The organism is Gluconobacter sp. GP1 (assembly GCF_032913585.1).
Lineage (GTDB): Bacteria > Pseudomonadota > Alphaproteobacteria > Acetobacterales > Acetobacteraceae > Gluconobacter > Gluconobacter cerinus.
Map to the genome: position 1 here is coordinate 56743 of NZ_JASGXC010000003.1, position 85570 is coordinate 142312.

Genomic DNA, 85570 nt, shown 5'->3' on the forward strand with positions numbered 1-85570 from the left:
CGCCAAATGCCAGCGCTATGCGCGTGCATGGGGTTACGGTGGAATTTTCGTCGGCAACAGTTTTGCCTATCGCTGCACGGATCAGAAACGCCTTCTGGAAGTCGATGATCCCATTGGACCAGACAACGACAGGCATCTTCTTGAAATGGCGAAGGCAGCTGATCTTGTCGTGCTGGCTTACGGCGCCCCTCAGGCCAAGGCACTTAGACCTCGGGGCACTGCTGTAGCCCGAATGCTGGCGCACCATGGCGTGAAGGTGACGGCATTAAGATTGAGCAAGACAGGACGGCCAGAGCATCCACTTTATCTTCCGGGTGTTCTGACCCCCCAGTCATTGGATCCGGAGACCCTGACCTAATTCTTCAGGCGGGTTACTCCCCGTCTGAGCGCGGGCTCTGCTCACGGATCTGCCAGACCAGAACCAGATGATTGTCATGGTTCGGATAAACTACCTGTGGCTGGATCTGAGCGCCGAGCTTGTTTTCCCGATAGACTTTCTCGATCGCCACTTCGTCCGCAGCCAAAGCCTGATCCGAGATCGCTGCGCCATCCTGAAGGGTGGTTGCTGCTGCCAGAGCAGGCGTTGGTACTTTTCGGTTACCCTCGAAAGCGACCTTATCCACAATCAGTCCAGCGGTGCCAGCCTCGGCAGTCCTTTGATCGTGCTCCCGCATCAGCAGCTTCACATCCACCTTGTTGGCAGAGATATGCAACTGCTCACCAAGGTCCGCCCCAACGCCACGTGACTGATACAGCGTCGCGACCTGTTTCTGTGCGTCTGCCAGCTTCGCGCGTGTGACGTTCTGGCCGTCGTGATAACCGAATGCTGCGAGAATATCCGCAGATGGAACACGCTTGTTTCCCTCCACAGACACCGAGCCCAGTTGAAGAGGGGAATCGAGAGCGGGAACAGGTGGGGGAGCGACTGGACCTGTAGCGGGCTCGGCCAGAACCGAACCGGTCGTTAAAATCGCTCCCACGGCAAGACCCACTCCTGCACGTGTCAGCATGGAACGAGAGAACCTCATGCTGCCTCCTGTAAAAAAACAAAAAATCAAGAGATTGTCTTACGCCATAATGCTCCGGGAGTTGCCCTTTATCTGGACCATGATGGTCTCCATCCACACAATGTCACACTTCTCATGGTCAAAGACCAAACCACTTTAGTTCCCTTGCACGCATTGACAGCGGGTCGGACCGTCTGCGACACACCACCTCTCACTCCATAAATTGGAATTCATTTTCTTCGCCCCACCCTGTGGGAAAGTCTTCGAAGAAGACCGTCTTCCTGTTCGCCATCATCAGACAGAAGAGAGATTCGCTGCCTTATGGTCGTGCTGACTGATCACGCTCGCCTTTTTCGTTCCGGACATCTGCGGACCGCTTTTCTGGGACTCCTGTCCGCCTCGACACTGGCTGTTGCGCCAGGCCAAGCCTGGGGTCAGTCGGCCTCGCCTTCAGGTTCAACCCCGACGGCAGGCCCGTCGGCGGAACCCTCGGCAGGCAACAGCAAATCCGAACTGACGTCACACCCTATGGATACAGGGCGACGCGTTCCCATCCTGCAAAACAACATGCGCGGCGTACGCAGCGCTGGCACTCCTGACGAAGTTGAAGATCCGGGGGCGTTTTTCGCAGCCCCAATGGGATCACAGCATTTCTTCGGAGACTGGGGCGGCATCCAGCCATGGCTTGTTAATCATGGCATTCATCTCCTCGCTGCAGTTAACGAAGAATTCGCCGGCAACGTGACGGGCGGTAAAGACCGCGCCTATTCGGATACGGGGCAGGTCGGCGTCGAAGTGGATATCGACTGGGACAAAATGGCCGGTATCAAAAACTTCTGGACGCATACGCTGATCGTCAACGGACATGGCCAGAACGTGTCCCGGATGTTCGGGGATTCCATTGCGCCCGTGCAGGAAATCTATGGTGCACGTGGCAACGTCGTAGCGCATCTCGTGTCGATGTATGGAGAGGCATCCTTCTACCATAATCGTATCGACATCAGCGCTGGCTGGATTCCGGTCGGCTCATTCTTTGCTGCCTCGCCACTTTTCTGCGACTTCATGAACGTCGCCGTCTGCGGAAATCCAGCACCAAATAAATACACGGAAGGCAACCGCGACTGGCCGTCCGGTAACCTTGCCGCCATCGCCCGCGTCATGCCAACGGCCAATACATACATTATGGGTGGCCTCTTCGCCGTAAGCCCGCATGCTTACAACGGCGGCATTTCCGGTTGGTCCTGGGCGCAATCGGGGCTGGGGAAGTTCTCTACGCCTGTCGAAATCGGCTGGATTCCCCGTTTTGGAAAAAACCATCTCGTTGGTCATTACGAGCTCGGATATTCCTACGACAATTCACGCTATCTGAACCTGTACGAAGACATTCACGGGAACTCGTGGCAGCAGACTGGCCTGCCTCGCCGCTATGAAGCCGGGCGAAACAGTGCGTGGCTGATCATGGATCAGATGCTGATGCGCAACGGGCCCGGTGATACCAACGGTCTGATCCTGATGGCGGGCGCCATGTACAGTGACGGCAAGACCGTCGCCATGCGAGACCATACATGGGTCGGCATGATTGATACGGGCAAAGCGTGGGGCCGTCCGCTCGATACAGTCGGGGCGATGTGGCAGCACTTCGACATGAGCACCACGGCAGCCTTGCAGCAGGAATCCTCCAAGCAGCTCAACCTGCCCTATCAGGATAACCAGTGGGGCACAGTCTATGGCCCGCAGAGCCATGAGAACGTGTACGAACTGTTTTATAGCGCGCATGTGGCCCGTGCGATGGCGATCCAGCCCGACTTCCAGTACATCCAGCGCCCCAGCGCGACGACGACATTTCGTGATGCCGCTGTGCTGGGGGTTCAGTTCACCGTCGTGCTCTGAATTAGCGACGAACCAACCACGACAAAGCGAAGCCCGAAAAAGGCTTCGCTTTTTTTGTGCCCGCATCCCGCACACAGACGCAGTCATATTAAGTTACATTGATTTATTTGAGATTAATTCTCATTACCGTATGTAGCGCACATCTTCCCCTCCAATCGAGGCTTCTTTCCGTGCGCGCATATCTGCTTTCCCGCCCCAGACCTGCTCGCCATCGCAGGCACCTGGCCTGCCTGCTTCTGGCCGGAACAACCCTTCCCGCTTTCGCCTATGCAGCAAGTCCTTTGCCGAACCAGACCCAGGTCGCGCCCAACAAGGCTGCGGCAGCGCCCAGCGCGGCCAAATCATCCGCGCCGAACGATGAAGAAATCATCGTAAAGGCCAAGCGCCGGAACCAGATGGAAGTCACGAGTGGCGGACAGCTTGGTGCACTGGGAAACAAGAAGGGCCTGGACGTGCCTTTCAACATTCGCAGTTATTCTTCCAGCATGATCCTGAACCAGCAGTCCCAGACGCTTGGACAGGTTCTGGAAAATGATCCATCCGTTCGCACGACGTATGGATACGGCAACTTCTCGGAGATGTTTGTCATCCGCGGTTTTGCCGTCAACGGTGATGACGTGGCCATCAATGGTCTTTACGGCATCACGCCCCGGCAGCTTGTTTCACCCCAGCTCTACGACAGTGTTCAGGTTCTCAACGGCGCCAGCGCGTTCCTGAACGGCGCTGCACCGAGTGGGTCTGCTATTGGCGGCAACATCAACCTGATGTTCAAACATGCGACGGATGCCCCAATCACCCGCCTGACGGGAGACTACACGAGCAGCGCCATGGGAGGCGGCAGCATTGACGTGGGCCGTCGTTTTGGAACGGAGAAGCAATTCGGTGTTCGCCTGAACGTGGCCGGACAATCCGGCGAAGATTCCATCAATAATGAATACCGGCACTCCACCGCTCTGGGGGCTGATTTTGACTGGCACAGCCGCGATAACAGCACACGCATTTCGATGGACATGAACTATCAGAATCAGGGCGTTGATGGTGGCCGCCCAGGCCTGATGCTGAGTTCATTTGTCACCAGCGTTCCGCGCCCGGTCGCCCCGTCTCACAATTTCGGTCAGAAATGGGCGTATAATGACCTGAACTACATTTTTGGCATGCTGAACATTGAGCATGATCTCTCCAAAAATGTGACCCTGTATGGGGCCTTTGGTGCCCTGAACGCAAATGAGAAGGGCAACTATTCCAGCCCGACCCTAACGGATGCAGCCACCGGCGCCGCAACTGCGGGCAGCATGTATGTGCCTTACAATCAGACGAATGAGAGCACCCGCGCCGGCATTCGTGCACACTTCCGAACGGGCTTTATCAAGCACGAGGTCAATGCCGGTGGCTCCGCGCTCTGGGAAGATTCAGCTGCGGCCTACGCCATGGCCCTGACCTCTCCCACCACAAACATTTACAAGACACCGCAGTTTGCCTCCCCGGCTCAGACTTTCGTTGGAGGTGTTTTAAACGACCCGCAGACGACAAACTGGACACGCCTGTACAGCCTGTTTTTCTCTGACACGATGTCTTTCCTGAATGGTCGCGTCGCCCTAACCGGGGGCTTCCGCTACCAGAACATGATGATCAACGGGTACAACTACAGCACAACCGGCCGAGGCTCGTTAAGCACTCCGTATAATCAGGATGCCATTACGCCTGTTGTCGGGCTTGTCATTCACCCGACGCGTCAGACGTCCATTTACTTCAACCGGATTGAGGGCATGTCTCAGGGTGATACCGCCCCTGCGAGTGCCCAGAACGTCGGACAGATTTTCCCACCCTATAAGTCTGCCCAGTATGAAATCGGCGCCAAGTACGACATTGGTCGCTTCAGCGCTGCTCTGGCGTTTTATCAGATTTCACGCCCCAATTCTTATAATGTGCCGATCGAAGGCACGGGGTATTCCGTTTACAAACAGGACGGCCTGCAGCGGAACCGTGGCATCGAACTCACCGTAAATGGAGAGATTCTGCCGGGACTGAGATTCAATGGTGGTGGCACGCTGATTGATGCGGACCTACGCCATACGGCTGGCGGCCTACAGAATGGCAATTCAGCGATCGGCATTCCGAATTATACGATCAACGGCAATCTGGAATACGATCTCCCGTTCCTGAAGGGGGCCACGGTCGTCGGGCGCGTCGTCAATACAGGCAAGCAATGGGTTAACACAGCCAATACCCTGCATCTGCCAGTCTGGACGCGCTTTGATCTGGCAGCACGCTATACGTTCACGACGTACCACAAGCCTGTCACTCTGCGCTTTGGCGTCGATAACATTGCCAACACACGCTACTGGTCTTCGTCCTTCAACGGCTATCTACTTGAAGGCCTGCCCCGGACATTCAAGTTCTCCTTCACGACTGACCTCTGATTTCACATCAGATTACAGGCACAAAAAAACGCGCCACCTTGATCGGGTGGCGCGTTTTTCATGTCTGGCTTTTGCCAAAGAAATCAGAAGGTAATGCCCGTCTCAAAATCAAGCAGCAGAGCATTCTTGTAGCGGTTGGTACCCCCGGGATGCATAAGATACTGCGCACCCGGACGAATCACGAGCCACGGGGTCGGACGCCAGCCATAGTTCAATTCAATGGCATGCTCTTCAGAGGGCTTGAACAGGTTTGTTGCCCCGGCAGCCTGCATCTGTCGCGCCCAGATCGTCAGCTTCGGGTTCACCCACAGCATCTTCATGCCAAGGCTGATCGTATCATTGGGTCGGCTCGGGAAGGTCCCCTTACGCGTGATGCCCCACGTAATAAAGTAAGGTGCAATCGCGGTGCGGGGATCACCCCAAGTGAAAGATCCGAAGAACGATGTTCCACGGTTCGGATCAGCCTTGTCACGTTCCAGCATACGGTCGAACTGGAACCAGCCACCAAAACGGCCACGAACCTGCTGGGTCGGCGCTGAAATCAGATACTCTGTCGGAACACCGAATGTGCCAAGCTGGCCATAGACGTTCTTGACCTGCGAAGAGTCCCAGTAGCCACCAATCTTGATGTTGGTCTGAAGCGGACCGCTGTAATCGTCCTTACCGCCCTGATGCCATCCAAGCTGGAACGGAACATACGTCCCCGTTGCGCCGTGGAGGTTCATTTTCCAGCCATTATGCGTGTTTGCGATGGTCGGATCGACCGAGTACGCACCGAACTGGATCAGGTAATGGTTGTTTCCGGCAGGGTAGAACTTCACCCACGCCCCCGGATGCGCCGTCGGGTAATATCCGTAGCCCGAGTTCATTGCGACAGACTGCGGCATACCGCAGATCGCGTTGGACTCGAACTGGCAGTACTGGCTCATGCCCCAGTACATGGACGACTGCTCGAAATCATTCTCAGTGTTGATTTCGCCGACTTCGGTAGAAACATACCGGTTCCACGGCATCTCCCACGAAAGACGGGTAAGACGCACGGTCTCGCCAGATCCAAAGATCTGCTGCGGGCTATCCAGCGCCGGCAGCTTGGCACCAATACCCAGACCCTGACGCGCAGTACTGAGGAAATGGAACAGGCCAAGGTTCCAGCCGGTCAGACGCTTCAGATCGAGATCGATGTTAAGGCCGAATTCATCCGCATAACGAACGGTCTTAGCCTTACCACCCATCGGATTTCCTGCACTGTCCTGCAGGAAGTGGCCACCGATGTTGATCCCTTTTTCCGTAAGCCAGGTGCGATATCCGCCCCAGTCACCGGTCATGGTGCTCTGCGTCAGCCAGTCATGGAAACTGGCCGGGAAGAAGCGGTTTTCTGTTGTGTCTGAAGGCTGCACGTCAGCAAGGTGCGACGGGGTCGGAGCGGGTTTGACCAGCAGAGGGGTTGGCTGGATGGACCGGGTACGAAGAACCGGGTGCCCCGCACTGTTATGGGCGCGAGGCTGACCAGGTTTTCCCTGATCAGATGCAGAAGCCGTCTCGGCGTATGCAATCTGGGGTGTGGAGAGCGTCGTGCTCAAAAGACAGGCCGCCCCCAGAGCCTTCGTCAAACCGCTTTTAAACCTCTGCATCTTTTCCCGCGTCTCCTTCTCACGTCGCCTGTAACCGGAAATCATGAATGACTTTCCCATACAGGCCGATGCCGGTCCGGAATAGAGAGAGGAAGACGGTTGTTTTCGTAATGCGACACTTCCGCCGCATCACTTCAGATCATGTCTAATCTTTTTCCTAGGTTTTCTCCCGAATTACAAAACCTTCACATGGTTCAATTCGGCGAAAGTTTCCTGTTCACAGTTATGTGTTCTCGGTCCCAACGTCGCGTTAAAGGCTCCAGGCACGCCAGAATCACCACCACAACAACTGCCACTTCACACAAGGTCCGGAACAAACTGGCATACAGGGCATTTCCCGCGGAAGCTGCCATATCGGCAGGCATGGCCGCCCGGTTGGCGATGACACTGCCCACATACATCGCAATGCCCCAGAGCAGATAAAGTGCGCCCATCATGAAGCCACTCAGACGCGCTGGCGTATAGCGGGCCACAATCGCCAGACCCAAACCATTTGTCAGCAACTCGGCGAAAGACAGAAGTCCGTAGCCCGCGACCATAATCCAAGGGGAAACCAAACCTGTCGTTCCAACGGCAGAGAGCCACCAAACCGCGAAAGCCATAGCCACCATCACGTAGCCAATCAGCATTTTTCGAGCCAGCGACAGGTCCCGCCCCTGTGCGCCCAGCCGATTGTACAAAATCGCCAGTAATGGGCTGATCGCCATGATCCAGATCGGATTGAGCGCCTGAAACTGGCCGGCCGACATATGGAAAAGCGTTACGCCGCCGATGCTGAAGTCGCCCGAGACATCTCGCAGTGCGAACAACGTCAAGGACGTGATCATCTGCTGATAAAAGACGAGATAAATCGTTCCCTGCAGGCACAGCATGTATGTAAGCCGCAAACCCGGTCGCTCTTCTCCGGGTGCACGGACGTACAGGACGACCCAAGACAGAAACAGCAACACAGCGGCAGCAAAAATACAGATCCGGGCAAGGCCGTCGCTGCTCATGATCCAGGCGTTAAAAACGGTCAGCGCAAGGAGTCCGAACCCCACAAGAGCAAAACGGCTGGCAGGCACGCGCTCTTTTTCCAGAGGGCTGGCTGTCTGGGCAAGCCATCCCGAACGCCAGACATAATAGAGCAGACCAATCACCAACCCGACCGAACAGGTCGCGAAAGCAACGGGGGCGCCATAGTGAACCTGTAGCCATGGTGTCAGCAGCATCGACACCGTGGAGCCAACGTTGACGGACATGTAATAGAGGGTGAACGCCGCATCGAGGGCGGCATTATCCCCCTCATAAATCCGGCGAACCAGATTACCCGCATTCGGCTTAAAAAGGCCGTTTCCTGTGGAAATCAGCGCCATGGCCAGCAGAAGCAATGTCGGTGATGTCAGAGAAGCGGCGAGGCAGGCGTAGCCGATGGCAAGGGAGATAGCTCCCATGACCATCGTGCGCCGCGTGCCGAGAAAACGATCTCCCAGCACGCCACCCAGAACAGGCGTGATGTAGGTCAGGGCGGAAAAAGCCCCCAGCATCAGATTGGCCGTGGTATCGGCCATTCGAAGCTGCTGGACCATGAACAGCGTCAGAACTGCCTGCATGCCGTAATAACCGAACCGTTCCCACAGTTCGATTGCCAGCACAACGGTAAAGGCGCGACGACGTGTCGTCGCCAGCGGTTGCCCGGAGGCAGGTGTAGAATAAGAGGTCATGAAAAACCCGTCAGAAACAAAGACGGGCTTTATCTTAGGGCAAATGCCACTCCCCGGCGAGGATGAGGGCATGGGATCCGATCACGCTCAGCACAACCACAAAGATGATGGCGAAAATGCCACCAATAATCTGACGCCATGGCCAGTCTGGAATACGTGCTTTTGCGCGACGGATCATTCCCATGATCAGGCCTCCTGCTCAGCGAAGAAGGCTTCCAATTCAGGAGAAACCGGCCCGATATGCACCTGCAACGTCACGAACAGGTCACCTGCGGGGTTCTTTTTATCAGCGCCAATACCACGACCGGCAAGACGGAGAACTTTCCCGCTGTCGGAATGTTTGGGTATCTTCACCGCGACGTCTCCCTTCGGTGTCGCCACGGTCACTTTCCCGCCCAGAACAGCTGTCTTGAGATCGACATTCTGGGTCATGCGCAGATTACGACCATCACGGACATAACGCTTGTCTGGCGTGACAGAGATCGTCAGCAGCGCATCACCTGGAACACCCGGCTGACCATCCATACCAGGACGACCTGGCGCGCCCTTGCCCCGTACACGCAGGGTCTGCCCTTCTTCGACACCCGGCGGAATACGAACTTCCGTATGACCACCTTCGCCCAAAGCCAGATCCAGAGACGTCCCAAGAACGGACTGTTCAAAGGTAATGGTCACGGAAAAGCGGCGGTCAGAGCCCTTTGTGGCCCGACGTCCTGCCGCACCACCGGGCTGAAAGTCCCCACTGAATCCGCCGCCACCAAACATGTCGGAGAAGAACGCGCCCAGATCTTCCTGATTGAAATTTCCCTGGAAGCCATGTGCCCCGGCTCCCGGACCGCCACCGCCGAAGCCACCGCCGCCAAACGGGCCACGCTCCTGCCCTTCAGCATCAATCTCGCCGCGGTCAAAGCGCGCACGCTTTTCCTTGTCCCCGACGATGTTATACGCCTGACCAACAGCCTTGAACCGCTCTTCCGCGTCCTTGCTGTCGGGGTTGTGGTCCGGATGGTACTGCTTGGCCAGCTTCCTGTATGCGCTGCGGATTTCCTTGTCCGTGGCCGTCTTGGAAACCCCAAGAACTGAATAAGGGTCTTTCATCTCAACTCCGCATCATCTGCTGCGCCGTCATCCAAAAGATCAATCAGTACGGCAAGTACGACATCACGCGAAAATCCCGCGCTCACACCTTCTTCAATCAAACTGTCCAGCTTTGGTCTGAGGTAATCCTCAGCCGGGTGACCATCCTGTGCCATTGGTTTATTCCTCCATTACTTTCAGATGTGTGACGTTGATCGCTTCGGGTCAATGACCGAGGACAAACTCCGCGACATGCGGCGCCAGATCTGGATCAAGAGGGCCGAAAGAAGGAAGGCCAGCTCCGGTCATGGTTTTGGAATCAACATCCGGCATGTCCGTCAGAAAGTGACTTGCAGAGGGCAGATAAACAGTCGTCGCGCGAGGGTCAGCAGCCTGTAGCAAAGGCAGATCTTCTGTCGGGCTGATCTGATGATCCTTTCCACCCTGCACCAGCAGAACGGAGCCATGATACGCCCTCAGAAGCGCAGCAGGATCATAACGCATGACATCAATCAGGTATCCCTGCACGTCCGCGTTGAACAAAGCCTGTAAACCGGGATGTAACGTTAGCGGGTCAACACGGTGGCCTGCTTCAAGAGCATCAATGGTGCTATCAATTTGTGGAAGAACCGGGTGCGCGCGCGGATTGGCGTGAAGCTGCGCCCGGATGAGTTCACCCATTGGTCGCCCTTGCCCTGACAACAGGATCAAACCACAGACACCCTGGCTATGCTGAGATGCAGCAAGTACGACCAGTGCGCCTTCACTATGCCCACCAAGCCAGACGCAACGTGTCCCCGTTTCTTTGCGAATGACAGAGATCCAGTTCTGAACGTCCGTCACGTAGTCCTGAATGGTAACGTGGTTCCCGTTGGCGACAGCTCGTGCACTTCCAAACATACCACGCTTATCAACGCGAACCGTTGAAATACCCCGCCCAGCCAGTCCCTCAGCCAACAGTTTCAGCGTTCCCGGCTTGAGGCCAGACGCTGAATTCCCGTTTCTGTCTGTGGGGCCAGAGCCAGGGACGAGCAGAAGAACGGGCGCTGTTTTCCCCGCGTCAAGATAAGTGCCAGATAATGGCCCTAGCGGGCCTGGCGCTTCAAGATCACGCTCAGTTGCTGCCTCGGAAAGACCAGTTCCCAACATAACAGCAGCCAGCAGAGCAAATGATCGCAGAAAGACAGGCATCATGGCAGGACTCCGTTCAAACTGTTCTTGCCCTGTTGCGAGCCAATCCTGTCCTAGCGCGTAAAGGCCCGTACCAGCGCGTTTTGCTTTCCAACTTCAATCGGCAGACGCGTATCGGTGAGCTGACGGCCCTGCCAGCCCGCGCCCATCGCCGTGTAAAGCGAAATGGCGTCCCGCAGACGGGCCATCCGCCCCACAACTGCCTGATCCTGAGCAGAAAGTGCGGTCTGCTCAGTCGTCAGGACATTCAGATACCCGGTCAGACCGGCGCTAAACAGCTTCTGCGCTCGATCGCGGGCAAGACCGGAATCTGTCGCAGCTTCTTCAAGCTGCGTGACAAGCTCATTGTCATGGCGCCAGTCACCCATTGAATCTTCGACTTCAGCAAAAGCCTTCAGCACAGTCTTGCGATACACCAGTCGGCTCGCCTCGGCTTCTGCACGAGCCTGAGCAATTTCTGCTGTATAGCGACCGCCATGAATGATGGGCAGCGAAGCCATCATCATGAAGCTCCAGGCCATGCCGCCCATCTGAAACGCCTGATAGGCGGCAGAAGCGTTCGGATTGAACGTCAGCGGGATCATGAACTTCGGATAGAGGTTGGCAACCGCTACGCCGACCTGAGCCATGTCCGCTGCATAATGCGCTTCCGTGGCCCGAATATCCGGGCGATTTGCCAAGACGATGGACGGCAGGGACGCCGGGAACGCAGGAACAGACGGCAGAGGGCGCCGCACGTCCAGCTCTTCCTCCAGCTTGCCGGGCATTTCACCCAGCAGAATGGAAATGGCATGGATCAGGCGCTCTTCCTGCGAGTGCAGTGGAGCAAGCCGCGAGCGCTCGAGATGCTCTTCCGTCTGTGCCTGCGCTACAGCCAGCGTATTGCCCAGGCCGTGCGTATAAAGCTTTTCAGTCAGTTCGCGGGAACGCTGCGCCACATCGATGCTGTGTTCCGTGACTGCAAGCCGTTCCTGAATACCGCGCAACGTCACGTAATCTGATGCGACTTCGGACAGCAGCGACAACAGAATGGCGCGACGGTTTTCCAGAGATTCCTCAACGAGCCGCTTACGCTCCTCGACCTGCCGGGAAATATGCCCGAACAGATCGATTTCCCAGCTAGCGCGAGCACCATAGGTCAGGACAGACGCCTGTGGCCGGTTTGCCGGATTTCCAGGGCGGAGCGGCCAGTTATCGACATTGATGGAATACCGGTCATCGCCACCGCCCATAGCTGCATCAAGCTGCGGGTACCAGGCTGCCTGAGCCTGCCGCCGGACAGCCCGTTCCGAAATGATGTGCTGCGATGCAATCTGCAGATCATAGTTGCCCTTGACCGCGGCCTCGATCAGCTCGTTCAGCATCGGGTCATGGAACTGGGCCCACCAGTCCTTCATGTCTGCTTCGGTCCGCGCGATCTCGGCTGCCGTCACCGATTGTGGCTGCTCGACAAAGGTGTCGGGCACCTTGATCTTGTCTGGCTTGAAATTCGGCCCGACGGTGCAGGCCGTAAGTGACAGACAGGTGCTGAGAGCGAGGGTCAGAAGCTTGCGTGACATGTCAGAGATGGTTCTGCAGCCAGGTGGTCAACTTGCCACGGGCGCCCGGCGTTTCGCGCCCAATCGTGACGGTTGCGGTCATGCCGGCCGCGAGAGTGATTTCCGGCGGAACGTTATCCAGTTCCAGACGAACCGGGATACGCTGCGCAAGACGGACCCACGTGAAAATCGGGTTCACGTCTGGCAGACCAAGACGGTCTGACACGCCGTTACGGTCGTTAATACCACGACCAATGCTGACTACGTGGGCAGGCAGGATCTGCTTGTAACCCATGAGTTTGACACGGGCGGCGTCACCAACATGCACACCATGCATCTTGGTTTCTTCGAAGTATCCGTTGATCCAGTAACTGTGAGCATCAATCACGGCGAGACCGGGCTGACCAGCATGGGCATAATCACCGACGCGAAGATTCAGGTTGGTGATGTACCCGTCAACTGGCGAATAAACCGTAGAACGCTGAAGGTTCAGCAGCGCCGTATTCAGTTCGGCTTTTGCAGCATTGACTTTGGCACGTTGGGTTTCAACGTTCGAGTTGAAGTCTTCCTGCTCTTCGGCAGACACAATGCCACCGAGGCCCATACGACGCTTGGCATCAGAAGATCTCAGCTTGAGGTCTTCATCCGCACCGGCAAGGCGGGCACGGGCGGCGTCAATATCAAGGCGGAAGCGAACGGGATCGAGAACGAAAAGCGGATCACCGCGATGGACAAACTGGTTGTCCACGACGGGAACAGAAACAACTGTTCCGGAAACTTCAGGGGCTGCATCTACGACGTAAACACGAACACGACCATCGCGCGTCCATGGTGCCAGAACGTAAATGTCCCACATGGTCCGACCGAGGCCGATGGCCATCGCCAGGACAATCAGAGTCAGCAGAACGCGGATCACACTGCGGGTCCAGTTCATAGCCGACCCCTCCTAGACGTAAAGGATGAGTAGACAGAGAACACAGACATAGAGCGCTATTTCAAAGAGGGCGACGTGCCAGAACCAGCTCAGAGCACCGGTTCGCCACAGAATGCTTCTCAACAGAAGTGTTACGAACACTGCTGCAACGGCGTAAATTGAGAGGGGTGCGACAAAGACGCCGAAGAGATTGACTTCCGTAAGCATCAGGCTGTGACCTTGGTGCCAACTAACGGACTGTTCGACGAACTTTCCACGGGACTCCTCGCAAGTCCGTGACGACTCCCCCAAGGGCGTAATCACGGCACAGGCGAAGTGCTTACGCCATTAACCTACAACTGGCCAGATGGCTTTGACAAAAATCAGTCATAAAATGTCTTATTTGGAATGACTGAAGAAACTCTTCAGAATGGACAGGAAGCTTTTGCCCGTAAAACGGCCAATTGGCCCCAGCAGAAGACCAGTAACGGCTGTAATGGCAATAGACTGCTTCAGTTCGACCAACTTGCGGTCGCGACGAATACGCGCCTCGATCTCCACAACGTCCGGGATCGACCATGCTGCAAGAACTGCAAAAATCAGCACGAAGAACAGATCAACGCCAATAACGCACAGACTGGCTTTGACGTAGCTCAGGCCTGCAACGCTAATGAAGAACGCCCACAGAAAGCCGTGAAAAGAAATGGCTGCGAACAGCAGGAAGACAACGGCAACAAGCGCGCACGCAACTCTCCGACCGATTCGCATGGCGGAGCGAGAGAGAATCTGGCCTTGGGCGGAAAGGACTTCCTGACCGAGTTCGATGGGCTTCATGGAGGATCGTTGCCTTTATTTCTAACAGGACGGGCGCAGGTCTGTGAATGGCCTGCCTCCCGCCTGAAAGGTCACGTGCCGATTACTTGGAGAAACGGCCCGCCAGGAAACCGACCACAGCGGAAATCAGAATAGCGGCGATGGGCCGCGACTGCACACGCGTCGATACATTTTCAATTTCATGATCTGTGATTTTGCGGGCATTTGCAACGGCATGCTCTGTACGGTCCGCTGCCTGAAGCAGAGCCGGGTTAACATAGTCGTTCAGGATCTGCTCAACCTGCTTGCGCAGCGTCTCGATCTGGTCCTGCGTTGTCTCGGCTGCAGCTTCGATGTTCTTCTTGACGGTATCGCGGCTCATGTTCAAACCCTCATTGCAATCAAATAGGGACCTGGGAATCAGGCCCGGTATCTGGCTTCAAACGCAAAAGCATTATCAGAGGTTGCATGTCCCGCCCACCCGGCGCCCCACCTTCCCCCACACGCCGCAAGAAGCCCGCCACACGCCTGGCTCCGGCTCTCCGGCTTGAAGCTCTGCGCGCTGGACTACGGGGAGAAGCGTTTGACCTCACGGTTTCCGAGGGAGAAACAGTTACCGCCTATGGAACTGATGAAGCTGCATTATCTGGCCTACTGGATTTGATCGCAGGCTTTTCTCCACCCATGGGCGGGCGCGTCCTTGTGCAGGAAACGGATGTTACATCCCGTCCCGCCGGGCAACGCAGCATTGTTCTGATCAGCACCCGCGACCCGCTGTTTCCTCACCTCGATACGCGCAGCAACATCGTTTTCGCACTGCGCGCCCAAGGACAAAGCCGCGCAGAAGCCGATGCGGGTGCAGGCCGCATGATGTCCCTTCTGGGACTGGATGGACTGGGAAATCTTTCTCCGCAGGACCTCAATCCAGAACAGACCTTCCGTGCAATGCTGGCCCGCGCACTCGTAACTGCCCCAACCATTCTGTTGCTCGACAACCCATACGGTGGTCTGGACATCCACGCGGGTCGACGCATCGCGTCTCTACTGTCGAAACTGTCGCGCGCGCGAAATCTCAGCGTTTTGCAAAGCGTCACGCGCAAGGAAGACGCACTGCGCGCAGGAGGGCAGATCGCCCTCTTTAATGAAGAGGCGTTGCTTCAGTGCGGAACAGCGGCCGAACTGTATGATCGCCCATCAGACGTTGGAGTGGCGACACTCTTTGGTGAAGCCAATGCCTTGACCGGGCAGGTTCTGGATATTGCGGATGACGTCGCGCGCGTTCAACTTGCCTGCGGCGGCATTGTGGAAGCTCTCGCATCCGACGATACGCTTCAAAAAGGGCACGCCTGTCTGGTGTGCGTTCGCCCGGATCGGATCTCGCCCTTTTTTGGCAGCCAGTCTCTTGGTCTTGATGATGAGGAAGCGCCACCTGTTCGCGGCACACTGACGGACAGCGTTCATCTTGGCGATCATATCAGAATGCGGGTGCGCTGCCCGGATGGTACCGAGATTGAGCTCCGGCGCCCGCCTCTTCAGGCCCAGAAGCTGCCACGCGCCGGAGCCGCCGTTCAGCTCGCCTGGCCCGCCGGCCATGCAACGGCCTTTCCGCTTCGTGCCGACCTGTATTAAAGTGCCGCCGCATTCGGTCAGGCATCTGCGCCTGACTTCTTCATGCTGATCGAGGACACCATTCTGACCCGGCCCGCTTTCTTTCTGCGACATACGCTCCCGGCACGATGCCGGGCGGGTCTCGGTCGTATCATGCGTCCTGCAGCATTTCTGGTGGGCCTGCTTGCGATACAGGTTCTGCCTGCCAACATGCACGCGCACGCCACATCCGCAAGCAGCACCCGCCCTTCCGATGACATCGGGGATTTCTTCTCCCATGTCGGCCAAAGTGTCGCTTCTGTGTTCTCGCCATCCGAAGCCTCGGCGCACGCGCATAAACGAGCGGTTACACACCACTCCACAAAACATCGTCGTGCAGTCAAACCTGCTCCTCCTGCACCCGGCTGGGCCATTCCTGAAGGTGCGCTGACTGCGAATGCCCTGATCACAAGCGACAAGTCGCTGAAGCAGGTTGAATGGGACGGCCAATACAGCACGCTGGACGCGGGCGTTCATTCATCAAACCCAAGCTGGGCTGCTATCCTGTTAAACGGCAGCCAGCTTGCAGATGCCTGTCAGAAAGGTTGGGTTCACCCGCTGGACGGTACTTTGGGATGTGGCTTGCCCGGAGGCCAGACAATCATGGCACTCGCATGGGATCGTTCACGACTACCTGCCGCCCCTGACTGGAAAGACTTCTGGGACGTTGCACGTCATCCAGGACGCCGCGGTCTTTATCTGGGTGCACGTACAACGCTGGAAATTGCCCTGCTTGCAGACGGCATAGACGCGCGTGACATTTATACTGCGCTGTCCACACCCGCGGGTGTTAGTCGTGCGTTCCACAAGCTGGATCTGCTTCGACCTTATATTGTGTGGTGGAAAACACCCGATGATGCCGCCCGGATTATGGAGCAAAGCAGTGCGCTCATGACCAGCGCCCCCATGACGGAAATTTCCAGCGTCAGCATGAAAGTCAAAGCGGGACCAGCAGCTTCTCTTTTTGTCGCGCAGCCAGATCAAACTCTCAGCACCGCACTCTATTGGGCAATACCGGCTAACAACCCGACAACGACAGCACAGAAAACCCTGATCCAACTGCACACTCAGTCTCCACACCTGAACGACATGCCCGACAGCGTCCTTGATCCGCGAGGAACAGCTTTGTCCGTCAATGACGCGTTCTGGACGAAATACGGTGACCAGCTGGAGCAGCGGTTTCAGGACTGGTACGGCAGCAGCAAGCCATGATGGCCATCTCCATGCGGCTTCACTTGCCCGCCATTATACTTGGCCTGCTCATTGGCTGTGGTGTCATCACGCTGCTGATGCGTCTTCTGCCAGCCCGACACGTACGCCTTCTTGGTTTGCTGGTTCTACTGCCCGGTCCGGCTCTCGCTTTTGCGCTGCCTGAACTTCATCGCGCTGGACTAAGCTTTATCGGCCGACATTATGACATCCTCCAGGGTGTTCTGATTTCCCCAGCTGTCATGATGCCGTTCGGAGCCACGTTACTTGGGCTGCCCATCGGAACAACGCGCGCAGCAATCGGCCTGGGAGCAGATCTGACGACCCGCCTGAAATTAATATGGCTTCCCCTGCTTTTACCCGCCGCCCTGCTTTCCCTGACAATAGCGGTTCTGTTGTGCCTCGGCTGTGTGATACTGGATCGGCCATGACTTCAGTTTCTCCTTTCTGGCAAACCACGCCGCTAGATCAGATGACGTCCGAGCAATGGGAATCCCTTTGTGACGGATGTGGGCGTTGCTGCCTGAACAAGCTCCGCGACGAAGATACGGACGAGATCGTTTACACGACCGTTGCCTGCCGGCTTCTGGACACACAGACGTGCCGTTGCACAGATTATCCGAAGCGCCATCGCAAGGTGCCGGACTGCGTTACCCTAACGCCTGAACTCTTGGCTGAAATCGACTGGCTTCCACCAAGCTGCGCTTATCGATTGCTGCGAGACGGGTTCGATCTCCCGGAATGGCACCCTCTGCGCTCCGGGACGCAGGACAGCGTTCTGCTTGCCGGTGCTTCAGCAGGTGGGCGCTGCGTAAGTGAGCGCCGCGCGGGCCCATTGGAGAATTACATTACCGCATGGCCCGGTGAGTGGCCTGCGAATGCACCTGCGTGCATTTCCAGAAAGCGTTCCGGCTAACCCCATGCTTCCGCCGACCGTCCCTCTCGTATGGAGACGTTCGCCTCGTGCACGCCGCATGACCCTCCGCATTGATGCTCAAGACGGCAGTGTTGTTGTTACAATGCCAGAGCGCATCAGCCAGCGGCAGGGTCTTGCGTTCGTCCATCAGCATATGGACTGGATTACGTCCTCTCTCGCTGCTCTGCCTGAAAAACGCGTACTGGCTAACGGCCACGAAGTCATGATCGAAGGATCACCGGTTCCCATTCTGCACGAGCCAGATGCCCGCCGTGGCACATGGCTGGATTCAGATGGCCTTCATGTTAGCGGTGATGCGGCGCATACCGAACGTCGCGTAAGGGACTTTCTTCACAGCCTGGCCAAAGAGCGCCTTTCAACGGCTGTTGCACTTCACAGTAAAAGAATGGAGCTTGTGCCGTCCCGTGTCGATTTGCGGGAAGTCCGGTCTCGCTGGGGCAGTTGCACCCGAAAAGGACGCATCATGTTGAGCTGGCGCCTGGTCATGACGCCGCCGGAAATTCGAGATTACGTCGTGATCCATGAACTCGCTCATCTTCAACATTTTGACCACAGCACTGCTTTTTGGGGCCTTGTTGACAGATTCTGCGCAAATGGACGCACGGGACGTCTTGCAGCAGAGCGCTGGCTGAGCCAAAACGGGACCGCCCTGCTGCGAGCAGCATGAGGCGTGTGCGAGCTTGGCGGAATGGTAGACGCACGAGACTTAAAATCTCGAGTCCGTAAGGGCGTGCGGGTTCGAGTCCCGCAGCTCGCACCACATCTAAGTTATTGAAAATAAACGGCTTTTATGGTTTTCAGCAACCCGGAGCCCCCATTCTTCTACAAAGGGCTTCTACAAAACGAGCCCTGTTGTGCTGATTCGTCTGCAATCCGGTTTCCATTTCAGACGCGGGATTCCCGTTCGTTTTCGGCCTGCTCTGGGAAAACGGGAAATCTGGCACTCGCTGGAAACCCTCGACAGAAATCTTGCCAGAACCCGTGCCTGTGCCATGTATGGACTGACCTCTCAGCTTTTCGAGTGCATCAGTCTGGCCATGTCTTCATCGGAAGAAACATCCTCGCTCAACAAGGCGGTTGAGACCTTTCCGGAGGCTCTGGCTGCATCCTGTCCAGCAGGACCTGTTCCAGTCCATTGTCCAGACCCACGACAGTGAGATTCAGGCTCTGAAGTCCTGCTACAAAACCATGAACGCCGAGCACTTCTGGCAAGAATGGAAGACCATCAGCAGGTTTCCAGCGTGCTTGAGAAGATTGCTCTCGAAATCAGTGCTCTGACCGACATCATTCACAAGCTGGGAAAATCTGCGAGCCGCACTGGACATGGCTTGTCCGGTCCTTCCCCCCACTGCGAGTGACCCTGAGTTAAAAAAGTAAGGGTACTCATCAAAGGTTTTTCGAATGCATCATTCTTCTGAAAAATCAAAACCAAGAGAAACTAAGTTTACGGAATAGTTTTATTTTTAATTTAATTAATTGTAAATTTTAAAATCGAACATATTTTTTAATGAAAATTAAAACACATAAATAAGTATACCTTAAATCAAATACAATTATTAAAATACATATGATATTTTCGAAATATTATATTTATCCATTTTAATTTTACATTTTTCTCAATCGGTAAAATTAGTTAAAAATCCGAAAAAATAGATAATCTTTTGTATGTCAAAAAAAAGTTGATATCCACACTTTTAAGAAATGCTATTGATCTTCGTCCACGAAATAAGAAAGCGCCCCAGAAAAAGAGATGAATATTTCTTATTGCAACAAAGAATGAACCTAGAAAAACAAAGCAATCCACTCGATAGCACGTGGTAAATATTCAATAATTCTTAAAATTCGTGGGAAGAATTTAAATGAATAGAAAATCCAACATTAAAATTCGTCATTTAAACGTAATAAAACATATTTATAAAATACAAAACTTAAAAAAAACATCCGAAGTTATGTCTTTAACCCCCGCCGCAATATCCAAAACGTGTATAGAATTTGAAAAAATTATTGGAAAAACACTTTTCTCAAGAACTATACATGGACTTATACCCAATGAGATTGCGAAACGTGTTGTAGAATCTAGCATTTTAATTGAAAAAGAAATAGATAGGATGATTATCGATATAGACAATATCTATAACGAAAAAAACTATGTAAATATATCATTCCAATCAAACTCTATTATTTCAGAGATGATGAAATGTATATTATCTATAGTTTCATCTAAAAATGTAAATTTTACAGTAAATTATGGATCAAGAGAGCATCTATTTTCCTCTCTTCTGAAGGGAAGAACAGATATAATCTTTGCCAGTGCTTATAATGACATAATAGATGATAGGATTAACTATAAATATCTCATCCAAGATAAATGTGTTATTATCGATAAAGATCGCGCCTATTCAATGAAAGAGATAGTTAGAAACTGGGATAGCTTTCAATCGAAAGTATGGGTTCTACCCATTCGTGGAACCGCTATGCGCGATAGATTCGACTCTATTCTCGAGTATAATGGATTAAAAACACCGAAAAACCTGATTGAACTAAACTCAATCATTGGTGCATCCAGCTTGATAGACAATCCTGAGACTATAGGAATGTCTACGATATCCTATTTAAAATCAGTAAAATATAAATTTGAAGACAATAAAAACATCGAGGACCTTTCCGATATTACCCTCAACGTAGGGGTTTACTGGCGGCAAGATTCGAAGAAACTGGTTTCAGAAGTTGTAGATTTCTTCATCCATAATATGGATCTCAATAAGTAATTCATATTTATCCTCAATGCCCGAGAAGAAGAATTTCCACTTCTTCCCCTATTTGAGCGATCAGCCCCTTCCTCTTCTATTGCGCGACACTGGTATCCGACACGTGCTGCGTAGCTGCTGGGGGCCAGTAAGCAGTCACCAGTTCCGTCTGGATTGTTTCTATCTGCCCCTGAATCCAGTGCATATATTCATGCAGCCCACGAATAATGATCTCTTCAGCCGTTTGATCTTCGAGGCTTGCGCGTAGGTCGGCCAGACGTTCTTGCACGGCATAGCATTGCTTACGCAGATTGTAGTGCGTGGACAATGCGCCCAGAACGCTATCAGTCTGTCGTAAATTCAAGGCGAGAGACCGAGGAAACCCCTCGTTCTTCAGTAGAAATCCGACCACATTTGCTGGCGTTGTCGTGACGGGCTGCAAGCGTCGAAATGCGTGATATGCAGCCGCAGATCGCAGAACAGACGCCCATTGTGTCGTATCGATTTCAGAGCCCACTTCTTCCTGGGGAAGCAACGTATGATATCGCGTGTCTATGAGACGGGTGATCTGGTCACTCCGCTCCATATGCCGCCCCAGAAGGTAAAAGAGCCATGCCTGATCGCGGTATAAAGTGCCTTCGGTTACGCCTGTATGGGTCTGGCAGTCCTGCTTGATGCGATTACACAACGCAGAAAGACCAGTCCTGCGGATATCAGACGCCTGAAGATCAAGGACCCAGCGTGTGAAGACGTTCAATTGCATCCACATTTCTGTGGAAATCAGTGGACGAACCGAACGGGCATTTTCACGAACAGAGTTGGCCATCGCCTTGATGGAACTCGAATTTGCAACATCCGTAATGTAAAACTGTAAGTAGTCCTGCTCCGTAGCCGCAGGATAAAGAGCGCTGAACCGCTCTTCGTCTGAATTGATCTGAACGATTGTATCCCAGGACGTCCGTCCGTCCGGGCCTCGTACGAACGCCTCGGTCACCTCAATCAGACGCGCCAGATTTTCAATCCGCTCCATGTAGCGCGCCAGCCACATCATGCTCTCGGCATACCGGGACAGAAGGGTATTCAGGCCGGGAAGCATGCCTGATGCCGTTGGGGAAAGCTGTGTCATACGGACATCACCCATGTATCCTTCGATCCTCCGCCCTGGGAAGAATTAACAACCAGAGATCCTTTGCGGAGAGCCACACGCGACAAGCCCCCCGGAAGCACCCATGTCGTTTTTCCGGTTAATGCGAAGGGACGTAGGTCAACATGGCGTGCCTCTACGCCTGCGTCACACAGGGTTGGAGTCACCGAAAGATCGATCACGGGCTGGCTGATGTAATTGGAAGGGTTCTCCGTCAGTCGGCGCCTGAATTCCTCGAGTTCGCTCTCCGTTGCGTGTGGCCCTATCAGAAGCCCATAGCCTCCGGACTCCCCGACAGGTTTGACGACAAGCTTCTCCAGATTAGCCAAAGTAAAGGCCAGCCCTTCTGGCTCAGCGCAGATGTGCGTTTCAACGCTTCCCAGAATGGGTTCTTCTTCCAGATAGTACCGGATAATCCGCGGCATATACGCGTACACGGCCTTATCGTCCGCAACGCCGGTCCCGAGAGCGTTGGCAATCGTCACGTTGCCTTGACGGTAAGCTTCCACCAGTCCCGGAACGCCCAGAAGACTTTCCGGATTGAAAGCCAGCGGGTCCAGGAAAGCGTCATCAATGCGTCTGTAGATCGAATGCACAGGTCGGAGCCCGGCGACAGTTCGCATGTAAACATGATTGTTTTCAACGAGGAGATCGCGCCCCTCAACAAGAGGAACACCCATCTCGCGTGCCAGAAAGACATGCTCGAAATAGGCTGAGTTATAGATCCCCGGAGACAAAAGAACGACCTGCGGGTTAGTCACGCCTTCCGGTGCGACATCGCAAAGTGCTCGATGCAGACGCAGCCCATAATCCTCGACCGAGCGAAGAGGCATCCCTGATGCCAGATCCGGCATCAACCGCAGCATCATGTGCCGGTTTTCAATGACGTATGACACACCTGACGGGGTTCTGGCGTTGTCTTCCAGAACAAGGAACTGCCCGCTGCGATCGCGGATCAGATCAGTGCCATTAATATGGACATACACGCCACCCGGGACATCAACGCCGACCATAGCCTGACAGTAATTGGCATTTTTCAGAACCAGATCTGCGGGAATAATACCGTCCTGCAGGATCTTGCGATCATGATAGATGTCCCACAGGAAAAGATTGATCGCCTTGACGCGCTGTTGCACGCCTTTTTCGATAAACGCCCATTCGTCGGCTGTCAGAACGCGGGGGATCACATCAAAAGGTAAAACCCGGTCAATGGCCTCCCGGTCAGAGTAAACCGTGAAGGTGATACCAAGACGGTACAACTGGGTTTCCGCATTGGATGTACGGTGGCGGAGTTCCTTGATGTCGAACTGGGACAGCCTTTCCTGAACCAGTTGCAGGGCCTCAGGTAACGCCTCTCCCCGGTTCATCAGTTCACAGAAAAACGCGGGCTTGAGATAAGCGGAGAAAATGCCGGCTTCCTGGACCTGGGATTGCAAGACGTTGGACCTCATCTGTTTGCCCCGTTTCCTTACCCGACAGCTGTATGAACCATACCCGGCCGGATCATTACGATTATTTATTAACCTATCAACTCCCTTCTGTTTGCCAAGCAATAAAAGCAGCGAGCAGTTTTGTTTTTCCCAGAATATATCAAGAGAGTTGCCGTTGCCGTTCTTCCTGTTACGATAAAGGAAGGATAATCCCGAGCTAACGGGACATCAGGGGAGCAGGGAACATCAGGTCATGAGAGTGGATCGCGGAAATCTGCCACAATGAACACGCTCGTGACGCTTCGCCACCACACGTCCTATCGCTATGACCGTCCCGTCTTCCTGGGCCCTCAGACCATCCGGCTGCGGCCGCCCGTTAACGCACGCAGCCCCGTCCTGACCTATGCCCTGAACGTCGGTCCTGGCGAAGGTCAGATCGCGTGGCGGTTGGACGCCCACGAAAATACGGTTGCCGAAGCCATCTTTGCCGAGCAGGTCTCCCACTTCGATATCGAAGTCCGTATGACTGTGGATATCACGCCCTATGACCCCTTTCAGAAGGGCGGCCAGCCGCTTTCACAAACACCGGACAATCCCGCCTACAGAGTGGCTACGTCTGAGCCAGACCTGCTGGACGGCTTTCTTGACGGTCAATTCTTTTCAGCGGGAGAAACAGATCTGGCTCGCCTGATCTGGCTCAATCGCAAACTGGCCCAATCTCTGCACTATAAGACCCGTATGGAGCCCGGCACCTGGGCTCCAGCTGAGACTCTCTCCCGCCTGACGGGCTCCTGCCGGGATAGTGCGTGGTTAATGATTGCTTTCGCGCGCAGGTTGGGCTTCGCAGCTCGGTTTGTCTCCGGATACCTGATTCAGCCAAAGCCATTGGATACAGGCAGCCAGACCTTGACCTGTGACTTGCACGCCTGGGCTGAAATCTGGGTACCGGAATCAGGATGGTTCGGATTCGACACGACTTCGGGTCTGGTTACAGCCCAGAACCATATTCCCCTTGCCGTTTCGGCGACACCGGAAGAGGCTGCCCCTGTTTCAGGGCTTCTGGATCACTGTCAGGCGCGGTTTGATGTCCTAATGGAAGCACAACATTTGCACAGAGAGACCAATACCTGACATCATGCTTCGCAAGAGCTGCAATAAGGTGCCGAAAAAGTGAAGCTTTTCTCATGTCAGTGCTGCCAGCAGGCTCTGTATTTCGAAAATATTGCGTGTGAATCCTGCCATCATCCCGTGGGCTATCTTCCCGGTTTGGCAACGCTGACCGCGCTGGAACCGACCGGAACGGGTCGCTGGCACCCCGTGGAAGAACAGGTTCAGCATGCAGAACTCGTCTACTGTGCGAACCATGCCTATGACGCCTGCAACTGGCTGACGACACCAGACAGATCCGGAAGACCAGCCATCTGCTTTGCCTGCCGCTTCAACCGGACAATCCCCAATCTGGACAATCCGAAAAATCTTGAGCGCTGGCGGAAGATAGAAGTCGCCAAACACCGGCTGTTTTACACGCTGCTTCGCCTCAAACTTCCAATCCGGAGCCGTTGGGAAGACCCTCATAACGGTCTGGCGTTTGATTTCCTGGACGATGCCGCAGACGGCTCTGCCCCCATTATGACCGGACATAACAACGGTCTAATTACTTTAGCCATCCGTGAAGCGGACGACGCCGAACGCGAGCGTATGCGGGTGGAGATGGGCGAGTATTACCGCACCCTTCTCGGTCATTTCCGGCACGAAATCGGACACTATTACTGGAACGTTCTGGTCCGGGACGCGGGGCGCCTTGAGAGTTGCCGCGCAGTGTTTGGCGATGACCAGCAGGACTATCAGGAGGCCCTGCAAAATCATTACAACAACCCACCGCCGGAAGACTGGCGGGAACGGCATGTCAGCATGTATGCGACGTCCCATCCTTGGGAAGATTTTGCAGAAACATGGGCCCATTACCTCCATATCGTTTCCACTCTGGAGACCGCATGGGCGTATGGCGTGACCATTCATCCCGTTCTGCCGGATGCATCACCCCTCTCAACCAACGGCCCCGGAAACGATCCGTATCTGACATCCACATTTGACGAAATCATGGAGGCTTGGGTCCCCCTGACATCAGCGGTCAACAGCCTTAACCGCTCCATGGGCCTCTCAGACTTTTATCCCTTCGTGCTGACGTCCGGAGTGCGGGAAAAGCTGGCGTTTATTCATTCCCTAATCCGGGAGACACAGGCGCTCGGTTAGGAAGCCGCCTTTCCTGCCCCGAATTGGCGCGTGCGCATCTGCCGAGCCTGATGGATGAAGTACAGTTTGGCTCCCGTCATACGGACAGACCTGAACACAAGATAAACCGGCGCGGTCAGCGCCGTGCGGGACGAAAGCGGAATATAGGTGATCTGCCCCGCATGGTGCTGCTGCATGGAATGGGGAACGACCGAAATCCCCAACCCCCCGGCGACAAGACTGAGGGCCGCCATGAGTTGCGGCCCTTTCTGGCGGATATTGGGCATAAAACCTGCCCCGAGGCAGGCATCCACGATCGTCTTGTACAGACCGTTGTTGTACTGGCTTTGATAAAGAATGAAGTCTTCATTTTCCAGATCAGCCAGCCTGAGCCCCTCTGGTGGAGGATTGTGCGCAAGGGGATGGGCCTTGGGCACAGCCACAACCATGGGCTCTTCCAGAATCAACTCCACCATAACGTCCGAAACATCCGGGATGGACGCACGGACAAACGCGACATCCACCAGATCGTCTCGCAGGGCGCCGAGCAACTGACTGGAATTCCCCTCTGTCAGGCCAAGCGTGACATCTGGCCAGCTTTCGCGAAAATACCCCAAAACGGCTGGTAAACTGGGATGGCACATCGCGGAATTGGTGAAACCAACCGATAGCTCCCCGCTCTCGCCCCGCACCACACGACGGACATCTTCAACCGTCTCGTCCACACGGTCGAGAATGTCATAAGCCCCTTTGAGCATACTGCGTCCGGCAGCCGTCAGGCGCATTCCTTTGGCATGACGCTCAAAAAGTTGAACACCCATGGTTTCTTCACAGGAGCGCAACATGCGCGTGAGAGGAGGCTGCTGAATTCCCAGCCGTTCTGCGGCTCGTGTCAGGGTGCCTTCCTCCGCGATGGCAACAACGGCGCGGAAATGACGGAGCTCAACCATGCGATACCTTTAAGGTATGATGAAACCTGTATGGAAATATTGGATCTAACAGTTTTCCTCTCTAAAGTCCGCACGCCTTCTCACATACGGACAGACAGGACGCCCCCATGACCGACAAGATCCCCGCTACCCTTCTCGCCGGTGATGGTATCGGACCAGAAATCATGGCGTCTGTCACGACAGTGCTTGATGCTCTGGGAGCGCCTTTTGTTTGGGACCATCAGAATGCAGGCATGGGCGCTCTGGAGAGCAAGGGAAGCGCCCTGCCTGATGCGACGCTGGAAAGCATCGCCCGTACGGGCCTGGTGCTGAAAGGCCCGTTGACAACACCTGTTGGCAAAGGCTTCCGCTCTATCAATGTGACACTTCGTCAGCAGTTCGATCTGTATGCGAATGTTCGTCCGACGCAGACCATCGTGCCAGGCGGTCGTTATGAGAACGTCGATCTGGTCGTGATCCGGGAAAACGTTGAGGGCCTCTACGCCGCTATGGAACACTACATGCGCGTTGGGGACGATCCGGAAGCTGTGGCATACGGCGCCGGATTCAACACGAGAGCGGAATGTAACCGAATCGTAAGGTTTGCATTCGAGTACGCTGTGAAGAACGGCCGCAAGAAGGTTACGCTGGTTCATAAGGCCAATATCCTCAAGATCCTGAGCGGCATCTTTCTGCATGAAGGCCGCCGCGTAGCCGCAGAATATGAAGGTCGCGTGGAGCTTGAAGAGCGCATTGTCGATGCCTGCGCGATGGAACTTGTCATCAAGCCCGAAAATTACGACGTCCTCGTCACGACCAATCTTTTTGGCGATATCCTGTCTGATCTGGCTGCGGGGCTTGTCGGTGGACTGGGTATGGCACCAGGCGCGAACATTGGCGAGAAAATGGCTGTTTTTGAAGCCGTTCATGGATCTGCACCCGACATTGCAGGTCAGGGCATTGCTAATCCGCTCGCACTTATGATGGCAGCCAGCATGATGCTGGCCCATGTGGGACGTCAGGACCTGTCCGCCCGTCTTGATGCCGGCATGAAGCAGATCCTGACGACAGACAATATCCGTACCCGCGATCTTGGCGGCACAGCTACAACAGAAGACGTCACGCAGGCCCTCCTGCGCGCCATTCACTGAACAGACGACACGACCAGCAGGGAACACACATCATGAAACAGGTTGGACGCGATCTTCTGGGCAGCCAGCGCGACCTGTCCGTTGACGGACAGACCTATCGCTATTTCTCTCTTCCTGTCGCAGCGGAGAAAATCGGGGACATTTCCCGCCTTCCCGTCAGCCTCAAGGTTCTGCTCGAAAACGTCCTGCGTTTCACGGACGGCACGAGCTACAAAACTGAAGATGCACAGGCCATTGCAGACTGGCTGCAGTACGCGGGTTCAACGCAGGAAGTGCCGTTCAAGCCATCCCGCATTCTGATGCAGGATTTCACAGGCGTTCCAGCTGTCGTCGATCTGGCCGCCATGCGCGATGGCATTCTGGCGCTCAACGGCGATCCACGGAAGGTCAATCCGCTTGTACCGGTTGATCTTGTGATCGACCATTCCGTCATGGTCGACGTGGCAGGCCGTGCAGACGCCCTTCAGCAGAACGTCTCGCTGGAATTCGAGCGCAATGGCGAACGTTATGCGTTTCTCCGCTGGGGCCAGCAGGCATTCGACCAGTTCCGCGTTGTGCCGCCGGGTGCGGGCATCTGTCATCAGGTCAATCTGGAATACCTGTCCCAGGTTGTCTGGACCAGCACGATTGATGGCGTGACCTACGCCTATCCGGACACGCTGTATGGCACGGATTCCCACACCACCATGGTCAATGGACTGGGTGTTCTGGGCTGGGGGGTTGGTGGTATTGAAGCCGAAGCTGCGATGCTCGGTCAGCCAATTTCCATGCTCATTCCGGATGTCGTCGGCTTCCGTCTGGACGGCAGACTCCCGGAAGGTACGACGGCCACAGACCTTGTCCTGACCATCACGCAGATGCTGCGCGCCAAGGGCGTTGTCGGCAAATTTGTCGAGTTCTATGGCCCCGCATTGGACCATCTGCCTGTCGCAGACCGCGCCACCATTGCCAACATGGCTCCGGAATACGGCGCAACCTGCGGCTTCTTCCCGGTCGATGCGCTAACACTGGATTACCTGCGCCAGACCGGCCGTGACGAACACCGTATTGCGCTTGTTGAAGCCTATTTGCGGGCGCAGGGGATGTTCCGTGATGCGTCCACGCCAGAACCGGTCTTTTCCTCTACGCTCTCACTGGATCTCAGCACCGTTACGCCGTCCCTCGCAGGACCAAAGCGCCCACAAGACCGTGTAGAACTGCGCTCTGCCTCCGAAGCTTTCGAGCAGGCCCTGACGGAGACGCTCGGCGTCAAACCGGAAAATACCATCGTCACCGCTCCGGTCGCTGGAACGGATTACGCGCTGGAGCATGGTTCGGTCGTTATCGCAGCCATTACGTCCTGCACCAACACGTCCAATCCAGCCGTTCTGATTGCCGCAGGGCTGGTTGCCCGTAAGGCACGTGCACTCGGCCTCAAGCCCAAGCCATGGGTCAAGACCTCGCTCGCGCCCGGGTCACAGGTCGTGACCGATTATCTGGATCGTGCAGGCCTAACGGCGGATCTGGATGCCTTGGGCTTTGAAACCGTTGGGTATGGCTGCACGACCTGCATCGGAAACTCAGGACCGTTGGCCCAGCCGATAGTTGATGCCATTGAGGGACATAACCTCGTGGCGACATCTGTCCTGTCCGGCAATCGGAACTTTGAAGGCCGTATTTCACCCAACGTTCGCGCAAACTACCTTGCAAGCCCGCCACTTGTGGTTGCTTACGCGCTGCTTGGGACGATGCGTCAGGACATTACGACAGCCGTTCTGGGCCACACGCCGGACGGCAAGGCCGTCTATCTCAAGGATCTCTGGCCCTCCAACCATGATGTTGCAGAACTGGTTGGGTCCGCGGTTACCCGGGATGCATTCGTTAAACGGTATGGTCGCATCACGGAAGGCACGCCGGAATGGCAGGCGCTTGGAACAGCCAGCGATTCAGCCACGTTCAAATGGCAGCCCGGCTCCACGTATGTGCAGGATCCACCATATTTTTCTGGCCTGACAGCTGACCCACAAACAACGAGTGACATTTCAGGCGCACGCGTTCTGGCGCTGCTTGGTGACAACATCACCACCGATCACATCTCGCCTGCCGGCTCCATCGCAACGTCCTCTCCTGCAGGCGAATACCTTCAGGAACATCAGGTCGCGGTTAAAGACTTCAACTCCTATGGGTCACGCCGCGGCAATGACCGCGTGATGGTCCGCGGCACCTTCGCCAATATCCGTATCCGCAATGAAATGGCGCCGGGTACCGAAGGTGGCATGACACGTCATCAGCCGGACGGGACACTCATGTCCATCTATGATGCGGCCACGCGCTACGCTGACGAAGGAACACCGCTTGTCGTGTTCGGCGGCAAAGAATACGGGATGGGCTCATCCCGCGACTGGGCCGCGAAAGGTACGCGTCTCCTGGGCGTCAAAGCCGTCATCGCCGAGAGCTTTGAGCGCATTCACCGTTCAAACCTTGTGGGGATGGGCGTTCTGCCACTGACGTTCGAACCTGGAACGACGCGCAGGACACTGAATCTGGATGGGACTGAAACCATCAATATTGCAGGCATCAGTGATCTGACTCCTCGCAAAACATTGGTTATGACCATCACCCGTCGCGATGGCACACAGGAAAACGTTTCCCTCCTGTGTCGCATCGATACGGTGGACGAGGCAGATTACTATCGCCATGGCGGCATCCTGCCTTACGTCCTGCGCGGTATGGCTGCGGCCTAAACAAAAAAAGGCTCTGCCCCCGACAAGGGGACAGAGCCAAAGCAGGAAAATAACGGGCTTCAGGCTGTAAGAGACAGACCTGCGTTGTTCTGAGGCGCCAGTTTGTACGGTCCGCCAGCTTTGATCTGCAGAGCAAGAATGGCAATGCTGTTGGAAGGACGGCTGCCAAGCGGCAGAAGGCCACGACCGGCTGTCCAGCGCATGTTACCCTTCTCCGGATTGCTCCAGCCTTCCAGCGTCTCAGTCTTCAGATGAGCTGTAATCCGGTGGGTACGGCTCTCTTCAAACAGAGTGATATCACCAATCAGAACGCCGAGGTTGCGTCGGTCATCTACAAACGGGCCGATAACGTCACTCGGGCGGCTGGTTCTGGAGACAATCCGCACGCTTTTGACGTTGGCGGGGATCATGAACATGACACGGTCATTGGCTTCGCGGGTCTTGCGAATAACCGTGCCAGTGTCCGTCACCAAGTGAAGATCGGCATCTTCCGTAAGAGGCGCATCTTCGGAAACCGTCTCTGAGCAGACCTTGCTGGCACGCGCATCAAACTGGTGGAATAGCGGCTCCACAAACTCGCGCCTGACATCCAGCGGCGCATTACCGTCTTCAGCCCATGTTTTAGCACGACCACCCAAGGCGACGACATTGCCGCTTTGAGCAAACGAGCGACGATTTCCTGTGTCCAAATAGCTCTCTGTAAGAACACCATTCGCGGTGATAACGGAGTGCTGCTCCGTCTCTACATGGTAATAGTCGTAAGACGTGATGCTCTTGTCGTAAAAAATGGAGCGACCGTTTACGAGCATCCGCACAGGTACGAATTTACCGTCGAAGAACAGGCAATGCTCAGCAGTGATCAGCAGGTCTTCATAGGGAACACCATCTGAGATAGCATTCTTGAGAACACGGACCGGATAACCAGCTTTGTCATCAGGCAGTCCGGGGCAGACAAATGCCTTTTTGGTTCCAACCCACACGACCGGACGATTTACTTCGGCCTGAGCCTGCCAGTCATAAACGGTAACTTCGTCGCCAATGCAGATATCTTCAACAGCGACCTCTCCCTGTGCGGTGCGGACCATTGATCCCCGCAAAAAGCACACGACAACCAGTGTTCTCAGATAAGTTTTGCCGTTGATCGTCGAAACCGTGAAAGTCGTTCCTTCATTCGCTTCGGGAAGCTGGAATGAAGACGTTCCAGAAATTGGCTGCCCCTGACTGGTCAGCGTGTAAACTCCATTCACATACGTGTAGCCATCTGCCGAGAGGCCATTCAAAATAATTGTGTCGTTTTCCTTAATATTTGTAATATATCCGATAATGCTTGGCGTTGTTCCTGCTGCAATTTCAATTGTACCGCCGCCACCTTCATCGAACTGGATAAGTCCGACAGTTGTTGTCGCATACCCGCCAAGAACTACCGTTCCGCCATTTCCAATAATTATTTTAGAGTTACTTGAAACCGTAACAGTGTTATCGAGGGACAGAGATGCTCCGTCGCTTACGGTAACTACAGCCGCATCAGAAGAAGTTCCAATTTTCCACGTAGACGCAGTTACATCGGAATCGTTAATTATAGATACTGAACCTGTCGTAGCTTGACTTGCATCTGGAATTGGGAAGGCAGCATAGTAAGCTGCACCAGCAATAGTTCCAGAGTTATCTATAGTGATGGCACCATTCTGCGCACTGACGACAGACTGGCTACCCCCTGTTGGGGTAAAAATTACTGACGCTACCATTGTTTTCTCCTGCCTCTAGCCAGATGAGATCTGCAACTCACCGCGCCTGTTTTTTTGAAGCATGAGAATTTTGGCCACCACTCCCATATGGTAGTGGATGTTTGCTTTTTTTTGAATATTTTTGTCTGATGATTCCGGCTTCAAAAGAAAGAATCCATCAAATGGAAAATCATATTTTTATTACAAAAAATATCTATAAAACTATTGAAGACCGCTCCGAATGGAATGAAGCCTTAGTAAATATCGCAAAATACTGCACAGACAGCAGTTTTGGCGGCGCATCTTTAATTCCATTAGACGAAGACATGTCTGAATGGCGGTTTGGCTCCAATCAGGATCCGAAAACAGAAGAATTATATTACAATCACTGGCGAAACAAATCACCTCTGTCTGTCTATACAAGAAAAAAAATAGAGAATGACTTCCTATATGTTGATGACAGCTTCTTATCTGACAAACAAATCGACAAAATACCGTTTTACATGGAATTTTTAAGAGAATTTGGTGTTCGAAGAATACATCATGCCATGTTCAAAACTGAAAATGGGAATAGGTTTCTACTGTCTGTACAGTCTCCAGACGGATTAACAATACAATCAAGCGCAATCATCAAGCAAAACCTGACAAGAATAATTCCGCACGTTATTCAAGCAGTTGGAACCGGAATCTCCTTTAACAAGAGCAAGAATTTTCATGAAATATTTGAGAATTCCTTCAAAGAAATGCCGTTTGGAATTGCTCTGATTAATTCAGAAAATAAAATTGTATATGCGAACAACAACCTAATCCGGATGGAATCCGATGGAATTTTTATAAAAAACAACACAATCCAAGTGAAAAGCTCTGATGGTAACAGCAAATTTTCTCGCCTTCTCTCCGGATCCGGCGATATTCACAATCCTATAAAAATAAAAACCGAAACAGATAAGATTTTCTTTGCAAAAGTAATAAATGTTTCATCCAAAATGGAACAAACCAGAATGGTTATTTTTTCTATTCACAGAGTCAATTCTGAAACGGAAGCTATCCTGAGCAACCTTTTCCTTACAGCGTCTCAATCAAAAATTGCCTGCCTGATCGCAAATGGGAATTCCATTAAGGACTCTTCTTTGAAAATGAATATCACCGAAGGAACTGCCCGACAGATGGTCAAAGACATTTTTGTCAGGTTAGGCGTCAATAGCCAGAGCCAACTTACGGCTTTTGTTAAGAATATAAGCTTTATAGCTTAGATTTTATTACATACCCCTGCATCAATAGTACCAAAATGATGCAGAGGCAGATTAACAGATCTTCTTATACAGCATCCACTGTCACAGCTGACGGTGCATTTTTCTTAACGGATTCAATCCCGGCATTCCGCGCACCTTCGCTACTGTACGCCTGACTGCTGCCAATCACCTGTCCGTTTGAAGCCTTCAGATTGAAGAATGGCTTTCCAGACGCTGAAATCTTACGCTCATAATGGGCGTCGTCAGGGGCATGCTTCTGAACGGAAGCAATACCATTCACCGCACTGGCTTTCTGCTTGTACCCTTCACTGGCAAGAATATTCTCTCCGTTAGCTGCTTTCAGGCGAAAACGATATTCGCCAGCAGTGTCGGTATAGAGTTCAAATTTTGCACTCATGATCGAGCTCCTTTCAGAACAGCATTCATCAGCAGACCCCGCATACCAGATTCAAGAAGACCTGCTGCTGTGAGCCTGCCACAAAAAGCGCTGAAAAATCGAGTCTGCTCTCAAGCCCGACGGGCAAGTGCCAGCTTAAGGCTGAACAACAAGAAAACGCTGCCGGTCAGGCGGTCCATACGCCGTACGACAGTCGGGCTGGACAGAAAACGTCCAAGAGGAATGGTCAAGGCGACCAGCAGTCCAAGCCATGCAAAAGACAGCAACGCCTGGATAGCCGTTAGCAGGAGCGAAAATTCGCGCACGTTGACATGGGGCGGAATGAACTGCGGCATAAACGTCATGTAAAAGACGCCAACCTTGGGGTTCAGCAGATTGCTCAGCAAACCGCGCCGAAAGGCCAGTCCTGCCTCTGGACGGTTCGTCGGCTGCTCAATGGCTGCTTCAGCCTCTTCTTTCGACAAGGATGATCGGGGATGTAGAAGCAGCTTGATGCCTATCCATCCCAGATAAAGCGCACCTGCCCATTTGACGGCTGTGAATGCTGTCTCTGATGCCGCCAAAAGTGCAGTCAGGCCAAAAGCCGCTCCCAGGCCCCAGACGCCAAGCCCAAGACAGATTCCCATAACCGCTGCCAGCCCGGCTTTCCAGCCAGACGTCGTGGCCGTTCGGAGGGTCATGGCGGTATCCAAGCCCGGCGTAATGGTGAAAACGGCGGCAGTCAGTGCGAAGGCAAGGAGGGGAAGCAGATAAGGATGCATGGCCTGAACCATATACATCCTTTTCCTTCTCCCCAAGGCCTCACCAATTATGCCTGCACAGGCAAGCGGATCAGATAGTCAAAGGCAGACAGGGAGGCCTTTGCACCTTCACCCATGGCAATGACAATCTGCTTGTAAGGCACTGTCGTCGCATCACCCGCAGCGTAGATCCCCGGCACTGATGTTGCGCAATGATCGTTGATCACGATCTCACCATACGGGCTCAGATCCAGGGTCCCCTTCAACCAGTCCGTATTCGGCAGCAGACCGATCTGAACGAATACGCCGTCCGTCTTGATGTGGTGCAATCCGCCATCAGCGTCGCTGTAAGTCAGGCCCGTGACTTCTTTGCCATCACCCTCGATCTTCGTGGTGAGCGCACTCATCAAAACCGTGACATTGGGCAGGCTCAGCAATTTGTCCTGCAACACCTTATCCGCCTTCAGATGCGCACCGCGCTGCAAAAGCGTAACGTGTGAGACGATATTCGCCAGATCAATCGCAGCTTCAACCCCGCTATTGCCGCCGCCCGTCACAACAACAGGGCGTCCCTTGTAGAACGGGCCATCGCAATGTGGGCAGTAGGCCACGCCCTTGGTGCGATATTCCTCTTCGCCCGGAACGCCAAGCTGCCGCCACCGTGCACCGGTTGCCAGAATGACCGTCTTGGAATGCAGGCTCGCCCCACTTTCCAGAGCGATCTCATGCAAGCCACCAATCTGAGCCGCCGGAACAAGTTTGGCAGCTTTCTGGGACGCGATGATCTGCACGTCGTACTGGCGCACATGGGCTTCAAGCGCAGCAGATAGCTGTGGGCCTTCTGTTTCCTTGACGGAAATGAAGTTCTCGATGCCAGCCGTATCCATCACCTGACCACCGAAACGGTCCGCAACGAGGCCCGTCCGCAAGCCTTTACGTGCAGCATAAATCGCTGCGGATGCACCCGCCGGGCCCGCGCCCAGTACCAGAACATCAAATGGTGCAACGTCGTTCAGCTTGGCAGCCGAACGTTCGACAGAAGACGCATCCAGCTTTGCCAGAATATCCGCGACTTCCATGCGGCCAGAGGCAAATGGCTGCCCATTCAGATAGACCTGCGGCACAGACCGAATGCCAAGGCGTTCGACTTCTTCCTGAAAATCCGCCCCATCAATCGCGACGTGATGGATTTTCGGATTCAGGACGCTCATGGCGTTCAGCGCCTGCACAACATCCGGGCAATTCTGGCAGGACTGGGAGAAATAGGTCTCGAAATGGAAATCCCCGTCCAGCGCTTTGATCTGCTCAACAAGATCAGCGTCGATCTTGGGCGGATGACCGCTCACCTGAAGCAGCGCAAGGACCAGCGAGGTAAACTCATGCCCCATCGGGAGGCCGGCGAATGTCACGGCTTCAACCGAACCGGCCCGGCGAATCAGGAAAGATGGGCGGCGGGAAGCAGTTCCGGCGTCGGAGAACGTCACCTTGTTGGACAGGCTGGCCATGTCTTCCAGCAATCCACGCACTTCGGCGGAGCGCTCGTCGGTGCCAAGGGTAGCTTCCAGCACGACGTCACTGCGCAGATATTCCATATAGGCGCGCATCTGGGTTTTCAGGTCGTCCTGAAGCATCGTTTTCTCCAGCAATTTAAAATTGGTGAAATCTTGAAGAGCCCTGTCCCGATGAAGGGACAGGGAATGGTGAGGCGATCCCGCCTCACCCGGCAAAATCAGATCTTGCCGACGAGGTCGAGAGAAGGCTTCAGCGTTTCGCCGCCTTCTTTCCACTTGGCCGGGCAGACTTCACCCGGATGCGTGGCGACATACTGTGCAGCCTGGATCTTCTCCAGCAGTTCCGTCGCGGAGCGGCCAACGCCACCAGCCGTGATTTCGATGTACTGAACCTTGCCTTCCGGATCGAGCAGGAACGTGCCGCGATCAGCCAGACCAGCTTCTTCGATCAGAACACCGAAGTTGCGGGAGATCACACCCGTCGGGTCGCCCAGCATGGTGTACTTGATCTTGCCAATAGCCGGGGACGTGTCGTGCCAAGCCTTGTGCGTGAAATGCTTGTCCGTGGAAACGGAATAGATTTCAACGCCCAGCTTGTCGAAAGCGGCCTGATTGTCAGCCAGATCTTCGAGTTCCGTCGGGCAAACGAACGTGAAGTCTGCCGGATAGAAGAAGAAGACGGACCACTTGCCACGGACGTCTGCATCCGTGACCGTCAGGAATTCGCCGTTGCGGAATGCATCGGTCGAGAACGGGGCCAGTGTGGAGTTAATGCGAACCATCAGAAGGTCTCCTGCTTTGTCGCTCGTGTTAGGTTGCGGAACCTATGTCCCACAAAATGAGAAGGTCAGGAAACAGTTCCTGTCAATATGATTGATCGGTCAAACCGAACAGAGATCAAACCCTCATCACCACTACCTATTTCATATCAGCCCCACTGACCAGTCCTTCAAGCCCACTGACGACGAAAGGCTTCCAGCTTGCCCAGATAGATTTTGCGCTGCGCCGGGCTGATCCAGGCAGCCTCAAAACTGTTTCGCGCCAGCGTCAGAAGATCGCCTTTGCTCAACGCGCCATCGCCCTGCGCCACGACCAGGCTTTCCGCCACATAATCGCTCTTCATGTAGGCGGGATCATCAGACGCGACCGTAACTTTCAGACCCTGATCCAGCATTCCGCGAATGATGTTGATGTTTTCACCATTCTCCCGCAGCCAGCCACAGGCAACCGGGCAAACAGTAAACGCTGTGCCTCGGCGTTTTGCCACAGCCACCAGATCCGGACGCTCCAGAATATTGCCGCCATGATCAATGCGGTCTGCCTGGATGTCTTCCAGCACCTGCCGGATATGTTCATGCGTATCGAGCTGATTCAGGTCACAATGCATCGTCAGGTGAAAACCGGCTTTACGGGCGCGGGCAAACACCTCCCGGAATTTGTCAGGGGGATTGTTCTTCTCGTCAGAGTCCAACCCAATGCCGACAATATGCTGACGGTACGGAAGCGCTGCCTCCAGCGTCTTCATGGCAGACTCAGCCGTCAGTTCCCGCTCGAAGCAAAGAACAAGCTGGGAGTCGATCTTCAAATTGCGGCGGCCATCAGCCTGTGCCCGCGTGAGACCATTCATAACCGTAGCGAACGGAATGCCACGATCCGTATGCATCTGCGGATCGAAGAATATCTCCGCATACAGCACATTCTGGGAGGCTGCTTTGGTCAGATAGGCATATGTGAGGTCATAGAAATCCTGCTCCTTGAGCAGAACGGTTTTGCCCTCATAGAAAATCTTCAGGAAGCTCTGAAGGTCGTGGAAGTTATAACTGGCCCGCATGTCTTCAACCGTGCTGTACGGCAGGGAGACCCCATTGCGCTGGGCCAGACGGAACTTCATTTCCGGCTCAAGCGTGCCTTCAATATGCACATGCATTTCGGCCTTTGGCATTGCATAGATGAAGCGAGTCATGTCATCGCCCGCTCCATCTGAAGCTGCCGCAGCCGATGCACGCCCGGTCAAAGCGATACTGGCTGAAAACAGCATTGTATTTGCCAGAAAGAACCTGCGCCCGAACGTCATCCTGTTTTCCTTTAGCGTTTACGCGGCATCCCCCTGCCCACGACTTTCGTAGGGAGAATGTTGCGCATCCGCTCCGATAACAAGGAGAGAAAACAGGATAGACCGCACGTTAATTTAGATCAGGCCGTCAGACCGCCATCTACCGGGAGGGACGCGCCCGTAATGTAAGAGGCCGCAGGGCTTGCAAGGAAGCCTACGAAATCCGCAATATCAGACACCTTGCCGTAGGAATTCGTCGCGGTGAAACTGCTGATCAGGGCCGCACCTTCGCCGTCAGCCGGGTTCAGATCCGTATCAATCGGACCTGGCTCGACCACATTGACGGTAATCCCCTTCGGCCCCACATCACGCGCTACGCCGCGGGCAAAGCCTTCCAGAGCCGCCTTGGTGGCGGAATAAAGGGAAATACCCGGGAAAGGTGCGCGGGCCCCGAAAGCAGAGCCGATATAAATCAGGCGGCCACCCTGCCCCAGATGTTTCACAGCTTCCATCGTCTCGATCATAACGGCACGAACATTCAGGTTCAGCACCTGATCGATTTGCTCAACAGTCATCTGATCGATCGGCCCGTAAGGATAAATCCCGGCGTTACAGACAAGTGCATCCAGCCGACCGAATGTTTCCACGGCCTTCGTGACAACAGCGCGGTTCCCTTCCGCTGTTCCGCCATTGGCCCTGATGGCAACAGCCTTGCGGCCCTTGGCTTCAATCTTGTTGACGATATCCGCAGCAGCCTTTTCGTTGCTGGCATAAGAGATCGCAACGTCATATCCGTCTGTGGCCAGACGAAGGGCGATTGCGGCCCCGATACCACGGGAACCACCGGTCACGAGAGCAGCGCGCTGTGTCATGGAGTCTTCATCCTTGCTGTGGAAATTCTTTGAAACCTTATACGCTTCGTCAGCAGATGTGTCTTGCCAAGGCCGATGACGCTTTCATGCAAATATAGGAAAAACCGCACTTCCATATTTTGGTGTTCGGTATTATCTATAATTCATGAGTTACGTTCCCCTTTCCGGCCTGTCCCTTCGGGACATCGAATATGTCGTGGCAGTGGATGACCTGCGCAATTTCTCTCGTGCGGCAGAACGCTGTGGTGTGAGCCAGGCGGGCCTTTCAGAGCAGGTCCGCAAGCTGGAGCAGCTTCTGGACGTTACGCTGTTCGAGCGTTCGCGCAGGCACGTCGCCCCCACACCTGATGGAGAGCGCCTGATTGCGCTTGGCCGTGAAGTTTTAACGGCAGCCCGGAATCTTCTGGAAGTCGCACGGACGCGCACCAGTCCGCTGGATGGCATTCTGCGCCTGGGCGTCATCCCGACGCTTGGCCCGTATTACATCCCCGGCACGCTCCCCCATTTGCGGCAGTCCTATCCGAACCTGAATCTGCGCCTGACAGAAGGAACGACGGATACGCTGGTCCAGTCTCTGCGAAACAACGAACTCGATCTGGCTCTGATGGCTCTGCCTGCTCCGTCGGAGGCACTGGAAGCACTTCCTCTTTTCGAAGAGGCTTTTCTGGGGGTTTTTCCGGTTACGCACGAACTGGCTGGCAAGAACAGGATCTCCCTGAAACAGCTGGGTCGACCTGATCTTCTGTTACTGGAAGACGGCCATTGTCTTCGCGATCAAGCGCTGTCCATCTGCCCAACCATTCCCAGACAGCGCGAGACCAGACTGGCCACAAGCCTGGAGATGCTGTGGCACATGATTGGTGCAGGCGAAGGCTTCTCGCTCATTCCCCGGCTTGCTCTGCGTAACCGGATGGATTTTGAGAACCTCATTACCGTCCGCCCCCTTTCCGAACCCGAAGCAAGTCGGACAATCGGCCTCGTGTGGCGCGCCTCAGATCCACGTGCCAGCACCTTCCGGGAACTTGGCATCTTTCTACGGCAGGCCACCCCCGAAGGATGCAAAATGTATCCGGCATGAACCCCGTGAACATCAGGGCGTTTTTGTAAGATATCGCTTTTCCGAAGGCTCTGTCCGGGGAAGCCAAACACTACTGTAGGCCTGCGCCACAAATATGGCTGAGAAAGTCGCAATGCGTATCCAGAAAAGACGCGCCGCATGAAGAACGCCCTGATTGGTACATTTCTGCGGTTGCCGGGTGCACCAGAAACATCAGGCCCTCTTCCAGGCATCCGGATTGATGATCCGACACTCGCTGCGGTTCTGGATTTCGATATTCCGCTTCTGCTGCTCCACGAGGGAACAACGCTGGGCGACAGCCCGGTCTGGGATCAGGACCGCAACAGGCTCATCTGGTCAGATGTCATCTCGCGCAGGGTGATGGCATGGCACCCAGACGGCCATGTCCACACCATTATTGATCCCACGTGGTTCATCAACGGCAATGCCATCCTCCCGGATGGCACGCTGGTGCATTGCGAACAGGGACGTCGCTGCATCAGTCTTTCACAGGACGGTCAGGAAACCCTGCCCCTCGTCACGCACTACCAGGGCGGCCGCCTTAACGCCCCAAATGCCATTGTCACTGGCCCCAATCATACCCTCTGGTTCACCGACCCAATCTTCGGCATCCACTCTGCAAGAGAAGGGTATATCGCGGCACCAGAACTTCCCCATCGTAGCGTGTACCGATACGATCGAAAAACTGGAGATCTGACGCGCATGGCTGATCTGGATCAGCCTGACGCTCTGGCATTTTCGCCAGACAGGAAAACCCTCTACGTCACGGACACATCCAGAAAAATTGGCGGTCACGGCTGCCACATTCATGCATTTGATGTCGGCCGTCATGGAAAGCTGATGGGGAAACGTCCCTTCTACAGCACGGAAAACGGCGTCCCTGATGGCTTGGCCGTAGACCATCGCGGATGGGTGTGGACCACCGCAGATAATGGGATTTACGTGATCGACGCCTTGGGTTGCACGCTCGGGTTCATCCCTCTTCCGTGGTCACCAACGAACTGTACATTTGGTGGCCCGGAGAACAGGCGCCTCTTCATTACCTGCCGTGAAAAACTGGTGGCTCTGGACCTCAGGGACTAAATCCAGAACGCAGTTCTTTAGTTGGACGTATCACAGGCTTTCTTGCTTCCCGGAAAATCGGAGCAGCCAGCCTTACTGGCACCCCACTGATAATCCTTCTCGTCACTTGCCATGCCGTTCGGCTGAACCTGCGTCAAAACAGCAGACAGATCCGAGACGTGTCCGGCCGTGTATGTCAGCTCAACGTAGCCGTTATAGGCTCCGGGCGTTTTGTTCGCGCTCTCGAAATAGGTGGGCTTATGGTCCTTGCCTGGAACACCCAGAATAGACGTCACCTGTGCAGGCGTGGCTTTCTCAAGACTTTTCAGCAAATCTTCCGTGAAGCTCCGACACGTCACTTCCGGTCGCTCGTCTTCACCCGGAAGAGCGGCCCAGCATCCTGCCTGTCCCGGGAACCCCTTGGCGGCAAATGCATTCCCGGACACGCCTATGACGGCACCCGTCACGATTAGTAGACCCATCACCCGCTTTAAAGTCACCATTTTACCGCGCTCCTGCCGATCCATTTTTCAGTCTGCCAAAATCTCTCAGCAGGCATACACTCAACTGGTGGCTTTCGGGTAAAGCCGATTGACCACCTTCTCCATCGTCAGTCCCTGCACGATGATTGTAAAGACCACCACCCCATAGCAAACCGGCAGTAGCGTCTCCCTCAGTTCTCCCGGGGGCAATCCCAGGGCCAATGCCACGGAAATCCCGCCCCGAAGCCCACCCCAGGTCAAAACACCGAGAGCTCTGCCACGCTCACCTTTTTTCAGGTGAACCGGCATTGTGGACAGGAACACACTCAGTCCGCGAACAATCACGGACAGTGGAATGATGATGAGTGTCGCCACAAGGTTGGGCAGATGTGGAGTAATTTCGAGAAGCTCAAATCCAATCAGCAGGAACAGCAATGCGTTCAGGATTTCGTCGATCAGCCCCCAGAACGTGGTGAGCTCCTGGCGGGAATGCTCCGGAATTGCACGCTTGCCTGTATCAGTCGCCAGCCACATCCCCGCCACGACCACAGCAATCGGGCCAGACATGTGCAAAGAGCTGGCGAGGCTGTAAGTGCCCGTTGCCAAGGCCAGCGAAGCCAGCAGATCAATCTGCATGTCCTGCACGCCCCGAATGATTTTCAGGGCGACCCAGCCCAGCACACCTCCCAGCACACCACCACCGACCGCTTCCACAAGAAAACGAACGATGAAGTCCGTCATTGCAACGCTATGGACCTCGCCGGTCGCAAGACCGATGACGGTCCCGTACATCACAATGCCTACGCCATCGTTAAACAGGCTTTCTCCTGCAAAAGTGGCCTGAAGAGCTTCTGGCAACCCCAGCCGACGCAACATTCCCACGACGGAAACCGGATCCGTCGGCGCGAGAATAGCCCCCAGAACGACACACCAGCTGAAGGGAACATTCATGCCCAGAAGCGGAAAGACCAACCATGCTGCGCCTGCCAGAAGCCCCACGGCCAATACCGTTCCCAAGATAGCCAGTGCCGCCACAGCCTTTCCGCGGGAGAGTAGCAGTCCGAGATTAACCTGCATGGCCCCGGCAAAAAGAAGGAAGGACAGAGCCCCTTCCAGAAGCGTTTCTGGAAGATTGACCTGCCCGAGAAGGGTCCGGGGAATGTGCTGAAGGTCGTATCCTGGCACCAGAGGATTGATCAGCATGATCAGCATCGAAATGACCATGGAAATCAGGAGAATACCGATGGTCAGAGGGAGCTTGAAAAGGCGCTCGTTCAAAACCCCGAAACACGTTGCTCCCAGCATCAGCAAGGCAAAAAGACCCAGCGAGTTCATCCGTTCTTCTCCTCCTGACAGTGCATCATGCACTGACCTTCCGTCGCCAGCCATCAATTCCGTTGCGACGCATTTTTATACGGTCCGTCAGAAACAGAAGCTTCTGTAACAGGCAGAGTTTCCTGCGAAAGATTTCAACATACTGCGGTTCAGGACTTTGATGTGCCGTTATTTCGAAGATGCGGCAAACGGTTTGCCAGGAAGCCCGTCACCGCTGCTTCTTCAGCCGACAATCCATGCTCCGGCATATCCAGAACATCCTGTGCCCGTTTCTGAAACGCGGCCCTTAAAGTCCCGTCCAGGTGCCCATCCACCACACAGGGATTAATATAGCTCTTTCGACAGACCGCAGGCGTATTTCCAAGCCGGGCAGCCACGGACTTCACGGCTTCCACAACCTGCTTTTTGGCTTTCGCTTTCGTATCGTAGCCGCTGAAGGCACAGAGCGTGACGGCAGCCAGTTGCGTGGCAGCCCAAGTGCGAAAGTCTTTGGCCGTAATGTCTTCACCAGTGATGGTCTGAAGGTAGTCGTTCACATCCTGTGAGTGCACATCGTGGCGTTCACCGTTCTCATCCAGATACTGGAAGAGACGTTGCCCCGGGAGATCTTCGAGCCGTGACACAAGCCGCGCCAATCTAGCGTCAGACAAATCCAGATGCTGCTCAATCCCATGTTTGGCCCTGAAATCAAGCGTGACGTGCTTTCCGGTCACATCAACATGCCGGTGCCGCAGCGTCGTCAGGCCATAACTACGGTTTTCACGCGCATACCGGTCATTTCCGATACGAGCCATCGTCCGTTCCATGATGAAGACAATCGCGGCCAGAACGCGGTCCCGGTCCAGCTTCTTTCGCGCCAGATCCTTTGCCACCTGCGCTCTCAAGGCAGGAAGATGCTCACTGAAGACAAGCATTCGACCGAACTTGGCGACGTCCCGGGTTTCCCGCCATTTGGGATGATAGCGATACTGCAACCGCCCCCGCGCATCTGTGCCAACAGCTTGGAGATGACCATCGGGATCAGCACAGATCCAGACATCGCGATAAGCCGGAGGAATTCCCAAGCGTTTCAGGCGCCCGATAACGCTCTGGTCCGTGATGCGCTCCCCGGCAGGATCGTAATAGGCGAAGCCTTTGCCGGCTCGTCTGCGGGTAATTCCTGGTTCCGTCCTGTCCACATAATGCAAACCCGCGCGCCGGGCCTGTTTTTGTTCAGGTGAAAGTCTTGCTGTCACGGTTTCGCGGTTCCCTGTCCGTCCAACTGTAACAGCGTGCTGCTGGAACCGGAGTTTCGTCAGATCTGCTTACGCTTCCTGATACTTCCTGACATGACACCTGCTTTTCCACAGGTGACTTACAAGAAGGGCATTACGGGTAGGGAATACAGATGTGAAACGACTGTTGTTGGGATGCAGTATGCTCCTACTCGCAAGCTGCGCATCGCATGCACCATCCGATATGTCAGAAACTGCTGACAGCAACGACGGCCCACCATTCAGTCAGACGGGCAGCGGGCCTGGTGGAGGCCGTGGTGGTGGCGGTAACAGCATCTGGTCTGATGTGTTTCGCACCGCCTTACAAACTGGAATGGGCTTCGTTCACCACTGAACGAAGCCAGCCCCTTACTTGTCTTCGTAACTCAGTCGCCACTCAGCAGGCTCTGCATCCGCAAGGCCGTACCATTCCTTCATGAGCGGATGGTGCAACATGCTCTGAACCCAAGCTTTTACAACGGGGTCAACATTAAGTTGATACGTGTGAATCCGGATAGCGACGGGCGCATACATGCAGTCAGCCACCGTCAGGACGTCCCCGAACAGATACCGCGTGGCCGTGCCGGAGCGCAGAAGTGCCCCCTTCAGGGTCTCACTCAGCAGAGCAACATCCTTGGACAGGTCTTCGCTGATTTCTGACAAAGGCGCTGGAACACGCTCCACATCCATCGGGCAATTCTGCCGGATTGGGCGGAAACCGGCGTGCATCTGGGCGCTGATGCTGCGGGCATGAGCACGCACCACACGGTCCTGCGGCCAAAGAGACGGCTCATGCTCGGCGCAGTATTCGCAGATGGCCAGACTTTCCCAGACATGTGCGCCATCATGCTGCAAATACGGCACCAGCTTGTTGGGAGATAGTGCGTGGATTTCCGTGGTCTTGCCACCGCCCTTGAGAGCAATGACCTTCTCTTCCACATCCAGCTTCGCCAGCTTCACGGCCAGCCAGCCTCGCAGGGACCAGGACGAATACCGCCGCGAACCGATCAGAAGTGTCCCTGCCATGTTTACGCTCCCGCCAGAATAAACCCGCCGCCCAGAACACGGCTCCCATCATACAGAACACAGGCCTGCCCCGGGGCCGGCATGGCTGGCTCCAGCAGTTCGACCAACGCGCCACCATTTTCAAGAGGCTTCACCACCGCATCCCGGAGCTTCTCCCGGGCACGGATCTGCACGCCACAGGATACACCTTCCGGCGGAGCATCAATCAGCCAGTTCATATCCCGCAGACGGATCGCCTTGCGCGTCTCAACTTCGGTCGCCTGAACGCGAGGTCCAACAACAATCCGGCGCTTTGGCACATCAATCCGCGTTACCATCTGGCGTTCGCCAACGGCCGTATGGATGTCTCCCAGCCGCTTGCTCTGACCAACCGTATAGCGCGCAACGCCTTCATGATGCCCAAGGACCTTGCCCTGTTCATCCACGATCTCGCCTTCACCCCGGATTTCGGGACGAAGCTTCTCCACGATATCAACGTAAGACCCGCTTGGGACGAAGCAGATGTCCTGACTGTCCGGCTTGGCCGCGATTTCCAGCCCTAGCTCCTGCGCCAGTTCACGCACATGCGCCTTGTCCGGCATCTCGCCAAGCGGGAAGCGCAGGTAATCAAGCTGGTCTTTCGTCGTCGCGAACAGGAACCAGGTCTGGTCCCGCTCTGCATCAACGGGGCGATGCATTTCAGCACCAGACGGACCTTCAACACGCCGGACGTAATGTCCGGTCGCCATCGCTTCACAGCCCAGATCGCGGGCCATGCCCAGAAGATCCGTGAACTTCACGCCCTGATTGCAGGCCACGCACGGCACGGGAGTTTCCCCACGCGCATAGGCGTCCGCAAAGTTCTCGATCACGCTATCCCGGAAGCGGCTTTCCGCATCAATGACGTAATGCGGGAAATCCAGCTTATCCGCCACGGCGCGGGCATCCATAATGTCGCGTCCGGCACAACAGGCCCCCGGCTTGGACGCCTGACCGTGATCGTAAAGCTGAAGGGTCGCGCCGATCACCTCGTGGCCCTGCCTTTTGAGCAGCGCGGCCACTACGGAGCTGTCCACGCCTCCTGACATGGCAACGAGGATACGCATGGTCTTCAGCCCGCCTTTGGAAGCTGAACGGTCAGGCCGTCCAGATCTTCGGTCATAACGATCTGACAACCCAGACGGGACGTCTGCTCAAGGCCGAAGGCCAGATCAAGCATGTCCTCTTCATCGTCGGTCGGCTCGGACAGCTTGCCAGCCCATTCCGGGTCCACCACGACATGGCACGTCGCACAGGCAAGGGAGCCTTCGCAGGCACCTTCGAGGTCAATGTCATGCTTGTGAGCGATTTCCAGCACCGACAGGCCGACAGGCGCGTCAACTTCACGGCGGGAACCGTCACGTTCGATAAAGGTCATCTTGGGCATGGGCTGTCCGTCTTGTTTCAGTCTCTTGAAGGTTGGCAGGTACGGACAGCCTCGATCAGAAGAGCCGCCGCACGGTCAATACCGGGCTTGGAGGTAGAGCGTCCGACCGACAGGCGCAAGCACCGCGATGCTTTCTCTGCAGAAAGTCCCATCGCCGTCAGCACATAAGAGGGGGTAATTTCTGCGGCCGAGCAGGCTGACCCCGTAGACATGGCAACTTCCGGGACCCGTTCAAGGATGTCCGTCGCCCGCACGCCTGCCGGCAGACAGAAATTCAGCGCACCCGGCAGGCGCGAAACTTCACGTCCATTCAGTTCACATCCCGGAAGTGCCGTTTCAATCTGGCGCCACAGATCATTCCGCAGGGCGGAAATCTGCAAAATATCCACATCCAATCTTTGTTTCGCCAGCTCCGCAGCTTTCCCGAACCCCAGGACAAGAGGGGTAGGCAACGTGCCTGAACGAAAGGCCCGTTCCTGCCCTCCCCCGGAAAAGAGCGGCTGTAGTCGCACACGGGGACGACGCCGCACATAGAGGGCACCGATCCCCTTGGGGCCATACATCTTGTGCGCGGAAAAAGACGCCAGATCGATACCATCCAGCGAAACAGGCAGCTTCCCGGCCATCTGCGCCATGTCAGTGTGAAACAACGCCCCAGTCTCATGGGCGATTCGTGACAGGAGTGGAATGTCCTGCAGGATGCCCGTCTCATTATTCGCCGTCATGATGCTGACAAGCAGTGTCGGCACCGACAGTGCCTCCCGCAGAGCCTCGGGATCAACACGCCCTTGCCCGTCCACTCCCAGGATAAGAGGGTCAAAGCCTTCAGTCTCCAGATCCCGAACGGATTCCAGAACGCATTTATGCTCAGTAGAGACGGTAATGACGCGACGACGCTCATTGCCCATACGCTTCAGGTGGCGAGCGGCTCCCTTGATGGCAAGATTGTTTGCTTCGGTGGCTCCAGACGTAAAAACGAGCTCCCGGGCTTCAGCCCCGATCAGGTCAGCGATAGTCTGGCGGGCTGCATCGACAGCCTGCGCCGCTTTCTGGCCCGGGCCATGAACACTATGTGGATTCCCAAAATCCTCCGCGAACCAGGGCAGCATGGCTTCCACAACCTCAGGGGCGCAGGGCGTTGTGGAAAAATAGTCCAGATAAATCACGCTATACCTTCCACTGACCAGCACAGATCGTTACGGCTCCAGATATAGATGGGCTTTTCAGCCTCGAACCCTGTTTCAGGCAGAGAATGCCTCATGGACCTGATCCCCTTGGCAGCACTCTGTTTGCCATCACCTTCGGTATTCTACTCCTCAGCCTCATTTCCCCTTCAAGCCGATGGATCAACGCCCGCAGCGCCCTTCTGGAAGAGCAGGCCCAAAAACTCAGGCTGGAAAATGACCACATGAGCGCGCCTTAACGTTTATTCAAACGACGCGCCATACGCTCATAGGCATCACAAAACGCGTCAACCTGCTCTGCCCTCACATTCCACGGCAACGACACTCGTATGGCCTGAGAGGCCCCGGTCGTCTCGCCCATCGCCGTCAGAACATGAGATGCCGCTACCTTTCCAGAAGAGCATGCCGATCCGGCAGACACACAAAATCCTTCCAGATCAAGCGTCATGAGCTGCACCTGTGCGGCAACCCCGTCGAGGATCAGGCAGCTTGTATTCGGCAGGCGAGCGACCTCACGCCCGGCAACACGGGCTCCCGCAGCCACCGCCACCTGTTCGACGCGCTCCCGCAGTGCCTCAATAGCGGACCAGTCCTGAGCCTGCGCCTCATTAAAAGCAGCAGCCATGCCCAGAATAGCTGGCAAAGGCTGCGTTCCTCCTCGCCGACCGCGCTCCTGACCACCGCCCACCATCAGGGCATCAATCGGTTCATCCCGTGGCAGCAGCAACGCACCTGCGCCTTTTGGTCCGCCCATCTTGTGCCCCGAGAGAGCAACGCTGCACTCAGTCAGGCTGAAAGGCAGTCGCCCAGCGCTCTGAACCGCATCCACATGCAGATGTGCGCCCGAGTCGCGGCAGAGTGCAGCCACATCCTCCAGTGGCGACAAAACCCCGGTCTCGTTATTGGCGGCCATGACACAGACAAGTGTTGGTGCCCCATGCGCGAGATGCTGACGGAGAGTTTCAAGGTCCAGAATGCCCTGGCCATTCACCGGAATAACGTCCGCATTCGGGGCGGCCTTACGAACGGCATCATGCTCCGTTGCGCCGATCAGTATCCTACGCCCCTGACCGAACGCATGAATGGCCATTGCGTCAGCCTCCGTGCCACCTGATGTGAACACACAGGTCCCGGAAATCCGCCCGAAACCTGCACTGATACGACTACGGGCATCTTCAAGACATCGCCTGGCTTCGCGCCCTTCCGCGTGGACCGAAGACGGATTGCCGGACAGCAGCAGACCGGACAGCACAGCCTCCCGCGCTGCGGGGCGCAGAGGCTCGGTTGCATTGGCGTCAAGATAGGTCGGAGCAGATGCGTTCGTCATGTTCTCTAGATCGTGCAGAGTTGCAGGAATCGCAATCCCGAGTCGATTTTGGTGGAAATTCTGGCTTTCAACTCGATATACAGACGCCCACCGGAAGGCAGGGCCGTAATCCTGCCGGACATAGAGCGAGAGTATTCATGCCTGAAGTGATGTTCGCCGGCCCAGATGGCCGGCTTGAGGGTCGTTACCACCACTCCAGCGAACCAAACGCTCCCCTCGCCCTGGTGCTGCACCCACACCCGCTTCACGGCGGCACCATGAATAATCGTATTACGTACACGATGTATCGCCACTTCGAGAAGATGGGCTTCTCGGTCATGCGCTACAACTCGCGCGGCGTCGGCCGCTCCCAGGGGCGTTACGATGGCGGTATCGGAGAAATCTCCGATGCAGCTGCAGCACTTGACTGGATGCAGATGGTCAACCCGAACTCCAGCGAACTGTGGATCGCCGGATACTCGTTCGGTGCGTTCGTCGGCATGCAGCTTCTGATGCGCCGCCCGGAAATCAGTGGCTGGATCAGCGTTGCGCCTCCAGCCAATGATTATGACTTCGGCTTCCTTGCACCTTGTCCGTGTAGTGGTCTGATGATCGCTGGCGGCAAAGACGAAATGGCTCCCGAGCCAGGCATCCGCAAGCTGGTCGACAAGCTCAACACGCAGAAGAATGTGACGGTCGATTATCGTATCTTCGACGATGCCGACCACATTTTCGCCAAGCAGGCTGAGCGCGTCGGAGAAGCACTGGAAGATCACGTCATGACCATGCGTGGCCGCAAGGCTCTCGCACTGGCCGCCGACTGATCCCGGTTCTTTAACCAGGACTATAAAAATAGCCTGCTTTCCTGTCCGGATCGCAGGCTATTTTTTTGTTTGTCGGTTCAGTAACATTGTGCAACGTTTATTGCATGACAATCCGGCCCGCCCCCCCGACCTTACCCGTCCGTGTGACGGACCTCACAAAACGCTTCGGCAGCTTCACTGCGCTCGACCACGTTTCTTTTACAGTCGAACCCGGTGAAACCGTAGCTCTCCTCGGGCGCAATGGTGCCGGAAAATCCACCTTGATCGGCTGTCTCATGGGATTTCTGATCCCCGATCAGGGGTCTGTGGACATCTTTGGCCAAAGTGTTCTTTCGCTGCCGCGAGACCTCCGGGCCCGTACCGGGTTTGTCCCCCAGACCATGACTGGATTTACAGCGTTCAGTGTTGGTCGACTGATTGATTATATCGGAGCGTTTTACGGCGATCTGCCCCCTATTGATCCGATCCTGCTGCGATGGGCGGATCTGGATTTCAAAAAGATTGTTCGCAACCTCTCGGGCGGCCAGAAACAGCGTCTGGCTATTCTTCTGGCCATGCGGCACGAGCCCGATTTCCTCGTATTGGATGAGCCTGTCGCCAGCCTCGATCCTCATGCCCGGCGGGATTTCATGAATCTGCTGGGCAGTTATGCAACGCGCGTTGGCGCCAGTATTCTGATTTCATCACATATTCTGTCAGATCTCGAACGTCTGTGCTCACGCCTGCTGTTTGTTCGGCAAGGCCATCTTGTTCTGGATGTGTCTGCCGAAATTTTCCGAACACAGACCCGGTGGCTCGATCACAGCACTCCGGAAGTACTGCACACTCTGCCATGCCAGATACTCGGGCAGCGGGAGAGCGGCATTCTTGCTCACGGATGGACCGAGGACCTCGCCCTTCCTGACGGAACATCCGTTTCCATTCCCGATTTTGAAGACGCCTTTCTTGAAATCACGGCTCCGCGGGAGCATTGACCATGGGCAGCCTCTCCCTCACCCGGCAGGAATGGTCTGACCTCTGGCGAGCCCTGCAACTCTACGCCAGCCCCGTATTCCTTCGGGCAAACTACCTGCTGATTTCAGTTGGGTTCTTTCTGTTTACGTCCTTAATGGATCTTCGGAGGCTGCACAGGCTTCTGACGCATGAGACATTTGAGCAGGCTCTGTCGCACGCCAATGTTGTCAGTCTCATCCTCACATCCATGTTCATCCAGAACTGCCTGCAACTGCACGCTACAAGACAGATCGGTGCAGCTCAGGCTCCTGCTATTCCCGGATTGGCTTTAGCGGAAGCAAGAGCAGTCTGCATCGTGGATGTCGTGTCCGTCTTACTGCTCAGCACCGCCCTGAGTTTTGCGCCCATTCCGTTCCACGACGCCCTCTTCTTTGTGCTGTTCAATTCAATCCCTACCGTGCTGCAGTGGTACGTCCCGCCCCAAGGCCAGTCCCAGAAACTACGCTTTCTGATCAGTCTGGCAGGGGGCATCCTGATACTGGGGCAATTCGGCCTCCTCCTCCTCTCAAATGCCAGCCTATGGCTTCTGACGCGTCCACCCATCCTCACCATTCCAGCAGATGTTTGTCTTTTGCTGGTCATGATCGTCAGTATTCTCTCCCTGCCCAACCGCCTTCACGGTGCTCCAGCTACTCCGCATGCTCTCGACGCTTCTGCGTCTTTGAAAGACGCGCTGCCGGAGTTTCCTTATGGCAAAGCAAAGATACGGGCCCGCAAACCCATCACATTCTATCAGCTTCGCCAGATGCTGCTGGCACCGACCTCACCTCTGACACTCAAAACTGACATCCTGCTAAGCTGCCTGTTCATTCCTGTTCTGATGTCCATATCGGCAATGGGAATGTCGCTCTTCACTCATAAGAGTTTCGCAGCATGCTGGAAGCCACTTGTCTTCAGCGCAGGCGCGATGATCGCCGTTAGCGACAACTGGCTTACCCAACGGCAGCATTGGCCTCTCCTGCTGATTACCGGGCGTTTTGGCGACCGTCTTTCCTTTGTCCGGTCTGTCTTTTCGGCAAAGCTTTCCCGCCTGTCCGTCACGATACCGCTGCGTGTTCTCAGCCTGATCATTCCATACGCCCTGATTACATCATTCGCTCTGCGCGACACTCTGGTGTTCAGTCTGGAATTTATGGGGCTGGCGCTTGGCTTTGCCCTCTGCGGGGCTCTTCCTTTTCTGGTGAGCGGAAATCCATGGAAGGGCGTTGTTTATGCCTTCAATTTCATTCCGATCTTCCTTTTGCAAACCTGCAACCCATTCATTATGGGAACACGCATTGCGGGCGTAATTGCAGGACTTTCCATAGCTCTGGGCTGCGTGGCCTATGTCCTTGCGCCTCGCAGTCTCAGCAAGGCAGACTGGCCCTACGAAACCGAATAGGACCTTCACCAGGCAGGCCTTGTGCGAAGGAACACGCAAGCGTGATCCTGCCTTTGGATTATGACCGCTCAAATGGATTTTGGCGGTCTTTCCCAGAAAAACATTAATGAAAACAAATAGAACCCTTTCTTCCAAATCACAGACAGAGCGTCTGTAAAACTTCTCTCTTCTTTGTCATTCCCGGGCCTCGTCCGTCTCGTGAGATAGATTCATGTTCATGTAACGGAACGGTCCGTTACTTAAGCAGAGTTGGGACACGGCCCGCCCGGCCGTTGAGAATATGCAGCCGTTCGAGAGACAATGGGTCAAATCGCTGGGACTGGTCTGCGCCATTACGTCAGGATTTGCCTTCACCACAGGCACTGCACGGGCGCAATCTTCCACCGCAACCGTATCCGAGGATGAGCGAACAACCTCGGAACATGCAGCCCTTCGCTACAGGAGCAATGCAAAAACCCGTATCAAGACCATCCGTCCTGCTCCCAAGCCCGTAACCGTCACACCATCCCAACCTGGCGTGAACGACCTTGCCCAGCCGATAACAACGGATCAGTCCTTTCTTCCCGCCAGCCTGCATGACTGGATGAAGCAAAGCACCATGACCGGGGACTGGGGCGGCTGGCGCCCATGGCTGACGGACAAGGGCGTGAACATCACGGGCCATTACTTTCAGGATTCTGCTGGCAACCCGATGGGCGGCAAGTCCCAGAATGTGAGGTACGCACACGAAATCGGCCTGAATTTTGATTTCGATCTCAAGAAGCTCACAGGCTACAGCATCGGCCTGTTCCACTTCATCGTGACCTCCCGCGCGGGACAGGGCCTCGGTGCAAAACTTCCTGCACTAAACAGTCCGCAGGAAATCTATGGCTCTCCCACAGTGCGTTTATCTCTGCTGTCTTGGGAGATGAACTGGAACCGCTACGTTTCAACGACAATCGGCGAAATCAACTCTGAAACTGACTTCGAAACATGGTCCATCTACTGGGGCATGAACAACTACTGTCAGTTCCAGACCAACGCCATCTGCGGCATGCCACAGTCCATCGCTTACAACTCAGGCTATGGATACTATCCGACGGCCCATCCCGGAGCATGGGTGAAATTCTACCCTGCCGGAAACAACCATTATTCCATTCAGTTTGGCGTCTATTCTGCTGATCCGACGATTGGAAACACCCATAACGGGTGGAAGATGAACCTGCACGGCGCCACCGGCACCTTTCTGCCCTTCCAGCTTGTCTGGCATCAGGGCGGAAAAGACGATTACAGTGGCCCCCTGCAGACCAACGTCAAGATCGGCGGATACTGGGATACGTCACAGGTCAACAATGTGTACTCCCAATATGGAATGTTTGAAATTCCAAGTAACTATCTAGTTAGTGCACCAACAGCGAAAGTCAGGGGACGCTTCGGCGGATGGTTCCAGTTCGATCGCATGATCCAGCGCGACGCAGGGGATGCGCATCGCGGCACATCGTTTTTTGCGTCCTTCACCTGGGGTGATCCAAGAACGGCCATCGCGCCATACTTTGTCGACTGGGGCCTGACACGCAAAGGCACGTTCAAAAGTCGCCCGGATGACACAGTTAGCCTCGGCATGAAGTTTCTTTGGGTGAACGCCAAGATGGCCAACTGGGTCGCAGAACTTCAGAAAAATGGCGCCACCGGTCTTTACCGCCCAAGTGGCGAACATGCCATCGAACTGAACTACGGATGGCGCCCCACCCCATGGCTGCTGATCCGTCCTGGCGCCCAGTACATCTGGAGCACAGGCGGGACCAACCGGTACAAAAATCCACTGATACTGGATTTCGAAACCGGAATTACTTTCTAAGACCACACATGGAAACCGGGATCATGAATCATTCCAAAATCAATTCTTGCGGCAGAAACAGCACATCCCTTACCGGAGAACACGTCCATGGCTGTCCGTAACGGCACGAAGACTCTGACGGAGTGGCTGACGCTGCTTCTGGGGGTCGTTATTCTTCTTGTGGGCCTGATCTTTGTCATCATGGGGGCTGACCTCGCGATGCTGGGCGGCTCTGTTTACTACGTCATTTGCGGGATCGTGCTGGTTGCCAGCGGGGTGTTCATGGTGATGGGCCGCACGCTTGGCGCATTCCTGTACCTCGGCGCCCTGGCCTACACATGGGTCTGGTCCCTGTGGGAAGTCGGGGTCAGCCCGATTGACCTTCTGCCGCGCGCTTTCGGCCCGACCATTCTCGGCATTCTGGTGGTCCTGACCATTCCGGTCCTTCGCCGCCTGGAATCCCGCCGTACACTCAGAGGAGCCGTCTGATGCGTCGGTCTCACCTTCTCGCAACAGCCGCAGGCCTCGCGCTCGCCTGTTCGCCTCTCGCCGCCCACGCTCAGTTCGCTCCCGCAGGCTCTGGGGGGCCACCTTCGGCGACTATTCCCGGCCCGGGCAACGCCGACGAACCCAAGGAAAACACACCGGCGGATTCAAGCTATTTTGCCGGACCGTCTCCGTATGCCCCGCAGGCTCCCGGCGTAAATGCTGCAAACCTGCCGAATATCGGATCAATCGACATTTCCGAAATTCCAGCCATGGCGCCCCAACAGAGTGCAAGCCCATCGCATGAAGACTGGCCGGCCTATGGCCGTGACGATAACCAGACGCGCTATTCGCCTCTGACAGAACTGACCCCCGAGACGGTCAACAACCTGAAGGTTGCATTCACCTACCATACGGGCAGCTATCCACGTCCGGGTCAGACCAATAAATGGGCGGCTGAAACCACACCCATCAAGGTGGGTGACGGCCTCTACATGTGCTCAGCTCAGAACGACATCATGAAGCTGGACCCGGTGACTGGAAAAGAGATCTGGCGCCGTAATCTGAACGTCAAATACGAGTCCATTCCCTACACGGCAGCCTGCAAGGGCGTGACGTATTTCACGTCTGCTGCCGTGCCCGAGGGTCAGCCCTGCCACAACCGCATTATTGAAGGCACACTGGATATGCGCCTCGTGGCCGTCGATGCGGCAACAGGTGAATTCTGCCCCGCGTTTGGCCATAACGGACAGGTCAACCTGATGCAGGGCATGGGTGAATCCGTCCCCGGCTTCGTGGCCATAACGGCTCCGCCGCCTGTGGTGAACGGTGTTGTCATCGTCAATCATGAGGTGCTGGATGGTCAGCGTCGCTGGGCACCATCTGGTGTGATCCGTGGTTACGATGCGGAAAGCGGAAAATTTGTCTGGGCATGGGATGTTGGCAATCCTGACGATCACAGCCAGCCAACGGGAAATCGCCATTATAGCCGTGGCACGCCGAATTCATGGGCGGCCATGACCGGAGATAATGCACAGGGCCTTGTGTACGTCCCGACTGGCAATGCTGGCGGCGACTACTACAGCGGGCTGCGTAGCCCAGCAGAAAATGCCATTTCCACGTCGATCGTTGCTCTCGATGTCAAAACAGGCTCCCCACGCTGGGTCTATCAGACGACCCGCAAGGATGTCTGGGATTATGACATGGGTTCCCAGGTCACAATGATGGACCTTCGGGGGCCAGACGGCATGCTGGCACCGGCTCTGATTGTTCCAACCAAACGTGGCCAGACTTTTGTGCTGGACCGCAGGACGGGCAAGCCAATCCTGCCCGTGGAGGAGCGCCCTGCTCCAGCAGGACATGTGCCCGGTGACAGCCGCGCGCCGACGCAGCCCTGGTCTGTCGGCATGCCTGCCCTTCGGATGCCAGAGCTTCGCGAAAAAGACATGTGGGGCATGTCTCCGATCGATCAGCTCTACTGCCGGATCAAATTCCGCAGCGCGCATTATGACGGTGAGTTCACGGCCCCAAGTCTGGACAAGCCATGGATCATGTACCCCGGCAACAATGGTGGCAGTGACTGGGGCTCCATGTCCTACGACCCAAACACCGGCATCCTGATTGCCAACTGGAATGCATCACCAATGTATGCCCAGCTCATCACCCGCCGGAAGGCCGATGCCCTGAAACTGATGCCGATCGACGATCCGCATTACAAACCGGGTGCCGGGGCGGCGGAAGGCAATGGCCCGATGGAAGGCACACCTTATGCGATCGCCATTGCCCCTTTCTGGGACCCGTTCACCAAGATGCTGTGCCATCGGCCGCCTTACGGGATGATCACGGCGATCGACATGAAGCACGGTCAGAAAGTGCTGTGGCAGCATCCGCTGGGAACAGCTCGTGCCAATGGCCCCTGGGGGCTCCCCACCGGCCTGTCATGGGAGATTGGAACACCGAACAATGGCGGTTCTGTCGTGACGGCTGGTGGTCTGGTGTTCATTGCAGCGGCTACGGATAACCAGATCCGTGCCATTGACGAGCACACCGGCAAGGTCGTGTGGAGTGCGGTGCTCCCAGGCGGCGGTCAGGCCAACCCGATGACCTACGAAGCCAACGGCCACCAATACGTTGCCATCATGGCAGGGGGACATCACTTCATGATGACACCGGTTACGGACCAGCTTGTGGTTTACGCTCTGCCAGATGCCATCAAGCACTGAAAAACTTATGCGAACCCCTGCCTGTACAAGTGAATATGGGCAGGTCAGTCCAGACTGAATACCCGGACTGAAACGAGAGAGGCGTCACACGTGGACGCCTCTCTTTTTATACCTCTCAGAAATCCACACCTGCCTGTGCAAACACATAGCGGCCAGGAATAAAGCCCGAATACTGCGCCACAGCCGTATTGGATGCCCCATCCACCACGAAAGGCGGTTGCCTGTTGAACAGGTTGTTGATGCCCGTATTAACCGTCCATCGACCCGCTCGATATCCCACCGTCACATCCTGAAGGAAGACGCCCGGTGACCGCGTACGCCCGGCCGTCTGCGGTGCCAGATCGTTCGTGCCGTCATTCCAGTGCATCCCGCCAATATACTGCACCATGTAGGTCATGCTGAACGCGCCATGCTGCCAGCTGACCGTAGTGTAGCTCCGCTCACGCGGCATCCCGCTGCCAGACAGATAGAGCAGTCGTCCTGTATAATTCCGCCACGCCCCGCCCGGCGTGTACTGCTGGAAATACCCGATCAACTGCTGATAGTTTTCGGACAGGGACAGACTGTCCTGCCGCCCGAGACGCATCCGGTATGTCAGGTCGATATCCAGACCGTTCGTCCGCAGGCCACCAAGGTTCTGCTGAACGGCAGAAATCGCCGTAAGCTGCCCGCTTGTGGACCGTGGCGAAACCAGCGAGCAAAGCTGTGGTTCCGTTCCCGTATAGCATCCGTCCAGAATATACTGAGTGCCCGGTGCTGAAATCATGTTCTGCAACGTATAGTGCCAGTATTCGACAGACAGCGAGAGATGCGGCACCCAATGCGGCGTGACGACTGTTCCGATTGTATAGGTGCGGCCAGTTTCTGGCTTCAAAGCCGCATTTCCGCCCGACAGCGTGGGCAACTGCCCCACGAACGCCGAACTGAACGTCTCGGGGTTGATCCCTTCAGACAGGCACCTTGCCCGAACCGTCCCAGCCCGCACACCGTAAGCTCCCGCCTGACTGCATGGATCCGACGCAGACGGATAGCTCAGCGTGCGACCGCCGTAGAGACTGTAGATGCTGGGTTGCCGGTAGGACGTTCCCAGCGTCGCGCGGAAAGCTACGTCCTGAACAGGCGCCCAGTGCAGCCCGACCTTCCAGTTCTTCGTCGTCCCGAATGTATTATAGGCCGAGACACGGCCCTGAAGATCCACAGTCAGATCCCGGGCCAGAAAAGCATGTTCGAGAAGCGGGATTTTCCCTTCGACATACCCTTCCGTCACATGAAAACCGCCACCCGTATAAGCCGTAGTTGCGCCTGTTGAGTCCCCACGCTCCACAACTGGATCAGGCTTGTAGCTTAGCTGCTCGCTCCGGTGTTCCATCCCGAATGCGAGACCGATCTGACCGCCGTGACGGTATGGCAGGCTCAGAACATGGTTGTTGTGGAAACGCAGATTGACGTCCCGCATCTGGTAATCCGCGTGGTCGCGCTGCGTAAACCGGGCGTAATTTGCAGCCTGCTCTGAATACGGTGCGAATGGGTTTTGCAGAACACATCCTGACGCTGCCACACAGATATCAGGGTTATATCGCACCGCACTCGACGAACTGGATGGATCAAGCTGCTCTGTGCCTGTCGTTTCCAAAAGGTGTCGATAGTTGACCATGTTCTGCGTCTGCGCCGTCAACTGACTGACGCCGTAAGTCATGGAGGCATCATACTGCCAGTCCCCGACAATGCGTCCTTTGGCACCACCAATGACCGTCCAGGTATCCACAGCAAAATCATTTTGCCGGTATCCGACATCTTCCATCCGCTTCGTCACAGCGTAATCCTTACCCCATGGATTATCAGGACTATCCGCTGGAATGATCCAGGAAGACGGAAGACTGGAAGGCGGGATGCTCCCTTGCACAGGAGAGGGGGAAAGCTGCCGGGACGCCGTAGTGTGACTGTAACGAACGTTGGAATACAGCGTGATGTGTGAGTTCAGATCGTAATGGGCATCACCAGACAAGGCCGCATTCTGATGATAGTTCTGAAGCATTGAGCCTTCAGCGAAGTTATACAGATCTGAAGACTGAAAGGCCCGAAAACTGCCATTGCCGTCAGGGACCATGCGCTTGCCTGTCACCGGGTTAAACGCCACGCCTGATGGGATAATGGAGGAGCCAAAACCTGGCGCTCCAGAAGCCGGATTGTCGTTCTGCGGCAGCGCAGCCCATCGTCGATCCCGTGAAGAAATCGGTCCAGTCGTATCGTACTGACCAAACAGGGTGACGTTGCCGCGGCCATGATCGAAATTGAAGCCCTTGTAGCCAGAAATCAGCCCGGATCGACTGTCTCCATATTGTGTGATGCCGCCCTTGATCGTCAGGTTTCCACCCGTCAGATCATGTTTCAGCCGGATATTGATGACGCCTGAGACAGCATCCGCTCCATAAAGCTCGGACCCCCCATCCTTCAGGATCTCGATCCGGTCGATCTGCTGCACGGGAATAGCGTTGAGATCCACACATTCCGAGCCAGCATTCATCGCGGTGCGCTTGCCATCAATCAGGATCAGAACACGCCCCTGCCCCAGATTGCGCAGGTCTGTGCAGGACACACCCCCACCGCCGTTCGTGCGGGTATTGGGTGTTCCTGATGAGCCGACAGAGGGCAGACGCGTCAGATAGTCTCCAAGGGAGATAGCCGAGGTTTTCTGAATATCCTTCGCCGAAATGATTTGAACCGGATTGGCGGTCTTGTTCCCCGCCCCTCCAAGATAAGATCCCGTTACAACAATATCCTCGGACTTCGAGGACTTGAGGGTCTCTGTCCGGTCATCTGCAAAGACGGCAGGGCTCCACATCATGCTGCCAATCAGAGCCGGATAAAAAGGACGAACAGCTTTCCGAAAAGGACGGACAGACATGGGGGATACACACTCAGACATTATGTTACGATATAACATATCTCTAGTGACCGACGGTGCCGTCATTCAAGCGACAAACAATGACCATCCCGTTGCGTCCGGTGTCATGGGGCACATGGTCGTGCTTTGCGTGATGTTATGATAGACAGGCCTTCCCCTTTTCCGACAGCGCAGCAGCAAGACCGATCCATGCCAAAGAGTCCGTTCCTTCTCGAAGCCCAGGCACGCGGCCTGATTTTCCAGTGCACCGACCTCGACGCCCTCGATGAAGCCATGTTGGCTGGACCAATTACTGCCTATGTAGGCTTCGACCCGACGGCAGACTCCCTGCATGTCGGCAATGCTATGTCCATTATGGCGCTGCGCCTGTTGCAGAAGCATGGTCATCGCCCGATCGCTCTAATGGGCGGCGGGACAGCCAAAATCGGTGATCCGTCCTTCCGTGACGAAGCCCGTTCGCTCATGACGAACGACACCATCGCGCACAACATTGCCGGCATTGAGCAGTCCTTGCGTCAGTTCATCACCTTCAGCGATGAAGACCCATCCAGCGGCGCGATCCTCGCCAATAATGCGGAATGGCTGGACAAGCTGTCCTACATCAACCTGTTACAGGACGTCGGCGTTCATTTCTCCATCAGCCGTATGCTGTCTTTCGAGAGTGTGAAGCAGCGTCTGGACCGTGAGCAGGGTCTGACGTTCCTAGAGTTCAACTACTCCATCCTCCAGTCTTACGATTTCCGTGAACTGAACCGTCGCCATGGTGCGGTGCTTCAGATGGGCGGTTCGGACCAGTGGGGCAACATTGTTGCCGGTATCGACCTGACGCGCCGCACTGATGGCAAGCAGGTGTTTGGTCTCACCACGCCTCTCGTCACCACGTCGTCCGGCGTGAAGATGGGCAAGTCCGCACAGGGCGCCACATGGCTCCGTGCCGAGAAGCGCTCGGTCTTTGACTACTGGCAGTTCTGGCGCAACACGGAAGACGCCGATGTCGGCCGCTTCCTCAAACTTTTCACGGATCTGCCTGTGGAAGAATGCGAGCGACTGGGCGCACTTGAAGGGGCCGAGATCAACGAGGCCAAGAAGATCCTCGCCACGGAAGCGACTGCGATCTGTCACGGACGCACGGCTGCAGAAGAGGCTGCCGAGACGGCCCGCAAGGTCTTCGAACAGGGCTCCACAACGGCAGCTCTTCCGGAAATCGATCTTCCCGCCAATATGCTGGCCGAAGGTCTACCGGCGTTCCGCGTGTTTCAGGAGGCCGGACTGGCCGCCAGTGGCGGGGAGGCCCGTAGGCTGATCCGTGGCGGTGGTGGCCGCGTCAATGACGTCGTCATTTCCGATGAAAACCAGGTCTTCACGCTCGAGGATCTGCGGGAAGGCACGCTGAAGGTCTCTTCCGGCAAAAAGAAGCACATTCTTATCCGTCCGGTCTGAATCTGACAGATGTCATGACCTTGTCATGACGTCCTTCACTGTTTCGGATCATGGCTTGTGTCATAATCTTTCCGAAACAGTGGAGTCCGCGGTCGTGACAAATCAGAAAAACTGGAAAGCTCTTTCCACCGATGCCGCCGGACTGCTGTTCGCCGTCGTCTGGGCAGCACGCGGGGCCATGGCAGCGCATGTCTCCACAATGGCCATGGCCATCCCGATTGCTGTCATCACGCTAGCCTTGCTTGCCGGGTTTGCCAGACGCGACCTGATCCAGTGTCGCCCCGAGCGCATTTGGGACGCGGCCCTGCTGCGCCGTGTAAAGATCATGCGCATCATTGCCATTACTGTAATGATTACCTCCGTCCGCAGCACGCATCATCCGGAACTGCTTTACCCGCTGCTCGGATGCATTATTGGCCTTTCGTACATCCCTATGGGCCGCGCGATGCACGAACCCATTCACGTCATCATGGGTTTTGTGATTGTCAGCGTGTCAGCTCTTTCTTTCCTGCTTCCAGAACCGCTACATCTTGAAGTTGCAGGCTTTGGAACTGCTCTGGCCATCTGGGTCGGTGCCGTTATCCGTCTGCGCAATTCCGGAACCCTGTCCTTTCTGCCGAAGAACGCCTTGCCCTCATGACAGAAATAGAGACCTTCATCCCGCTTCCTGGAAACAAGGAAGACAACTGGCCGAGCTTCAACCGGTATCGGGTCTCTTATCTCGTTTATCTTCTGATCTACCCTATTCCCTGGTTGATCCATGGAGCACCCACCCTTCCGGCAGCCCTGTTTTCTGCTGGGGCAACAGGCATTTTCCTGCTGCTGTATTTCGCGCCTTACCGCAATGACCGGTATTATGGGCTGCCAGAAATCATCTTCACGGCCCTTATCGGATTTGCGACCGCATGGACGCAGGGCGACTGGCTGGTCTTCAATATTTATGCCACCGCCATGTGCGCCTGTTTCAGGCAGATGCGGCAAGCTGTCCTGACAATTGTATGTTTGCAGATCGCCCTGTTCGCGTTTGTCTGGCTTCAGGACAAATCCATGCTCCACGCGAGCATCGGGGCCTTCTTTAGCATCATCACCTATATCGGGACGTGGATGCAGTGGAAGCTTGGCCTGCAAAACCTGCAACTCCGCAAGGCACAACACGAAATCCGGACTCTGGCCGCCACAGCAGAGCGCGAGCGTATCGCGCGGGATGTACATGATCTTCTGGGCCATTCCCTGACGGTCATTTCAGTCAAAGCCGAGTTGGCCAACCGCCTGTTCGAGACGCACCCCGAACGCGCACAGCGAGAACTTCAGGACATCACACAGATTGCCCGAACGTCTTTGAAAGAAGTCCGCGAGGCTGTCACCGGCATGAATGGTGCGTCCCTTCAGCATGAGCTGGAGCGCGCCCGCAAGGCGCTTGAAGCAGCGTCCATCAGTCTGACCATTCATCACGCTGAGCGTCTCGAAGATCACCCACAAAGCAGCGTTCTCGCGATGGCATTGCGAGAGGCCGTCACGAATGTGATCCGTCATTCCGGTGCGCGACATTGCACCATCAGTTTTGACTGTGATGCTGCGGGTCAACCCTGTGCCATTCGCATTGAAGATGATGGCGCCCAGCAGTCAGGCCGGTCTCCGGCCCCTCCACAGGAAGGAAACGGCCTTCGTGGCATGAGAACACGTCTTGCCGCTGCGGGAGGCTCCTTAATGCTAAGCCATACCTCCAGCGGCCTCCGACTCACAGCGAGTATTACCCCATGATCCGCCTTATTCTGGCAGAAGACCAAGCCATGCTTCTGGATGCTTTTGAAGCGCTTCTTGGCCTTGAAGAAGACATTCAGATCGTGGGGCGCGCACCAGATGGACAACGGGCGCTCCAGCTCGCGGCCGACCTGCGCCCGGATGTCATCATCACGGACATCGAAATGCCGAACATGACAGGCATTGAACTGGCAGAAAAAATCCGGGAGCAGGGCCTTCCAAGCCGTGTCATGATCGTGACAACCTTTGGCCGTGCCGGATATCTGCGCCGTGCTCTTCAGGCAGGCGTGCGGGGATACATGCTCAAGGATGCCCCGATTACGCAACTCGCCGATGCTATTCGGAAAGTCGCTGCTGGTGGCCGGGCTATTGCGTCAGATCTGGCAGAGTCTGTCTGGGATGCCCTGCCCGACCCGTTGTCAGACCGTGAACGGTCCATGCTCCGTCTGGCTGAAGCCGGGCGCACGAACAAGGAGATTGCCGAAGAGCTCTCCCTGTCCGCCGGGACAGTCCGTAACTACTTCTCGGAAATTGTTCAGAAACTCGATGCCCGTAACCGGATTGAAGCCGGGCGTGTCGCCCGACAGAACGGCTGGCTCTGACCTCAGCCGGCAACGACGGTTCAGGACGGCGCAAATCCCTGCACGCCAACCTGCAGCACAAACAGTGACCCGGCTGCGCACATGAACAGATGGTCGCGTTTTGGGCCACCGAATGTCAGGTTCGAACACCCCTGAGGCAACCGAAGCCGACCAATCAGCTTGCCAGCCGGATTGAAAACAAACACCCCGCATAAGCCGAGCGGACCCGACGCGCCACACCACAAGTTCCCGAATACATCCACACGAATGCCATCCGGGTTCATCTGTGCGCCATTCAGCTTCATGTCCGCAAAAATGCGCCCGTTGGTAAGGCTGCTGCCATTCACGTCATAGACATGGATGGCCTGATCGCCACCCGCTTTCTGCCCCGGCCCTTTAGGCGTCGAAACAACGTAGAGCTTTTTGTAGTCGGGAGAAAAACACAGCCCGTTCGGATCAAATAGATCCTTTTCCTGCAAAACGGCCTGAAGCGTTCCATCCGGGGCGATGCGAAAGACGTGGTCACTTTGTCGTTTGGTCCCGCCAATTTCACCCGTCAGTTCACGGCCAATATTCCAACGGATTTTTCCGTCCGGATTGGTGGGCCCACCGGGTTCATCCGCATGACCTTCCGTAATGTTCGTGCCGTAACCGGGGTCCGTGAACCACAAGCTTCCATCGGGGTGAGGCACAACATCGTTGGGGGAATTTAACCCCTTCCCGTCAAACTTATCCGCGAGAACCTTGACGCTTCCGTCGTGCTCCCACCGTACGACGCGCCGGAAAAAATCTTCACAGACAACAAGTCGGCCATCGAAATCAAAACAGTTCCCATTAGCTGCATAGCCATCGGGGCGGAAATCCGTGATTTCTCCGGTTTCCCAAATATAGCGTAACGCACGGGAGCGAATAACATCACTGAGAACCAGAAAGCGCCCTTCACTGCTCCATGCAGGACCTTCCAGCCAGCCGCCCTGATCCCACACGCGACGAATGGGAGCCGCGAAATACGTCAGATCACGAAACGAGGGATCTATCGCAATCACGTCAGGATCAGGCAGATAACTGGGACCTGCTTTCTCGCCCCACGCTCTAGGTGGCTGGCTGACAACACTCGGCGGTTCTACTGCCCCCTGCGGCTGAGCCGCTTTGGCTTTGACAGCCCCAAGACAGACCAGCCCCGCCGCCCCCGAAAGAACCGTGCGGCGCGCCAGAAGAACACCTGACCGGCTATTCCCGTCAGTCTGAACACTCGTTTCGTCAGACATCGTCCCTCTCCAAATAGAACGTGCCTATTCTCGTTGTTTTCCTAAAAGGCGAAAATCAAAATTTCGGAATAACCAGGAAATACCAGAGAATTTCGAGAAAAACGTCTACCGCGCTTCAGCCTCGATCAGACGCACCACGAGGTCCATGATCCGTTTTTCGCTATAGGACGCAACTGCGCGCTGACGTCCTCGCTCTCCCATAGCACGCGCCAGAGGTAGATCCTGTGTCACTGTTCTCAGCGCGCGGGCCAATGGCGCAGAGAGGCCGGGAGGCACCAGAAAGCCGGTCTGTCCATCGACGACCTGTTCTCGTGGACCGCGAACATCAGTCGCCACTACAGGCAATTCCGTCAGCATCGCTTCAATGACGGACATGGGAAGCCCTTCAAAGTGGCTTGGAAGCGCAAACACGTCTGCGGCGGCAAGAAGATCCGGCACATCTTCCCGATAACCCAGCATCCGCAACCGCGGGCCCAAAAGCTGTCTGGCTCTGTCAAACGCGGGCCCGAGGGCATCGCCATGATCAGATGGCAGCCGTTCCCCCACAACCCAGAGTTCGGCTCCTGGCACATCTTCCATGGCTCGTAGAAGCTCCGGATGGCCTTTGTGGCGCACCAGTCGCGAAACCACGATGACCACGGGGCGATCTTCCGGAACACCCAACTCTCTACGAATACGGGCCCGTACCAAGGGATTGGCATGATAGCGCTTGGGGTCACGGCCATTACCAATAGCAACGGGATGCGCATTCAGGTGCAGGCGTCGTGCATCCCGTGCCTCTTCAACCGAGACGGTCATGTACAGATCCGTGATCCGACCTGCAGCCCATTCCAGAACAACGGAGAGCAACCGGCGGGCCAAAGATCCAGGTTGATTGAACAGGAAGCCATGACAGGTGTAGGCAATGATCCTGACACCACAAAGACGTGCAGCAAACCTCGCCAGAATGCCACTGATGGGCATATGTCCATGCACGACGTCAGGCTTCTCCCGGCGAATAAGCCGGATCAGCGCGACAAACGCGCGAAGCTGTGCAACCGGTGACAATGACCGCGCCATCGGCACGGCATGAACGACAAACCCATCTGCCCGTACTGGCGCAAGATGTGGACCTTCCGCACAGGCCCCCTGAACTTCATGCCCGGCGGCACGAAGCGCCTTCATCAAGGGAAACAGGAACTGGCGCAGGGAGAAATCAACATTTGTGATTTCAAGGATTTTCACAACAGCACCTTTATTCCGGGATACGTTCCAGAAGCCAGGTTACTGTCTGGGAGACAACCTGAAGTGGTTTTGAAGGTGCCGCAGGTTTGGCATTTTCCTGCGCTTCTCCACCATTCTCGGCTACCTCTTCCGCCGCAGGAACAACGCGCCTGAGAGAAGCAATAACGATCTGCTTGGTCTTTTCGCGCCGACCGCGCGCCAGATAGACGTCATCTTCGAGCAGTAGCATGCCGCCCTTCTGACGGAAGCGCCAGATCATGCCGCCCACCTGAAGAATGATATCTTCGTCGTCCCGTGTGACATGCACGTCCGGGTGAATATGGAACCGCAGGGCAAATGGCGTCTCACGCTCACCTTCAAGAACTTCCTGCCCGCGCAGGTCTTCTCCGTCTGCCCCAAGATAGAGACGCCGCGTCCACTTCATACCAAGCGGCGGATGATACCCGTCATGAGACAGATCCAGCCAATGGGCTTCCCCACTGCTTTGATGTTCGCATGTGACATGCGCCGGACGCCGCGTGACATGCCCTTCAGGCCCGAAGTCTGAGGACGACAGACCATCCGCGACCAGAACCGTATGCGCTGCACTGGCCCTCAGCGCCTGCGCCCATGCCCCCACCTGCGCACTGCCGCAATTGACGAAAAGACGATGCCGCTGGTTTGAAAACTCGAAAGACAACGTGCCAGCATGCGCTGCCTGATCATAACTGGTCGGTGGAGGCGCACCGCTATCCACAATCAGCAGAGACTTCCCGAGCGCCAGCCGGGTAAATTTCCCCTGATGCATGGCAGGAGCAATCAGCTTCTGCCTGGAGCCCTGCGCCAGAACATCTTCCACCATCGCGCTGTAACGCTCGTTGGAACCATTAAAAACGGCCAGACCACCATCACCATGACGCATGGCACGCAACACCGGGCAGACTCTGTCCAGGGCCACATCAATAAAGGGCGGTACGCTCGAATGCGCTGTGCGGAACATCACGGACATTTCTGCCAGCTCACGCGCTGTCTGATATTGTGCTTCCGGAGACCGCTCAGCAACCGTCCCATCGGAAAGAATCAGACGTTCAATTTCCGCTGGAAGGTAACGCAGGAAGCGCGTCATGAACCCGCTGTGATCCGGCATAGCCAGAGCCGCAGCAAGCAGGCCACGCAAGGCCGTCAGCCCGCGCCAGCCTTGCGGTTCCAGCGGCAAAAGGGCGGCGATGGTCCGCCCCTCTACCAGCATCCGGTCCATGATTTTTTGCTGAAGTTTACGGTCCGCTGACGCCAGGCAGAACTCGTGGTTTGCCAGCCAGGATGAGAGGCGCGCACCTGTTACGCAGGCATCCTTGACCAACGGATCCGTTGGAGGATGCGATACCCAGTCCGCGACAAGCGCGCGGGCCGTCATGCGGGCATCGTCACTGCCTAAGGCGCGCAGATCCCGTAGCCATGCAAAACTTTGCAGCCACTGTTTTGCAGGTTCCGGCCAAGGGCCACGTTCCCACTTTCCGCGCGGCAGATCGTAGTCCTGCCGCTCAAACCGAAAGCGACCCGCGACAAAGCGGGCGCCCTGCTCGGCGTCCCCCTTCCACGGGTCACGATAAATATAAACCGGTCCCTCTGAAGTTCCGCCACCAACGGGCAGTCGTGCGAGTGAAAGTCGTGCGTCCTGAATCCAGCGACGAATGGGCATCAGGCGCTGTCTTCCTTGAACGGGCCTTCAAGTGCATGAATGGCTGAGTCACGGTCCGGCTTACCAAAGACGGCTGACCCTGCCACCAGCATCCGCGCGCCGGCAGCCACCACTTTGGGCGCCGTGACCGGGTCAATGCCGCCATCAACCGCCAGCACGATATCGCGTCCACTGTCTTCAATCATGCGCGACAGGGTTCGGATTTTTGGCAGCTGGCTTTCCAGGAAGCTCTGGCCGCCAAACCCGGGATTCACTGTCATGACCAGAATGATGTCTACCAGATCAAGCACCTCTGACAGTGCTTCTGGCGGCGTCCCCGGACAGATCGCAATTCCCGGGCGGCAACCAAGCGCACGGATGGTCTGAAGCGTCCGGTGAATATGGGGGGCGTTTTCCACGTGCACCGTAATGTGATCCGCGCCAGCCTTGGCTGTTGCTTCCAGATACGGATCCACTGGATCGATCATCAGATGCACGTCGAACTTCGCATCGGTATGCTTTCGCAAGGCCGAGATCACCCCAGGACCGAACGAGATATTCGGCACGAAATGACCGTCCATTACATCCAGATGTAACCAGGGCGCGCGGGAGATAGATGCAATCTCATCTCCAAGACGGGCGAAGTCGGCAGCCAGCAGGCTGGGGGCGACAATGATCGGGGATCGTTCTGTCATGTTGTTATGTATCGGCAAAGCAACCTCCAGACGCAAGACAGTTCCGCACATCCCCGCGCGTTCGTGAGCGAGTACCGCCGACGAGGCCCTCAGGAACCCAACCGCTGCTGATGCGTCCTCATCAGACTGTCTGACTACTACCACCGTAGTATGGAGTTTTTATGACCGATCGCCTCTCCCCCATTCTGCTTAGTAGAGACGCCTGGATCCGCCGACCATCTCACCGGGCATGGCTCGAAATGCAGGGCCGTCGGTTGCTGGATTTCAGCAAGGAAGGTTGTATCGACGGGGGTTTTGCAGGGCTGGATATGGAAGGTCATCTTCCTGAAGGCGCCAAGGCAGAAGCAACCCTGACTGCGCGATGCGTCCACGCTTATGCGACTGCGGAACTCCAGGGCATTCCAGGAAGCGCGCCACTCGTCGCACATGGCGTGAATGCGCTCATGACATCCTTTCGGGACCAGCAGCACGGAGGCTGGAACCACTTCGCGGATCAGCCTCATGAACGCAAGCAGGCCTATCTGCATGCATTCGTCGCACTTGCCGCGTCCTCTGCTGTTCTGATCGGGGTGGAAGGTGCCAACGCACTTCTCAAGGATGCCATCCATCAGATCGAGACGCATTTCTGGTCTGAAGACGAAGGCGTCATGCGCGAGAGCTTCGCAGACGACTGGTCTGACGAGGAAAACTATCGCGGGGCCAACAGTAACATGCATTCCACAGAAGCCTTCATGGCTCTTGCGGATGTTACAGGTGATGTGAAGTGGTTGCGCCGCGCGCTGCGGATCGTCACCCGGTTTGTGCATGAACTAGCCCCACAACAGGGCTTCGCAATGCCCGAGCACTTCAACCGAAATTGGGATCTGCTGCAGAATTATCATGAAGACAAACCTACGGACGATCTACGCCCTTACGGCATGACACCAGGCCATTTCGTTGAATGGTCTCACCTGACCGTGAAACTGGAAGCAGCTTTACTCCGCAGAGGCGAAACAGCACCGGGCTGGATGCTTCATGACGCACAGGCGCTCTTTGAAACCGGCATGAAATCAGGTTGGAATGTCGATGGTCTTCCCGGAATGGTTTACACAATTGACTGGGATCACAAACCCCATGTGCCTTCCCGCGTCCACTGGGCTCATGCAGAAGCGCTGACTGCGGCGATCAACCTGTATAAGCGCACGGGAAATCCACATTACGAGCACTGGTATCGCACGATCTGGGATTATATCGACACAACCCTGATCGATCGGGATTTTGGAAGCTGGTTCAACGAAGTCAGCCCAGAAGGCGAGCCGACAGAACATATCTACAAAGGTAAGGGCGACCTTTACCATGCCTACCAGTCCACTCTGGCACCGATGATGCCCTTGGCTCCGTCACTCGCAACAGCGATCGAACAGATTGGTGTGCCCTACTGAGCAGGCGCCGGTTTCGTCACCCAGTATACCGGGAGCGCCACGGCCTCCCGGAACAAATAGTAGAGTTCAGGCAGCCGAAAGACTTTCGGATACGCACCTGACACGTCTTTCACGCCAGCATGCCGCAATGCCCATTCTGCCCGCATGATGTGAAACCATTGCGAAACGACGACTGCTCCTTCCGGCGCTTCCTGCGCAACGTGCAGAGCCGTCAGCCAGGTATTGTTTCCCTGTGAATCAACGATGATCGCTTCTGCCGGAACGCCGTGATTTTCCAGCCAGTGCGCCATGATTTCAGCTTCATCCTGATGATTGGCCGTTTCCACAGCTCCACTCACCATCAGTTCCCGAACGCGCTTTTCTTTCCAGAGTAACAATCCGGTTTCCAGACGGTCCTGCAACGCTGGCTTCGGCACGCCCGCATCCGTGACGGCTGTGCCGAAAATGACGCCCATTTCTGCGGGGCTGGCAGAAGCACGCATACCCGTTACGGCAACGCATGCGCACCAACTCGCACATATAATACCGCCAGCCAACGCCGCTGCCGCAATCCGCTTTCTCCAGCGAACGGTCACGAATGCTTCTCGCCCTGCTGCTCTCGCATGCGCAGGATGTATAACAACGCCACCACTGCCGCCAAAAACCCTGACAGTGCTCCGACACCCAGGGACCACCGTGGCCCAAAATAATTGGCAACCCATCCCACAACAGGGGCACCAAATGGGGATGATCCTGCAAAAACAGCAAACCGGATAGCCAGCACGCGCCCTCGCATGGATGGGTCGCTCGAGAGCTGCATGAAGCTGTTACTGGTGGCTGTAAATGTAAGAGATGATACGCCGGTAATGAGCAACGTGCAGGCAAAAAGCCAGTATGTCGGGGCCAATGCTCCCAACAGGCACCCCACACCAAAAATCAATGAGCCATTCAGCAGAACATCAAAATCTGCCTTTTTACGGCCTGCTGCCAGAAAGCCCCCCAGAATGGTGCCCACGGCCATGGCGGAATTCAGAATTCCATAGCCATGCGCGCCGACGTGAAACACGCCAACTGCCATGGTCGCAATAAAGATCGGGAAATTGAGACCAAACGCTCCGATAATGAACAACATAATCAGAATGGTCCGAAGATCCTCGCGCGCCCAGACGTAGCGCAGTCCGCTGGTCAGGGCGTTGCGCTCGGTTTCTCTCGCTTTGGCATGCCGAAACAGGTCTTCACGGCGAATAAAGAGCAAAGAGCCCATGACACCGAAAAACGAAAGCCCGTTTAAAACAAACGACCAGCCTGAACCAATTTCCGCAATACAGAACCCTGCGACCGCAGGCCCGATCATCCGTCCAGCATTATAGGACATGGAATTGATGGCCACGGCATTTGGAAGGTCAGTCTCTCCCACCAACTCACCGACAAACGTCTGACGAACAGGACTGTCAAACGCGGCGACACAACCACTCAGGAAAGCAAACAGATCCACCTGCCAGAGACGGACCGATCCCGTAACGACGAGAAGACCCAGTGCAACAGCCAGCACACCCAGAGCACCTTGTGTAAAAAGCAGAAAGCGATGCTTCTCAACCCGGTCAGCAATCAGTCCGGTCCAGAGCATAAGCAAAAGAGGCGGGGCAAGCTGGAGGGCCATCACGATGCCAATGGCCATGGCATCGTGATGGGTCAATTCAGTGAGAACAAGCCAGTCCTGCGTCGTGAACTGCATCCATGTTCCGATGTTGGAGAACAGTGCTCCCCAGACCCAGACACGATAATTGCGCCGCCCCAGAGAGCGGAAAGTGTCACCCAGCATCAGGGGACACTCCAGGCTGAAAACAACAGGAAGACGGACAGACTGGCATCCACCCACTGTCAGGAATCTTACATTGGATGTCGAGGGTTATTCCGCAGGAATGACCCTCACATCATGATTACAGGTGTCCCTGTTCCAGTTCCTGAGCAAGGGCATCGGCATGATAGACAGTCTTGAGTGCAGCCATGATGGCGCTTGTATCCGTCGAAACCGCTCTATTGCGCTCGCCATCGTAATAAAGATCGCCAGCCAGACTATCGAGATTACCGTCGAAAATCAGACCCACCACATTGCCCTGCCGGTTAATGACCGGCGAGCCTGAATTTCCACCCACAATATCATTCGTCGAAACAAAATCGAGATTCGTGGACAGTGTCAGATGAGGCTTCGCATCCAGCCAGACCTGCGGGAGGCGGAACGGATCGCTCCCGGTCGCATGTTTGTACATCCCGGCAAAATTTGTGAAGGGCGCAATCGTCGTGGCACCCTCCTGCCAACCTTTGACGGTGCCGTAAGACAGTCTTGGTGAGAATGTAGCATCCGGATAAAGCGTATCTGCCCTTCCTTCTGCCTGAGCGCGCGCAAACTGGGCACGGGCAATCGCACCCTGAGCTTCGTGCATTGGCGCCTCGATCTGATCACGGCTTCGATTGCGGATCACATCCAGAACCGGCTGCAACTGACGGGCTAGAACAATCATCGGGTCCGTAGAAGCCTGAATGGCCTTTGCACCGCCCTTATACAACGCAAGGCGCTGCGCAGGATCAGCAAGTTTTGTTCCCTGCATCAGTTCTGCCGCGCGTTCATCCGGGCTTTTTGTGCCCAGAACCAGATGCACGGCAGCATCGTCCTCACCCAGCATCTGTCGCATCGTGGTCATACCCAAAGCCAGCGTCATGGTTTCCAAATCGACATGCACCGGCACTTTGGCAGAAATTTCAGCTTCAAGTTCAGCCAGTTCGGCATCGCGGTAGCCCGCACGACGCTCGGCATCCGGCTTCTGTCGCTCCTGCGCGGCTGATACCAGCATGACAGCATCACCGAGCAGGCCATGAACTGTACGGGCAATGGCAAAATCATGGCCATAAGACTGGCGCTGTATGGCCAGTGCAGCCTCCACTTTTTTGAACGGCTCGCCATAGATTTTGCGGCGCTCGGCATCCGCATCAATCCAGGCCTGAAGAGCGCGATCTTCCGCTTCACGCTTTTCCATCACGCCGGGTTCCCGCAGAGCCTTCACGGTGCCCGACAGAGATTTCAGGCCGTTCTGAACGCCGAACAGCGTATTTTGCGCTTCAATCAGATGTTCCTTGCTTTCACGCGAATACTGCCAGAGCGCCCCTTCGCTGGTAGAATACACCCCAATGATGGTTGGCAGGATAACGTCCCGCTGGAACGTCAATGCACTGGCCGGAAGAGACCGCTGCGTTCGCCCCGGATTACCAGACGTGAACACCAACTCTCCTGCTTTTGGCCCTTTCGGGTCAAACTTGAAGAAAGGTGTGTGGACCGGCTTACCGTCCTCAAACACCCGCAACATCGACAGGTCGATATCATACCGTGGGAAGGTAAAGTTATCCGGATCGCCACCGAAAAATGCGATATCCTGATCCGGCGCCATCACAAGACGCACATCCTGATATCGACGATAGCGATAGAGCGCAGTTTGACCACCGTGATAGAGCGTCACAACATCACACCGCCAGTGTGTTGCGTCTCCGCCCGCACATTCCTTCGTCAGAACGCTACTGGCAGCCTGAAGCGCCTTTGCATAATCCGCACCATGCTTGCCTGAGGTCATATCAGCGACACGGCCTGTCACGTCTTTCACCTGATCCAGACGATCCAGCTCCATACCCGGACATTGCGGCTCTTTGGAAACATCTTCTGCCGAAAAACCATCATGAAAATAATCGTGCGTCTTGTCCGATAGGTCGGTCAGGCAGGTATTGGCACAATGATGATTTGTCATCACCAACCCGTCACCAGAAACAAAAGACGCCGAGCATCCTTCTGCCAGACGTGCTGAAGACTGAATGACGTGGTTGATCCATTCAGCCGAAGGCTCGAAGCCATATTGCTGCTTCAACTGACGGGCTGGCAGATGATCGAACGTCCACATTCCTTCCTCGGCCTGAGCTGAACCGAGGGCTGTGCCTGCAATGAGCAGAGTAGGTAACAGGCGCTTCACAACACGCATGACAGATCCTAGAAATGTTATCTTATAACAATACTCTATCCTGCTCTGCATCGCCGCTCCATCCCTCCCGACGAAATTTTGATCGCCCCACGCCTTACGGAATTTATTGACATTCTCTCGCAGCCCATGAAGGAGTGCTTCTTCACCTTGGGGTGCCCTGACAAAGGGCTGAGAGACTGCTGAGGGTATGCGCTTTAGAGCCATACCAGCGCAGTGACCCATAGAACCTGATCCAGTTCATGCTGGCGGAGGGATGGTGGCTACTGACAGATCCACAGACTGGATTTTCGGTGTCTCTCGTCGTCCCCGCTGCGCATGGGGGATCGCAGTATTGCAGGCGGGACAGCACCATCATGACCACCGTATTTGCGCGCAAATCCCGCCAGGTTCCTGTCTTCCTGCTCGGCCTGACCGTTTGTGCCGGTACAGTGCGCGCGGCGGATACCACAGCCCTTACCCCACCTGCGCCCGTAGCCCCGAAGGCCGAGCACATCACGGTTCACCGCGTTTCTGACAGTGCGCCCGGACATCAGCCCGGCGGCGGACTGATCCGACCGGAAAACAGCGTGCGCTCTATCAGCACAGTCGGCCGCGACTACATGGACAAGCAACCCCCGATGGCGACGGCCTATCAGCTCGCCTCCATGCTGCCCGGTGCGAATGTCGCCACATCCGATCCGTTCGGCTTTTCGCCCAACACCAACCTGACCGTTCGCGGCCTAAACAATGATGCTATCGGCTATGTGCTGGAAGGCACACCGCTAAACGATGTCGCCTATTATTCCGGCTATCCGAGCCAGTTCGCTGACAGCGAAAACTACAGTCAGGTCGCGCTCGCCCAGGGTTCCGCAGATCTGGACAGCCCTGTCTTAAACGCTGCCGGGGGGCTGATGAGCCTGTCCTTTCTCGATCCGTCACAGAAGGCAGGGGGTTTCGCCAGCGTCTCCTATGGCTCCTTCGACACCAACCGCGAATTCATTCGCCTTGAAACAGGCAACATCGGAAATTCCGGCATCCGTGGCTTTGTGTCCTATTCCCACAGTGCCAGCGACAACTGGCGCGGACCGGGGCGGGACAAACGCCAGCATGTCGATTTCAAATTCCTGAAGGAATGGGGCCAGGGCAACCGCGCCAGCCTCATTGGCTCCTTCAACACCACCGTCACCAGCTATTATCCGCAGGTTACGATGGAAAGCTGGAAAGCCGATGGCATTCATGGCGCGAACAACCTTGCAGGCCATTATGACGCCTCCAACGCAGACAATGCCGTCAATTACTGGCGTCTGTGGCGTGCGCCAGAACGCACCTTCTATGCAGGAGCGCCCGTCCACTTGCATCTGACGCATAAGCTTTCCCTGGACGTCACACCCTACGCACAGTTCGCCTATGGCAACGTTCCGGGTGGCTCCACACTGACGGAAACCGGACTCTATAACGGCACTCAGCCCCTGAGTGACACGCTCACGCTGCCCAATGCACAGGATGGAACCGCTGTCGTGCGTGCCAACTACACGCAACGCAGTTATCGCTCCGGATTCAATTCCACCCTGCATTACAAAACCGGCTGGAACGACTTCGTCCTCGGTTACTGGTACGATTACGGAGACGACAACGAGCAGCAGCCCTTCACAACCGTTTCTGCCACCGGCGCCTCAGGCGATATCTGGGCGGAAAACAGCCGTAGCCTGATCCATCTTGCGGACGGGCAGAAACTGCTGGGCGGCAGCTTCCACACTATTTCCCAGACCAACGCACTGTATCTGGGCGATCATATCTCGCTCCTGCATGATCGCCTGACCATCGAAGCGGGTTTCAAGGCCGTTATGATGAGCCGCGCTGGCACGAACAATGTTCCCGGCCCTCAGTATCGTGTGGCGTCAAACAGCATGGAGCCTCTGCCGCGTCTTGGCGTCCGCTGGCGCATTGATGAGCAGAACCAGATCTTCTTTAACGCCACGACCAATTTCCGCGCGCCAGACCAGACGGCGCTTTACAACACCTACGACCCAACCTCCGGCGCACTCGCGACAACCGGCAGCGCGGATGTCCGCAACGAATATTCCATTTCCGAAGAACTGGGATATCGCCGCACAGGACAATGGATCATCGGCAGCCTGACGCTGTTCAACTACAATTTCACCAACCGCCAGATCTCAACACTCGCCTCCCAGAACGGCTCCATCATTCAGACGACCATGAATGCCGGCGGCCAAACCTCCCGCGGTGTGGATGTGGAAATCGGCCTGCGCCCCTGGCACCACTTCAGCCCCTATGTTTCCGGCGAGTATCTGCACGCCACCATTGATAACAACATTGCCTCCGGCGGCGATCTTCTGCCGACCAAAGGCAAAATCGCCGTTCGCAGCCCGACACTTCAGGCCGCGGCTGGCATCAGTTACGATGACGGGCATATCTTCGGCGTGGCCACCCTGCATTACACCGGGCACCAATACGCAACGTTCATGAATGATGAGCGGATGTCAGACCGAACGACCGGCGATATTTCCGTCGGCTACCGCTTCGGTGATCTGTCTCGCCTGCACAAACCAACCCTGCGCCTGAACTTCATCAACATCACCAATGAGCGCTCCCTGTCCGGCGTTGCCAGCCCGACCCTGAACGCAAAGGACACGACTGGCATTTACGGCAGCACGATCAGCGGGAGCGCCCCGAGTTATTACATCGGCGGCGGTTTCGCAGCCCTGTTCACAGCGTCCACAGGCTTCTGAACCCGTGACTGCTCCCGGACAGTTCGGCGTCAATGGTGTGCAGGCTGAACGGCACTGGCCGCCTCTAACACTCGCCGAGGCGAAACGTGTTCTGGCGTTTTTTCCCAACTCGGCCGTTCCAGAAACTGTTCTGTGGCATGGACAACGCCCGTTCTCCGCGACAGCCCTGACCCGCCTTACCGACGGCACGGTGCTTTTTCTAAAGCGTCATGATCCACGCCTTCGCGATCAGAACGCCCTGACGGAAGAACACGCTTTCATGACGCATCTTAGCCGCCATGACTTACCCGTCACGGCGGCGCTTACAACGCGGGAACAACACTGCGCTCTGACAGATCATAGTTGGGTTTATGAGGTTTTTCCTCCCTTACCCGGCTTGGATCTTTATCGAGATGTTCAGTCCTGGGAGCCGTTTCTCTGTTCAGAACATGCGCATACCGCTGGCGGCACACTCGCCCGTCTTCATCTTGCAGCGACAGATTACGCCGCCCCCGCCCGGCCTGATCGGCTTTTGCTATCCAGCTTCAACGCTATTACCAACCCCGATCTTGAGACTGGCATCCGTCATTGGGCTGCGTCTCAACCGGGCCTCAACATGACGCTGAATCCAGAGGCTTGGCAGCAGGCCCTAAGTGTCCTGGAACCTTTCCACGCAAAACTGCGACCACTCCTGACGGAGATTATCCCCTGTTGGGGACACGGAGACTGGCATCCGTCTAACCAGTTCTGGACGTCCGCCACTCCAGACGCCGAAATCTGCGGGATCTTTGATTTTGGTATGTCTGATCGCACCTGCGCTGCTTACGATCTCGCGGTGGCGATCGAGCGCACTGCCATCTCTTGGCTGTCCTCGCACTTTGCTGTCTCATGGAACCAGCTGAGCGCCCTGTTAGCGGGCTATCACCGTGTCCGTCCCCTCACTTTGCGAGAACGCGAACTGGTCGTTGCGTTCCTGCCGCTTGTTCATGTCGAATTCGCATTGTCTGAGGTCGCGTATTACAGCACGCTTGTTCAGGATAGGGCATCAGCCCATGTCGCCTACGCAGACTATCTTTTAGGCCATGCACACTGGTTTGCAGGCCGTGACGGTCAACACCTTATGAACTGGCTCCGCGAAACTCTGGATGCCATTGCCGCATGTCCCTGACGGAACTCATCGCGGCCCTTCTGAGTGCCATCGGCGTGTGGCTGACGGCACGCCGCACTATGGCTTGCTGGCCGCTCTCTCTTCTTGCCGCTCTCTTATACGGATGGGTGTTTTTTAAAGCCCATCTTTACGCCGACGCCTGCCTTCAGGCCGTATTCTGTGGCTGCCTGCTCTATGGGTGGTGGCGCTGGATGAAAGACGGTGCGCAGGGGGATGAGACCCTGCATATTCGGCCACTTTCGGAACGCGGGTTACTCTTTGGCCTTCTGATAGGCGCACTTGGGGGCGGACTGTGGGCTTTCTGTCTGGCTCGCTTTACAGACGATCCCACCCCCGTGGCGGATGCCCTGCTCAGCAGTTACAGTCTGGTTGCACAGATCTGGGCTGCGCGGCGGCATACGATCAGCTGGGCCTGCTGGATCGTGATCGACACAGCTTATGTTGCCATGTTCGTCAGTCGCGACCTTTATCCGACAGCCGCCCTTTACGCGATATTCGTCGTTCTGGCGGTTCATGGGCTGCGCAAATGGCAAAAAGCCTCCCAAGCGTAATGGGAAAACAAAATGCGTTTTCCCATTACGCCAAGCGCTGGCTCCAAATCGAAAACCTGGCCGCTCAATACGCAACGCTGACTTCGCCCAGGAACATACGCCCTGCAGAGGGGGTCGCACGGTTCGAGAAAAGGCTCTGGTAATTGAGTTTATTGGCAAGATTGTAGCCATTCATGGAGATTTTCCAGTGCCGGTTAAAGCGATGGGAAATCATGGCACTGAAATCCAGATTTGCCGGAGCACGCAGAGTATTGGCGGTATCGAGCCAGACATGCTCACGCCAGGTCAGCCCACCACCAACTGTCAGGTTATAGGGCTTGTCCGGGAAAGCGCTGTACGCTGACCAGAGGGTTGCCTGATTGTGTGGCACATACTGAACATTCTTGCCGCGGTTCGCCTTGGTCGCAGAAGACGTCGTGCTGCTATCATAAAGGGCATAGGTCGCTGACACGTTCCAGCCCGGCAGAATGACACCGCCGACAGACAGTTCCAGACCCTGATTACGCTGCCGGTCAGAAGAGCCCTGAATTTCACCCGTCACCGGATCAGCGTTCAATGCATTACCCTTGTCCAGACGGAACAAAGAGGCCGTCAGACCCAACCGGTCATGGAGAATGCTGTACTTGGCGCCAAGCTCATAAAGCTGAGCTTTCTCAGGACTGGCAAAAGAATTGGTCCCCGGACGGATGGGAACAGACCCATTGGTGACGTACATTCCCATCGGGGTCGTGGAATTGGCCCATGTAAAATAATAAGTCTGATGGTCGTCCGGCGTGACAACGAGGCTGGCATTCGGATTGAACACGCCCGTCACGTCATGAAAATGCTGATCGGGGTTCTTCGCGACATTGCCTCCCGTCAGGCTGTAGCTCGTTTGCCAACGATCCCAGCGGAAGCCCCCTTTCACAGAAAGCCACTTGGTGAACCAGATCTGATCGAACAGGAACAGGCCAGTATCGAACCCGTAGCCATTGCTATGCGACTTCGCCCCCAGTGACCCCAGAGACACCAGACCGGCCGGGTTCATATCACCCGGTACCAGATCAAGATTGCCGACGTTCCCCTTCGGATTAACCAGGTTCGCATACGGTTTTGGCTTCAGATACGTCGACTGTGAGCGAACATCATTGACGCGTTCGACATCAAACCCGGCGACAACCTGATGCCGAAGAAAGCTTGTATGGAAGTCTGCAACCATTGAGCCGACATTCTGCACAGACCAACTCGTTTGCTCATACGGCAGCGGCGCCATGTAGGTTCCGGCTCCTGTGCCCGCTCCCGCACCTACTGGCCCGGACCGTGCAACGAGTGCTTTTGAAGCATCCCCGTTGAAGTAGTTGTTCACACACGTCGTATCGCAGGTCGCTTTTGAGGCCGCGAAAGAGCGATAATACTCACCGCCCCGCAAATCATCATAGAACGTGACATGCCTGTTCAGTTTGAAGCTGAACCGCGCTGTTTCCATGTTGGAATTTGTGGCGTTCTGGTCGTTATCCGTGCCGTACCAGTTCGTCCGGCGGATACCGTATTCCGTAATAGGCTGCCCATACTTTGCCCCCGGTTTCGTGACAACCGGAACACCGAAATCAGGCACTGAGTTTTCCTGCTGGTGCATGTATTGCAGAACAAGCGTTGTCCTCTTGCCAATCCCGAATGCAAGAGACGGAGCAACACCCCAGCGATGAGAGAAGATATAATCTCGTCCCACAACATTATGCTCATCGCCCATTCCTGTAATGCGGAAGGCCGTAGAGTCATTGATTTTCTGGTTCACATCCAATGTGCCACGATAATAACTGCCTGAACCGCCTGAAAAATCAGCGGAGTAGTAATTTTTCAAACCAGGAGTTTTGGTCACCATATTGATGGCACCGCCCGTCGTGCCATTCCCAAACACTTCGGAAGACGGTCCCTTGATGACGGACACAGTTTCGAAATTGAATGAGTCGCGGGAATAGACACCGAAGTCCCGCAGTCCATCTTCATAGATATCATTCTGGGCCTGAAAACCGCGGATCAGGAACTGATCCCCGTTCATGCCACCAGCACCCTCACCGATGGACGTTGTTACGCCCGGCACATTCCTCAGAGCTTCATCGAGAGATTTGACATTCTGCTGCTGCATCAGGGCCTGCGGCACGACATTGATGTTCTGCGGCGTGTGCATCACGTCCTGCGGCATCCGGGACAACCCGAGAGACTGATGCATGGTGTTAAAGCCATGTCCCTGAACTGTCAGATGTTCGACATCCGACCCTTCAACACCAGCAGAGTCTTCCAGATGCCGCGTTGATGACTCCGGTTTGCGATCTGGTTTTTTCTCATGCTTCACAGGTGCAGCGGCATAGCCTTGCGAAGACATCAGGAGCGTACCGGCAACTGAAAGAGACGTGATGTGTGTGCGCAGCGAACCAGTCACCGGAACCTCTTCATTCAGATAAACAACTTTACATTTCGAAACCCCTATATTGGTAATGAGAAACATTCTCAACTGGTTTTTGATGAAGTGTTTCTCATTTCCGACAAATCTCGTCACGAGCGAAGCGGAATAAGCGCGTATTTCCTTACGAACAAAAAAAAGCCCCGCACCTGAAAACAGGGCGGGGCTTTCTAAAAACAGTCGTCGAAGAAACAGGTCAGTTCGGCGTTTCATCGTCCGGCGCGAGCGGCTGAACATGCGTCACTTTGCCATACCGATCATAGTAGATCACGGCATCACCACGACGTTCGGCATAACCATCCGGCTGGCCGTCACGGGTGCGGAAAAGCAGCCGAAACGCATCCGGCTGTTCAACCACCTTGTCCCCTGGCGGGCGATACTTGAAGCGACTGAAGTCAGCATGGCTCCGGGGAAGCGAAGAGCTATGATACAGCTCGTGCATGCTTGGCTTCTTGGGCCCGTCACCATCGGCATCCTGCGCGACAGCCGTGCCCGTCAGGGCTAGAACGGCCAAAGTGGTAGTCAGGATCCTGCGCATGATGCTCTCCGGTCAGTGCGTTGCGGCAGGCACTGTAGGCGAAACCGTCTTCTGGCTCCACCCACCGCCAAGCGCACGGTAAAGCGTGACAAGATTCTGGAATCGGGCAGCCTGAACCAGAATGGCATTCTGCTGAGCCTGATAAAGCGTTCTCTGCTGCTCAAGCGTCGTCAGATAGCTGTCGATCCCTGCATCATAGCGCATCTTCGCAAGATCATAGGCCTTCTGTGACTGGTCAACGAGCGACTGCATATGCTGCTGCTGCGCCGTGTAGGTCTCACGTGCCGTAAGCGCGTCAGACACTTCCCGGAAAGCTGTCTGCACAGTTTTCTCATACTGCGCGGCATACTGGAGCTTCTGCCCCTTCGCCATCAGCAGATTTCCCTCACTCTGCCCCCAGGTGAAAATTGGCAGACTGATGGACGGCGAGACCGACCACGTCTCGGCACCCGGCGTAAACAGCTTGCGGAACTGCAGGGAGCTTGTCCCTTCAGACGCCGTCAGCGTTACCTTCGGGAAAAACTCAGCTCGTGCCGCACCAATACTTGCATTGGCACCAATCAGAGTGTGCTCCGCCGCGACAATATCAGGGCGTTGGGCCAGAAGATCCGACGGCAACCCTTCCGGCAGATCACTGATCATCGTCTGAGCACCAAATGGCGCTGGCGGCGGCAGATCGGCCGGCAACGGCACGCCCACCAGAACCTGAAGACCATGCTCGTCATCCGCTACGGCACGCAAATACTGCGCCTCATACGCAGAAGCCTGTTCGACCTGCGTCTTGACCTGCGCAAGCGTCAGGGCATCTGTCTCGCCATTGTCGTAGGAAAGCTGCGTCAGACGCAGCGTATCCCGCTGGGACTTCAGGGTGTCGCGTGTAACACGAAGCTGTTCCCGATCCGCAAGCCACTGAATGTAGGTCGTGCCAATCTGCGAGACCGTCGTAATCAGAACGTTTCGTGCGCCCTCAACACTGTTCAGAACCGTCTCGGCCTGCTGCTTCGTCAGGTTGCGAATACGGCCCCAGAGATCCACCTCGTAAGACGAAAAGCCGATGGACGTCTGATAAAGCCGCAGGGTCGAAACGCTGGTCCCAAGCCCAGGCGCAAAAGAGAAGCCTGCCGTGCTTGACGGCGCCATGAACATGCCCTGCCCGCCGGCCGTGATGATCGGGAACAGGGATGCGTTCTGAATTTCATATTGCCCACGAGCCACCGTGATAGCCGCGGCCTGAGCGGCTAAATCCCGGTTATTCCTGAGCCCCAACTGGACCAGAGCTTTCAGACGAGGGTCCGTGAAGAAATCTTCCCATCCCAGATTATAGGATTTGGCCACCGAAGAGACGTTCTTAGCGCCTGTATCCTGCGGGTAAGAATTCTGCACAGCCTGCGTCGGCTGATGATATCTGGGAGCCATGTTGCAGCCGGAAAGCATCAGCAGCGCGGCAAATCCAAGACGGGCCTTCATGCGCCGTGCTCCCCTTCAATGGCAGGTGTCGCCTTATTATCCAGATGGGCATAGGCGTCCTTCCGGTCCCGGATCCGGACCACACGGAACAGACGCAGCACCACCACGAAGAATACCGGCACAAAGTAAATCGCAAGCAAGGTTGCAGACAGCATGCCGCCAACCACGCAGGTGCCGATGGCCACACGTGCAGCAGAGCCCGCCCCCGTTGCGATCGCAAGCGGGAACACACCGCAGACAAACGCAATGGACGTCATGAGAATTGGCCTCAGACGTTCACGCCCGGCTTCAATCACGGACTCTTCCAGAGACTGCCCTTCTTCGAAGAAAGCCTTGGCAAATTCCACAATCAGGATCGCGTTCTTCACAGACAGGCCAACTGTCGTCAGCAGACCAACTTGGAAGTAAACGTCATTGGAAAGGCCACGGCCCAACGTTGCAGCAATCGCTCCAAGCACACCCAGTGGCAGCACCAGAAGTACCGCAAAAGGAATGGCCCAGCTTTCATAAAGCGCGGCAAGACAGAACATGATCACGATAGCTGCCAGAGCATAAAGCGGCCCCGTTGAACCACTGGATGCAAGCTGTTCGTAGGACAGACCCGTCCACTCATACCCGATACCACGTGGCAGCTTGGCGAGGATTTTTTCCATCTCGCTCATAGCCTGACCGGAACTGGACCCAACGGCGGGCTGCCCCTGAATCTCATAGGAGTTCATGCCGTTGTAGTCTTCGACCTTCTGCGGGCCGCTTTCCCACGTACCAGAAGCAAAGGCATTGAACGGAACCATCGTGCCCGTCGTATTGCGGACGTACCAGCGGTTCAGATCTTCCGGCGTCATACGCGCCCAGGGTTCACCCTGAATATAGACCTGCTTCACACGGTCATCACGCATGAACTGGTTGACGTAGATGGAGCCAAGAGCACCTTCCAGCGTCGTGTTGATGTCAGCGTTGGTCAGCCCAAGTGCGTTCGCACGTTCACGGTTGATGTCCAGCTTAAACTGCGGCGCATCTTCCATGCCGAGCGGACGAACAGCCTGAAGGAGCGGATTTTTAGCTGCTTCCATCAGCACCTGATTCCGTGCAGCCAGCAGTGCTGCGTGACCCAGATGGCCTGTGTCCTCAAGTTCCAGATCGAAACCGGTAGCGTTACCCAGTTCCATCACGGCTGGCGGGTTGACTGCGAAGATCTGCGCGTCCGGATCCATCCAGAAATGCATCATGATTTCACGAGACACGGTCATCGTCGTATGGGCAGCACCGGGGCGCTGATCCCACGGCTTCATTCGAATAAAGAATGCACCCGCAGACTGACCCTGCCCGGCAAAACTGAAGCCGTTCATCGTGAAGACAGACTGAACGTAGTCCCCGTAATTTTTCAGGACGTAATCCGTGATCTTCTTGTTGACGGCAGCGGTCTGCTCCTGCGTTGCGTTATTCCGCATCGTGACCTGACCGAAGATGATTCCCTGATCTTCGTCAGGCAAGAACCCACCAGGCACGCGATTGAACAGGAACACCACACCGGCGGTCAGCAGCAGAAAGACAACCATGCTGACAACAGGCGCGCGGATCAGCCACTTCACACCGCTCAGATAACCATTGGTCAGGCGGTCAAAATTACGATTGAACCAGGCTGCCGGACCACGCTCATGGCCCTTATGGGTAGGCTTCAGCATGGACCCGCAGAGTGCCGGCGTCATAACCATAGCCACCAGAACAGACAACCACATGGCGGCAACAATGGTGATGGAGAACTGGCGATAAATCACACCGGTAGAACCACCGAAGGCGGCCATCGGCAGGAACACAGCCGTCAGAACCAGCACGATGCCAATCAGGGCACCGGAAATCTCATCCATGGACTGGCGAGCAGCTTCCTTGGGAGACAGGCCCTGATCCGTCATCACACGCTCGACGTTTTCAACAACGACGATCGCATCGTCCACGAGCAGACCAACAGCCAGAACCATAGCCAGCATGGTCAGCGTGTTGATGCTGTATCCCATCACGGACAGCAGCCCGAACGTGCCCAGAAGAACAACCGGGACAGCAATCGTCGGGATCAGCGTGGCGCGGAAGTTCTGAAGGAAGATCAGCATCACGAAGAACACGAGAATGATGGCGATAACCAGCGTCTCGATAACTTCCTTGATCGAGAGCGTAATGAACGGCTCCGTATCAAGCGGGTAAACCAGCTTCAGACCATGCGGGAAATAGCGCTGCAGATCTGTCATTCGGCTACGGACTGCGGCTTCAGTCTGAAGCTGATTGGCGCCCGGCGCCAGCTTCAGAGCCATCGCAGATGCAGGATGACCGTTATAGACGGAACCGAGAGCGTAACTCTGTGCACCGAGTTCAACACGAGCCACATCGCTCAGGCGAACCTGGCTGCCATCCTGCTGAACCTTGAGCAGGATCTTGTTAAATTCTTCAGGCGAACTCAGACGCGTCGGACCAATAACCGTTGCGTCAAATCCGATGCCTTTTTTAGCGGGCAAACCACCCAACTCACCGGACGAAACCTGAATATTCTGTGCCTGAATGGCGGACTGCACATCGCCGACCGTCAGGCCGTAATTATACAGCCGGGACGGATCAAGCCAGATACGCATCGCGTATTCTGAGCCGAACAGTGTGTGATCACCCACACCTGACACACGCGACAGTGGATCAGAGATATTGGACGCCACGTAATCGGCAATGTCCTGACCGGACATGCTTCCGTCTTCGGAAATAAAGGCCAGAACCATCATGAAGTTCTTGGTGGCCTTCGTGACGCCCAGACCCTGAGCTGTCACTTCAGACGGCAGACGCGGCTGCGCCAGCTGAAGTTTGTTCTGAACCTGAACCTGAGCGATGTCAGGATTGGTCCCCTGCTCGAAGGTCAGATCGATTTCCATCTGTCCGCTCGCATAGGACGAGGCAGACAGATATTCGAGATGATCCAGACCATACATCTGCTGCAAAATCGGACGGACAACCG

Annotated in this window: 74 protein-coding genes, 1 tRNA gene and 1 riboswitch (1 of these 76 cut by a window edge); of the genes, 33 read left to right on the forward strand and 42 right to left on the reverse strand. The window is 55.7% G+C overall.

What is annotated here, in order from left to right; genetic code table 11:
* Positions 1 to 358 carry the 3' portion of a DUF1643 domain-containing protein gene (locus tag R5H23_RS08460; RefSeq protein WP_099211850.1) on the forward strand. It extends 251 nt beyond the left edge of the window, so the window shows 358 of its 609 coding nt (coding positions 252–609); its start codon lies beyond the left edge, outside the window; the stop codon is at positions 356 to 358.
* Positions 359 to 371: 13 nt separating this feature from the next.
* Here the strand turns inward: R5H23_RS08460 and R5H23_RS08465 are convergent, their stop codons facing one another.
* The gene (locus R5H23_RS08465; protein WP_211501637.1) at positions 372 to 1028 is read right to left on the reverse strand and encodes a POTRA domain-containing protein; all 657 of its coding nucleotides are present in this window, start codon (positions 1026 to 1028) and stop codon (positions 372 to 374) included.
* Positions 1029 to 1328: 300 nt separating this feature from the next.
* Between R5H23_RS08465 and R5H23_RS08470 the strand changes: the two genes are divergently transcribed.
* Together R5H23_RS08470 and R5H23_RS08475 are read left to right on the forward strand one after the other, a co-directional pair.
* Positions 1329 to 2897 carry a carbohydrate porin gene (locus R5H23_RS08470; protein WP_317215128.1) on the forward strand — a complete coding sequence of 523 codons (1569 nt, stop codon included), beginning with the start codon at positions 1329 to 1331 and terminating at the stop codon, positions 2895 to 2897.
* Positions 2898 to 3067: 170 nt separating this feature from the next.
* Positions 3068 to 5317, forward strand: coding sequence for a TonB-dependent receptor (locus R5H23_RS08475; protein WP_317215129.1), 2250 nt, complete (start codon positions 3068 to 3070; stop codon positions 5315 to 5317).
* Positions 5318 to 5400: 83 nt separating this feature from the next.
* Here R5H23_RS08475 and R5H23_RS08480 read toward each other — a convergent pair whose 3' ends face one another.
* The 11 genes from R5H23_RS08480 to R5H23_RS08530 form a co-directional block, all read right to left on the reverse strand.
* Complete coding sequence (locus R5H23_RS08480) at positions 5401 to 6948, reverse strand: carbohydrate porin (RefSeq protein WP_046901006.1); 1548 nt, start codon at positions 6946 to 6948, stop codon at positions 5401 to 5403.
* 194 nt (positions 6949 to 7142) lie between these two features.
* Positions 7143 to 8651 carry an oligopeptide:H+ symporter gene (locus R5H23_RS08485; RefSeq protein WP_317215130.1) on the reverse strand — a complete coding sequence of 503 codons (1509 nt, stop codon included), beginning with the start codon at positions 8649 to 8651 and terminating at the stop codon, positions 7143 to 7145.
* A gap of 34 nt (positions 8652 to 8685) precedes the next feature.
* Positions 8686 to 8835, reverse strand: a complete 150-nt coding sequence (locus R5H23_RS08490; RefSeq protein ID WP_167386128.1) for a hypothetical protein — start codon at positions 8833 to 8835, stop codon at positions 8686 to 8688.
* A 2-nt stretch (positions 8836 to 8837) separates the two neighbouring features.
* A complete protein-coding gene (locus R5H23_RS08495) occupies positions 8838 to 9749 on the reverse strand; it encodes a DnaJ C-terminal domain-containing protein (protein WP_317215131.1) in 912 nt (303 codons plus the stop codon).
* On the reverse strand, positions 9746 to 9904 hold the full coding sequence (locus tag R5H23_RS08500; protein ID WP_167386127.1) for a hypothetical protein: 159 nt from the start codon (positions 9902 to 9904) through the stop codon (positions 9746 to 9748). Before R5H23_RS08500 ends, R5H23_RS08495 begins: the two co-directional genes overlap by 4 nt.
* A gap of 49 nt (positions 9905 to 9953) precedes the next feature.
* Positions 9954 to 10922, reverse strand: coding sequence for a serine aminopeptidase domain-containing protein (locus tag R5H23_RS08505; RefSeq protein WP_317215132.1), 969 nt, complete (start codon positions 10920 to 10922; stop codon positions 9954 to 9956).
* Between the two features lie 50 nt (positions 10923 to 10972).
* Positions 10973 to 12478 (reverse strand): efflux transporter outer membrane subunit, encoded by a 1506-nt coding sequence (locus R5H23_RS08510; RefSeq protein ID WP_211498695.1) that lies wholly within the window; start codon positions 12476 to 12478, stop codon positions 10973 to 10975.
* 1 nt (position 12479) lies between these two features.
* The gene (locus tag R5H23_RS08515; RefSeq protein ID WP_046900790.1) at positions 12480 to 13391 is read right to left on the reverse strand and encodes an HlyD family secretion protein; all 912 of its coding nucleotides are present in this window, start codon (positions 13389 to 13391) and stop codon (positions 12480 to 12482) included.
* Positions 13392 to 13403: 12 nt separating this feature from the next.
* A complete protein-coding gene (locus tag R5H23_RS08520; protein WP_007284708.1) occupies positions 13404 to 13598 on the reverse strand; it encodes a DUF1656 domain-containing protein in 195 nt (64 codons plus the stop codon).
* Between the two features lie 171 nt (positions 13599 to 13769).
* The gene (locus R5H23_RS08525; protein WP_317215133.1) at positions 13770 to 14204 is read right to left on the reverse strand and encodes a hypothetical protein; all 435 of its coding nucleotides are present in this window, start codon (positions 14202 to 14204) and stop codon (positions 13770 to 13772) included.
* Positions 14205 to 14286: 82 nt separating this feature from the next.
* Positions 14287 to 14565 (reverse strand): hypothetical protein, encoded by a 279-nt coding sequence (locus R5H23_RS08530; protein WP_046900788.1) that lies wholly within the window; start codon positions 14563 to 14565, stop codon positions 14287 to 14289.
* An 86-nt stretch (positions 14566 to 14651) separates the two neighbouring features.
* Between R5H23_RS08530 and R5H23_RS08535 the strand changes: the two genes are divergently transcribed.
* The 8 genes from R5H23_RS08535 (at position 14652) to R5H23_RS08570 (ending at position 20744) form a co-directional block, all read left to right on the forward strand.
* Positions 14652 to 15812, forward strand: a complete 1161-nt coding sequence (locus tag R5H23_RS08535; protein ID WP_317215134.1) for a TOBE domain-containing protein — start codon at positions 14652 to 14654, stop codon at positions 15810 to 15812.
* A gap of 42 nt (positions 15813 to 15854) precedes the next feature.
* Positions 15855 to 17042 (forward strand): extracellular solute-binding protein, encoded by a 1188-nt coding sequence (locus R5H23_RS08540; protein ID WP_317215135.1) that lies wholly within the window; start codon positions 15855 to 15857, stop codon positions 17040 to 17042.
* Positions 17039 to 17470 carry a hypothetical protein gene (locus R5H23_RS08545; RefSeq protein WP_317215136.1) on the forward strand — a complete coding sequence of 144 codons (432 nt, stop codon included), beginning with the start codon at positions 17039 to 17041 and terminating at the stop codon, positions 17468 to 17470. Before R5H23_RS08540 ends, R5H23_RS08545 begins: the two co-directional genes overlap by 4 nt.
* Positions 17467 to 17955 carry a YcgN family cysteine cluster protein gene (locus R5H23_RS08550; protein WP_046900785.1) on the forward strand — a complete coding sequence of 163 codons (489 nt, stop codon included), beginning with the start codon at positions 17467 to 17469 and terminating at the stop codon, positions 17953 to 17955. Before R5H23_RS08545 ends, R5H23_RS08550 begins: the two co-directional genes overlap by 4 nt.
* Positions 17956 to 17959: 4 nt before the next feature.
* Positions 17960 to 18643 carry a SprT family zinc-dependent metalloprotease gene (locus R5H23_RS08555; RefSeq protein ID WP_317215137.1) on the forward strand — a complete coding sequence of 228 codons (684 nt, stop codon included), beginning with the start codon at positions 17960 to 17962 and terminating at the stop codon, positions 18641 to 18643.
* Positions 18644 to 18650: 7 nt separating this feature from the next.
* Positions 18651 to 18736, forward strand: a tRNA-Leu gene (locus R5H23_RS08560).
* A 94-nt stretch (positions 18737 to 18830) separates the two neighbouring features.
* Positions 18831 to 19133: a DUF6538 domain-containing protein gene (locus tag R5H23_RS08565; RefSeq protein ID WP_317215138.1), complete on the forward strand. Its 303-nt coding sequence runs from the start codon at positions 18831 to 18833 to the stop codon at positions 19131 to 19133.
* A 702-nt stretch (positions 19134 to 19835) separates the two neighbouring features.
* Positions 19836 to 20744, forward strand: coding sequence for a hypothetical protein (locus tag R5H23_RS08570; protein ID WP_317215139.1), 909 nt, complete (start codon positions 19836 to 19838; stop codon positions 20742 to 20744).
* Positions 20745 to 20820: 76 nt separating this feature from the next.
* Here R5H23_RS08570 and R5H23_RS08575 read toward each other — a convergent pair whose 3' ends face one another.
* Both R5H23_RS08575 and R5H23_RS08580 read right to left on the reverse strand, forming a co-directional pair.
* Complete coding sequence (locus tag R5H23_RS08575) at positions 20821 to 21819, reverse strand: alpha-E domain-containing protein (RefSeq protein WP_317215474.1); 999 nt, start codon at positions 21817 to 21819, stop codon at positions 20821 to 20823.
* 26 nt (positions 21820 to 21845) lie between these two features.
* Complete coding sequence (locus R5H23_RS08580; protein ID WP_202207186.1) at positions 21846 to 23318, reverse strand: circularly permuted type 2 ATP-grasp protein; 1473 nt, start codon at positions 23316 to 23318, stop codon at positions 21846 to 21848.
* A 261-nt stretch (positions 23319 to 23579) separates the two neighbouring features.
* On the opposite strand from R5H23_RS08580, the gene R5H23_RS08585 reads away from it, so the two are divergent.
* Together R5H23_RS08585 and R5H23_RS08590 are read left to right on the forward strand one after the other, a co-directional pair.
* Complete coding sequence (locus R5H23_RS08585) at positions 23580 to 24428, forward strand: transglutaminase family protein (RefSeq protein WP_317215140.1); 849 nt, start codon at positions 23580 to 23582, stop codon at positions 24426 to 24428.
* Positions 24429 to 24467: 39 nt separating this feature from the next.
* Complete coding sequence (locus R5H23_RS08590; RefSeq protein WP_099211816.1) at positions 24468 to 25550, forward strand: putative zinc-binding metallopeptidase; 1083 nt, start codon at positions 24468 to 24470, stop codon at positions 25548 to 25550.
* Here R5H23_RS08590 and R5H23_RS08595 read toward each other — a convergent pair.
* Complete coding sequence (locus R5H23_RS08595; protein ID WP_317215141.1) at positions 25547 to 26479, reverse strand: LysR family transcriptional regulator; 933 nt, start codon at positions 26477 to 26479, stop codon at positions 25547 to 25549. The two genes, R5H23_RS08590 and R5H23_RS08595, sit on opposite strands and share 4 nt — an antisense overlap.
* Before the next feature lie 107 nt (positions 26480 to 26586).
* Between R5H23_RS08595 and R5H23_RS08600 the strand changes: the two genes are divergently transcribed.
* Both R5H23_RS08600 and acnA read left to right on the forward strand, forming a co-directional pair.
* Complete coding sequence (locus R5H23_RS08600; RefSeq protein WP_317215142.1) at positions 26587 to 27609, forward strand: isocitrate/isopropylmalate family dehydrogenase; 1023 nt, start codon at positions 26587 to 26589, stop codon at positions 27607 to 27609.
* Positions 27610 to 27641: 32 nt separating this feature from the next.
* Positions 27642 to 30332, forward strand: a complete 2691-nt coding sequence (acnA, locus tag R5H23_RS08605) for an aconitate hydratase AcnA (protein WP_317215143.1) — start codon at positions 27642 to 27644, stop codon at positions 30330 to 30332.
* Positions 30333 to 30391: 59 nt separating this feature from the next.
* Here acnA and R5H23_RS08610 read toward each other — a convergent pair whose 3' ends face one another.
* Positions 30392 to 32077 carry a Hint domain-containing protein gene (locus tag R5H23_RS08610; protein WP_317215144.1) on the reverse strand — a complete coding sequence of 562 codons (1686 nt, stop codon included), beginning with the start codon at positions 32075 to 32077 and terminating at the stop codon, positions 30392 to 30394.
* 128 nt (positions 32078 to 32205) lie between these two features.
* On the opposite strand from R5H23_RS08610, the gene R5H23_RS08615 reads away from it, so the two are divergent.
* Entirely contained in the window at positions 32206 to 33309 is a 1104-nt protein-coding gene (locus R5H23_RS08615; RefSeq protein WP_244591116.1) for a LuxR family transcriptional regulator, read from the forward strand.
* Between the two features lie 64 nt (positions 33310 to 33373).
* Here R5H23_RS08615 and R5H23_RS08620 read toward each other — a convergent pair whose 3' ends face one another.
* The 6 genes from R5H23_RS08620 to R5H23_RS08645 form a co-directional block, all read right to left on the reverse strand.
* Positions 33374 to 33706, reverse strand: coding sequence for a YegP family protein (locus tag R5H23_RS08620; RefSeq protein WP_317215145.1), 333 nt, complete (start codon positions 33704 to 33706; stop codon positions 33374 to 33376).
* A 110-nt stretch (positions 33707 to 33816) separates the two neighbouring features.
* Positions 33817 to 34479 carry a LysE family translocator gene (locus R5H23_RS08625; protein WP_233126093.1) on the reverse strand — a complete coding sequence of 221 codons (663 nt, stop codon included), beginning with the start codon at positions 34477 to 34479 and terminating at the stop codon, positions 33817 to 33819.
* A 35-nt stretch (positions 34480 to 34514) separates the two neighbouring features.
* On the reverse strand, positions 34515 to 36077 hold the full coding sequence (gene ahpF / locus R5H23_RS08630) for an alkyl hydroperoxide reductase subunit F (RefSeq protein WP_317215146.1): 1563 nt from the start codon (positions 36075 to 36077) through the stop codon (positions 34515 to 34517).
* A 98-nt stretch (positions 36078 to 36175) separates the two neighbouring features.
* The gene (gene ahpC / locus R5H23_RS08635; protein WP_046900770.1) at positions 36176 to 36739 is read right to left on the reverse strand and encodes an alkyl hydroperoxide reductase subunit C; all 564 of its coding nucleotides are present in this window, start codon (positions 36737 to 36739) and stop codon (positions 36176 to 36178) included.
* A gap of 167 nt (positions 36740 to 36906) precedes the next feature.
* Positions 36907 to 38031, reverse strand: coding sequence for an adenosine deaminase (gene add / locus R5H23_RS08640; protein WP_317215147.1), 1125 nt, complete (start codon positions 38029 to 38031; stop codon positions 36907 to 36909).
* Between the two features lie 119 nt (positions 38032 to 38150).
* Positions 38151 to 38882, reverse strand: a complete 732-nt coding sequence (locus R5H23_RS08645) for an SDR family oxidoreductase (RefSeq protein ID WP_317215149.1) — start codon at positions 38880 to 38882, stop codon at positions 38151 to 38153.
* Positions 38883 to 39027: 145 nt separating this feature from the next.
* Between R5H23_RS08645 and R5H23_RS08650 the strand changes: the two genes are divergently transcribed.
* The gene (locus R5H23_RS08650; protein WP_086633398.1) at positions 39028 to 39960 is read left to right on the forward strand and encodes a hydrogen peroxide-inducible genes activator; all 933 of its coding nucleotides are present in this window, start codon (positions 39028 to 39030) and stop codon (positions 39958 to 39960) included.
* Between the two features lie 138 nt (positions 39961 to 40098).
* Complete coding sequence (locus R5H23_RS08655) at positions 40099 to 41043, forward strand: SMP-30/gluconolactonase/LRE family protein (protein ID WP_317215150.1); 945 nt, start codon at positions 40099 to 40101, stop codon at positions 41041 to 41043.
* 17 nt (positions 41044 to 41060) lie between these two features.
* Here the strand turns inward: R5H23_RS08655 and R5H23_RS08660 are convergent, their stop codons facing one another.
* From R5H23_RS08660 to R5H23_RS08690, 7 genes are all read right to left on the reverse strand, one after another.
* Positions 41061 to 41525, reverse strand: a complete 465-nt coding sequence (locus R5H23_RS08660) for a hypothetical protein (RefSeq protein WP_317215151.1) — start codon at positions 41523 to 41525, stop codon at positions 41061 to 41063.
* Between the two features lie 60 nt (positions 41526 to 41585).
* The gene (locus R5H23_RS08665; RefSeq protein WP_046900764.1) at positions 41586 to 42839 is read right to left on the reverse strand and encodes a sodium:proton antiporter; all 1254 of its coding nucleotides are present in this window, start codon (positions 42837 to 42839) and stop codon (positions 41586 to 41588) included.
* 149 nt (positions 42840 to 42988) lie between these two features.
* Entirely contained in the window at positions 42989 to 44074 is a 1086-nt protein-coding gene (locus tag R5H23_RS08670; protein WP_264649122.1) for a DNA topoisomerase IB, read from the reverse strand.
* 387 nt (positions 44075 to 44461) lie between these two features.
* Complete coding sequence (locus R5H23_RS08675; RefSeq protein WP_317215152.1) at positions 44462 to 45118, reverse strand: glutathione S-transferase family protein; 657 nt, start codon at positions 45116 to 45118, stop codon at positions 44462 to 44464.
* 2 nt (positions 45119 to 45120) lie between these two features.
* Positions 45121 to 46203, reverse strand: a complete 1083-nt coding sequence (gene mnmA / locus R5H23_RS08680; RefSeq protein WP_046900760.1) for a tRNA 2-thiouridine(34) synthase MnmA — start codon at positions 46201 to 46203, stop codon at positions 45121 to 45123.
* 5 nt (positions 46204 to 46208) lie between these two features.
* On the reverse strand, positions 46209 to 46523 hold the full coding sequence (locus R5H23_RS08685) for a ferredoxin family 2Fe-2S iron-sulfur cluster binding protein (protein ID WP_046900759.1): 315 nt from the start codon (positions 46521 to 46523) through the stop codon (positions 46209 to 46211).
* A 17-nt stretch (positions 46524 to 46540) separates the two neighbouring features.
* A complete protein-coding gene (locus R5H23_RS08690) occupies positions 46541 to 47689 on the reverse strand; it encodes a cysteine desulfurase family protein (protein WP_317215153.1) in 1149 nt (382 codons plus the stop codon).
* Between the two features lie 86 nt (positions 47690 to 47775).
* On the opposite strand from R5H23_RS08690, the gene R5H23_RS08695 reads away from it, so the two are divergent.
* Positions 47776 to 47946, forward strand: a complete 171-nt coding sequence (locus tag R5H23_RS08695; protein ID WP_317215155.1) for a hypothetical protein — start codon at positions 47776 to 47778, stop codon at positions 47944 to 47946.
* Here R5H23_RS08695 and R5H23_RS08700 read toward each other — a convergent pair.
* Entirely contained in the window at positions 47943 to 49034 is a 1092-nt protein-coding gene (locus R5H23_RS08700; RefSeq protein ID WP_317215156.1) for an aminotransferase class V-fold PLP-dependent enzyme, read from the reverse strand. The two genes, R5H23_RS08695 and R5H23_RS08700, sit on opposite strands and share 4 nt — an antisense overlap.
* Positions 49035 to 49171: 137 nt before the next feature.
* On the opposite strand from R5H23_RS08700, the gene R5H23_RS08705 reads away from it, so the two are divergent.
* The 6 genes from R5H23_RS08705 to R5H23_RS08730 all read left to right on the forward strand — a co-directional run bounded on the left by R5H23_RS08705 (position 49172) and on the right by R5H23_RS08730 (position 56756).
* Positions 49172 to 49837, forward strand: coding sequence for an alpha/beta hydrolase (locus R5H23_RS08705; RefSeq protein WP_064274695.1), 666 nt, complete (start codon positions 49172 to 49174; stop codon positions 49835 to 49837).
* A 104-nt stretch (positions 49838 to 49941) separates the two neighbouring features.
* On the forward strand, positions 49942 to 50811 hold the full coding sequence (locus R5H23_RS08710; RefSeq protein WP_317215157.1) for an ABC transporter ATP-binding protein: 870 nt from the start codon (positions 49942 to 49944) through the stop codon (positions 50809 to 50811).
* 2 nt (positions 50812 to 50813) lie between these two features.
* Positions 50814 to 52232, forward strand: a complete 1419-nt coding sequence (locus R5H23_RS08715) for an ABC transporter permease (RefSeq protein WP_317215158.1) — start codon at positions 50814 to 50816, stop codon at positions 52230 to 52232.
* 280 nt (positions 52233 to 52512) lie between these two features.
* Positions 52513 to 54069 carry a carbohydrate porin gene (locus tag R5H23_RS08720; protein WP_317215159.1) on the forward strand — a complete coding sequence of 519 codons (1557 nt, stop codon included), beginning with the start codon at positions 52513 to 52515 and terminating at the stop codon, positions 54067 to 54069.
* Between the two features lie 87 nt (positions 54070 to 54156).
* Entirely contained in the window at positions 54157 to 54537 is a 381-nt protein-coding gene (locus R5H23_RS08725; protein ID WP_211502285.1) for a glycerol dehydrogenase, read from the forward strand.
* Positions 54537 to 56756 (forward strand): pyrroloquinoline quinone-dependent dehydrogenase, encoded by a 2220-nt coding sequence (locus R5H23_RS08730; protein WP_317215160.1) that lies wholly within the window; start codon positions 54537 to 54539, stop codon positions 56754 to 56756. Before R5H23_RS08725 ends, R5H23_RS08730 begins: the two co-directional genes overlap by 1 nt.
* 115 nt (positions 56757 to 56871) lie before the next feature.
* Here R5H23_RS08730 and R5H23_RS08735 read toward each other — a convergent pair whose 3' ends face one another.
* Complete coding sequence (locus tag R5H23_RS08735; RefSeq protein ID WP_317215161.1) at positions 56872 to 59661, reverse strand: TonB-dependent receptor domain-containing protein; 2790 nt, start codon at positions 59659 to 59661, stop codon at positions 56872 to 56874.
* Between the two features lie 189 nt (positions 59662 to 59850).
* Between R5H23_RS08735 and tyrS the strand changes: the two genes are divergently transcribed.
* The 4 genes from tyrS to R5H23_RS08755 are packed head-to-tail and all read left to right on the forward strand — an operon-like array spanning position 59851 to position 63464.
* Positions 59851 to 61101, forward strand: coding sequence for a tyrosine--tRNA ligase (gene tyrS, locus R5H23_RS08740; RefSeq protein ID WP_317215163.1), 1251 nt, complete (start codon positions 59851 to 59853; stop codon positions 61099 to 61101).
* 25 nt (positions 61102 to 61126) lie between these two features.
* Complete coding sequence (locus R5H23_RS08745; protein WP_317215164.1) at positions 61127 to 61741, forward strand: hypothetical protein; 615 nt, start codon at positions 61127 to 61129, stop codon at positions 61739 to 61741.
* A complete protein-coding gene (locus R5H23_RS08750; protein WP_317215165.1) occupies positions 61738 to 62862 on the forward strand; it encodes a sensor histidine kinase in 1125 nt (374 codons plus the stop codon). The genes R5H23_RS08745 and R5H23_RS08750 overlap by 4 nt, the downstream gene beginning before the upstream one ends.
* Entirely contained in the window at positions 62859 to 63464 is a 606-nt protein-coding gene (locus R5H23_RS08755) for a response regulator transcription factor (RefSeq protein WP_046900746.1), read from the forward strand. Before R5H23_RS08750 ends, R5H23_RS08755 begins: the two co-directional genes overlap by 4 nt.
* Positions 63465 to 63484: 20 nt before the next feature.
* Here R5H23_RS08755 and R5H23_RS08760 read toward each other — a convergent pair whose 3' ends face one another.
* From R5H23_RS08760 to rpe, 4 genes are all read right to left on the reverse strand, one after another.
* Positions 63485 to 64711, reverse strand: a complete 1227-nt coding sequence (locus R5H23_RS08760) for an SMP-30/gluconolactonase/LRE family protein (RefSeq protein ID WP_317215166.1) — start codon at positions 64709 to 64711, stop codon at positions 63485 to 63487.
* Positions 64712 to 64816: 105 nt separating this feature from the next.
* Complete coding sequence (locus tag R5H23_RS08765) at positions 64817 to 65935, reverse strand: glycosyltransferase family 4 protein (protein WP_317215167.1); 1119 nt, start codon at positions 65933 to 65935, stop codon at positions 64817 to 64819.
* A gap of 10 nt (positions 65936 to 65945) precedes the next feature.
* Positions 65946 to 67613 (reverse strand): heparinase II/III family protein, encoded by a 1668-nt coding sequence (locus R5H23_RS08770; protein ID WP_317215169.1) that lies wholly within the window; start codon positions 67611 to 67613, stop codon positions 65946 to 65948.
* A complete protein-coding gene (gene rpe / locus R5H23_RS08775; RefSeq protein ID WP_046900742.1) occupies positions 67613 to 68287 on the reverse strand; it encodes a ribulose-phosphate 3-epimerase in 675 nt (224 codons plus the stop codon). Before rpe ends, R5H23_RS08770 begins: the two co-directional genes overlap by 1 nt.
* A 161-nt stretch (positions 68288 to 68448) precedes the next feature.
* On the opposite strand from rpe, the gene R5H23_RS08780 reads away from it, so the two are divergent.
* Complete coding sequence (locus tag R5H23_RS08780; protein ID WP_099211765.1) at positions 68449 to 69708, forward strand: AGE family epimerase/isomerase; 1260 nt, start codon at positions 68449 to 68451, stop codon at positions 69706 to 69708.
* On the opposite strand, the gene R5H23_RS08785 is transcribed toward R5H23_RS08780, so the two are convergent.
* From R5H23_RS08785 to R5H23_RS08795, 3 genes are all read right to left on the reverse strand, one after another.
* On the reverse strand, positions 69702 to 70283 hold the full coding sequence (locus R5H23_RS08785; RefSeq protein ID WP_317215170.1) for a YdcF family protein: 582 nt from the start codon (positions 70281 to 70283) through the stop codon (positions 69702 to 69704). The genes R5H23_RS08780 and R5H23_RS08785 overlap by 7 nt on opposite strands.
* On the reverse strand, positions 70280 to 71509 hold the full coding sequence (locus tag R5H23_RS08790; RefSeq protein WP_174694799.1) for an MFS transporter: 1230 nt from the start codon (positions 71507 to 71509) through the stop codon (positions 70280 to 70282). Before R5H23_RS08790 ends, R5H23_RS08785 begins: the two co-directional genes overlap by 4 nt.
* Before the next feature lie 118 nt (positions 71510 to 71627).
* On the reverse strand, positions 71628 to 73709 hold the full coding sequence (locus R5H23_RS08795; RefSeq protein WP_317215171.1) for a S46 family peptidase: 2082 nt from the start codon (positions 73707 to 73709) through the stop codon (positions 71628 to 71630).
* 138 nt (positions 73710 to 73847) lie between these two features.
* Positions 73848 to 73980, forward strand: a riboswitch (TPP riboswitch).
* Between the two features lie 82 nt (positions 73981 to 74062).
* On the opposite strand from R5H23_RS08795, the gene R5H23_RS08800 reads away from it, so the two are divergent.
* The 3 genes from R5H23_RS08800 to pnuC are packed head-to-tail and all read left to right on the forward strand — an operon-like array spanning position 74063 to position 78136.
* The gene (locus tag R5H23_RS08800; RefSeq protein ID WP_317215172.1) at positions 74063 to 76438 is read left to right on the forward strand and encodes a TonB-dependent receptor domain-containing protein; all 2376 of its coding nucleotides are present in this window, start codon (positions 74063 to 74065) and stop codon (positions 76436 to 76438) included.
* A gap of 4 nt (positions 76439 to 76442) precedes the next feature.
* A complete protein-coding gene (locus R5H23_RS08805) occupies positions 76443 to 77585 on the forward strand; it encodes a phosphotransferase (protein WP_317215173.1) in 1143 nt (380 codons plus the stop codon).
* Positions 77576 to 78136 (forward strand): nicotinamide riboside transporter PnuC, encoded by a 561-nt coding sequence (pnuC, locus tag R5H23_RS08810; RefSeq protein WP_211500529.1) that lies wholly within the window; start codon positions 77576 to 77578, stop codon positions 78134 to 78136. Before R5H23_RS08805 ends, pnuC begins: the two co-directional genes overlap by 10 nt.
* 64 nt (positions 78137 to 78200) lie before the next feature.
* Here pnuC and R5H23_RS08815 read toward each other — a convergent pair whose 3' ends face one another.
* The 4 genes from R5H23_RS08815 to R5H23_RS08830 form a co-directional block, all read right to left on the reverse strand.
* A complete protein-coding gene (locus R5H23_RS08815) occupies positions 78201 to 80417 on the reverse strand; it encodes a TonB-dependent receptor domain-containing protein (protein ID WP_317215475.1) in 2217 nt (738 codons plus the stop codon).
* A gap of 355 nt (positions 80418 to 80772) precedes the next feature.
* Complete coding sequence (locus R5H23_RS08820) at positions 80773 to 81114, reverse strand: hypothetical protein (RefSeq protein WP_046900735.1); 342 nt, start codon at positions 81112 to 81114, stop codon at positions 80773 to 80775.
* A 12-nt stretch (positions 81115 to 81126) separates the two neighbouring features.
* Positions 81127 to 82581 carry an efflux transporter outer membrane subunit gene (locus tag R5H23_RS08825; protein ID WP_264649103.1) on the reverse strand — a complete coding sequence of 485 codons (1455 nt, stop codon included), beginning with the start codon at positions 82579 to 82581 and terminating at the stop codon, positions 81127 to 81129.
* A partial coding sequence (locus R5H23_RS08830; RefSeq protein WP_317215174.1) for an efflux RND transporter permease subunit occupies positions 82578 to 85570 on the reverse strand: 2993 nt, incomplete at its 5' end. The genes R5H23_RS08825 and R5H23_RS08830, both read right to left, overlap by 4 nt.

Excerpts from the sequence above, each read along its gene's own strand:
- R5H23_RS08555 (WP_317215137.1), top strand. The coding sequence starts at position 17,960 with ATGCTTCCGCCGACCGTCCCTCTCGTATGGAGACGTTCGCCTCGTGCA.
- R5H23_RS08530 (WP_046900788.1), bottom strand. The coding sequence starts at position 14,565 with ATGAGCCGCGATACCGTCAAGAAGAACATCGAAGCTGCAGCCGAGACA.
- add (WP_317215147.1), bottom strand. The coding sequence starts at position 38,031 with ATGACGTTCGGGCGCAGGTTCTTTCTGGCAAATACAATGCTGTTTTCA.
- R5H23_RS08715 (WP_317215158.1), top strand. The coding sequence starts at position 50,814 with ATGGGCAGCCTCTCCCTCACCCGGCAGGAATGGTCTGACCTCTGGCGA.
- R5H23_RS08695 (WP_317215155.1), top strand. The coding sequence starts at position 47,776 with ATGCCTCATGGACCTGATCCCCTTGGCAGCACTCTGTTTGCCATCACC.
- R5H23_RS08650 (WP_086633398.1), top strand. The coding sequence starts at position 39,028 with ATGAGTTACGTTCCCCTTTCCGGCCTGTCCCTTCGGGACATCGAATAT.
- R5H23_RS08710 (WP_317215157.1), top strand. The coding sequence starts at position 49,942 with ATGACAATCCGGCCCGCCCCCCCGACCTTACCCGTCCGTGTGACGGAC.
- R5H23_RS08780 (WP_099211765.1), top strand. The coding sequence starts at position 68,449 with ATGACCGATCGCCTCTCCCCCATTCTGCTTAGTAGAGACGCCTGGATC.
- rpe (WP_046900742.1), bottom strand. The coding sequence starts at position 68,287 with ATGACAGAACGATCCCCGATCATTGTCGCCCCCAGCCTGCTGGCTGCC.
- R5H23_RS08625 (WP_233126093.1), bottom strand. The coding sequence starts at position 34,479 with ATGGTTCAGGCCATGCATCCTTATCTGCTTCCCCTCCTTGCCTTCGCA.
- R5H23_RS08655 (WP_317215150.1), top strand. The coding sequence starts at position 40,099 with ATGAAGAACGCCCTGATTGGTACATTTCTGCGGTTGCCGGGTGCACCA.
- R5H23_RS08685 (WP_046900759.1), bottom strand. The coding sequence starts at position 46,523 with ATGCCCAAGATGACCTTTATCGAACGTGACGGTTCCCGCCGTGAAGTT.
- acnA (WP_317215143.1), top strand. The coding sequence starts at position 27,642 with ATGAAACAGGTTGGACGCGATCTTCTGGGCAGCCAGCGCGACCTGTCC.
- R5H23_RS08705 (WP_064274695.1), top strand. The coding sequence starts at position 49,172 with ATGCCTGAAGTGATGTTCGCCGGCCCAGATGGCCGGCTTGAGGGTCGT.
- R5H23_RS08600 (WP_317215142.1), top strand. The coding sequence starts at position 26,587 with ATGACCGACAAGATCCCCGCTACCCTTCTCGCCGGTGATGGTATCGGA.
- R5H23_RS08735 (WP_317215161.1), bottom strand. The coding sequence starts at position 59,661 with ATGTCTGTCCGTCCTTTTCGGAAAGCTGTTCGTCCTTTTTATCCGGCT.
- R5H23_RS08795 (WP_317215171.1), bottom strand. The coding sequence starts at position 73,709 with ATGCGTGTTGTGAAGCGCCTGTTACCTACTCTGCTCATTGCAGGCACA.
- R5H23_RS08725 (WP_211502285.1), top strand. The coding sequence starts at position 54,157 with ATGGCTGTCCGTAACGGCACGAAGACTCTGACGGAGTGGCTGACGCTG.
- R5H23_RS08465 (WP_211501637.1), bottom strand. The coding sequence starts at position 1,028 with ATGAGGTTCTCTCGTTCCATGCTGACACGTGCAGGAGTGGGTCTTGCC.
- R5H23_RS08515 (WP_046900790.1), bottom strand. The coding sequence starts at position 13,391 with ATGAACTGGACCCGCAGTGTGATCCGCGTTCTGCTGACTCTGATTGTC.
- R5H23_RS08585 (WP_317215140.1), top strand. The coding sequence starts at position 23,580 with ATGAACACGCTCGTGACGCTTCGCCACCACACGTCCTATCGCTATGAC.
- R5H23_RS08660 (WP_317215151.1), bottom strand. The coding sequence starts at position 41,525 with ATGGTGACTTTAAAGCGGGTGATGGGTCTACTAATCGTGACGGGTGCC.
- R5H23_RS08700 (WP_317215156.1), bottom strand. The coding sequence starts at position 49,034 with ATGACGAACGCATCTGCTCCGACCTATCTTGACGCCAATGCAACCGAG.
- R5H23_RS08645 (WP_317215149.1), bottom strand. The coding sequence starts at position 38,882 with ATGACACAGCGCGCTGCTCTCGTGACCGGTGGTTCCCGTGGTATCGGG.
- R5H23_RS08730 (WP_317215160.1), top strand. The coding sequence starts at position 54,537 with ATGCGTCGGTCTCACCTTCTCGCAACAGCCGCAGGCCTCGCGCTCGCC.
- R5H23_RS08580 (WP_202207186.1), bottom strand. The coding sequence starts at position 23,318 with ATGAGGTCCAACGTCTTGCAATCCCAGGTCCAGGAAGCCGGCATTTTC.
- R5H23_RS08770 (WP_317215169.1), bottom strand. The coding sequence starts at position 67,613 with ATGCCCATTCGTCGCTGGATTCAGGACGCACGACTTTCACTCGCACGA.
- R5H23_RS08575 (WP_317215474.1), bottom strand. The coding sequence starts at position 21,819 with ATGCTTCCCGGCCTGAATACCCTTCTGTCCCGGTATGCCGAGAGCATG.
- R5H23_RS08790 (WP_174694799.1), bottom strand. The coding sequence starts at position 71,509 with ATGCTGGGTGACACTTTCCGCTCTCTGGGGCGGCGCAATTATCGTGTC.
- R5H23_RS08745 (WP_317215164.1), top strand. The coding sequence starts at position 61,127 with ATGACGTCCTTCACTGTTTCGGATCATGGCTTGTGTCATAATCTTTCC.
- R5H23_RS08545 (WP_317215136.1), top strand. The coding sequence starts at position 17,039 with ATGATGGCCATCTCCATGCGGCTTCACTTGCCCGCCATTATACTTGGC.
- R5H23_RS08525 (WP_317215133.1), bottom strand. The coding sequence starts at position 14,204 with ATGAAGCCCATCGAACTCGGTCAGGAAGTCCTTTCCGCCCAAGGCCAG.
- tyrS (WP_317215163.1), top strand. The coding sequence starts at position 59,851 with ATGCCAAAGAGTCCGTTCCTTCTCGAAGCCCAGGCACGCGGCCTGATT.
- R5H23_RS08500 (WP_167386127.1), bottom strand. The coding sequence starts at position 9,904 with ATGGCACAGGATGGTCACCCGGCTGAGGATTACCTCAGACCAAAGCTG.
- R5H23_RS08665 (WP_046900764.1), bottom strand. The coding sequence starts at position 42,839 with ATGAACTCGCTGGGTCTTTTTGCCTTGCTGATGCTGGGAGCAACGTGT.
- R5H23_RS08675 (WP_317215152.1), bottom strand. The coding sequence starts at position 45,118 with ATGGCAGGGACACTTCTGATCGGTTCGCGGCGGTATTCGTCCTGGTCC.
- R5H23_RS08620 (WP_317215145.1), bottom strand. The coding sequence starts at position 33,706 with ATGAGTGCAAAATTTGAACTCTATACCGACACTGCTGGCGAATATCGT.
- R5H23_RS08615 (WP_244591116.1), top strand. The coding sequence starts at position 32,206 with ATGATTCCGGCTTCAAAAGAAAGAATCCATCAAATGGAAAATCATATT.
- R5H23_RS08540 (WP_317215135.1), top strand. The coding sequence starts at position 15,855 with ATGCTGATCGAGGACACCATTCTGACCCGGCCCGCTTTCTTTCTGCGA.
- mnmA (WP_046900760.1), bottom strand. The coding sequence starts at position 46,203 with ATGCGTATCCTCGTTGCCATGTCAGGAGGCGTGGACAGCTCCGTAGTG.
- R5H23_RS08510 (WP_211498695.1), bottom strand. The coding sequence starts at position 12,478 with ATGTCACGCAAGCTTCTGACCCTCGCTCTCAGCACCTGTCTGTCACTT.
- R5H23_RS08820 (WP_046900735.1), bottom strand. The coding sequence starts at position 81,114 with ATGCGCAGGATCCTGACTACCACTTTGGCCGTTCTAGCCCTGACGGGC.
- R5H23_RS08485 (WP_317215130.1), bottom strand. The coding sequence starts at position 8,651 with ATGACCTCTTATTCTACACCTGCCTCCGGGCAACCGCTGGCGACGACA.
- R5H23_RS08495 (WP_317215131.1), bottom strand. The coding sequence starts at position 9,749 with ATGAAAGACCCTTATTCAGTTCTTGGGGTTTCCAAGACGGCCACGGAC.
- R5H23_RS08760 (WP_317215166.1), bottom strand. The coding sequence starts at position 64,711 with ATGTCTGACGAAACGAGTGTTCAGACTGACGGGAATAGCCGGTCAGGT.
- R5H23_RS08480 (WP_046901006.1), bottom strand. The coding sequence starts at position 6,948 with ATGCAGAGGTTTAAAAGCGGTTTGACGAAGGCTCTGGGGGCGGCCTGT.
- R5H23_RS08470 (WP_317215128.1), top strand. The coding sequence starts at position 1,329 with ATGGTCGTGCTGACTGATCACGCTCGCCTTTTTCGTTCCGGACATCTG.
- R5H23_RS08610 (WP_317215144.1), bottom strand. The coding sequence starts at position 32,077 with ATGGTAGCGTCAGTAATTTTTACCCCAACAGGGGGTAGCCAGTCTGTC.
- ahpF (WP_317215146.1), bottom strand. The coding sequence starts at position 36,077 with ATGCTTCAGGACGACCTGAAAACCCAGATGCGCGCCTATATGGAATAT.
- R5H23_RS08750 (WP_317215165.1), top strand. The coding sequence starts at position 61,738 with ATGACAGAAATAGAGACCTTCATCCCGCTTCCTGGAAACAAGGAAGAC.
- R5H23_RS08720 (WP_317215159.1), top strand. The coding sequence starts at position 52,513 with ATGCAGCCGTTCGAGAGACAATGGGTCAAATCGCTGGGACTGGTCTGC.
- R5H23_RS08490 (WP_167386128.1), bottom strand. The coding sequence starts at position 8,835 with ATGGGAATGATCCGTCGCGCAAAAGCACGTATTCCAGACTGGCCATGG.
- R5H23_RS08535 (WP_317215134.1), top strand. The coding sequence starts at position 14,652 with ATGTCCCGCCCACCCGGCGCCCCACCTTCCCCCACACGCCGCAAGAAG.
- R5H23_RS08825 (WP_264649103.1), bottom strand. The coding sequence starts at position 82,581 with ATGAAGGCCCGTCTTGGATTTGCCGCGCTGCTGATGCTTTCCGGCTGC.
- R5H23_RS08520 (WP_007284708.1), bottom strand. The coding sequence starts at position 13,598 with ATGCTTACGGAAGTCAATCTCTTCGGCGTCTTTGTCGCACCCCTCTCA.
- R5H23_RS08570 (WP_317215139.1), top strand. The coding sequence starts at position 19,836 with ATGAATAGAAAATCCAACATTAAAATTCGTCATTTAAACGTAATAAAA.
- R5H23_RS08550 (WP_046900785.1), top strand. The coding sequence starts at position 17,467 with ATGACTTCAGTTTCTCCTTTCTGGCAAACCACGCCGCTAGATCAGATG.
- R5H23_RS08755 (WP_046900746.1), top strand. The coding sequence starts at position 62,859 with ATGATCCGCCTTATTCTGGCAGAAGACCAAGCCATGCTTCTGGATGCT.
- ahpC (WP_046900770.1), bottom strand. The coding sequence starts at position 36,739 with ATGGTTCGCATTAACTCCACACTGGCCCCGTTCTCGACCGATGCATTC.
- R5H23_RS08595 (WP_317215141.1), bottom strand. The coding sequence starts at position 26,479 with ATGGTTGAGCTCCGTCATTTCCGCGCCGTTGTTGCCATCGCGGAGGAA.
- pnuC (WP_211500529.1), top strand. The coding sequence starts at position 77,576 with ATGTCCCTGACGGAACTCATCGCGGCCCTTCTGAGTGCCATCGGCGTG.
- R5H23_RS08800 (WP_317215172.1), top strand. The coding sequence starts at position 74,063 with ATGACCACCGTATTTGCGCGCAAATCCCGCCAGGTTCCTGTCTTCCTG.
- R5H23_RS08505 (WP_317215132.1), bottom strand. The coding sequence starts at position 10,922 with ATGATGCCTGTCTTTCTGCGATCATTTGCTCTGCTGGCTGCTGTTATG.